The sequence below is a fragment of the Acinetobacter gyllenbergii CIP 110306 = MTCC 11365 genome, assembly GCF_000413855.1.
In the GTDB taxonomy this organism is placed as follows: Bacteria; Pseudomonadota; Gammaproteobacteria; order Pseudomonadales; family Moraxellaceae; genus Acinetobacter; species Acinetobacter gyllenbergii.
This window is the reverse complement of the sequence record NZ_ATGG01000008.1, coordinates 1-115,343: the sequence shown is the minus strand read 5'-3', so window position 1 is coordinate 115,343 and position 115,343 is coordinate 1. Positions and strand designations below refer to the sequence as shown.

General features: G+C 41.4%; 104 protein-coding genes and 1 tRNA gene. 46 read left to right on the top strand and 59 right to left on the bottom strand.

What is annotated here, in order from left to right:
* Positions 1-119: 119 nt before the first annotated feature.
* Complete coding sequence (lolA, locus tag F957_RS16340) at positions 120-818, bottom strand: outer membrane lipoprotein chaperone LolA (protein WP_016541357.1); 699 nt, start codon at positions 816-818, stop codon at positions 120-122.
* Positions 819-1,109: 291 nt separating this feature from the next.
* On the opposite strand from lolA, the gene F957_RS16345 reads away from it, so the two are divergent.
* On the top strand, positions 1,110-1,979 hold the full coding sequence (locus F957_RS16345; protein ID WP_016541358.1) for a pirin family protein: 870 nt from the start codon (positions 1,110-1,112) through the stop codon (positions 1,977-1,979).
* A gap of 68 nt (positions 1,980-2,047) precedes the next feature.
* Here F957_RS16345 and rpmA read toward each other — a convergent pair whose 3' ends face one another.
* Complete coding sequence (rpmA, locus tag F957_RS16350) at positions 2,048-2,302, bottom strand: 50S ribosomal protein L27 (protein ID WP_004640422.1); 255 nt, start codon at positions 2,300-2,302, stop codon at positions 2,048-2,050.
* 18 nt (positions 2,303-2,320) lie between these two features.
* The gene (rplU, locus tag F957_RS16355; RefSeq protein WP_004652230.1) at positions 2,321-2,632 is read right to left on the bottom strand and encodes a 50S ribosomal protein L21; all 312 of its coding nucleotides are present in this window, start codon (positions 2,630-2,632) and stop codon (positions 2,321-2,323) included.
* A gap of 445 nt (positions 2,633-3,077) precedes the next feature.
* Here rplU and sdsA point away from each other — a divergent pair, with 445 nt between their 5' ends.
* The 8 genes from sdsA (at position 3,078) to F957_RS16395 (ending at position 14,176) form a co-directional block, all read left to right on the top strand.
* Positions 3,078-4,055 carry an All-trans-nonaprenyl-diphosphate synthase gene (gene sdsA, locus F957_RS16360; RefSeq protein WP_016541359.1) on the top strand — a complete coding sequence of 326 codons (978 nt, stop codon included), beginning with the start codon at positions 3,078-3,080 and terminating at the stop codon, positions 4,053-4,055.
* A 14-nt stretch (positions 4,056-4,069) separates the two neighbouring features.
* Positions 4,070-6,118 carry a site-specific recombinase gene (locus tag F957_RS16365; protein WP_016541360.1) on the top strand — a complete coding sequence of 683 codons (2,049 nt, stop codon included), beginning with the start codon at positions 4,070-4,072 and terminating at the stop codon, positions 6,116-6,118.
* Between the two features lie 604 nt (positions 6,119-6,722).
* A complete protein-coding gene (locus F957_RS16370) occupies positions 6,723-7,373 on the top strand; it encodes a phosphatase PAP2 family protein (RefSeq protein ID WP_016541361.1) in 651 nt (216 codons plus the stop codon).
* Positions 7,360-8,610, top strand: a complete 1,251-nt coding sequence (locus F957_RS16375) for an efflux RND transporter periplasmic adaptor subunit (RefSeq protein WP_016660187.1) — start codon at positions 7,360-7,362, stop codon at positions 8,608-8,610. Before F957_RS16370 ends, F957_RS16375 begins: the two co-directional genes overlap by 14 nt.
* Before the next feature lie 12 nt (positions 8,611-8,622).
* Positions 8,623-11,796, top strand: a complete 3,174-nt coding sequence (gene adeJ, locus F957_RS16380) for a multidrug efflux RND transporter permease subunit AdeJ (protein ID WP_004755952.1) — start codon at positions 8,623-8,625, stop codon at positions 11,794-11,796.
* 5 nt (positions 11,797-11,801) lie between these two features.
* Positions 11,802-13,265 carry a multidrug efflux RND transporter AdeIJK outer membrane channel subunit AdeK gene (gene adeK, locus F957_RS16385; protein ID WP_016541363.1) on the top strand — a complete coding sequence of 488 codons (1,464 nt, stop codon included), beginning with the start codon at positions 11,802-11,804 and terminating at the stop codon, positions 13,263-13,265.
* 108 nt (positions 13,266-13,373) lie between these two features.
* Positions 13,374-13,724 (top strand): YbjQ family protein, encoded by a 351-nt coding sequence (locus tag F957_RS16390; RefSeq protein WP_016541364.1) that lies wholly within the window; start codon positions 13,374-13,376, stop codon positions 13,722-13,724.
* A gap of 8 nt (positions 13,725-13,732) precedes the next feature.
* Positions 13,733-14,176, top strand: coding sequence for a YbjQ family protein (locus tag F957_RS16395; RefSeq protein ID WP_016541365.1), 444 nt, complete (start codon positions 13,733-13,735; stop codon positions 14,174-14,176).
* A 91-nt stretch (positions 14,177-14,267) separates the two neighbouring features.
* Here F957_RS16395 and F957_RS16400 read toward each other — a convergent pair whose 3' ends face one another.
* From F957_RS16400 to F957_RS16425, 6 genes are all read right to left on the bottom strand, one after another.
* Complete coding sequence (locus tag F957_RS16400; protein ID WP_016541366.1) at positions 14,268-15,896, bottom strand: OFA family MFS transporter; 1,629 nt, start codon at positions 15,894-15,896, stop codon at positions 14,268-14,270.
* Between the two features lie 228 nt (positions 15,897-16,124).
* Entirely contained in the window at positions 16,125-16,835 is a 711-nt protein-coding gene (locus F957_RS16405; protein WP_016541367.1) for a Dph6-related ATP pyrophosphatase, read from the bottom strand.
* A gap of 57 nt (positions 16,836-16,892) precedes the next feature.
* On the bottom strand, positions 16,893-17,228 hold the full coding sequence (locus tag F957_RS16410; RefSeq protein ID WP_016541368.1) for a hypothetical protein: 336 nt from the start codon (positions 17,226-17,228) through the stop codon (positions 16,893-16,895).
* Positions 17,229-17,261: 33 nt separating this feature from the next.
* The gene (locus F957_RS16415; RefSeq protein ID WP_016541369.1) at positions 17,262-18,068 is read right to left on the bottom strand and encodes an SDR family NAD(P)-dependent oxidoreductase; all 807 of its coding nucleotides are present in this window, start codon (positions 18,066-18,068) and stop codon (positions 17,262-17,264) included.
* 13 nt (positions 18,069-18,081) lie between these two features.
* On the bottom strand, positions 18,082-18,744 hold the full coding sequence (locus F957_RS16420; RefSeq protein ID WP_016541370.1) for a hypothetical protein: 663 nt from the start codon (positions 18,742-18,744) through the stop codon (positions 18,082-18,084).
* Between the two features lie 112 nt (positions 18,745-18,856).
* Positions 18,857-19,537, bottom strand: a complete 681-nt coding sequence (locus tag F957_RS16425; RefSeq protein WP_016541371.1) for a hypothetical protein — start codon at positions 19,535-19,537, stop codon at positions 18,857-18,859.
* Positions 19,538-19,908: 371 nt separating this feature from the next.
* Between F957_RS16425 and F957_RS16430 the strand changes: the two genes are divergently transcribed.
* Positions 19,909-22,809, top strand: coding sequence for a valine--tRNA ligase (locus tag F957_RS16430; protein WP_016541372.1), 2,901 nt, complete (start codon positions 19,909-19,911; stop codon positions 22,807-22,809).
* 146 nt (positions 22,810-22,955) lie between these two features.
* Here F957_RS16430 and F957_RS16435 read toward each other — a convergent pair whose 3' ends face one another.
* The 5 genes from F957_RS16435 to F957_RS16455 all read right to left on the bottom strand — a co-directional run bounded on the left by F957_RS16435 (position 22,956) and on the right by F957_RS16455 (position 26,384).
* Positions 22,956-23,432 (bottom strand): hypothetical protein, encoded by a 477-nt coding sequence (locus F957_RS16435; protein WP_016660186.1) that lies wholly within the window; start codon positions 23,430-23,432, stop codon positions 22,956-22,958.
* A gap of 119 nt (positions 23,433-23,551) precedes the next feature.
* Positions 23,552-23,923, bottom strand: a complete 372-nt coding sequence (locus F957_RS16440; protein WP_016541373.1) for an endonuclease domain-containing protein — start codon at positions 23,921-23,923, stop codon at positions 23,552-23,554.
* 123 nt (positions 23,924-24,046) lie between these two features.
* Positions 24,047-25,066, bottom strand: a complete 1,020-nt coding sequence (locus F957_RS16445) for a coiled-coil domain-containing protein (protein ID WP_016541374.1) — start codon at positions 25,064-25,066, stop codon at positions 24,047-24,049.
* Positions 25,067-25,169: 103 nt separating this feature from the next.
* Positions 25,170-25,757, bottom strand: coding sequence for a hypothetical protein (locus tag F957_RS16450; RefSeq protein ID WP_016660185.1), 588 nt, complete (start codon positions 25,755-25,757; stop codon positions 25,170-25,172).
* Positions 25,758-25,805: 48 nt separating this feature from the next.
* Positions 25,806-26,384, bottom strand: coding sequence for a TetR/AcrR family transcriptional regulator (locus F957_RS16455; RefSeq protein WP_016541376.1), 579 nt, complete (start codon positions 26,382-26,384; stop codon positions 25,806-25,808).
* 290 nt (positions 26,385-26,674) lie between these two features.
* Between F957_RS16455 and F957_RS16460 the strand changes: the two genes are divergently transcribed.
* A complete protein-coding gene (locus F957_RS16460) occupies positions 26,675-27,094 on the top strand; it encodes an acyl-CoA thioesterase (protein ID WP_016660184.1) in 420 nt (139 codons plus the stop codon).
* A 26-nt stretch (positions 27,095-27,120) separates the two neighbouring features.
* On the top strand, positions 27,121-28,041 hold the full coding sequence (locus tag F957_RS16465; protein WP_016541377.1) for a DMT family transporter: 921 nt from the start codon (positions 27,121-27,123) through the stop codon (positions 28,039-28,041).
* A gap of 53 nt (positions 28,042-28,094) precedes the next feature.
* On the opposite strand, the gene F957_RS16470 is transcribed toward F957_RS16465, so the two are convergent.
* Together F957_RS16470 and F957_RS16475 are read right to left on the bottom strand one after the other, a co-directional pair.
* A complete protein-coding gene (locus tag F957_RS16470; RefSeq protein WP_378319383.1) occupies positions 28,095-28,904 on the bottom strand; it encodes a 3-hydroxybutyrate dehydrogenase in 810 nt (269 codons plus the stop codon).
* Positions 28,905-28,952: 48 nt separating this feature from the next.
* On the bottom strand, positions 28,953-30,377 hold the full coding sequence (locus F957_RS16475; RefSeq protein ID WP_005269564.1) for a GntP family permease: 1,425 nt from the start codon (positions 30,375-30,377) through the stop codon (positions 28,953-28,955).
* A 506-nt stretch (positions 30,378-30,883) separates the two neighbouring features.
* On the opposite strand from F957_RS16475, the gene F957_RS16480 reads away from it, so the two are divergent.
* The 11 genes from F957_RS16480 (at position 30,884) to F957_RS16530 (ending at position 41,860) form a co-directional block, all read left to right on the top strand.
* A complete protein-coding gene (locus F957_RS16480) occupies positions 30,884-31,768 on the top strand; it encodes a LysR family transcriptional regulator (protein ID WP_004803082.1) in 885 nt (294 codons plus the stop codon).
* A gap of 179 nt (positions 31,769-31,947) precedes the next feature.
* Positions 31,948-32,652, top strand: a complete 705-nt coding sequence (locus tag F957_RS16485; RefSeq protein ID WP_005243873.1) for a CoA transferase subunit A — start codon at positions 31,948-31,950, stop codon at positions 32,650-32,652.
* A 2-nt stretch (positions 32,653-32,654) separates the two neighbouring features.
* Complete coding sequence (locus F957_RS16490; RefSeq protein WP_016541380.1) at positions 32,655-33,296, top strand: CoA transferase subunit B; 642 nt, start codon at positions 32,655-32,657, stop codon at positions 33,294-33,296.
* Positions 33,297-33,428: 132 nt separating this feature from the next.
* Entirely contained in the window at positions 33,429-34,838 is a 1,410-nt protein-coding gene (locus F957_RS16495; protein ID WP_016541381.1) for a short-chain fatty acid transporter, read from the top strand.
* Positions 34,839-35,189: 351 nt separating this feature from the next.
* Entirely contained in the window at positions 35,190-36,377 is a 1,188-nt protein-coding gene (locus tag F957_RS16500) for an ammonium transporter (protein ID WP_016541382.1), read from the top strand.
* Positions 36,378-36,824: 447 nt separating this feature from the next.
* The gene (locus tag F957_RS16505; RefSeq protein ID WP_016541383.1) at positions 36,825-37,769 is read left to right on the top strand and encodes a transporter substrate-binding domain-containing protein; all 945 of its coding nucleotides are present in this window, start codon (positions 36,825-36,827) and stop codon (positions 37,767-37,769) included.
* A 79-nt stretch (positions 37,770-37,848) separates the two neighbouring features.
* Entirely contained in the window at positions 37,849-38,592 is a 744-nt protein-coding gene (locus F957_RS16510) for an amino acid ABC transporter permease (protein ID WP_016541384.1), read from the top strand.
* 1 nt (position 38,593) lies between these two features.
* A complete protein-coding gene (locus F957_RS16515; RefSeq protein WP_016541385.1) occupies positions 38,594-39,277 on the top strand; it encodes an ABC transporter permease subunit in 684 nt (227 codons plus the stop codon).
* A 14-nt stretch (positions 39,278-39,291) separates the two neighbouring features.
* On the top strand, positions 39,292-40,017 hold the full coding sequence (locus F957_RS16520; protein WP_171068260.1) for an amino acid ABC transporter ATP-binding protein: 726 nt from the start codon (positions 39,292-39,294) through the stop codon (positions 40,015-40,017).
* Between the two features lie 249 nt (positions 40,018-40,266).
* Complete coding sequence (locus F957_RS16525; RefSeq protein ID WP_016541387.1) at positions 40,267-40,983, top strand: phosphatase PAP2 family protein; 717 nt, start codon at positions 40,267-40,269, stop codon at positions 40,981-40,983.
* A gap of 61 nt (positions 40,984-41,044) precedes the next feature.
* The gene (locus F957_RS16530; protein ID WP_016541388.1) at positions 41,045-41,860 is read left to right on the top strand and encodes a lipopolysaccharide kinase InaA family protein; all 816 of its coding nucleotides are present in this window, start codon (positions 41,045-41,047) and stop codon (positions 41,858-41,860) included.
* A gap of 9 nt (positions 41,861-41,869) precedes the next feature.
* On the opposite strand, the gene F957_RS16535 is transcribed toward F957_RS16530, so the two are convergent.
* The 5 genes from F957_RS16535 to F957_RS16555 form a co-directional block, all read right to left on the bottom strand.
* The gene (locus F957_RS16535) at positions 41,870-43,216 is read right to left on the bottom strand and encodes a two-component system sensor histidine kinase PmrB (RefSeq protein WP_016541389.1); all 1,347 of its coding nucleotides are present in this window, start codon (positions 43,214-43,216) and stop codon (positions 41,870-41,872) included.
* 4 nt (positions 43,217-43,220) lie between these two features.
* Positions 43,221-43,898 (bottom strand): DNA-binding response regulator PmrA, encoded by a 678-nt coding sequence (locus F957_RS16540; RefSeq protein ID WP_016541390.1) that lies wholly within the window; start codon positions 43,896-43,898, stop codon positions 43,221-43,223.
* 14 nt (positions 43,899-43,912) lie between these two features.
* A complete protein-coding gene (locus F957_RS16545) occupies positions 43,913-45,559 on the bottom strand; it encodes a phosphoethanolamine transferase (RefSeq protein ID WP_378319724.1) in 1,647 nt (548 codons plus the stop codon).
* A gap of 278 nt (positions 45,560-45,837) precedes the next feature.
* Positions 45,838-46,944 (bottom strand): porin, encoded by a 1,107-nt coding sequence (locus F957_RS16550; protein ID WP_016541392.1) that lies wholly within the window; start codon positions 46,942-46,944, stop codon positions 45,838-45,840.
* A 347-nt stretch (positions 46,945-47,291) separates the two neighbouring features.
* Positions 47,292-48,539: an MFS transporter gene (locus F957_RS16555; protein WP_016541393.1), complete on the bottom strand. Its 1,248-nt coding sequence runs from the start codon at positions 48,537-48,539 to the stop codon at positions 47,292-47,294.
* 144 nt (positions 48,540-48,683) lie between these two features.
* On the opposite strand from F957_RS16555, the gene F957_RS16560 reads away from it, so the two are divergent.
* From F957_RS16560 to F957_RS16575, 4 genes are all read left to right on the top strand, one after another.
* Complete coding sequence (locus tag F957_RS16560) at positions 48,684-49,310, top strand: lysophospholipid acyltransferase family protein (RefSeq protein WP_016541394.1); 627 nt, start codon at positions 48,684-48,686, stop codon at positions 49,308-49,310.
* A gap of 62 nt (positions 49,311-49,372) precedes the next feature.
* Positions 49,373-50,290 (top strand): patatin-like phospholipase family protein, encoded by a 918-nt coding sequence (locus tag F957_RS16565; RefSeq protein WP_016660182.1) that lies wholly within the window; start codon positions 49,373-49,375, stop codon positions 50,288-50,290.
* A gap of 181 nt (positions 50,291-50,471) precedes the next feature.
* Entirely contained in the window at positions 50,472-50,930 is a 459-nt protein-coding gene (locus F957_RS16570) for an NfeD family protein (protein WP_016541396.1), read from the top strand.
* An 18-nt stretch (positions 50,931-50,948) separates the two neighbouring features.
* Positions 50,949-51,800 (top strand): SPFH domain-containing protein, encoded by an 852-nt coding sequence (locus F957_RS16575; RefSeq protein WP_004652274.1) that lies wholly within the window; start codon positions 50,949-50,951, stop codon positions 51,798-51,800.
* 48 nt (positions 51,801-51,848) lie between these two features.
* On the opposite strand, the gene F957_RS16580 is transcribed toward F957_RS16575, so the two are convergent.
* The 3 genes from F957_RS16580 to prpF all read right to left on the bottom strand — a co-directional run bounded on the left by F957_RS16580 (position 51,849) and on the right by prpF (position 54,675).
* On the bottom strand, positions 51,849-52,217 hold the full coding sequence (locus tag F957_RS16580) for an MmcQ/YjbR family DNA-binding protein (protein ID WP_016541397.1): 369 nt from the start codon (positions 52,215-52,217) through the stop codon (positions 51,849-51,851).
* 192 nt (positions 52,218-52,409) lie between these two features.
* Positions 52,410-53,327 carry a polyprenyl synthetase family protein gene (locus F957_RS16585; RefSeq protein ID WP_016541398.1) on the bottom strand — a complete coding sequence of 306 codons (918 nt, stop codon included), beginning with the start codon at positions 53,325-53,327 and terminating at the stop codon, positions 52,410-52,412.
* A gap of 160 nt (positions 53,328-53,487) precedes the next feature.
* Entirely contained in the window at positions 53,488-54,675 is a 1,188-nt protein-coding gene (gene prpF, locus F957_RS16590) for a 2-methylaconitate cis-trans isomerase PrpF (RefSeq protein WP_016541399.1), read from the bottom strand.
* 372 nt (positions 54,676-55,047) lie between these two features.
* Between prpF and F957_RS16595 the strand changes: the two genes are divergently transcribed.
* Both F957_RS16595 and F957_RS16600 read left to right on the top strand, forming a co-directional pair.
* Entirely contained in the window at positions 55,048-56,406 is a 1,359-nt protein-coding gene (locus F957_RS16595; RefSeq protein ID WP_016660181.1) for an amino acid permease, read from the top strand.
* A 69-nt stretch (positions 56,407-56,475) separates the two neighbouring features.
* A tRNA-Arg gene (locus F957_RS16600) sits at positions 56,476-56,548 on the top strand.
* Between the two features lie 48 nt (positions 56,549-56,596).
* Here the strand turns inward: F957_RS16600 and F957_RS16605 are convergent.
* From F957_RS16605 to F957_RS16625, 5 genes are all read right to left on the bottom strand, one after another.
* On the bottom strand, positions 56,597-58,009 hold the full coding sequence (locus F957_RS16605) for a glutamine synthetase family protein (RefSeq protein ID WP_016541401.1): 1,413 nt from the start codon (positions 58,007-58,009) through the stop codon (positions 56,597-56,599).
* Positions 58,010-58,167: 158 nt separating this feature from the next.
* Positions 58,168-58,728 carry an undecaprenyl-diphosphatase gene (locus tag F957_RS16610; protein ID WP_016541402.1) on the bottom strand — a complete coding sequence of 187 codons (561 nt, stop codon included), beginning with the start codon at positions 58,726-58,728 and terminating at the stop codon, positions 58,168-58,170.
* A gap of 212 nt (positions 58,729-58,940) precedes the next feature.
* Positions 58,941-60,050, bottom strand: a complete 1,110-nt coding sequence (locus tag F957_RS16615) for a porin (RefSeq protein ID WP_016541403.1) — start codon at positions 60,048-60,050, stop codon at positions 58,941-58,943.
* A 141-nt stretch (positions 60,051-60,191) separates the two neighbouring features.
* A complete protein-coding gene (locus F957_RS16620; protein WP_016541404.1) occupies positions 60,192-61,529 on the bottom strand; it encodes a CitMHS family transporter in 1,338 nt (445 codons plus the stop codon).
* Between the two features lie 484 nt (positions 61,530-62,013).
* Entirely contained in the window at positions 62,014-63,093 is a 1,080-nt protein-coding gene (locus F957_RS16625) for an AraC family transcriptional regulator (protein ID WP_016541405.1), read from the bottom strand.
* Positions 63,094-63,224: 131 nt separating this feature from the next.
* On the opposite strand from F957_RS16625, the gene F957_RS16630 reads away from it, so the two are divergent.
* A complete protein-coding gene (locus tag F957_RS16630; protein ID WP_016541406.1) occupies positions 63,225-64,685 on the top strand; it encodes a coniferyl aldehyde dehydrogenase in 1,461 nt (486 codons plus the stop codon).
* A 60-nt stretch (positions 64,686-64,745) separates the two neighbouring features.
* Here F957_RS16630 and F957_RS16635 read toward each other — a convergent pair whose 3' ends face one another.
* Genes F957_RS16635 through F957_RS16645 form a run of 3 tightly spaced genes read right to left on the bottom strand, consistent with a single transcriptional unit; the run spans position 64,746 to position 66,477 of the window.
* Positions 64,746-65,423 (bottom strand): DUF799 domain-containing protein, encoded by a 678-nt coding sequence (locus F957_RS16635; protein WP_016541407.1) that lies wholly within the window; start codon positions 65,421-65,423, stop codon positions 64,746-64,748.
* The gene (locus F957_RS16640; RefSeq protein WP_016541408.1) at positions 65,420-65,788 is read right to left on the bottom strand and encodes a DUF4810 domain-containing protein; all 369 of its coding nucleotides are present in this window, start codon (positions 65,786-65,788) and stop codon (positions 65,420-65,422) included. Before F957_RS16640 ends, F957_RS16635 begins: the two co-directional genes overlap by 4 nt.
* A gap of 17 nt (positions 65,789-65,805) precedes the next feature.
* On the bottom strand, positions 65,806-66,477 hold the full coding sequence (locus tag F957_RS16645) for a CsgG/HfaB family protein (protein WP_016541409.1): 672 nt from the start codon (positions 66,475-66,477) through the stop codon (positions 65,806-65,808).
* 465 nt (positions 66,478-66,942) lie between these two features.
* Here F957_RS16645 and F957_RS16650 point away from each other — a divergent pair, with 465 nt between their 5' ends.
* Entirely contained in the window at positions 66,943-68,568 is a 1,626-nt protein-coding gene (locus F957_RS16650; protein ID WP_016541410.1) for a long-chain fatty acid--CoA ligase, read from the top strand.
* 29 nt (positions 68,569-68,597) lie between these two features.
* Here F957_RS16650 and F957_RS16655 read toward each other — a convergent pair whose 3' ends face one another.
* Genes F957_RS16655 through kdpA form a run of 5 tightly spaced genes read right to left on the bottom strand, consistent with a single transcriptional unit; the run spans position 68,598 to position 76,348 of the window.
* Positions 68,598-69,296, bottom strand: coding sequence for a response regulator (locus F957_RS16655; protein ID WP_016541411.1), 699 nt, complete (start codon positions 69,294-69,296; stop codon positions 68,598-68,600).
* Positions 69,297-69,306: 10 nt separating this feature from the next.
* Positions 69,307-71,955 carry a sensor histidine kinase gene (locus F957_RS16660; protein WP_016541412.1) on the bottom strand — a complete coding sequence of 883 codons (2,649 nt, stop codon included), beginning with the start codon at positions 71,953-71,955 and terminating at the stop codon, positions 69,307-69,309.
* A gap of 12 nt (positions 71,956-71,967) precedes the next feature.
* The gene (kdpC, locus tag F957_RS16665) at positions 71,968-72,603 is read right to left on the bottom strand and encodes a potassium-transporting ATPase subunit KdpC (protein WP_016541413.1); all 636 of its coding nucleotides are present in this window, start codon (positions 72,601-72,603) and stop codon (positions 71,968-71,970) included.
* Positions 72,604-72,612: 9 nt separating this feature from the next.
* The gene (gene kdpB / locus F957_RS16670) at positions 72,613-74,625 is read right to left on the bottom strand and encodes a potassium-transporting ATPase subunit KdpB (RefSeq protein WP_016541414.1); all 2,013 of its coding nucleotides are present in this window, start codon (positions 74,623-74,625) and stop codon (positions 72,613-72,615) included.
* A gap of 16 nt (positions 74,626-74,641) precedes the next feature.
* Complete coding sequence (gene kdpA / locus F957_RS16675) at positions 74,642-76,348, bottom strand: potassium-transporting ATPase subunit KdpA (protein ID WP_016541415.1); 1,707 nt, start codon at positions 76,346-76,348, stop codon at positions 74,642-74,644.
* Positions 76,349-76,836: 488 nt separating this feature from the next.
* On the opposite strand from kdpA, the gene F957_RS16680 reads away from it, so the two are divergent.
* Entirely contained in the window at positions 76,837-78,192 is a 1,356-nt protein-coding gene (locus F957_RS16680) for an outer membrane protein transport protein (RefSeq protein ID WP_016541416.1), read from the top strand.
* A 252-nt stretch (positions 78,193-78,444) separates the two neighbouring features.
* Positions 78,445-79,674: an OmpP1/FadL family transporter gene (locus F957_RS16685; RefSeq protein ID WP_016541417.1), complete on the top strand. Its 1,230-nt coding sequence runs from the start codon at positions 78,445-78,447 to the stop codon at positions 79,672-79,674.
* 88 nt (positions 79,675-79,762) lie between these two features.
* Here the strand turns inward: F957_RS16685 and thrH are convergent, their stop codons facing one another.
* The gene (thrH, locus tag F957_RS16690) at positions 79,763-80,380 is read right to left on the bottom strand and encodes a bifunctional phosphoserine phosphatase/homoserine phosphotransferase ThrH (protein ID WP_016541418.1); all 618 of its coding nucleotides are present in this window, start codon (positions 80,378-80,380) and stop codon (positions 79,763-79,765) included.
* Between the two features lie 173 nt (positions 80,381-80,553).
* Here thrH and F957_RS16695 point away from each other — a divergent pair, with 173 nt between their 5' ends.
* Complete coding sequence (locus tag F957_RS16695; RefSeq protein ID WP_016541419.1) at positions 80,554-81,285, top strand: phosphoadenylyl-sulfate reductase; 732 nt, start codon at positions 80,554-80,556, stop codon at positions 81,283-81,285.
* Positions 81,286-81,472: 187 nt separating this feature from the next.
* Entirely contained in the window at positions 81,473-82,855 is a 1,383-nt protein-coding gene (locus F957_RS16700; RefSeq protein WP_016541420.1) for a WS/DGAT/MGAT family O-acyltransferase, read from the top strand.
* A gap of 36 nt (positions 82,856-82,891) precedes the next feature.
* Here the strand turns inward: F957_RS16700 and F957_RS21450 are convergent, their stop codons facing one another.
* The 6 genes from F957_RS21450 to F957_RS16725 all read right to left on the bottom strand — a co-directional run bounded on the left by F957_RS21450 (position 82,892) and on the right by F957_RS16725 (position 87,646).
* Positions 82,892-83,065 (bottom strand): PA1571 family protein, encoded by a 174-nt coding sequence (locus F957_RS21450; protein WP_004775299.1) that lies wholly within the window; start codon positions 83,063-83,065, stop codon positions 82,892-82,894.
* A 135-nt stretch (positions 83,066-83,200) separates the two neighbouring features.
* Positions 83,201-84,655, bottom strand: a complete 1,455-nt coding sequence (gene rng / locus F957_RS16705) for a ribonuclease G (protein ID WP_016541421.1) — start codon at positions 84,653-84,655, stop codon at positions 83,201-83,203.
* 43 nt (positions 84,656-84,698) lie between these two features.
* Entirely contained in the window at positions 84,699-85,265 is a 567-nt protein-coding gene (locus tag F957_RS16710) for a Maf-like protein (RefSeq protein ID WP_016660179.1), read from the bottom strand.
* Positions 85,253-85,744 carry a rod shape-determining protein MreD gene (gene mreD, locus F957_RS16715; RefSeq protein ID WP_016660178.1) on the bottom strand — a complete coding sequence of 164 codons (492 nt, stop codon included), beginning with the start codon at positions 85,742-85,744 and terminating at the stop codon, positions 85,253-85,255. The genes F957_RS16710 and mreD overlap by 13 nt, the downstream gene beginning before the upstream one ends.
* Positions 85,731-86,588, bottom strand: a complete 858-nt coding sequence (gene mreC, locus F957_RS16720) for a rod shape-determining protein MreC (protein WP_016541422.1) — start codon at positions 86,586-86,588, stop codon at positions 85,731-85,733. Before mreC ends, mreD begins: the two co-directional genes overlap by 14 nt.
* Before the next feature lie 17 nt (positions 86,589-86,605).
* Complete coding sequence (locus tag F957_RS16725) at positions 86,606-87,646, bottom strand: rod shape-determining protein (RefSeq protein ID WP_004652309.1); 1,041 nt, start codon at positions 87,644-87,646, stop codon at positions 86,606-86,608.
* A gap of 133 nt (positions 87,647-87,779) precedes the next feature.
* Here F957_RS16725 and gatC point away from each other — a divergent pair, with 133 nt between their 5' ends.
* The 3 genes from gatC to gatB are packed head-to-tail and all read left to right on the top strand — an operon-like array spanning position 87,780 to position 91,098.
* A complete protein-coding gene (gene gatC, locus F957_RS16730; protein WP_004652310.1) occupies positions 87,780-88,097 on the top strand; it encodes an Asp-tRNA(Asn)/Glu-tRNA(Gln) amidotransferase subunit GatC in 318 nt (105 codons plus the stop codon).
* A gap of 53 nt (positions 88,098-88,150) precedes the next feature.
* Positions 88,151-89,629 carry an Asp-tRNA(Asn)/Glu-tRNA(Gln) amidotransferase subunit GatA gene (gene gatA / locus F957_RS16735; protein WP_016541423.1) on the top strand — a complete coding sequence of 493 codons (1,479 nt, stop codon included), beginning with the start codon at positions 88,151-88,153 and terminating at the stop codon, positions 89,627-89,629.
* On the top strand, positions 89,629-91,098 hold the full coding sequence (gene gatB, locus F957_RS16740) for an Asp-tRNA(Asn)/Glu-tRNA(Gln) amidotransferase subunit GatB (RefSeq protein WP_016541424.1): 1,470 nt from the start codon (positions 89,629-89,631) through the stop codon (positions 91,096-91,098). Before gatA ends, gatB begins: the two co-directional genes overlap by 1 nt.
* A gap of 43 nt (positions 91,099-91,141) precedes the next feature.
* Here gatB and F957_RS16745 read toward each other — a convergent pair whose 3' ends face one another.
* Positions 91,142-91,762: a TetR/AcrR family transcriptional regulator gene (locus F957_RS16745; RefSeq protein ID WP_016541425.1), complete on the bottom strand. Its 621-nt coding sequence runs from the start codon at positions 91,760-91,762 to the stop codon at positions 91,142-91,144.
* A gap of 111 nt (positions 91,763-91,873) precedes the next feature.
* Between F957_RS16745 and F957_RS16750 the strand changes: the two genes are divergently transcribed.
* Together F957_RS16750 and F957_RS16755 are read left to right on the top strand one after the other, a co-directional pair.
* Entirely contained in the window at positions 91,874-92,740 is an 867-nt protein-coding gene (locus F957_RS16750) for a metal-dependent hydrolase (RefSeq protein WP_016660177.1), read from the top strand.
* A gap of 204 nt (positions 92,741-92,944) precedes the next feature.
* Positions 92,945-93,424, top strand: coding sequence for a hypothetical protein (locus tag F957_RS16755; RefSeq protein WP_016660176.1), 480 nt, complete (start codon positions 92,945-92,947; stop codon positions 93,422-93,424).
* A 105-nt stretch (positions 93,425-93,529) separates the two neighbouring features.
* Here the strand turns inward: F957_RS16755 and F957_RS16760 are convergent, their stop codons facing one another.
* From F957_RS16760 to F957_RS16780, 5 genes are all read right to left on the bottom strand, one after another.
* Positions 93,530-94,051 carry a hypothetical protein gene (locus F957_RS16760; protein WP_004652318.1) on the bottom strand — a complete coding sequence of 174 codons (522 nt, stop codon included), beginning with the start codon at positions 94,049-94,051 and terminating at the stop codon, positions 93,530-93,532.
* Positions 94,052-94,187: 136 nt separating this feature from the next.
* Positions 94,188-94,958 carry a hypothetical protein gene (locus F957_RS16765; RefSeq protein ID WP_016541428.1) on the bottom strand — a complete coding sequence of 257 codons (771 nt, stop codon included), beginning with the start codon at positions 94,956-94,958 and terminating at the stop codon, positions 94,188-94,190.
* Between the two features lie 34 nt (positions 94,959-94,992).
* Complete coding sequence (locus F957_RS16770) at positions 94,993-96,057, bottom strand: DUF1176 domain-containing protein (RefSeq protein WP_016541429.1); 1,065 nt, start codon at positions 96,055-96,057, stop codon at positions 94,993-94,995.
* Between the two features lie 154 nt (positions 96,058-96,211).
* Complete coding sequence (locus tag F957_RS16775; RefSeq protein WP_016660175.1) at positions 96,212-96,589, bottom strand: hypothetical protein; 378 nt, start codon at positions 96,587-96,589, stop codon at positions 96,212-96,214.
* 149 nt (positions 96,590-96,738) lie between these two features.
* The gene (locus tag F957_RS16780) at positions 96,739-97,245 is read right to left on the bottom strand and encodes a hypothetical protein (protein WP_016541430.1); all 507 of its coding nucleotides are present in this window, start codon (positions 97,243-97,245) and stop codon (positions 96,739-96,741) included.
* Between the two features lie 249 nt (positions 97,246-97,494).
* Here F957_RS16780 and F957_RS16785 point away from each other — a divergent pair, with 249 nt between their 5' ends.
* Entirely contained in the window at positions 97,495-98,244 is a 750-nt protein-coding gene (locus tag F957_RS16785) for a DUF4850 domain-containing protein (RefSeq protein WP_016541431.1), read from the top strand.
* A gap of 6 nt (positions 98,245-98,250) precedes the next feature.
* Here F957_RS16785 and F957_RS16790 read toward each other — a convergent pair whose 3' ends face one another.
* Positions 98,251-99,150, bottom strand: a complete 900-nt coding sequence (locus F957_RS16790; protein ID WP_016541432.1) for a LysR family transcriptional regulator — start codon at positions 99,148-99,150, stop codon at positions 98,251-98,253.
* Between the two features lie 100 nt (positions 99,151-99,250).
* Here F957_RS16790 and F957_RS16795 point away from each other — a divergent pair, with 100 nt between their 5' ends.
* Both F957_RS16795 and F957_RS16800 read left to right on the top strand, forming a co-directional pair.
* The gene (locus F957_RS16795; RefSeq protein ID WP_016660174.1) at positions 99,251-99,823 is read left to right on the top strand and encodes a chromate transporter; all 573 of its coding nucleotides are present in this window, start codon (positions 99,251-99,253) and stop codon (positions 99,821-99,823) included.
* Positions 99,820-100,335: a chromate transporter gene (locus F957_RS16800; protein ID WP_016541434.1), complete on the top strand. Its 516-nt coding sequence runs from the start codon at positions 99,820-99,822 to the stop codon at positions 100,333-100,335. The genes F957_RS16795 and F957_RS16800 overlap by 4 nt, the downstream gene beginning before the upstream one ends.
* A 49-nt stretch (positions 100,336-100,384) precedes the next feature.
* Here F957_RS16800 and F957_RS16805 read toward each other — a convergent pair whose 3' ends face one another.
* The 6 genes from F957_RS16805 to F957_RS16830 all read right to left on the bottom strand — a co-directional run bounded on the left by F957_RS16805 (position 100,385) and on the right by F957_RS16830 (position 109,564).
* The gene (locus tag F957_RS16805; RefSeq protein ID WP_016541435.1) at positions 100,385-102,436 is read right to left on the bottom strand and encodes a M13 family metallopeptidase; all 2,052 of its coding nucleotides are present in this window, start codon (positions 102,434-102,436) and stop codon (positions 100,385-100,387) included.
* A gap of 218 nt (positions 102,437-102,654) precedes the next feature.
* The gene (gene sbmA, locus F957_RS16810) at positions 102,655-103,848 is read right to left on the bottom strand and encodes a peptide antibiotic transporter SbmA (RefSeq protein WP_016541436.1); all 1,194 of its coding nucleotides are present in this window, start codon (positions 103,846-103,848) and stop codon (positions 102,655-102,657) included.
* A gap of 227 nt (positions 103,849-104,075) precedes the next feature.
* Positions 104,076-105,056, bottom strand: coding sequence for a patatin-like phospholipase family protein (locus tag F957_RS16815; RefSeq protein ID WP_016541437.1), 981 nt, complete (start codon positions 105,054-105,056; stop codon positions 104,076-104,078).
* Positions 105,057-105,213: 157 nt separating this feature from the next.
* Positions 105,214-106,695: an alanine/glycine:cation symporter family protein gene (locus F957_RS16820; protein WP_016541438.1), complete on the bottom strand. Its 1,482-nt coding sequence runs from the start codon at positions 106,693-106,695 to the stop codon at positions 105,214-105,216.
* 94 nt (positions 106,696-106,789) lie between these two features.
* Positions 106,790-108,025, bottom strand: a complete 1,236-nt coding sequence (gene gltS, locus F957_RS16825; RefSeq protein WP_004652335.1) for a sodium/glutamate symporter — start codon at positions 108,023-108,025, stop codon at positions 106,790-106,792.
* A 189-nt stretch (positions 108,026-108,214) separates the two neighbouring features.
* Positions 108,215-109,564, bottom strand: coding sequence for a DcaP family trimeric outer membrane transporter (locus F957_RS16830; protein ID WP_016541439.1), 1,350 nt, complete (start codon positions 109,562-109,564; stop codon positions 108,215-108,217).
* 424 nt (positions 109,565-109,988) lie between these two features.
* On the opposite strand from F957_RS16830, the gene F957_RS16835 reads away from it, so the two are divergent.
* Positions 109,989-110,693, top strand: coding sequence for a nitroreductase (locus F957_RS16835; protein ID WP_016541440.1), 705 nt, complete (start codon positions 109,989-109,991; stop codon positions 110,691-110,693).
* A gap of 22 nt (positions 110,694-110,715) precedes the next feature.
* Here F957_RS16835 and F957_RS16840 read toward each other — a convergent pair whose 3' ends face one another.
* Positions 110,716-111,930: a multidrug effflux MFS transporter gene (locus F957_RS16840; protein WP_016541441.1), complete on the bottom strand. Its 1,215-nt coding sequence runs from the start codon at positions 111,928-111,930 to the stop codon at positions 110,716-110,718.
* Positions 111,931-112,037: 107 nt separating this feature from the next.
* On the opposite strand from F957_RS16840, the gene yccS reads away from it, so the two are divergent.
* Together yccS and F957_RS16850 are read left to right on the top strand one after the other, a co-directional pair.
* Positions 112,038-114,212 (top strand): YccS family putative transporter, encoded by a 2,175-nt coding sequence (gene yccS / locus F957_RS16845; RefSeq protein WP_016541442.1) that lies wholly within the window; start codon positions 112,038-112,040, stop codon positions 114,210-114,212.
* Positions 114,213-114,317: 105 nt separating this feature from the next.
* Entirely contained in the window at positions 114,318-114,899 is a 582-nt protein-coding gene (locus F957_RS16850; RefSeq protein ID WP_016541443.1) for a YcxB family protein, read from the top strand.
* Between the two features lie 111 nt (positions 114,900-115,010).
* Here F957_RS16850 and F957_RS16855 read toward each other — a convergent pair.
* Positions 115,011-115,343, bottom strand: a 333-nt coding sequence (locus F957_RS16855; RefSeq protein ID WP_016660173.1) for a type VI immunity family protein, incomplete at its 5' end; no start/stop codon positions are given.

Sequence of the window (115,343 nt, the reverse complement as noted above, 5' to 3'; positions counted from 1 at the left end):
AAGTCTCTGATGTTTTTCTTCACTATACAAAGCCTTGCCCCAAGATGAAATTAAAAAATGTATCCAAACTTCATATCAAAAAAGCCGCAACAGGTGCGGCTTTCAAGTCAAGCGGAGAGTTACTGATCAATAATATCTGTGCCTTTAGGCGGTGTGAAATTAAACACTGATGCTGGAATCGCCTGATTCACTTTAATATTATTGAAACGCACATAAGTGGTTTGCCCCAAAGAGTCTTGTAATACCATCAAATTCGGCGCTTTATTGCCACCAAAACTAATCGTTAAACTCTGGAATGCCCCATCTTCTTGCTTAGGATATAAAGTGTAATACAGCTTGCTGCGATCCGGTTGAGTCACACGATAAGACTGCATGATCTGGTTGGTATTGCCCGATAACAATAATGCTGGCGTATTGGCAATTTGATCATCTAAGCTTTGACGCACGGCTTGCTGCAAGTCTGGATCATAAATCCACACCACTTTACCCGTAGTCACGATGGTTTGTTTGGCTGGACTGGTGGTTTCCCAATAAAATTTCCCAGGACGCTCAACTTTCATTGTTCCTTTAAAGGTCTGATTCATGTGTTGAGCAGTTAAACCTTTTTTTTGTACTGCTTTATTACTGTTTGCTACTTTTGTGCTTTGTTCAAAATCTGCGGTGAATCGTTGCAAGCCAGATAACTGTTGAACCAAACTGGTGGTCGCTTGCTGAGCCGATGCAGCAACAGGTGCAGCGAAGACCTGACTACTCACAACAGGAGCAAGTGTCATTGCACTTAACGTTGCAGCATAAGCCATTTTTTTTACGAAATTCATAAAAACAACCTTCTATCAGATTTCTACTGGTATGACGACATCTTACTGTTTTTGATCATTAAAAAAATGAAGAAAAGCAACGGTTTTGTGTAATTCGTGTCGCAAAGTTCTGCATTATGTATGAAGTTGCAGCCTTTATGTAGAGATTGTAAGAACGAAAATTAACTTTTCGACCATTCACCAACTACATTCGTCAATGTCTGATCAGGGAAAATTATTGCTCGGCGTGAATCTAGACGAATCACCAGCATTTGCTAAGCTAAAAGCCAATGATTTTAACCAGCATCATTCATGAAAAGTCTTGCCTTTATCCACCGGAATGACACGCGATTTGCGATTGGCGATTTTTATCCCGCCCTTTCGGTATTTTCGTATCAAGAGCTGGGGAATACCACCTCACCGTTTTTATTATTGGATCATCTAGGGCCAGGACGCTTGGCACCCAAAAGCACGAAAAAAGGTGTGAATGAGCATCCACACCGCGGCTTTGAAACAGTGACCTTTGTGTTTGCGGGTGAGTTACAACACCAAGACTCTACGGGGCAAGGTGGAATCATCGGACAAGGTGATGTGCAATGGATGACGGCAGCTTCTGGCATTCAGCATACCGAACATTTTAGCCCTGCTTTTCGTGAGCGTGGTGGATACTTTGAAATGCTGCAATTGTGGATTAACCTTCCTGCAAAAGACAAAATGTCTGCACCTCGTTATCAAAGCCTATTAAATAATACGATCCCCAAAGTACCTCTCGAACAGAATGCAGGCTATGTCCGGATTGTGGCTGGACAGTTTCAAAATATTCAAGGGATCGCCCAAACATTTAGCCCAATGAATGTTTTTGATGTTCATCTAAATAAAGCTCATCAACTGACACTCCCTGCTCAGCATGGGGACACGACTTTAATTTATTTACGTAAAGGCAAGCTTCGATTCACTGAACATGAAGACACATTGGAAGAACAGGCCTTAGCGGTGTTGTCCAGCTTTGATACTGATGTGGCGATTACCGCATTAGAAGATAGTGATCTGTTATTTTTATCTGCGCCGCCCTTGCAAGAGCCAATCAATGGGCATGGCTTTTTTGTGATGAACAGTTATGAGCAAATTTTACAGGCTTATGAAGATTTAAAAACAGGAAACTTTGGAAAACCTTCAGACTAAAGCACAATGCAAAAACTTATATGCATAAAAAAACCCGCTAAAAGCGGGTTTTCTCGAACTATTAAAACTTAAGCTTCAACAGTTACATAGCGACGGCCAAATTGACCTTTCACTTCAAATTTTACTACGCCGTCAGCAGTAGCAAATAAAGTATGGTCACGACCCATACCAACATTTGCACCAGCGTGGAACTCTGTACCACGTTGACGAACGATGATGTTACCAGCAGTTACAGTTTGACCACCGTAAACTTTAACACCTAACATCTTAGGATTCGAATCACGACCGTTCTTCGTCGATCCACCGGCTTTTTTAGTTGCCATGTCTATTTACTCCTCGTATTAGCCTGCGATACCAGTAATTTTCAACTCGGTAAACCATTGACGGTGACCTTGTTGTTTACGATAGTGTTTACGACGACGCATTTTGATGATGCGGATTTTGTCGTGACGACCATGGCCAACTACTTCTGCAGTTACTTTTGCGCCAGCTACAACTGGAGCACCGATTTGAATGTTGTCACCGTTAACAACCATTAATACGTCATCAAACGTAATAGTCGCGCCAGTTTCAGCTTTCAATAATTCTACTTTAAGGGTTTCACCCTCAACAACACGGTGCTGTTTACCACCGCTTTGGATTACTGCGTACATAATGTACTCCAACTTGCCCGTGTCGTCGTGCCGATAAAGGGACATATCGATCTTAAGACGAACGCCACTGGGGTTATACAAGGGGACAAATTTTAAGTGAAAATTGATCAAACGACAAGTGATTTTACATAAACACATGTATATCGATAACTTGCTTGGATTTTTAAGCAAAATCAATTAGATTGATGACGGATTTTCGATTGATTCTGATCAAAATTTGAAATACATTTCTGAAAATAAGTTGTAACAATAACAAACTGTGTTTTTTAAAAGCCATAATTAAAGTAATGGTATATGGTGGGAAACCTCTTTTCTGTCTAAATTAAGACCAAAAAACTCTTCATCGTGTCTTAAATAGCAGATTACACAGTCTGTATAACTGTTTAGTTATAGATAAATTGATACACTTGGCAACATTACCCACCTATACGAGGTTTTTCTTCATATGGTTATCGATTTTAAGCAAGACATTCTCTCCCCTGTTGCGACAGATTTTGCTGCGATGGATCGCCTCATTAATGAAGGAATTAGCTCAAAAGTGGGCCTCGTCATGAGTGTCAGCAAACACGTGGTTGAAGCAGGCGGAAAACGCATGCGTCCGATTATGTGTTTATTGGCAGCGCGGGCTTGTGGACTCGCCGATATGCAACAAGCACAGCATTTGGCGGCAGTCATTGAAATGCTGCATACTGCAACCTTGGTGCATGACGATGTGGTCGATGAATCAAGTTTGCGCCGTGGTCGTCCAACCGCAAATGCAACATGGAACAATCAAACTGCGGTTTTGGTCGGTGATTTCCTAATTTCAAGAGCTTTTGATTTATTGGTCGATTTAAATAATATGACCTTATTAAAAGATTTCTCGACTGGGACTTGTGAAATTGCAGAAGGCGAAGTCTTACAGCTTCAATCGCAGCACCAACCAGAGACCACAGAAGAAACCTATTTAAGAATTATCCATGGTAAAACTTCCCGCTTATTTGAACTCGCCACCGAAGGCGCCGCCATTTTAGCTGGAACAGAAGAATACCGTGAACCTTTGCGTCGCTTCGCAGGTCATTTTGGCAATGCCTTCCAAATTATCGACGATATTTTAGATTACACCTCTGATGCTGAAACATTAGGTAAAAATATTGGTGATGATTTAATGGAAGGGAAACCGACTTTACCGTTAATTTCTGCATTAGCTCATTCAACTGGCGAGGAACACCAAATCATTCGTCGCAGTATTGCAACAGGTGGTGTTGAGCATTTAGATAAAGTGATTGAAATTGTTCATCACTCGGGTGGCCTAGATTACTGTCAAAAACGTGCCCAACAGGAAACGGATGCCGCTTTAGAAGCGTTGAAAGCGCTGCCAGATAATGAATATCGCCAAGCACTGATCAATTTGACCTTAATGGCTTTACATCGACTACAATAATTTTTTGACTGCCTATGCATTTAACCTTATCTGATCTTTTTTTAAAAATGCAGGAACAGCTTGACCAACCTCAAGCTGTTCTTGACGAACAACTGCTGATTGAACTGGTCAATCGGATCCGTCCCAAAAATCCAAATGATGCGGATGAAGTTAAACAGCGTATCCATGCGCTAATCAAAATCTTATTACTGACTCCAACGTCAGCCATCTTACTGCAAAACTTTTTACTTAAGCTCATCAGCCAATATAAACAGTTAAGCTTATATGCTGACAGCGGGATTCTTTCGCTGGATGGGTTTTGGAACCAGTTGGGACAACGTCTGGGCGCGCACTTCCTCCCTTTAGTCGAAGATGGTCAACAGCTTAAAACCCTGATTGGAAAAGTCTTTCACCAAGAAAATGACAGTGAATGGCTCGATCTGATTGAGAATCAGGACTGGATTACCCTATTCAACCTCTTAGGTGAAAGTCAAAGCAATACCACAGAAAAACAGATTTCAAAAAATGAGCTAATTAAAGCGATTACGGTATTGTCCTATCGGATTAGTGGTATCGGCCTCTACCCTGAATTTATTAATGCGCAACCTGAAATTACCGAATATGAATCGCCTTTTCTGGTGCAAAATCGTGAAATCGTAGAGTTCATCGAGAAATATAAAAAACAGATTGATGATCAAGATGCGGTTGTGGTTTTACCACCACCAGATGCATCGCAAGCCTTTGTGATGCTGGATCAATGCCGTGAAGTGGTGCTCAAAATTCGCCGTGCCACCAAGCGGATTGGCGTTAGTATCAGCCTCACCTATTTATTATCACTGTTAGAACAGGCAATTGATCGGATTGAACTGCTACTGACCCTATTAGCCAGCAAAAATGATGCGCGTTACACGGCATTAGGTGAGTTAATCACTGACTTAACCAAAGCACATTATAATGAGAAAAGTGTCCGCCACTTATTAACCTCAACCAGTGAGCTGATTGCCTTACAGGTCACAGAAAATGCCAGTAAAACAGGTGAGCATTATGTAAGTACCGATAAATCAGGCTTCTTTGGCATGTACAAAGCAGCTGCAGGTGCTGGTGCGATCATTGCCACCATGGCAACGCTGAAAATTTTAACGGCGCGTTTGGTCTTAGCTCCATTTGGTCATGCCTTTTTATACAGCATGAACTATGCGCTTGGCTTTATGTTGATTCATGTATTGCACTTTACCGTGGCGACCAAACAACCTGCCATGACTGCAGCGGCGCTTGCCTCAACGGTACAGCAGCAAAAAGGCAGCAAGACCGCACAAATTGCCGAACTGGCCGCCTTGATTATTAATATTATCCGAACCCAGTTCATTGCAATTTTGGGGAATATCTCGATTGCGATTCCAACCGCAGCACTGATTACCTTTTTGTGGCAATACAATCTTGGTGAGCCACTGCTCAATCACGCCAAATCAGCCGCATTGCTACATAGCCTCAACCCCTTTACGTCATTGGCAGTTCCACATGCCGCAATTGCGGGTGTATGTTTGTTTTTCTCTGGCTTGATTGCAGGTTATTTCGATAACTTGGCAGTTTATCGTAAAGTCGGTCCACGTTTAAAACAACATCGACGCTTAAAACGCTGGATGGGACAACAACGTTTAGATAAATTCGCGGGTTATATTGAGACCAATCTCGGCGCCTTGGCGGGTAACTTCTTGTTTGGAATCATGCTGGGCAGTATGGGCACGATTGGATTTATTTTAGGCTTGCCTTTAGATATCCGTCACATTGCCTTCGCCTCTGCCAACTTCATCCAAGGTTTAATGACCATTGGTGGGCCTGACATTGGTTTAATTTTAGTGTCATTCCTTGGTGTGATGCTGATTGGATTAACCAACTTATTTGTCAGCTTCACCCTAACCATTATTGTTGCTTTACGCGCCCGCCGTGTCCGTTTTGCACAATGGAAGCCTCTCGCAAAGTTGGTAACGACTCACTTCCTGACCCGACCAAGCGATTTTTTCTGGCCACCTAAACAACCCGTTGAAGTGGAAGAACAGACGAAGAACACCCCATCTGCACACTAGCTTTGTACAGAAAAAACGACAAAGTACAAGTCTAACATTTGAACTATTTTTGCGTATAATCAAGCCACCAAAAATAGTTTAAATGGGTTGGTATTCCCTGCGTCTATTATTGAATAGATTACTTCTCCGCCATGGTATCCCTTTTACTAGGAGATACTATGACGCCAGTCTATAAGTATCTCGAATTGAATGAGAGATCTCAATTATGCGTCTGCACTCTAAAACTTACTGCTAAAACCATGTAAAACAACTTATGCAATCTTGATCTTTTACTTTTTGAATATTGCACTGAGCTGAATATTGCCTACATAAATACGGATTAGGCTGCTTGAGTCAAACGAGATGATGCAAAGTAAATTTGCAATCTAGAGAATGACTTAGGCTGTTGAGAAAACAGCTTAAAAAAGTACTTTTCATGATAGGCATAGATTCAATTAAAAGTGAGATATACATCAAATTTTGTTATGTTTTTTTACTAAGTCTTAAAAAAACATCAAAATGAAATTATCATAAAATTTCAAGACTTGACCAAAAGTGTACTCACGAGTACACTTTCAAACACTCAACAACCCTGAATAATGGTTAAGCAAATAATGAGTAGCGCATGCCGTACCTATTGCTTTGTATTGGTTGCTTTTTTTTAGGATTCGGTGTGATTGGATTAGTTCTTTCCAACACATCAACTTTAGACCTTTTTAGTGTTCAAGTTTTTTTTGAGCACCGTTCATTTACGCTTAATCATGTGACAGTTCTGCTCTCTCTACTTGGCGGGATGCCTTTTTTACTATTTTTAACTACATTTTTGTGTCTCTACCAAACTTGGATTAAAAATTATAAGAATGTGACCTTTATCGCTTTAAGTGTGATCGGCAGCATTGTGATTGGTTGGCTTCTGAAATGGAGCATTGATCGGCCAAGACCAATGGAGTTTTATCACTTGGTTCAAAGTTATGGTGCATCCTTCCCAAGTGCCCATAGCCTTTATGCTGCAACCCTTGCGAGTTTAGCCATGTTGTTGTGTCAACAACACAAATATCGCACCAGTGTCATTTTAGTATCTACTTTATGGTTTATCTTCATGGGGATATCTAGAGTTTATGCGGGGGTTCACTACCCAACTGACGTACTTGCCGGTTGGGGAATTGGGTTGATTTGGACTTCCTTGCTTTGGTTTGGGCTGTATCAAAGCACTTTCAGCAATAATTTGTTTTTAGATAAAAAATCTAAATTGAGGTGGAATAATGATGTCGGCTAAGCTTTGGGCTCCTGCCCTCACTGCTTGCGCATTAGCAACAAGCATTGCGCTTGTTGGTTGTAGCAAAGATCCTAAAGATGCACAGCAAGCTGCTGCTGCTCAAAAAATGCCACCTCCAGAAGTTGGTGTCATTGTTGCTCAACCACAAAGCGTTGAACAAAACGTCGAACTGTCAGGACGAACCTCTGCATATCAAGTTTCTGAAGTACGCCCGCAAACAGGTGGCGTGATTCTAAAACGTTTATTTGCTGAAGGTAGCTACGTTCAAGCAGGTCAAGCACTTTATCAAATTGATGCAAATACCAACCGTGCAACAGCAGACAATGCTCGTGCAACCTTATTGCGTCAACAAGCAAACTTAAATGCATTACGCGTGAAAGAGGGTCGTTATCGTCAATTGGTTGGAACCAATGCGGTTTCCAAACAAGAATATGACGATATCAATGCTCAAGTAAAATTGGCTGAAGCTGATGTGGCTGCGTCTGAAGCTGCATTAAAAAATGCTGAAATTACACTAGGTTACTCAACCGTTCGCGCACCAATCTCAGGTCAGTCTAGCCGTTCTTCGGTGACGCCTGGTGCTTTGGTAACTGCAAACCAAGCTGATCCATTGGTCACGATTCAACAACTTGATCCAATCTATGTTGATATCAACCAATCAAGTGCTGAATTATTGCGTTTACGCCAGCAACTCAGCAAAGGCAGTTTAAATAACAGTAACAATACCCGTGTCAAAATCACGCTGGAAGATGGGTCTGAATACCCAGTCGAAGGCCAACTTGCTTTCTCTGACGCAAGCGTGAATCCAGATACAGGTACTGTAACCCTACGTGCAGTCTTCTCGAATCCAAACCACCTGTTATTACCAGGAATGTATGCAACGGCTAAAATCTCGCAAGGTGTTTTACCAAATGCATATCTGATTCCTCAAGCAGCGGTATCTCGTTTACCTACAGGCCAAGCAATTGCATTGGTAGTCAATGCTAAAGGTGCAATTGAAACACGCCCAATTAAAACAGTGGGTGTGAAAGGTCAGGACTGGATTGTAACTGAAGGCTTACAGGCTGGTGATAAGGTTGTTGTTGATGGTGTTGCCAAGGTTAAAGAAGGACAAGAAGTGTCTGCTAAACCTTACCAACCAAAAGCAGCTGAAGCTCAAAATGCAGCACCAAAAGCTGCTGAACAAAAACAAGCCAATTCACCAAAAGCTGAACAAAAAGCAACTTCAGAAGCTTAAGGGGTAGATTGCATGGCTCAATTTTTTATCCATCGCCCAATTTTCGCTTGGGTGATCGCACTGGTCATTATGTTGGCGGGTATTATCACGCTCACAAAAATGCCAGTTGCACAATATCCGACAATTGCCCCCCCCACGGTAACGATTTCTGCAACTTATCCTGGGGCTTCTGCGCAAACCGTTGAAAATACGGTCACCCAAATCATTGAACAACAAATGAATGGTTTGGATGGTTTACGTTACATTTCATCGAATAGTGCGGGTAATGGTCAAGCATCAATTAACTTGAACTTCGCACAAGGTGTCGATCCAGATATCGCCCAAGTACAAGTTCAAAACAAACTGCAATCAGCAACAGCTCTTTTACCTGCTGACGTACAACGTCAAGGTGTAAAAGTGACGAAGTCTGGTGCAAGCTTCTTGCAAGTTATTGCATTTTATTCGCCAGATAACAGCCTTTCTGCTTCTGACATTAAAGACTATGTGAACTCAAATATTTCTGAGCCACTGAGTCGTGTGGCAGGTGTAGGTGAACTTCAAGTATTTGGTGGTTCATATGCGATGCGTATCTGGTTAGATCCAGCAAAGCTGACCAGCTTTAACTTGACGCCAAATGATGTTGCAACTGCTATTCGTGCACAAAACTCGCAAGTTGCGGTGGGTCAGCTCGGTGGTGCGCCATCAACTGCAGGCCAAGTTCTTAACGCAACGGTAAATGCACAAACCATGTTGCAAACCCCTGAACAGTTTAAAAACATCTTCCTGAAAAATACCTCAGGTGGTGCACAAGTTCGTTTGGGTGATGTTGCACGTGTCGAACTCGGTTCAGATAACTATCAATTTGACTCAAAGTTCAATGGTAAACCTGCAGGTGGTGTCGCAATCAAACTGGCAACAGGTGCCAACGCATTGGATACTGCTGCTGCGGTTGAAAAACGTTTATCTGAGTTACGTCATAACTATCCGAGCGGTTTAAAAGACAAGCTAGCCTATGACACCACACCATTTATTCGTCTTTCGATTGAAAGTGTTGTGCACACGCTCATTGAAGCGGTTGTCTTGGTATTTATCGTAATGTTCTTGTTCTTACAGAACTGGCGCGCAACGATTATTCCAACATTGGCAGTTCCTGTGGTTGTGTTGGGTACATTTGCCGTGATTAATATCTTCGGCTTCTCAATCAACACCCTCACCATGTTTGCAATGGTACTGGCCATCGGTCTATTGGTGGATGACGCCATTGTCGTGGTCGAGAACGTTGAACGGGTAATGCAGGAAGAACATCTGGAACCTGTCCCTGCGACCGAAAAGTCGATGAGTCAGATTTCAGGCGCCTTAGTCGGTATTACCAGTGTGTTAACAGCGGTATTCGTACCGATGGCGTTCTTTAGTGGAACCACTGGGGTAATTTATCGTCAATTCTCGATCACGCTGGTTACTGCGATGATCTTGTCATTGATCGTAGCACTTACCTTTACCCCTGCCCTATGTGCAACCTTGTTAAAACAGCACGATCCAAACAAGCAGGAAAGCAACAATATTTTCGCGCGTTTCTTCCGTTGGTTTAACCGTAGCTTTGAAAGACTTTCGGAGAAATACCAAGGCGGTGTCAATCGTATGACCCACCACAAGTTATTCTCTGGGGTACTTTATATTGTTGTGATTGCCGCTTTGGTTGGCATTTATAAAGTTTTGCCATCTTCATTCTTACCAGAAGAAGACCAAGGTGTGGTGATGACACTGGTTCAGTTACCACCGAGCGCGAGCTTGGAACGAACCGACAAAGTCATCGATACCATGACAGGCTATTTCTTGAATAAGGAAAAAGAAAATGTAGAGTCAATCTTTACAGTTGCTGGTTTCTCATTCACAGGGGTGGGTCAAAACGCGGGTCTTGCCTTTATTAAATTAAAAGACTGGAGTGAGCGTACGACACCAGAATCACAAATCGGTGCCATCATTCAACGTGGTATGGCATTGAACATGATTGTGAAAGATGCGTCTTACATCATGCCATTGCAGTTACCCGCAATGCCTGAATTGGGTGTCGCTTCTGGTTTCGATATCCAGTTAAAAGATGCCAGCGGTCAAGGGCATGAAAAACTCATTGCTGCTCGTAATGCGATTTTAGGTATGGCATCACAAGACAAACGTCTTGCGGGTGTACGTCCAAATGGTCAAGAAGATACACCACAGTACCAGATCACCATTGATCAAGCGCAAGCAGGTGCAATGGGTGTCAGTATTGCCGATATTAACAGCACCATGAGCATGGCTTGGGGTGGTTCATATATCAATGACTTCGTCGACCGTGGTCGTGTGAAGAAAGTTTATGTCCAAGGTGAAGCGGATACACGCATGATGCCTGAAGACTTGAACAAGTGGTATGTGCGTAATAACAAAGGCGAAATGGTTCCTTTCTCTGGCTTTGCCAAAGGTGAATGGACCTATGGTTCACCACGTCTAGAGCGTTATAACGGCGTATCGTCTGTTAACATTCAAGGTACGCCTGCACCAGGTGTCAGCTCTGGTGATGCAATGTTGGCAATGGAAGAAATCATTGGTAAGTTACCTTCTATGGGCTTAACTGGTTTCGACTATGAATGGACAGGTTTATCTTTAGAAGAACGTGATTCTGGTAGTCAAACAGCACCTCTTCTTGTTCTTTCATTATTAATCGTATTCCTGTGTCTTGCTGCACTCTATGAAAGCTGGTCTGTACCTGTTTCGGTATTACTGGTTGTACCTTTAGGTATCGTCGGTGCATTTGCCTTGACATGGTTAGGTATGCTGATTAAAGGTGATCCAAACTTATCCTTTAACATTTACTTCCAGGTTGCAATTGTTGCCGTAATTGGTCTATCCGCGAAGAATGCGATTTTGATCGTCGAATTTGCGAAAGAATTACAGGAACAAGGCGAAGAACTCTTTGAAGCAACATTACATGCTGCCAAAATGCGTTTACGTCCAATTATCATGACTACACTTGCATTCGGTTTCGGTGTTTTACCGCTCGCCCTAGCAAGCGGTGCTGGCGCAGGTAGCCAACACTCGGTCGGTTATGGTGTACTTGGTGGTGTAATTTCTTCAACACTTTTAGGTATTTTCTTCATCCCTGTATTCTTCGTGTGGATTCGTAGTATCTTTAAGTACAAACCTAAAACTTTAAATACTCAGGAGCATTGATCGTGATGCAAACTGTATGGTCTATTTCCAGTCGTGGCATTGCAATCTCTGCCCTCGCGCTGTCTTTGGCTGCCTGCCAAAGCATGCGCGGGCCAGAGCCTGTGGTAAGCTCAGATGTTCCTGAAAGCTTCGCGTCTTACGGCAATGCTTCTGGAACATCAATCGCAGAACAAGGTTACAAAGATTTCTTTGCTGACCAACGTTTACTGCAAGTGATTGATCTGGCGCTTGCCAATAACCGTGATTTACGTACTGCGGCTTTGAATATCCAAAAAGCACAACAGCAATACCAAATCTCGGAAAACAATCAGTTACCAACGATTGGCGCAAGTGGTAGTGCGGTTCGTCAAGTCACCCCTACTCGTGATCCAAATAACCCATATTCAACCTATCAAGTCGGTTTAGGCCTAACTTCATATGAGTTGGATTTCTGGGGTCGTGTACGTAGCTTGAAAGATGCGGCTTTGGATAGTTATCTTGCAACGCAAAGCTCACGCGATGCAACGCAGATCAGCTTGATCAGCCAAGTCACTCAAGCCTGGTTGAACTACTCATACGCGAACGCACAATTGAAACTTGCGGATCAAACGCTGAAAGCTCAACAAGACTCGTTTAACTTGAACAAGAAACGTTTTGATGTGGGTATTGATAGCGAAATCCCTGTGCGCCAAGCACAAATTTCGGTTGAAACAGCACGTAATGATGTTGCGAACTACAAGACTCAAGTTGCTCAAGCACAAAACTTGTTGAACTTGCTTGTTGGTCAGCAAGTGCCACAAAACCTGTTACCGCAACAACAAGTAGCGCGTATCACCCAACAAAGCGTGTTTAGTGCTGGTTTACCAAGTGACTTGCTCAATAACCGCCCAGATGTGAAAGCATCTGAATACCAGTTAAGTGCTGCAGGTGCGAATATTGGGGCAGCTAAAGCTCAACTGTTCCCAACGATTAGCTTAACTGGTTCTGCGGGTTATGCATCAACTGACTTGAGCGATCTGTTCAAAGCAGGCAATGGTGTATGGTCTATTGGTCCAAGCCTGAATATCCCAATTTTTGACTGGGGTACACGTAAAGCGAACATCAAAATCTCTGAAACCGATCAGAAAATTGCATTGGCTAACTATGAAAAGTCAGTTCAGTCTGCTTTCCGTGAAGTGAATGATGCTTTGGCAACACGTGCCAATATTGGTGACCGTTTAACAGCGCAACGTCGTTTGGTTGATGCGACCAATACCACATATAAACTTTCAAACGCCCGCTTCCGTGCAGGTATTGATAGCTATTTAACCGTATTGGATGCACAACGTTCTGCTTATTCAGCTGAACAAGGTTTATTGTTGCTTCAACAAGCAAACCTTAACAACCAAGTTGAACTGTACAAAACCTTAGGTGGCGGCCTCAAAGCGTCTACCAGTGAAACGGTAACGCATCAGCCATCAAGTTCAGAACAACATTACGCAAAAAAATAATTTCATCTTTTGCGGATAAAAAAGCTCACTTCGGTGAGCTTTTTTGTTGCAACCCTTGCGAATATTTCTTATCTTCAAACTGAATAGATTGAAGATTTAGAAAAGACAATGTTATTGAGCAGTTTAGAGTCTGTACCCGGGCATGAAATTTTACGTCAACTTGATGTGGTGTATGGCAGCACCGTTCGTAGTAAACATGTCGGCCGTGATTTGATGGCAGGCTTAAAGAATATTGTCGGTGGTGAGTTGACAGGTTATACCGAACTGCTTGAAGAATCTCGCCAAGAAGCGACTCAACGGATGATTGATAAGGCCAAAGGTTTAGGCGCCAATGCCATTGTCGGGATACGTTTCTCGACTTCAAATATTGCGCAAGGCGCATCAGAATTATTTGTTTACGGCACAGCAGTGGTGGTGCAACCGGTTGCCCCTAAGCTCCCAGACCCATTTAGCGCATAGGAAAAACGATGGATGGATTCATTTTTCAGATCGTCCTGTTTCTGATCCTATTCTCAGTCGGTTGGGGTTTTGGTCGTCATATCGAGCAAAAACACTTGCGCGAACTGGACCAGAAAGAAAAGCAATTTGCGCATATTCGGATTGATACCAATCGTTTTGTCAAAACCTCTGCACATGGACATATGGTCAGCAGTAATGTGGTGATCTCACACGATTATTTTAAATATGTACTAGCAACCATTCGTAACTTCTTTGGTGGGCGTTTGGTCAGCTATGAAAGTGTGGTGGAACGTGCACGTCGTGAAGCTGTGATTCGACTCAAGCAGGAAGCCCATGCTGTGGGTGCCAATCAAATTATGGGGGTTCGACTCAGCACCACCGAACTAGGTATGCAAGGTGGTATGGTTGAAGTATTTGCCTATGGAACTGCCATCGTAAACGCTCCACATTGATGACAGTAGCCTATTGGGGAATTACTGTATTACCAATAGAATAAAAAATGCCTCGAATCATGAGGCATTTTTTCTAGCTTAGATTTTAAAGTTAATGAAATAAAACAATCGCCTTTTGCAAAGTAAACCAAATCCCTGCCAGTAAAGGAAGCCCCACCACCAACCAAGCAAGTACCACGGTAATCGTCTTGGATGGCGCATGTGCTACATCATGATTTAGGCTTAAATCTTGCGGTAATTTCTCATGTGCCAAAGCCTTTTCAGCAGCCAATTCAGCCTCTGTCATGTATTGATCTTCATCAACTGGTTTGACCATTAAATTGAGTACAAATCCAATCGCTAACATAGCTGCCAAAATATACATGGTCGTGTCATAAGATTGCGCTTGAGCTATGCCATGTGCCAGTTGATAATCTCGAATATTGGTAATCAATAAGGTTCCAAATACGCCTGCGACAGACCATGCGGTAAGCAAACGCCCATGAATGGCCCCAACCATTTGGGTACCGAAAATATCAGCCAAATAAGCAGGCACAGTGGCAAAACCACCACCATATATCGACAGGATGACACAGAAGGCTAAAACGAATAATGGCAAATTTTCGGCATGTGCCAACTGTGGAATCGAGACATATAACAAGAAACCCAAGGCGAGAAAAATAAAATATGTGTTTTTACGACCAATAAAGTCCGATGTCGATGCCCAGAAGAAGCGCCCAGCAATATTAAATAAGGACAGTAAACCCGTGAAGCCTGCTGCAAAAGTTGCAATCTGCATTTTTTGGTCCGCATTTAATTCATTAATTCCCACATCTAAGCCGATGAGACGTCCGCCAAATACTTCCTGTAACAACGGCGAAGCCATGGCTAAAATACCTATACCAGCAGATACGTTTAAACAAAGTACACCCCAAATCAACCAGAACTGCTTGGTTTTCCATGCCTTATTTAAATGCACGTGACGATTGGTCACAAGACCTGTCGCCTGCGTTACTGTCGGTTGCCAGCCACTCGGTTTCCAATTTGAAGGCGGAATGCGGTAACCAAAGGCACCGCCAATCATGAAAATAAAATAAACGGCAGCCAGTACCAAAAACGTTTGCCAGACACCCACAGAGGTATCCGTTGCAAAGAGCTTCATTAACTTATCTGCCAATGGCGCACCAATCATGGCGCCTCCACCAAAGCCCATAATGGCAAGACCTGTTGCTAAACCCCGACGATCTGGAAACCATTTAATCAGGGTTGATACAGGTGAAATATAGCCAAGCCCAAGCCCGATGCCCCCTATTCCACCTCCTAACCACAATAACCACAACTGATGTGTATAAACACCCAGCGCAGATAAGATCAAACCACTTGCCCAGCAAAATGCCGCAACCACGCCTGCCTTTCGCGGCCCTGCATGTTCAAGCCAACCCCCAAACAAAAATGCGGATGAACCTAAAAAGACAAAAAACAGCGTGTACATAATACTTAATGTGGACACACTCCAGTCACAGGTTGTAGTGAACAACTGCTCAAGCAGACCTATGTTTTTACATTCGATTGGCGCATCAATTCCCAATGCTTTGGATAATGGCAACCAAAACACAGAAAAGCCATATGCCATACCAATACTGAGATGAATCGCTAAGGCGGCAGGAGGCAATAGCCAACGGTTATAACCAGAATGGGCAATCGTGCGTTCCTTGGCCAGAAGTGAAAGTCGTCTTTCCATGTACAATCTCCATGCCTTCACTGCTAAAGAGAGGTTAGTATTATTCATTTGGATCTAGGCAGCGATTCACGCTTATGCCAGAGCTTTGTATTATGCTTATTTTTCAGTAAAGACCGAATGATTGTGCAAAAAATAGCTTGTTTTTATCAAGTAGCTTTTTTTAATAAAAAGTAAATAACGGGTTTAATGATTTTTAAAAAAATCCTGTGTCAAGCACAGAATTTTTGCTTAGGAGTCGGCAAAGATGGCTTGCCAATAATGATAAGTTTGTTCTTCCCCATTCTCTAACTTAAACTCATAAGACATTTGCCGCGTTTCAGCAATCTCAAATTCAACATGGAACTTAAATAACCCGCCTGCATAAGCAAAGGTATGGTACTCCCCATTTTCACCACAGACATCAACTTCACTTGGCATTCGCTCAAGCAAAGCTGCATCGATATCTTGACCAATAAACGACTCATCGAGCTTGCTGGCATCGGTCACAATAATTTTGGTTTGAATGCCTGAATCCAAAAAATCTTGCATGACTTCAGTCGAGTTCAGGTTCCAGATTGGCTCAACCACTTCGATGCCTAAAGGCTGTAAACGATCTTCCCGATATTGACGCACATCACTGAGATAGATATCACCAAAGATAAAGTGCTCAACCCCCTGTGCCTTAAAATGATGGGCTGCATCCAACATACGCTGTTCATAGATAGGCAGATTTTTGGGCAAAAACACTGGATAAAGTGGAATGCCAATACTTTCAGCCTGCTTTTCAAGCAGCCTATGTGGAATGGCATGCATCGAAGACAACTCGGTTTCTTCATTCACTGTAGTTAATAAAGCAATCACCTCGAACTCGTCCTGCTGTAAGACTTTATACAATGCTAAGGATGAGTCTTTGCCGCCGCTCCAATTAAAAACGGCTTTTTTGCGGTTATTGATTGTCATTCGATTACACCATTCCACAGAGCATCTAGAATCCACTCTATTTTCAATTACTTCAGTCTAGTTGAGAACACTGGTGAGATATAAAACCAAAAAAAAAGTTAAACCCCCGAATATCCAGACAGTCGTAGATAAAATGTGAGGCACTTTTTTAATCATGATCGGCAAAGCAATCAGACAAGATAAAAAGATCGATGGAACAGCCAACATAAAGACTCCCATCCATGCATAGCCATTAGCGCCTTCAAAATGGGAAATCGTGACGGTCAATAACTGAGCCACAAGTCCAGCAATGAAGAAGCTGGCAGGCAAAGCAAGTAACAAATAACTGACAATCAATGGAATCGATACGTGATGGCTCGAAGATGGCTGAGATAAATTTTGACTATCTTCCACCTACACGTCCTTTTAAAACCACAATATTCACAATCATTTCACTTTCATTTTGCGAATCATCTTATACAACAAGTTGGGTGACAATCTAGAGACCAACACACCCAATTGCTCTTTTTTCCCGCCAACGACAATATATTGCTCGCCTGCCATTAAGGATTCCACCACCCGTTCCGCAAATACATCAGCATCTAGACCATTTTCAATGGCTTCATCCTGATGCCCTTGGGGCTTACCTTCACCATTTAAAGCATTGAATGATACATTGGTTTTCACAAAACCTGGGAACACCACTGACACCTCAACCCCTGCTGGAGCAACTTCGGCACGCAGACTGTTAGCCCACATATGAATTGCTGCTTTTGCGGCAGAGTAAGTGGCACGATACTGTGTCCCCAATAAGCCTGCTACACTGGAAACAAACACCACACGACCCGACTTTTGTTGTAGCAAGGTCGGTAATACGGTTTTGGTAAAGAACACTTGCGAGAAATAGTCCACCTCCATAATGGCACGTTCAGTGTGCATGGTGGTGTCCTGAATTAAGGCACGTTGACTCAAACCGGCATTATTGATCAACCAATCAATACGCCCTTTACAGGCTAAAACCTGATCATGCGCGTGGCGGACTTGGGCTTCATCGGTAATGTCGGCAGCAATCGAAAGATGCTGTTCTGGCTTGAGTAGTCCAACCCGTACCGCTTCTAATTCATCATAACGACGTGAAGTGAGCACCACTTGTGCCCCTTGTAAGGCACATTCACGGGCTAAAGCTTTACCTAAACCAGAAGAAGCCCCTGTAATCCAGACCACTTTATTTTCAAGTGTTTTGAGTTTTGCCATTTCTCTGTCCTACCTATGCTTGCTGGCGCATAAATTTAAGGAAATAATCGACATAGGTTGCTGCGACTTGCTGATCAATTTGCGCACCCAGTTTTTCTAAACGCTTATAGCCCAAATGTGTGGTCATATTAATGACCCCATTCAGCGTTTTATCCACCACAAAATTAAACTTGAGACATTTTTTCGGCTCACGGATTAAATGAGTTACCCCAACATCAATCACTTCTGTTAATAATTTTAAGGCACTTGGAATTTCGCGACTATCGCCTTCAGCCAATTTCAGACTAGAGGTTCTGACTTGCTGTGCCAACAGTTGTTCAACAGGATAGGTCATATACACCTGTTCATCTTCAATCTGTAGGGTCTTGGAGAGATATTCCACCAAAGGGATTAAACGATCATTGCCAAAAAATGAGATCGACCACGGCATATATTTACGAATCGCATCTAAAATTTGCTGAATGACTTTTTCTGATTCGCCCGTTTGCGAATATTGCTGATTCTCTTGGAGCAGTACCATAAACACTTGTTCAATCACTTCACATGCCATTTCCGACAATACACTGCCTAAAGCATTGGCCTGACTTTCTTTATGTCCTTGCAATAATTGCGTCCGAATATGTGCAAAACGTGCATAAGTATCCGCATGAATATTTAAAAAAACGGCGGTGTTCATTTTAATAACCCTAGTTTTTGGATCGCATAAAAAAGAGCTTGATCAACAAGCCCTTTCATCAGATCAATTTTTCTATCATTTTTGGCGTTGTACACGCCGAATTTAGCACACTCTATTCAGTATCGACATGCATAAATGCTAAAAAATGATTGACACAATCCGTTGCGGCATTGCTATCCACTTGATTACCCATTTTCTCTAAACGCTTATAACTTAAATGTGCAGTCATATTGATCACCCCATTTAAAGTTTTATCCACCACAGCATTAAAATTGAGACATTTTTTCGGTTCACGAATCAAATTGGTTACCCCCAAATCCACGATTTGGATCAAGGTTTGGAATACATCGACCATATCACTGATTTCATTATTCTTGAGTTGCGTGACCAAACCATGTGCCTGCTGTACCAGTTGTCGATCAATCGGATAAGACACATACACCTGCTCATCGTGATACTTGATCATATTGGAAAAATAATTGGCAAAGGGACAAAGACGCTCATTGCCAAATAAGGCAATCGACCACGGCATATATTTACGCACAGCAGCAATAATCTGTTGAATAATTTTTTCAGATTCAACGGTGTTTTTTTGGGTGAGTTGTGTCGGTTGATGGCTTTGAATCAGTAAAACCGCAAACACTTGCTCGACAATTTCACAGGCAATTTCGGATAACACCTCACCCAAGATACGAGATTGGCTTTCATGCGTGCCCGCGTTCAATTGCTGGCGAATGGTCTCAAATTGTCCATGTGTGACGTCATTAATTTTCAATAAGATTGAATAAGTCATGAGCAGCATCCCTTTTTAGTTTTTCGCATTCTTATATTGTTGTTTTAAGCATCAATATTTTTAAGTTATGTGATGCACTCCACAAATCTAATCCTATTTGTATAAAAATCCAACGCCTTTCATCGGCTTTTTTAGAAAAATTTGAAGCGTATAAAGATGTTATCGTACTTGAGTGGTCGATTCGCTCTCATAAAAACCACTTTATGAAGATGTACTAAACATCTCATCTATAAAAGCTCAAGAAACACCAATTTAGCCATTATTTAAGCGGCTTTTATCATTCACATCAGGTCAGGCTGAAATGCCTACAGAAGCGAGGATTTTTTGCTACAATAGATCTAATTTTTTATTCAATTTTAATCTTCTGTACTATGACTGACGCTCAATCTGCTCAAAATATTGCAACCACTTACGATCCAACTGAGATCGAAAAGAAATGGTATCAAATCTGGGAACAACAAGGTTATTTCAAACCCTCAGGTCAAGGTGAATCATTCTGTATCATGATTCCGCCACCGAACGTCACTGGTAGCTTGCACATGGGACATGGCTTTAACAATGCCATCATGGATGCACTGACCCGTTACAACCGTATGATGGGTAAAAATACCTTATGGCAACCTGGGACTGACCATGCGGGGATTGCAACGCAGATGGTGGTCGAGCGTCAATTAGGTGCACAAGGTGTCAGCCGTCATGACTTGGGTCGTGAAAAATTCATCGAAAAGATCTGGGAATGGAAAGAGCAATCAGGCGATACCATCACCCGTCAGATTCGTCGCCTAGGTTCTTCAGTAGACTGGTCGCGTGAACGCTTCACTATGGATGAAGGTTTATCCAATGCGGTCAAAGAAGTCTTCGTTAAACTGCATGAAGATGGCTTGATCTACCGTGGTAAACGACTCGTCAACTGGGACCCGAAACTACAAACTGCGCTGTCAGATTTAGAAGTTGAATCAGATAAAGAAGAAGCAGGTTCATTGTGGCACTTCAAATATTTTTTTGAAGATAAAAACCTACGTACCCATGATGGTAAAGACCATATTGTGGTCGCTACCACTCGTCCTGAAACCTTGTTAGGTGATACTGCGGTTGCTGTGGCACTGGATGATGAACGCTATACGCACCTTGTAGGTCAGAACATTATCCTGCCAATTACAGGTCGTGCTGTTCCAATCGTTAAAGATGAATATGTCGATAAAGAATTCGGTACAGGCTGTGTAAAAATCACCCCTGCACACGACTTTAACGACTATGAAGTCGGTAAGCGTTGTGAATTACCAATCATCAATATCTTCAATAAAAATGCAGAAGTATTGGCTGAGTTTGAATACATTGCCAAAGCAGGCGAGCAAATTTCTAAAACCATCCCTGCCCCTGCGGACTATATTGGTTTAGAGCGTTTTGAAGCACGTAAAAAACTGGTTGAACAAGCAGAAGCTGAAGGCTGGTTAGATCAAATCCAACCTTATACGCTTAAACCACCACGCGGTGACCGTTCAGGTGTAATCGTTGAGCCATTATTGACAGATCAATGGTATGTAAAAATTGCTCCGTTGGCACAGCCTGCAATTGAAGCAGTTCAAGATGGTCGTATCAAGTTTGTTCCTGAACAGTACAGCAACATGTACATGGCGTGGATGAACAATATCCAAGACTGGTGTATCTCTCGTCAGCTTTGGTGGGGTCATCGTATTCCAGCGTGGTACGATGCTGAAGGCAACATCTATGTGGGTCGTGACGAAGCAGAAGTCCGTGCCAAAAATAACATCCCTGCTGATGTTGTGTTAAACCAAGATGAAGACGTACTGGATACATGGTTCTCTTCTGCGCTGTGGACCTTCTCAACCTTAGGTTGGACTGGCGATGCCAAGAAAGATGCGGAAAACTATTTCCTCAATACCTTCCACCCAACTGATGTATTGGTGACGGGTTTTGACATCATCTTCTTCTGGGTTGCTCGTATGATCATGTTTACGATGCACTTCATGAAGAATGAAGATGGTACGCCACAAGTCCCGTTTAAAACGGTTTATGTGCATGGTCTAGTCCGTGATGGCGAAGGCCAAAAAATGTCGAAGTCTAAGGGTAACGTGCTTGACCCACTAGACTTGATTGATGGTGTTGACCTTGAGACCTTGGTACAAAAACGTACGACAGGTCTGATGAACCCGAAACAAGCAGCGAAGATTGAAAAATCAACCCGTAAAGAATTCCCAGAAGGCATTCAAGCTTACGGTACTGATGCAGTTCGTTTCACGTTCTGTGCATTGGCGAACACGGGTCGTGACATTAAGTTCGACATGAAACGTGTTGAAGGCTATCGTAATTTTGCCAACAAGATCTGGAACGCTACCCGTTTCGTATTGATGAATGTTGAAGGTCAAACGGTTGCTCAAGAAGCGCGTCCAGAGCTGTGGGAACTTCCAGAAAAATGGATCATGAGCCGTCTGCAAAAAGCAGAAGCTGCGGTACATCAAGCCTTCGCGACGTATCGTTTAGACCTTGCTGCGCAAGCGATCTATGACTTTATCTGGAATGAATACTGTGACTGGTATGTTGAGTTAACCAAACCCGTTCTGAACGATGCCAATGTATCAGAAGAGCGTAAAGCAGAAGTTCGCCGTGTGTTACTTGCGGTGATGGAAGCATCTTTACGTTTGGCACATCCTTTGATGCCGTATTTGACAGAAGAAATCTGGCAAACGCTTGCGCCGATGTTAGGCAAAGGCGGTGCAACGATTATGACTGCGCAATACCCTGTTCCTGATCAAGCAAAAGTGAATGATCAAGCTGAAGCAGATATGCAGTGGTTACAAGGCTTGATTGGTGCAGTACGTAATATTCGTGGTGAAATGGGCTTAGGGAATGCGCGTTTATTGCCTGTATTACTTAAGAACATTTCTGATGCTGAGCGTGAGCAAATCATCCGTATTGAAGCTTTATTCAAAGCATTGGCGAAAGTTGAAAGCATTGAGTTCTTGAGCAATGAGCAAGAACCACCGTTGTCTTGCTCTAGCGTTGTTAGCCATGCATCGGTATTTGTACCAATGAAAGGTTTGATTGATCCTAAAGCTGAATTGGGTCGTTTGCAGAAGGACTTGGATAAAGTTCAGAAGCAACATGATCAAATTGCCAATAAACTTTCGAATGAAGGTTTCGTAGCGAAAGCACCAGCAGCGGTTGTTGAAGGTGAAAAAGTGAAATTGGCTGAATTTGCTGATCAGTTAGTGAAAATTAAGCAAAGTATGGAGCAAATTGCTGCGCTTTAAGCGGTAATTTAAATAAAAAACCCCTCAATTGAGGGGTTTTTTTGAATGCATAAAATAAATAAATTGCTAAGGGATCTAAAAATTGTCCAAGAGCCTATTCATGTAGATGACAAAGAAAGTTCTATAAGAATTTAAATATAGGACTCCTAATATCCTTTAATATCGGTTCTTTTTTGTATATCTGTTTCTTTAAGAAAACATGCATATTCACTCAACTTAAAAAGCCTCATCTCTCTAGGTTTTATGTCCAACCAATCTTTTACATCCAAGAAGATGTCATTATCAATATCCCATATTTGCTTATAACGGATATCAATTTCTTTTTCCCTACCAACAAACAGTTGAAAAGTATTTCTTAGAAACCCATCTTGTTGAATTACTGTTAAGCGCTCATCATCTAAACGATACAACTTTCTATCGAATAGAAAAAAAATAAACTCTTCGCAACCCAAAATTGCTACTAATTTTTTCTGTTTATCTACTTCAATAAAAAAACCATATCCATTCGCTGCACGCTTGGTTCTAGAGATATTTGATCTCTCTAATTCTTTATTTTCAAAATTAAAAGAATAAAGTTTTTCTTCATTATTAATATTTAAAAAAATTACTGGATTATTGTCCATTCTTTAAAATCCAAATAACTCTAATATTACTATGTTGCTTGATTCTATTCACGCTGAAAGTAGCAAATTTTCTAACACAGATTCGATATATCAATTTTCCCTCTCCTTTTAGGAGAGGGTTAGGGAGAGGTCTTATTAGAAAGCGCACAACATTTATTCCATAAATCATCCAAAACTCTCTCAGTATTTTTTAAAATCTCATGATTCCAATACCGTTCTACTTTTAAATCCAAAGCCTCTAAAAACTTGGTTCGTTCAGCATCATAAGCCCGCCCATCCTCAGTCCCATGCTGACTACCATCCAGTTCAACGACCAAACACAACTCATGGCAGTAAAAATCTACAATATAGGGTGCAATCACATGCTGTCTGCGAAATTTAAGATTCATAAAACGTTTAGCACGAAGTAGTTGCCACATCAGGTGTTCTGCATCTGTCGCATTACTGCGCATGGCTTTAGCGAATTCTAATAACTGTGGGTCTAGTTTCATTTTATGTTATCACCTCTCCCTAGCCCTCTCCTAAAAGGAGAGGGAATATCATCTAATTACATACCACTATAAAATCCATTGCTACTCCCTCTCCCTCAGGGAGAGGGTTGGGGTGAGGGAAAATCAAAGCACCCCATGCCCTAACAACATCTCCACTCCACTCACCTTCTTCATATGCTTTAAACGCTCTTTTTCCCACTTCAACTGCTGCTTTAACTCCGCACAATCCGCATCTATGGCTTTATATACATCACTAATATGCAGATGCTCAGCTTTTACTTTCTTCGCCAACTGAAAAGAATCCAGAATCTCTTCAATTTGACTTTCAAGCTGCTGACTCTGCGCATCCAAAGCCAGTTTATAAAACTTCACTTGCTCTGCTGATAACTCTTTAGCGCCAACACCCTTATTCTGTTCAAGCTGTAATTGAAGCTTGAGCAAGTAAAACAAATCCTGCTGTTCATAGGCCTGACTCGCCTGCTGAAACAACTCGGTTTTTTCTTCTTTCTTGGACTCGTCTTGCTCACGGTCAGGATGAATCATCGCAGCAATTTTTAAATAGACCGTTTTCAGCGACTGCGCTGCCATTTGCTCAGCTTGTTCTCTTTTCTGCTGTTGTCGAAGTTGCTTGGCTTGTTCTCGGGCTTGTTGCTGTTCAGCCGCATATTGCTCAAACTCATCTTGATCTAATTCTGCACTTTGATCACAACTTTCATTAAACTCAAACTTGGCGGACTGTAGTTTTTTATTCTTTTTAGCCGATTGCTGAGCATGTTGCTGATAAAAAGTATCGATCTGCTTGACCAGTTTTAACTGTTCATCCTTCAATATCTTGGAACGCTTTAACAACTGTGCAAGCTGGGCAATTTTTTCATCCAGTTGCTGCATTTCCGCTTTGGAAAATTCATGCTGTTGTAATAGCGTCCAAAGCTGATCCAACTGCTGAAACAGGATTTCATGCAGCTCGCTATACACAGGCATCAGCTTTTGCCGCGTATGCTGTTGAATCTCGGCTTGCGCATTCTGCCATGTAGTAAGGCTGATTTTTTGCTGTTCTATTTGATCAATCAGGCGATTCAGCTTTTTCTGCTGTGAGGAAGGTTCAGCCCTTTGCTTTAAACTGACTTTAAGATCAAAAGACATAACGCATCTGCCTAAAAATTAAAAAGTGTAGCAATAATCAGCCGATAAAGGCAGCAAACGCTCTCAATATCGTGTTTGGACAAACGAGTCGTTTAATTAAGCTTTACTCATCGCCAAATAAGGCATTGGCTGAAACCACTTTGGTGATTTTAACTTTATCTTGTTTCAGCAAGGGATAGATTTTTTGTCTAACTGCATCACTGGTCATAGTGCCATTCAAATTCAGTAACACTGGCTCTTCACTCAGAGAGCCTTTGCCCAAGTATTCTTGATTCAAATCATTGGTAGTTGCTTGATTGACCACAACAAAATATCCCGCAATGCCTTTGACCTGACCACAGGCCAAACTTTGCGGTGACCAATCCCCTTGGCGAATCACTTTTTGCAACGTATAGCCTTTACTTTTTAATTGCTGCGTTTGTGCTGCGGTTGCAATTGGAAAATCAATCCGCTTTTGCTGGCCTTTCCAGTTCACCAGCAAATGACTCGATTGACAAGATTCACGCATAACGCCTCCACTTCCTCTCAATGAGCCTTCATCGGGATCAAAACAGGATGAAATCACTTGAAAAGTCGCTTCACCACAATGCAAGGGCTCAGATTGATAGGTCTTGAATGACGTTGCTTGAGCTTGGTTTATTTGAATTAAACACAAAGATAACAGGCAAAAGTTGGCGAATTTATTGTTCATATCAAGTCATATTAGAATTAAAGGCTGATTCATTCTAACCAAGAATATTTATTTTTTTACTAAAATTTGAACAAAAGCATCACATGTATTCTGAAGGAAAGTGGGATCTTTATAAGCTCTTTCCATCACAGCAATACCCCTCGTATATGTGATTAAAACGTCTGCTGTTTGGCCAACTTCTAAAATCAATGAATCCTTCCATTTTGGGTCAGATAATTTAACCTCTAATGCCAATCTAAGTTCATTCATGAAATCTCTTAAGCGCTGCTGTATACGTTCACTTGTGAGATTTATATCTACTAACATTTTAGTGGTCAGACATCCTTTTGCAGGAGTGCCCTTAGACATATTAGCCAATGCTGCGCTGAAAAAATTGGTTAAAACCTCCTGTAATGAATCTCCTTGCATTGCCAAATCAATATTATTTAAAAAATTTTTACAATAAATTTCATATGCTTGAAGAAAAAGCTCATCTTTTCCTCCATACGCATTATACAAAGATCCTCGTTGGACACCTGTTTCCTTCGCAATCTCAACTAATGAAGTTGCTTGCCAGCCATTTCTCCAAAAGATATCCAAGACTAATGGGAGGATAAATGCCTCATCAAACTGCCTTACTCCAGACAAGTTACACTCCTTATACTTGACAACCCTGTCAAAATTGACAAGACTGTCAAAGATAACTCACAATTATCGTAATTAAAAGATTAGAAAATAATAGTTTTTCAATTTGTCAATTAACTAAAAGAGTGTTGTATGACATTGAAAAACCAAAATTAACACATTCCGCTATGAGGATGATTGTATATGAAAACAAATAGCAACTCTTATCAGTTTTTCATATTTTTAATATCAACTCAAAAATATAATCAAGAGTATTAATTATCCTTGGTTATAATTTGGTTAAGGACAATACAATGAATATAAAATCAAAATCTTATCCCCTAGTGACAATGGATAAATTAAGATATTCAGATACTGATAGACAAGGCCATATTAACAATGCTTTATTCTCAACATTTCTAGAAACAGGACGTGTAGAGATTTTATACAACCAAAAAATAATAAATCAATCAAATGAAACTGAATTTGTAATAGCAAACTTAACCATACAATTTATAAGTGAAATTTTATGGCCAGGCTACATAGAAACGAAAACTGCTATAAAAAAAATAGGTACGAGCTCCATTATTTTTGAACAAGTTATTTATCAAGCTGAAAAACAATGCGCAGCAGCAGAAACCGTAATCGTTCAAATAAACAAATCAAACCGTCAACCATCGCCGTTAACAAATATGGACATCCAAGAATTAAATAAATACTTAAGAGAAAGTTAAACATCAAATAAACAAGGATGTTAAAAATGACAAAAACAAATGAATCTTGGTTAGGTATTATCTACGGAAGCTTAGCAGCTTTAATATGGGCAGCTTTTCCAGTCATGACCAGATTTGGGGTTTCAAAATCAAACTTAGATCCCTTTGAGATTACTTTTATACGTTTTTTTGTTTCAGGAATATTAGTCATTCCTTACTTGCTCATGAATAAAAATATGAAAACCCCAATAAAAGGGCTTCTAATGATAACTGTTGGCTTAGGTGTTCCATATATGCTTATAATTTCCTTTGGACTCAAATATGCACCTGTCGAACAGTTTTCAATTATGACTCCAGCCTGTATGATCTTATTCTCTCTTTTATTAAGTACAATGATATTAAAAATAAAATCTCATAAAAATGAAAGTCTAGGTATCATCACCATCATGATTGGAGTTCTATTTTCAGTATATTCAACATTTAATAGCTCATATATATTTTCACACTTTCTTTTTATTATTGGAGGATTTTTATGGGCAACCTATACGATTGCATCTCGGTATTATTTTAACTCAGCCATGTATGCAACTGCGCTGGTATGCTTCTTTTCAATGATTTTATATACACCATTTTATTTATACATCAAAGGAATAGAAATATTTTCCAACCCTTTATCCACTTTAATCCCTCAAATTATTTATCAAGGGTTTTTCGTTTCTATCATCGCACTATTTTTTTACAGTAAATCTGTAATTTTACTTGGATCAACTACAGGATCTGTTTTTGCAGCCTTAGTTCCTATTCTATCCACTCTAATTTCAGCAGTAATACTAAAAGAAACGATATCCTTAACTTCTATATCAGGATTATTCATCATAACCATTGGTATACTTATCACAATATTCAAAGCAAGTCAGTGGAAAAATATATTCCAACTTTTCAAAGATAAGAAAATAAATAGATTATAAATATAGACAAAAAATCTTGCTACCTCCCCCTCAAGTGAGAGGGAGTGTTGTCCTTACTGTGCAGTATAACCACCATCCATCACCACCGCCTGCCCTGTGATTCCTGCACCTTTGTGACTGGCTAGGAAAATCGCATAGTCGGCAATTTCTTCAACACTGAGTAAACGCTTCTGTGGCACCATCGCTAAAATTACATCTTCCAAAGCACTTTCCAGACTCACATTACGAGTTTTCGCCAAATCTGCAATTTGCCCACGCACCAACGGCGTATCCACATAACCCGGACATAATGCATTCACAGTAATGCCATCACGGGCGCATTCTAAAGCCGCCACTTTGGTCAAGCCGATCACGCCATGCTTGGCACTGTTATAACCCGCCTTACCAGCAAAGCCAATCAATCCATTGATCGAAGACATATTGATAATACGACCATATTTTTGCGCTTTCATAATCGGAAACGCATGTTTAATCCCGATAAATGAACCTGTCAGCATCACCTGAACCAGCTTCTGATAAATCTCCGTGGCGAAATCTTCAATTGCTGCAACATGCTGAAAACCCGCATTATTGATCAGGATATCCAAACGCCCAAAAGTTTGTGTAGTCAAATCAATTGCCGCTTTATAAGCTTGTTCATCAGTTACGTCACAAGGCGCTGATAGGGCTTCAAAACCCTGCTGTTTTAACTGCTCCACTGCTTGCTGACATTTCTCTGCATTGACATCAGAAATCACCACTTTCGCGCCTTCCTGAGCAAATTTTTTCGCAATTTCCAAACCAATACCGCTCGCCGAACCAGTAATAAAGGCCACTTTGGCTTCGAGTTGTTGAGTCACTGTGCTACTCCTGTTCTTGATCATTTTGATTGCTCACCTGTCAAAACAGGCAAGCTGAATTTAAAATTTGCCTTAGACAATACCGAACCATGTAAATGCAGCAATCACCACAAATACCGCCAAGGTTTTAATAATCGTCACTGCGAAAATATCTTTATAGGATTGTTTATGGGTTAAACCTGTCACCGCAAGCAAGGTAATCACTGCGCCATTATGTGGTAGCGTGTCCATACCGCCCGATGCCATCGCCACCACGCGATGCATCACTTCTGGTGGAATACCCGCTGCTAAAATCGCTGCATTGTAGGTTTCTGCCATCGCACTCAAAGCAATACTCATCCCACCCGATGCGGAACCAGTAATCCCTGCCAATACCGTCGTGGTCACTGCACCATTGACCAAAGGATTGGTAAACGTCGTCCCTAGTGCATGGCTAATCAAAGCAAAGCCCGGTAATGCCGCAATAATCGCTCCAAAACCATACTCCGATGCAGTATTCATCACCGCCAATAATGAACCACTGATACTGGCATTCACACCTTCTTTAAAGTTAGTTACCACGCGCTGATAATCAAATAAAATCGCCGCAATAATGCCAACAATCAAGGCCAAACCGACTGCCCAAATCGCCCCTGTTTTTGCCACATCAACAGTGTAGTTGGCTAAACCAATTGCATTAAAATCAAAGCCATTCGGATACCATTCTTTGATGGCTGTGGATAGATAACGGTTCATCACCGCAACCAGAATCAACGGAACAAAGGCCATACATTGACGCAGCACTGAACCGTTGTTTTGCTGAGATAGCTCTACATCAGCAGTCGTTTGCGTAGCTGCATCTTCAGCAGCAAAACCAGCATAACCTTCACCTGCACGAGCAGCAGCTTTACGGCGTGATTCCAGATACAGTAGACCCATGCTTAAGACGAAGATCGCCCCAATTACACCCAAAAACGGTGCTGCATAGATATTGGTACCAAAGAAGGTGGTTGGAATCACGTTCTGAATTTGTGGTGTACCCGGCAAGGCATCCATGGTGAATGTAAATGCACCTAGGGCAATGGTGCCGGGAATCAAACGTTTTGGAATATTGGCCTGTTGGAACAACTGATTGGCAAATGGATAAATCGCAAATACCGCCACAAATAAGCTAACACCGCTATAGGTCAGAATGGCACCCAGTAAAACTACGGTTAAAATGGCTTTCTTTGCGCCAATCAAATTGACAATGGTACGGGCAATCGACTCGGCGATACCTGACATTTCCACCACTTTGCCAAAGATCGCCCCCAGCAAGAACACCAGAAAATAGTCTTTAATGAAATTAACCATTTTCGGCATAAAAACGCCCGAATAAAACGGCAATACATTGGCGGGGTTAATCAGAAAAACTGCCAGCAATGCACATAACGGTGCCATCAAAATCACGGAAAAACCGCGATAGGCCGTGTACATCAGCAAGCCTAAAGACAGCAGAATGACAAATAAGTCCCACATATTCTTTTACTCCATTCCAAAGAATATATGTCAGGGTCAACCAAATTATTTTTTTTATACTATGTGGTGGTTATCCTAACCATAAACAAAATTAAAATACTGCGAACTGCGGTACAGAATCTAAAGCAAAGACGCATGCTAAAACGTATTTTAAAATAGCATTAAAATCATAAAAAACAAGACGATTAAAACAAAATACATCATTTAAATTAATCATAAAAATCATACAGATATAAAAATAACACCCAAATAATTTAATTGATTAATAAAACAAATTAACTATTCAAAAATACTCATTAATCTCATCAAAGTATATTTAGCTTATTATTTTAATAATCTATTTTTCGATATTGAGATAAAATAAATCAATAATCTCATATCGTATTTCAAAAAAATAAACGGCTTGCCTCTCATCAGCAAATTAACAAAAATGCCAGTCACAATGTGCTGTTTTTTTTATAAATTACAGCATATAAATCAAAAACTTTCCGCATAGGTCGTCCACCATGACTTTAAAGCAACTCAAAGCATTTCTGGCTTTGACCCGTACCCTGAATTATGCAAATGCCTCTGCTGAATTGCATCTCAGTCAATCTGCTTTAAGTCTAAGTATCAAATCACTGGAAGAAGAGTTGGGTGGCAAGCTGTTTAAGCGCAATACCCGTCGGGTTGAGCTGACACAGGAAGGAAAGTCATTGATTCCCTATGCCAAGAAATTACTGGCCAATTGGGAAGATATGGAAAAAGACGTCAAACAACGTTTTAAACTCAATCGTGGCACATTGAATATTGCTTCGATGCCCTTTGTCACGCATGCGATTTTACCGCAAGTGATTCATAGCTTTTTAGCCAAACATCCCAATATCAGCTTTTCCATTCATGACATTCCCAATGAAAAAGTACTGGAAAATGTTCAGGATGGTATTTTTGAAATTGGCATCTGCTTTGAACCACCACGCAATGATCAACTGGAATTTAAACCCTTATTTGAGGAAGATTTCCTTGCGCTCTTACCAAAAACACATCCTTTGGCAAGCGCGGATTCGATCAGTTGGAAACAACTGTGTGCCAATCCCTTTGTGACCTTGCAACATCCCTCGATCGTTCGACACCTGATTGAAGAAAACTGTCTTAAAAACCATCTGACATTAGATTTAAAAGTTGAATGTCATCAAATCAGTTCCCTCTCCAGCTTTGTGGCATTAGATATGGGCGTCAGTGCCATCCCCCGTCATTTTCAAAATTTTATCGACAAGGAACATAACGTCTTGATTGAGATTGAGGACGGCAAATTGCCGCAAGCGATTGGGATTGTCTATAAAAAAGATTTTGAGCTTTCCAATATCTCAGCCGAGTTTATTGAGATTTTGCTGCAACATGATTTTGGCTAAGCCCTTTCGGCTGCTATACCAAAACAGATTCACCCCATCATCGTGCCCTGTTGAGTGAAATAGATGAAATTTATTGTATTAATGAGTTTCCCTCATTAATCCTTTAAAAATTTAAACTTCTGTAAATAATCCTTGAATGCTAAAACTATTAGAAACCAAGGAATTTACAGGTGAAAAAAATGAATAAAGTCTATTCAAGCGCAGCATTGGCACTGCAAGATGTGGTGCAAGATCAACAGACTTTTGCGGTTGGCGGTTTTGGCTTATGCGGTATTCCTGAAGCCTTAATTCAGGCGCTGAAAGAAACAGGTGTCACAGGCCTGACCTGTATCTCCAATAATGCAGGTATTGATGATTTTGGCTTAGGTGTTTTGCTCAAGACCCGACAAATTAAAAAAATGATCTCGTCTTATGTGGGCGAAAATAAAGAATTTGAACGCCAATATTTGAATGGCGAACTCGAAGTTGAACTCACCCCACAAGGCACATTAGCTGAAAAACTACGCGCGGGCGGTGCAGGCATTCCTGCTTTTTATACCGCAACAGGTGCAGGTACCTTGGTGGCTGAAGGTAAGGAACAACGCGAATTTAATGGTCGTACCTATATTCTGGAACCATCTCTCACTGCGGATGTGGCCTTGGTCAAAGCCTATAAAGCGGATAAAGCCGGCAATCTGGTATTCCGTAAAACCGCGCAAAACTTTAATCCTGAATGTGCAATGGCTGGAAAAATCACCATTGCCGAAGTTGAACAGATTGTTGAAATCGGCGAACTGGATCCAGATGAAATCCATTTAGCAGGGATTTACGTCAATCGTGTGGTGCTGAATGCCACGCCAGAAAAACGGATCGAACAAAAAACCCTCAAAGCACAGGACGCATAATCATGGCATGGACACGTGAACAAATGGCACAACGTGCCGTACAAGAATTACAAGATGGTTTCTACGTCAACCTGGGAATTGGCCTACCAACCCTAGTTGCCAATTACATTCCAGAGGATATGGATGTGTGGCTACAATCGGAAAATGGTCTGCTCGGCATTGGTGAGTTTCCTACTGAACAACAACTTGATCCCGATTTAATCAATGCAGGCAAACAAACTGTCACCGCGCGTGCAGGTGCAGCCTTTTTCTCAAGCAGTGAATCCTTTGCCATGATTCGTGGCGGGCATGTCAACATTGCCATTTTGGGTGCCATGGAAGTCTCCGAGCAAGGTGACTTGGCCAACTGGATGGTTCCGGGCAAGAAGGTCAAAGGCATGGGTGGTGCGATGGACTTGGTTGCAGGTGTGCAACGTGTGGTGGTGTTGATGGAACACAATGCCAAAGACGGTACCGCTAAAATTGTTAAACAATGCAGCTTGCCACTGACAGGTCTAAAAGTGGTGCATCGCATTATTAGCGATTTAGGTGTTTTGGACGTTGTTGCTGAAGGCATCAAACTGGTGGAGTTAGCACCTGATGTGACTGAACAACAAATTCAAGCGGCTACAGGTGTTGAACTTTTGATTGAAGCCCAAGCTTAATCCTACACACGCTTTTATTTTTCTCGTTGAAGTGATGCTGTGATGGCATCACTTTTCGCTGTTTTCATAACAGCAAAAATTCATTTAGGACAAATGAATCAGGTACAACAAAATTAAAAATGGATGCTCAAGATGAATAAACAACCTGCCTTGTTAGAACGGTTTGCCCTGCGGATTAGTAACTGGTCGGAAAAATGGTTTCCTGACTCCTACATTTTTGCCCTGCTCGGTGTAATTATCGTTTCCTTTGCTGCCATCGGCATTGGTGCATCGGTACAAGATGTCGCAAGCTCCTTCGGGAATGGTTTCTGGAGTTTAATCCCCTTCACCTTACAAATGACCATGCTGATTATTGTCGGTTATGTGGTTTCTGTTTCTGCTCCTGTGAAAAAACTGATTCAGAAAATGGCACGGATTCCACACTCTGGACGCAGTGCCATTGTCTTGGTCGCTACAGTTAGTTTATTGATTTCATTGGTCAATTGGGCAGTCAGTACCATTTTGACCGCATTATTGGTGATTGCGCTAGCCAAGCGTAAAGAGCTACAGATGGACTACCGTGCTGCTGCCGCCGCTGCAATTATTGGTATGGGCGCAACCTGGGCACTAGGCATCAGTTCGTCTGCGGCACAATTACAGGCCAATAAAGCCAGTTTGCCGGAATCCATCTATAAGCTCACGGGTGTGATTCCATTTACCGAAACCATCTTCCTATGGCAATCCATGCTGATGACCTTGATCTTGGTGATTGTCTCAATTGCGATTGCCTATTGGTCTGCGCCGAAAGGTGACAATGTCAAAACCATGCAGGATTTTGAGCTAAACTTTGAAGAAGAAGAAAAAACTGAGGTCAAATCGACCCGACCGGGCGACTGGTTGGAAAACTCACCCTTATTGACCATTATCGTGGTGGCATTAGGCTTGATCTGGATGTTCATCGAGTTTTCTAAAACCAATCCCATCATCGCCATTTCTAGCCTCAATACCTATAACTTTGTGTTCTTGATGCTGGGGCTTGCACTACACCGTACTCCGCGAAACTTCCTCAATGCAGTAAGTCAGGCAGTGCCTGCGGTGTCGGGGATTCTGATCCAGTTCCCGCTCTACGGCAGTATTGCTTTCATTATGACCCAAGCATTGAATAGTCAGGATTTATCGCTGTCGCATTATATTGCTGAATTCTTTGTTTCGATTGCCTCGAAAGAAACCTTTGCAATTGTGATGGGCATCTACTCTGCAGTACTGGGTTTCTTTGTTCCTTCTGGCGGTGGTAAATGGATTATTGAAGCGCCTTATGTGATGCAAGCAGCCAATGATTTACAAGTGCATTTAGGCTGGTCGGTGCAGATTTATAATGCGGCAGAAGCCTTACCAAATCTGATCAATCCCTTCTTTATGCTGCCAATGCTCGGGATTTTAAAACTCAAAGCCAAAGACGTGATCGGTTTTACTGTGACTCAATTGGTGTTCCATCTGCCTTTAGTGTTGTTCTTACTGTGGATTTTAGGACGCACTCTTACATATAGCCCACCAGTTATGTAACTACACAGTTCCGTCAGCGCCACTTTTTATCTTGAAACTCTTGAAGATGAAAAGTGGTGATCCCTGTTGCTTAGCACAGTAAAGATCATCGACCGATCTTCATGCGCGTTCACCTGGTTCGCTTTATTTAGTAATGTCCAAAACCGTGCTATTTTTAAGCAAATTGCACCACTTTTCACCAAAATTACAATTTAACTTCTAAATTGGTGCGTTTTTTGCTTTAAATATTTCATCAAATTAAGTTGTTGCAATACAACTTGAGTTTCTAGATTTACTAAACCCATTTTGGTGCAGAAAACGAATCAAATATTTGCATCAAAATAAAATTTAGCACTTTTTTTGAGCACCACTATGCAAAACGTAGATCTATTTTTCTTACTGCTCGGGGCAGTACTGGTATTGGCAATGCACGCTGGCTTTGCGTTCTTGGAGTTGGGCACCGTGCGCCATAAAAACCAAGTCAATGCATTGAGTAAAATCCTCACCGATTTTGCCATTTCAGCGATTGCCTATTTCTTTGTAGGCTATTGGATTGCATATGGTCAAAACTTTTTCCATGCAGGCAGTACCTTAGCAGCCGATCACGGTTATAACCTGATGCGCTGTTTCTTCTTACTAACCTTTGCTGCGGCGATTCCCGCGATTATTTCAGGCGGTATCGCTGAACGTGCCAAAATGCGTGCGCAAGCCATTGCCACACTGATCTTGGTTGCCCTGATCTATCCATTGTTTGAAGGCATGATTTGGAATGGTAACTATGGTCTGCAAAAATGGTTAGAGAACTCTTTTGGTGCAAGTTTCCATGACTTTGCAGGTTCTGTTGTGGTTCATGCCATGGGCGGCTGGATTGCCCTTGCTGCTGTGATTTTACTGGGCGCTCGTCATGGTCGTTATAAAAATGATGGTCGTGTCAGTGCCCATCCACCCTCATCTATTCCATTCCTTGCTTTAGGTTCATGGATTCTAATCGTGGGCTGGTTTGGCTTTAACGTGATGAGTGCACAACGGGTTGAAGCGATTTCAGGTCTGGTGGCAATTAACTCACTGATGGCGATGGTTGGGGGTACTTTGGCAGCCAACTTCATGGGCCGAAATGACCCAGGTTTCTTACACAATGGTCCATTGGCTGGCTTGGTCGCAATCTGTGCAGGCTCAGATATTGTGCACCCAATTGGTGCGCTAATTATTGGTGGTACGGCTGGTGCACTGTTTGTTTACCTGTTCACCTATACTCAAAATAAACTGAAAGTCGATGATGTGCTTGGGGTATGGCCTTTACACGGTGTTTGTGGGGCATTGGGGGGTATTGCAGCAGGCATCTTTGGTCAACAAGCTTTGGGGGGTCTCGGTGGTGTTTCCATCATCTCGCAAATCATTGGCACAGGCCTCGGCATTATCATTGCTTTGCTTGGTGGTTTTATTGTCTATGGCCTGTTAAAAGCTACGATGGGGATTCGTCTGTCACAAGAAGATGAGTATCGTGGTGCAGACCTTTCCATTCATAAGATTTCAGCCAACTCTGAAGAGTCCATGTTCTAAGCTTGTGAATGCATAAAAGCGGCGATCAATGCCGCTTTTTTTTATGTGTAATCAAACAATATAAGTGATTCAATCTTTCCTATTCCAAGCTCTATTGTCAGCAGAAACGGCCCATGGATTGAGTATGGCAAGTCCTTGAAATATGCCACGCAAGATAAATGCTGTGCATGCTATCTAAAATCCAAATCACAGTCATGGCACATATCATGCTTTATATTTCTTGCAATTTTTACTGTAATTTACAATGTTTAAATTACACCATTCATCCACCATTACGATTAACAAAACCGTAAAGAATATCGCTTGAGCATGTGCATTGAACTCCATTAAGATGAAAAATAATGTTTTTTAATACATCAAAAAGAACACATTATTTTTCATAAAAATGAACGGTTAAACCGCAACAATGACGCATGCGATCATAACGATACAAAAGGAGTTTTGTAGATGATTTATAAACGCACCATGACCTCTCTGCTTTGTGCAGGCACAATGATATTCGGACTCAGTGCTTGTAGTGACAACAAAGCGCCGGCTGCTGGCGACAAAGCGACTGAAGCGGGTGCCTCCACTTCGGGAACATTAAACAAAATCAAAAGTTCTGGCACGATTGTGCTGGGTTATCGCGATTCATCGATTCCCTTTTCCTATATTGCCTCTACCCCAAACCAACCTGTTGGTTATGCACATGATCTGCAACTTAAAGTTGTTGAGGCAGTGAAGCAGAAGTTGAATATGCCAGACCTGAAAATCCGCTATAACTTGGTCACCAGTCAGAACCGTATTCCACTGGTCTCGAATGGCACGGTAGATCTGGAATGTGGCTCAACCACCAATAATAAAGAACGCCAGCAGCAAGTCGATTTCTCTGTCGGTTTCTTTGAAGTGGGTTCTCGATTGCTGACTGCAAAAAATTCGGGCATCAAAGACTTTGCCGATTTAAAAGGTAAAAAACTGGTGACCACAGCAGGAACCACCTCTGAGCGCTATATCCGTCAACATCAACAAGAACTTGGTATTGGCGAAATCATTTCCGCCAAAGACCATGCCGAATCCTTCTTGATGCTACAAAATGGTCGGGCTGTCGCGTTTATGATGGACGATATCCTACTGGCAGGAGAAAAATCCAAAGCCAAAGATCCAAATCAGTGGGATATTGTCGGGACCGCACCCATCCATGAAATTTATGGCTGTATGCTGCGTAAAGGCGATACAGGCTTTAAACAAGTGGTCGATGATGCCATTAAGGCAACCTATGCATCTGGTGAAATCAACAAGATGTATGAAAAATGGTTCCAGCAACCGATTCCACCGAAAAATATTAATTTGAACTTTGCCATGTCGGATCAGCTCAAAGCCTTAATCAGCAATCCACATGATCGCGATCAGTAATTCGCTCCCCTTATAGCAAGAATAGTATGCTGGAATGGGGCAACAGCAAATGTTGTCCTGATTCTGCTCAGGAGTCGTTATGAATTATAGCTGGAACTGGGGAGTTCTGTGGCAATCGACAGGGATCGGAGACACCACCTACCTGAACTGGATCATCACAGGTCTAGGTTGGCTGCTTGTGATTGCTGTGGTCGCATGGAGTATTGCCCTGCTGCTTGGTAGCACGCTCGGTATTATGCGCACGCTCCCCAATAAAACCGCCAGAGCCATCGGCACTGCCTATGTCACCTTATTTAGAAATGTACCTTTACTGGTTCAATTATTTATTTGGTTTTATGTGGTTCCCAACTTTCTGCCCGCACCGATTAAAAGCTGGTGGATGAATGATCTTGGCACCAATACCACCGCCCTGATTTCCGCCAGTGTCGGACTGGGTCTATTCACCGCAGCACGTGTTTGTGAACAGGTGCGAACAGGGATTGAAGCTTTACCCAAAGGGCAAATCAATGCTGGCTATGCCATGGGATTTACCACAACACAACTCTATCGTTATGTGATTCTACCGCAGTCCTTTCGTACCATTTTACCGCCACTAAGCTCAGAACTGACTAACTGCGTCAAAAACACCTCGGTCGCCTCATTGGTTGGGGTCGCAGAAATTATTTCGCAGATGAAAACCATTAGCGAATATACCCAGAACACCATTGAAATTTATACCTATGTCACACTGATTTTTATCGTGATCAACATCTGCCTCATTTTTAGCATGAACCTGTTGGAAAAACGTCTACGTATTCCTGGTTTAATCTCAGGAGGCAAGTAATATGGAATGGTTAACTTCTTTTTTCAGTGACTTACAACAGTCCGGGCCTGCACTCTGGTATGGATTCAGCATTACCTTAAAAGTCGTGGTGATTGCAACCATTGGCGGTATTGCGATTGGTACTGTACTGGCAATGATGCGCTTGTCTTCAATCAAAATTTTCAATTGGATTGCACAAGCTTATGTGGATCTGTTCCGTTCCATTCCGCTGTTATTGGTATTGATGTGGTTCTATTTTGCTGTGCCATTTTTTTATACCGCCATCACAGGTCAATATCTGACCATTGATACTGCTTTAGTTTCAAGTATCGTGGCCTTCATGTTATTTGAAGCTGCTTATTTTTCTGAAATTGTGCGTGCAGGGATTCAATCCATTCCCAAAGGTCAATCGGCTGCGGCTTATGCTCTCGGAATGAGCTATAGCCAGTCAATGCGGCTGATTATTTTGCCACAGGCATTCAGAAAAATGACCCCGTTGCTGCTTCAACAGACCATCATTCTGTTTCAGGATTCCACCATGGTCTATGCCATTGGATTACTTGATTTCTTTAGAACAAACTATGTTCGTGGTGATTTGATGTCTCTGCTCACCCAATATATTTTATTTGCAGGTCTGGTGTACTTCACCATCAGCGCTTTAGCGACATTCGCAGTGAAACGTTTACAAAGGAGGTTAAGTGTATGAGTGACAATAACGTAATGATAGACCTCCAAAATGTCAGTAAATGGTATGAACAATTTCAAGTTTTAACCGAATGCAGCACCCAAATCTGCCAAGGTGAAGTGGTGGTGGTCTGTGGTCCATCGGGCTCGGGCAAATCAACACTGATTAAAACTGTGAATGGGCTTGAGCCGTTTCAGCAGGGTAAAATCTTTGTCGATGGTGTGCCTGTGCATGAACCCAAAACCGACATGACCAAATTACGAAGCCGAGTTGGAATGGTGTTCCAACACTTTGAACTGTTTCCGCATTTAAGCATTACCGAGAACCTAACCCTCGCACAAATCAAAGTTCTTGGGCGTTCCGAAGCCGAAGCCAATAAAAAAGGACTGGCCTATCTGGATCGTGTTGGGCTGAGCGCGCATGCCAAGAAATTTCCGGCACAACTGTCTGGAGGGCAACAACAACGTGTAGCAATTGCCCGTGCGCTCAGTATGGATCCGATTGCGATGCTATTTGATGAACCAACCTCTGCACTTGATCCTGAAATGATCAATGAAGTGCTTGATGTCATGGTGGGACTGGCCAAAGAAGGCATGACCATGATGTGTGTGACCCATGAAATGGGCTTTGCCCGTCAGGTGGCGAATCGTATTATTTTCATGGATCAAGGTAAGATTGTAGAAGACTGCTCCAAAGATGAATTCTTTGGCACACCACGCGGTGAGCGCGCGCAGCAATTTCTGGATAAAATCCTACATTAATTTTTGATATTCAGATTAAAAATAAAGCAGCCCTTTGGCTGCTTTATACTAAAATTAGAAAAAACCAACAAATCAGCCAAAAAATAAATATAAATTATATTAATTTCAACAATTTAACTCAAAAAATTTTTAAATTATTCTATTTTTAAAATGTTTCTGAACATCAAATTTTTTCTGCCCATTTAAGAGCCAATTAAGCTTATTCACATTAAATAACACAATTGTCATCTAACTTTAATCATACGTTCCATGATTCTGAAAACACCTTTTTTTGCATTGACGAGCTTTTTATTATTGATCAGCTTTTTCATTTTGTTATGGGTATTTCCTGTTGGTGGAACCATTGATTTACAACTGATTCAACCGTGGGTCAGCTTACATGGCAGCTTTCCCTATAAAAATGATTGGTTTCTCGATAAACTTAACCATACTTACGTCAAACAACTTTTAACGCTTGTTTATGTAGCTTTTTTCTTTTTATGGTGCGCCTCTTTTAAAGTCGAAAAGCTGAAACCACAACGTTGGCAATATGGCTACATGTTTTGGGTGAGTATGTTATGTACTGGCATTGTCGGCTTACTCAAAGCCCACTCCTATCATGCTTGCCCTTGGTACATGACCCATGAAACCACGATGGGCTTTGTCTGGGATTTCTCGGCAACCGCTGGGCATTGTTTTCCAGGTGGACATGCCAGCACAGGCTTTGCTCTGATCACAGGCTATTTCGTCTATCGCTTGCATCAAACACAACGAGCTTGGTTTTATTTGATTGCAGGAATCATTATTGGCTTTGCCATGGGCTGGGCGCAGATGATGCGTGGTGCGCACTTCCTTAGTCATAACCTTTGGACGGCTTGGGTTTGTGTCGCAATTAATTTGGTCTGTTATGCACTGACCTATAAATATCATCAAGCCGTTGCAAATCGTAATTCTATACCTTTACCGACAATTGATGTGGTAAAGTGAACGCCCGTACTCAAAGAACGAGTACGTTTGACGCTCACATTAGGATTATTTTTGCTGCCGTATGTCTGACTATCAATCTTTTTTGGAAACCACTTTAGCAACTCAATCCGACTCTATTCAATCTTATGAATTAGATTCACGCAAAGTATGGCTTAAAAAAGCATCTGAACGCCATGGATTATGGCTTTACACTCCATTGAAATGGCTAGCAAAAATATTTAACCTCGGCTCCATCACCCCTGTTCCCAATCAAGGCGGGTCAGCTGCAATTCAATGTGAATTCAAACGCATCCAGCAACTTAAAGCCTTGGGGATTTCAACCCCAAATGTTTTGGCGCTCTCAAAAAAAGGCATTTTACTCGAAGATGTCGGCTCACAACGTCAAAGCCCTGTGAGTCAATTAGATCAGAAGATTGCCAGCTTAAAACACCATCCTGAAGCACAATTCGACTTATTTCATCAAGCCATTCAGTCTATTCGTCAACTGCATGCAGACGAAGGTTATTTAAGTGAAGCCTTTGCACGCAACATTTTAGTCGATGAGCAAAATCAGTTTACTTTTATTGATTTTGAAACAGATCCGCGAGATGTACTCAGTTTGCATGATTGTTTTGTTCGGGACTGGTTACTGTTTATCTTCTCAACAGCCTATCATTTTGAATTTGAAAGACTTGAGTCAGCCAGCCAACTGCTCTATCAAGCTTTATTAGATGAACCTCAAGTCTATAAAGATATTTGTAAGGTTGGTAAACGTTTAAATTGGGTATTACGCTTCAATGTCAGCAAAGTCGGTAATGATGGCAAACGTATCCAGAAATGTGTGCTCTTCCTGCGCTACCTAAAACAGCAATCGGAAAGCAATACACAGCCCAATTAAGTGCTGTGTTTACTCAATGCGATCATGATGTGCAAGTTTTTTCGGTAATTTGACCAACACACTCAGACCACCTAATTCAATACTTCGAGATAAAGTCAAAATTCCACCTAAACGTTGAGTGGCTTTATCCACAATCGAAAGTCCAAGCCCACTCCCCACTTCTAAATGATGATGGACACGATAAAAACGTTTTAAAACTTTGTCGTATTGTTCAGGATCAATTCCTGTACCGCTGTCTTCGATTTGAATATAGGCAAAATCATCCGCATCGCTATACACTGAAATATTAATAATGCCCTGATTTGGGGTATATTTAATTGCATTATCAATCAAGTTGAAAATAATCGAATGTACGGTGGATTCAAGGCTCTGCATTTCGATTGGATCGTTACGTTCAAAACCTAAATCGATTTCCTTTTGCATAGCCAAATTGACTAACTGTTCAACACAGTTGAGTGCAACATCATTCAATCTGAAGTTTGTGTTGGGTTCAATCAGACTCAGCGCAACATCCTGTTTTGCCAAGGCCAAAAGCTGGGTAACTAAATGTTGAATACGAGCCAAGCCTTTGCTCAGATTCTGTAAAGCCTCATGTTCAGGAAACTGGCTGATCAAGATTCGTGTTTGTAAATTCAGCGCAGTCACAGGGGTTCTGAGTTCATGTGCAGCATCGGCAATAAATTGCTTTTGCTCGGTCTGAGCATGTTGAATACGTTCAAATAGACGATTCATTTCTTCGATGGTGGGCAACAGTTCTTGTGGATAATCTTTCACATCTATCGGCGACAGACCATCTGAATCACGCTGGGTCAGTTCGGTTTTAAAATCATCCAGGGGTTTTAAACTTAAACTAATAATAAATGCCAGTACAATAATTGCGATCGGTAACAGTAGGATATAGGGAACAAACATACTCCCAGCCAATTCCCATGCAAACGCATGGCGAACCTGTTCTTGCTGACTGACCTGAATCTGATAATCTTTGAGTGGAATCACATAAACACGCCATTTTCCTTGCGGTGTGTTTTGGGTATAAAAACCAGCTTGCTTCACAGGTGGAACCAGAAGATGAGTCTGATGCCATAAATGGCTTTGATCTTTATAGGCCCAGATATCAATCAATAAATCTTCTTCGTGATAGGTTCGATGCAGTTCCACTCGACTTGCCATTGGCGTTACAGGATGAGAGCTTGAACGCTCCGCCATATACTGCATTTGGGTATCTAAAATTTCATCGACTTCATGTAATGAAATTTTATAGGCGGCTAAAATCAAAAAACAGCCCAGCACAATACTGAAAATGGAGGTTCCCCAAATCAGTCGTTTCTTCAGTGAATAATGCCGAGTTGTTTTCATAAATTTAAGCTTGCCCCAAACGATAACCTAGACCACGGATGGTTCGAATAAAGTCTTTGCCAAGTTTGGCACGTAAATGGTGTACATAGACTTCAATGGTATTACTGGTCACTTCACTGTCAAAATCATACAACTTATCCTCTAAATTGGCTTTAGAGAAAATTTTATTGGGATGAGAAACCATCGGAATTAAAATTGCCCATTCACGATTGGAAAGTTCAATCTGCTGCCCTTTAAAGGTTGCTAAATGCTGTTCTACATCTAAGATCAGCTCACCACTTTTTAACAATTGTGACTGACTTTTTAGTTGTGCAGCCTCATTACTGCCACGACGCAATAAAGCATGAATACGCGCTAGTAATTCATCAAACTCATATGGCTTGATCAGATAATCATCTGCGCCTTGGTTTAAACCATCGACACGATTTTGTAGCTGATCTCGTGCAGAAATAATTAACACAGGTATCGAACTACGTTGACGAATCTGTCTGAGGATTTGCATCCCATCCATCAAAGGTAGACCTAAATCCAACAAGATTAAATCAAAAGGCTGTTTGGTCAGCAAAGCTAGCCCATCAACCCCATTGTTAACCCATTCCACCTCAAACTGATGGTATCGCAATAAAGTCAATGTTGACTCTGCAATCATAAAATCATCTTCTATCATCAAGATCTTAGTCATGATTCCATTACACCTTATGGGTTAGGACATGTCTGCAACATGTCATTTTTAGCATTAATTACCTTGGTTTTGATATCAAGCAAACTCAGCATGGTTGGGAACAAGTTATCTTGGCTCAGCTTATTTTTACTTTGTTGTGCCAAACATTTGACTTGCTTTCCTGCTTGTTGTTGCCACGCCTGAGAGAACCACATCAGCATAGGTACATGAGTTTGTTGCGTCGGTGCAATCGCATAAGGTGCACCATGCAAATACATCCCACTCTCCCCTGTTGATTCACCATGATCAGACAAATACCACAAACCTGTTTGATATTTCGTTGTATTTTTTAATGTTTCAATCAATGAATCTAAAACATAATCGGTATAAAGCAGAGTATTGTCATAACTATTAATCAAAGCCTCTTGGGTACAGCCTTGGATCGCATTGGTATCACAGGTCGGTTTAAATACTCGATACTCCGCAGGTATCCGCTCATAATAAGCTGGACCGTGACTCCCCATTTGATGTAACACCACCAACCGTGGCCGTGTATCATCCTTCGGAATCGTTTCAAGATAAGCCTTCAGACTATCAATTAAGATATCATCGAGACATTCACCGTTCTTACACCATTTTTGTTGAATTGGCTCAGGAATTTTAAACTCACCCACCCGATCACAAGTTCCTTTGCAGCCTGAATTATTATCAATCCAAGTGACTTGATAACCCGCTCGCTTTGCAATATCAAGTAATCCTTCACGATGACTCGCTAAACGCTCATCATAATCCTCTCGCTGCATACCTGAGAACATGCAAGGAACTGATACCGCCGTAGCCGTACCACACGAACTGACTTGAGAGAAATTTAAAATATCCTGTTTGGCGAGTTTCGGATTGGTGTCTTTGGCATAACCATTTAAAGAAAAATTTTCAGCCCGTGCTGTTTCACCGACCACCAAAACCATTAGTTTTGGTAATCCTTTCACTGCTGCATTTCGCTGTGCATCTTCACCATAGCTCACTAAAGGTAAATTCTCTTTAGGTGCTTTCTTTTTATAATAAGACACCGATGAGGCAATCATATTTTGTGGTGAAATCATGCCTTTTATATCGCGATTCTCTCGAAAGATTGCAGCAAAATCAACATAAAACACAAAGAGTAAACCACCAACAACCGCTAAAGAAATCACAGAAGTTATTACTTTTTTGATGATTTGTTTAGTTACAGGTTCAGATTTGAGTTTGACAATGAAAATCAAAATGCAAGGGATAACAATCATACCCAGCAGCCACACAAGCAAACGCCAAGACCAAGTATCTCTTGCTTCAGCCAAATTGGTTTGCATTAGATTTTGAATTTGGTCCGAAGTAATCCAAACGCCTAATGTATTCACCGCATAGGCCGCAAAGCCGCCGATAAAAACCAAAGCAATTGCAATCGGTTTTGCGGTCCATTTCCAATTTAAAATTTGAAAAATAAAATTATATAATGCAATGACCACACCCACAGAAGCTGCCACAAAAAGCCCGGCCTTCATCCCTGTATAAGGTGTTAGCGCTTGCATCTTTTGATAAAAGGCAACATTCAGGAATAAGCCTAACCAAATCGCAAGCAATAGATTAAAACTAAGTAATGAAATAGACCTAGATCTGAATTTTTGTAGCGACATAGAAGGCATCATAATCTAAAAGTAAATTTTTCGTTTTTTTAAGATAAGAATAAAAACTTAAAAATGACTTAAACCAAATCATCAGTAATCGTAGATTCATTCAACTCAATCGTTGTTTTTATTAATAATTAAAATAACATCCTGTTTTCTAAGGATACTTTACCACTACTCAAACTTAAATGTCACTTTGTTATTATAAAATAATAGTTTGTAATTTCATTAACGCTTCCACAAAAAAGAAAGCGCCCTTTAAGCAAGCTTAAAGGGCGCTTTCTAAGACAAATAGATTAGAACTTGAATTCTAAACCTAGACCCGCTACAGGTTGTTTATCTTTTTTACTTGCTTGTTCAAGCGTTAAATAACCTGCATAACCATAGGTTTTCACTTGTTTGTTAAAAGCATAGTCCGCACCAGCAATAATTTGTTTTGCTTTAAAATCGGCAGTGTTGGTTTTAAAGCTGGTGTCATTCTGGCTGTATTGGCCTTTCACGGTCCAGTTTTTCGCTTGAGGGATGTTATATTCAGCCCCCAGTAACCAGCCTTGTGCATCATCAATATTTTCAGAACCTGCCGCATTACCTTCGGCCTTTTCAACTTCAGAAGTTTGATAAAGTGCTTTTAATGCTAAACCTTCAAGCGGTGTCACTTTACCAATGGCACGAACTGTATTCGCCGCAGCAAAAAGGCTCCCCCCCGTAATTGCCGGTTCAGCAGCATTTAAGAAGCCTCGACCAAGGAAATTACTTGGAATCGCTTTGTCATAACCGATCCCTGCTACCACTAATGGATTTTCATAAGTGATCGATGTTGACCATGCATCACCTAAACCACGACCCGCAGTTTTAACAACACCTTTGTCTGACTTAATACCACTTGATTCACCAGTCGCAAGTAATGCATTAAATTTAAACGCACCATCCAGTAATTTCACGGCTGGAGATTCATAGACAACCACATTTGATACGCGGTTCTCACCTGTGAAAATACCTGTGATATCAGCCTTGTTGGCAACATAGTTGTTGAATGTGTCGACTGTACTTGAAAGTTGTTTTAATGGCGTATCATGTGCACCAATTTTTAATGTACCCAATTGTGCATCTTTTAAACCCACAAAACGGTTACGCTTGCTCCAGTCATCACCATCGCCATCGGCATTAAATGCCCATTCGATAGCATAGACTGCACTTAAACGCTCAGTCAGTTTTTCATCGCCTTTAATCCCAACGAATGAACTGTTTGAACTGATTTCCCAAACATCTTTGTTTGATTTAGTTGCATTTTTTTCTGGTAAATAATCAACACTGGCATCAATTTCACCATAAAATGTCGGTGCTGCAAATGTGGTTGTTGCAAGCAGACTGAGCACTGCTGCTGTTACAATTTTGATTTTCATTGTTTACATCCTGGTTAAATTTGTAACAAATCCTACACATTAACTTTATATGACAAAACGATTAAAATCTTATTAATTTATTCCAATTTCGACTAAAGTTTAATTTTTATACACTCACTTACTCATTCGAATTGATCTATTTACGACATTTCTAACTGAAAATTTAATATCTATATCAATTAATTATAGTGAGATCACATGATTTCTATTCACAGAATTTTCTATATTCATAAAATAATAAAATCCGACGAAAATCATTCTATTCCCATATAAGCTAAGTCATGTACCCCAGTTTTTTGTTTCAACGCACATCTTTTAAATACAAAAATTGTAATAAAAAGTGACCACTATCTTGCTTTATTTTTCCAATAAAAAATTGGGCTCAAACACAGGATTGAAATGAAGCAAATCACCATTAGATAATCCGCATAACCGAGCCAATCTCCAATCACGCCACTGAATAAATAGAGAAAACCACTCACCGTGGCCATAATTGAAACCTGAAAGGTAAAGTCCGTCCCTGCAAAAGGTTTACGGCTATATTGCATGACCAATGTCAACATCACCACCAGCAGCATTGCTGAACAGGCATCTTCAATCGCATTGACCACATACAACCAAAGTGGCGCAATGTGAAACTGTGATTCATAGGCATAGCCTAAAACAGCATAGGCACTCAAACTTATAATTTTCAGAAATGAGAACACAATTAAACAATGTATTCTTGAAAAGTATTTTAACAGTAGCCCAGCAACAGCTGCTCCCAATAATGCCGCAATCGCCCCAAACATGGTAATAAACACCCCAATCTGGGTGAAGTTCAATCCCATATCCACCATTAAAGGTTTTAATAAAGGTCCAGCTAAACCATCCGCCACTTTAAAACTGATCAATACCAGCAACCATGCTTTTAATTCTGAAGAAGATTGGAAATAATCTAAATAGCTTTTGACCGCCTGTATAAACGATTGAGCATGTGCTTTATTGAGTGTGTCTTTGCTTTTATGTTGCGGCTCGGAATAAAACAAAACAGGCAATGTGTTTAAAAAAACCAAACAGGCTAAAGCCAGAAAAGTCTTTTGCCAATCCAGCCAATCCAAACACCAAAGTACAGCTCCCCCACCGACAATGAAGCCCAAACGCGATCCAATCACTTGAAAGGTATTCCCCCAATGCTGTTGATCACTTTTAAGTAAATTGACAGCTAAACCATCTGTGGCAATGTCTTGCGTTGCTCCCGTTAAATTCATGACTAGGAGCAAAGCAAAGAAAACCAGCAGATAACTGGGTTGATCAAGTGTTTGTATCGGGAAAAAAGATAAAATAACGAGGATAATAACGCTAGATAATTGAGTTGGAAGAATCCAACTACGGTAGTGCCCAAATCGAGAGATACCCAAACGATCGACATAGGCTGCCCAAAAGATCTTAATCGACCAAGGCAACATTAATAAACCAAAGCCACCAATATGTGCCAGCGACACCCCCTGCGCCCTTAAAATCACCGGCAATGCATGCGTCATAAAACCAACAGGCAAACCCTGTGCCCAATACAAAGAAAACAATAAAATGTAAATCTGTCTAAGATTAGGCATTCCGAGTTTTCCATAGCTGCACGATAAGGTCGCTCAAGTATCCAACCCTTTCATCGCTAAGGCAATAAAATCTTATTTTTTGCCAATGCAGCTACGGTCATGAATGTTTAACATAATTGTAGTTGTCATTACATATCGTGATTTATGCTACAGCATTTTCCAGATTTACCTCCGCTAGTTCCACAACGTGGTACAGTTTATAGTCGTGCATTGTGTAAAAAACTTTTTCTCGGCCAAGGCTGGACGGTTGTCGGTGAGATTCCCAATCTACCCAAAGCGGTTGCGATTATTTCTCCCCATACCTCGAATATTGATGGCTGGTATGGCTTTCTCGCGATAGGTGGTCTGGGTTTAAAAATTACGGTTTTAGGTAAAGATACTTTATTTAAACCAGCTTTGAAGCCACTTCTAAACTGGGCGGGACTCATTCCTGTTCATCGTGATAGTGCTCACGGGCTTACCGAACAGGTGGTTGCCACGATTCATCAGCACGATAAAATCTGGATTGGCATGGCGCCTGAAGGAACCCGTAAAAAAGCCGAAAAAATGAAAAGCGGTTTTTACCATATCGCTCATGCTGCTGGTATTCCAATTGTGATGTTTGCCTTTGATTATGATCACAAAACCATTTACTGTTTAGGTGCTTTTACCCCAACAGGTCATTATCAACAGGACCTCGAACAGATCATGCAACGTTATGTCGGGCACTTCTCACCCAAGAACCCTGATTGGCTGGCAGAACCATTACAAAAACTTGTGAAAAAAAACTAGAAAATTAAGGGCAAATCTGATCTGATGTGCCCATCTTTTTGTTCATTTTATCTGCATTTGATATGAAAATTGCTCGACTGTCTTGCTTGGCTGTTCTAAGCCTCGCTTTATTTGGTTGTGATCAAGCAGCAAAGAAAACACCTCAAACTACGGCGATTAAAGCACGTGAACCTGTCATTGCACTCGCGTTGGGTGGTGGTGGTGCCAAAGGCTTTGCCCATATTGGCGTAATCAAGGTGTTAGAGTCGCATGGCATTAAAGCTAAAATCGTGACGGGCACTAGTGCGGGGAGCTTCGTGGGCAGTATTTATGCCAGTGGTCAAACCCCTTATCAAATGCAGAATCTGGCGTTAAAACTGCAAGAATCCGATTTGCGTGACTTAACGTTAAATAGCCAAGGCATTATTCTTGGTCAAAAACTGCAGAATTATGTGAATACGCAAGTGAGCAATAAACCGATTGAGCAATTCCCAATTCGTTTTGCTGCGGTCGCAACCCGTTTGGATAATGGGAAAAAAGCTGAGTTTATTAAAGGCAATGCCGGACAAGCAGTTCGTGCATCATGTAGTATTCCAAATGTATTTGTGCCTGCGGTGATTGGCAATACCAAATACGTGGATGGTGGCCTCGTCAGTCCAATTCCAGTAAAAACAGCCAAAGATATGGGTGCTGATATCGTGATTGCTGTGGATATCTCTGCACGTCCAGTGGGTGGTAAACCTTTAAGCATGTGGGGCTTACTAGATCAAACCATTAATATCATGGGCCAACAAAGTATTAATGAAGAGTTGAGTCAAGCCACCGTCGTGATTCAGCCTAAAGTGGGTCATTTAGGCGCATTAGACCTAAAATCCAGTAATGAAGCGATTTTAGAAGGTGAAAAAGCGGCTCAAGCCAAGATCACTGCAATTCGAAATGCCATTACCACATTTAAAAACTCCCCTGCGGCTCTCAAACCTGCACCAAAATCTAAATTCTAAAAATCCGCTAAAGGGCTGTTGCCGCTGATAAAAACCTGTCCAATGGACCAGTGCTTTAAGCAGCGCCAGCCCTAAACTCTAAAAAAACAATCTTTGTATATTCATCAAGATAATGATCTGTTACAGTGCTAAAGGTGAATATTTTTTCACCTCCACTCCGTTTCATTATGCGAGCAAATCTATGGAATTTGTAGTTGAACCTTGGCACTGGTTTGTATTAGGGATTTTACTGATTCTTTCAGAATTGATTTTGCCTGCTTTTGCTGCATTATGGTTTGGCATAGCAGCAGTCATGGTCTGTATTTTACTGTGGCTTTTCCCGATGATGGGCTTTACCACCCAAGTGATTACTTGGGGTGTTTTATCTATTTTATGTACGATTCTTTGGTTCAAATTTATCAAACCACTGTCAATTGATAAAACCAAAGCAGGACTCCCACGCGAAGCAACCATTGGTCAAGTTGGTATGGTCATCCAGACTGGTCTTGAACATGGACAAATCATTGTACGCTTCTCGATGCCTGTCTTAGGTTCTGATGAATGGAATTGCCGTTGTGCTGTTCCAGTACACGTTGGTGATCGCGTTCGCGTGGTTGATATTTTAGGTAATGATTTAGTCGTTCAACCTCATACGTCATAAACACAAAGAGGGTTTTCAATGTCTGTCGGTACGATTGTTGTTTTAGCTTTTTTAGCTTTTATTGGTATAACCATTTTTAAAGGGGTTCGCATTGTTCCCCAAGGTTATAAATGGATTGTGCAACGTTTAGGTAAATACCATACCACGTTGGCGCCAGGTCTAAATTTCGTGATTCCCTATGTAGACGAAGTTGCTTATAAAATCACGACCAAAGATATTGTTTTAGATATTCCTTCACAAGAAGTGATTACCCGAGACAATGCGGTATTGGTCATGAATGCGGTCGCTTATATTAATCTCACCACCCCAGAAAAAGCGGTGTACGGGATTGAAAACTATACATGGGCAATTCAAAACCTTGTTCAAACTTCACTCCGTTCAATCGTGGGTGAAATGGACTTGGATGATGCGCTGTCTTCTCGTGATCATATTAAAGCGAAACTCAAAGCGGCCATTTCTGACGATATCTCAGATTGGGGTATTACCTTGAAAACGGTTGAAATTCAAGATATTCAACCATCACACACCATGCAAGCGGCGATGGAAGCACAGGCAGCAGCTGAACGTCAACGTCGTGCGACGGTGACCAAAGCCGATGGTGAAAAACAGGCTGCGATTCTAGAGGCAGATGGTCGTTTGGAAGCCTCTCGTCGTGATGCAGAAGCACAGGTAGTCCTTGCTGAATCTTCACAACGTGCGATTGAAATGGTCACCACTGCCGTAGGTGATAAAGAGATCCCTGTTGCTTACTTACTCGGTGAGCAATATGTGAAAGCGATGCAGGATCTTTCTAAATCAAGCAACGCAAAAACTGTGGTACTTCCAGCCGATGTACTCAATGCTATTCGTGGAATTATGGGTAAACACTAAGCCCTGTTTCCAACCAAAAATAAAGCAGCGTTATCGCTGCTTTATTTTTTATACATTCTGAATCCGTTTTCGATCTTTAACAGGGAGTTTCCCCACCACCAAATCATATGAATCTTTAATCAGATCTTGCAGTAAATCAGCTGTAATTTCATGACCACTGGCTATCGAGATCCAGTGTTTCTTATTCATGTGATAACCTGCCGAAATAGAGGGATACAGCTCCTGATATTCCAAGCTTTTCTCTGGTTTGCATTTAATCGTCACCAGTAACTTGCCCGAATAAGCCCCAATCAACATAAACACCTTATCGCAGATTTTAAAGACCTCACAGTCTGGACCAAAAGGCTGTGACTGAATGGAAAAAGCCAACTGTTGTCCATATTCAAGCGCACATTGTTCTAATTGATCGTCATTCATAAAGCGATTCTCTGTTGTTATTTCTATGGATCATCTATTTATCTTAGATTCACTTTTACATTAAAACAATGATTTATAAACTGTTTAAATCTATTCTGTTAATTGTATTAAGGTATATAGCTACTCCCAAAAAAAGACCATACAAGGATGGTCTTTTATAAAATTCAATCATTGATCAAAGCTGACCAAAGATTAACTTTTACGCGCCAGTAAAAACTGTGAAATCTCAACCAACTCTTTGGCATCATCACCAAAATAAGCCAAGGCTTCAAAAGCTTGATCATGCAGGCTTTGTGCATAGGCCTGTGCTTGCGCTAAGCCCATCAACGATGGGTAAGTTGATTTCTGAACTTGCTCATCTTTACCAGCAGTCTTGCCTAAAGTTTCAGTGCTTGCAGTCACATCCAGAATGTCATCTTGCACTTGAAAGGCTAAACCAATCGTTTGCCCAAATTGGCGTAATTTAGGAATTGCCTGATCAGTCCCATTAAAAATGGTCACCGCGCCCATCATAATCGCCGCTTGAATTAAAGCACCTGTTTTATTGCGGTGAATATTTTCCAATTCAGTTTGATCAACTTGTTTTCCTTCCCCTTCAGCCTGTAAATCCAATACCTGGCCACAAACCATTCTTGAACTTGCTGTTGCTAAGATTTGCACTTGTTTTAAGACAATGGCCGCTTCAGTTGCTTGGCCCTGTTCATCAAACAAACGGCTGCCCAATATTTCAAAAGCCATCGACTGCAAAATATCACCGGCCAATAAGGCAGTATCTTCACCAAATGCGACATGACAAGTGGGTTGTCCACGACGTAGTAAATCATTATCCATGCATGGTAAATCATCATGTGCCAACGAATAACAGTGAATCAATTCAACTGCAACTGCGGCACGGCGCGCTGCTGCAAAGTTGTGATTTGGCCGTAATGACGCTGCTGCATAACAGAGTGCAGGACGAACCCGTTTACCACCTAACATCACGGTATGATGAACGGCTGCTTTTAAAGGTTCTGGAATTGAAAATGCAGCCAATGCTGTCAATAAATCTTGTTGAATACGTTGTTGAGCTTGTTTTAAAACATCCGCATTAACTTGAGAGATAGATGACACAGTTGCCTCGGGAAATCTTAATGAATGGAAAATGACAAGACTTGCCAGAATGAACACATCATAACACTATTTATCTGAAGAAATTGTGTTTGTATTTTTAATCAATTCAAAATAATAAAGCCTTCAAATGAAGGCTTTATCAAATAACATGGCACACAAATTAGAAGCTATCACCCGGTACACGTACCCAACCTTCCATCAGTACACGCGCACTGCGGCTCATAATAGCTTTTTTCACAGACCATTTGCCTTCAATCAATTCAGCTTGAGCACCTACGCGCAAAGTCCCTGATGGATGACCGAAACGAACTGCTTCACGCTCACCGCCACCCGCCGCTAAATTCACCAAGGTGCCCGGAATAGCAGCTGCCGTACCAATCGCGACCGCTGCTGTTCCCATCATGGCATGATGTAATTTACCCATCGACAAAGCGCGAACCAATAAATCCACATCACTCGTCTCAACGGGTTTACCACTTGATGAGCTATAGCTTTTTGGCTGTGATACAAAAGCAATTTTAGGCGTATGCTGACGTGCTGCTGCTTCCGAAATATCTTTAATCAAACCCATCTGCACTGCACCATAGGCACGGATTTTTTCAAAACGTGCTAAAGCTGCTGCATCACTATTAATATGCTCTTGTAACTCAGTTCCCTGATAACCAATATCTTCGGCATTGAGGAAAATCGTTGGAATCCCAGCATTAATAAACGTTGCTTGGAATGTACCGACTTCAGGAACAGTCAATTGATCGACCACATTTCCTGTCGGGAACATATCCCCGCCTTCTTCACCATCATCAGCTGGGTCTAAAAATTCAATTTGCACTTCGGCAGCAGGAAAGGTCACGCCATCCAGCTCAAAATCACCAGTTTCCTGTACTTGCCCATTGGTCACAGGAACATGTGCAATGATGGTTTTTTGAATATTCTTCTGCCAAATCCGTACCGTGCAAATGCCATTCTCAGGAACACGCGTTGCATCGACCAAACCATTTGAAATCGCAAAGGAACCCACTGCAGCAGTTAAATTACCGCAGTTCCCACTCCAGTCAACAAACGGTTCGTCAATCGATACTTGCCCAAATAAATAATCAACGTCGTGTTCTGGCTCCGAACTTTTTGCCAAAATGACGGTTTTACTGGTGCTTGAAGTCGCCCCACCCATTCCATCAATCTGTTTACCGTAAGGGTCTGGGCTACCAATCACACGCAGAAGAAGTTGATCACGTGCTTTGCCCGCTACTTGTGCCGCTTCAGGTAAATCATCCAGTTTGAAAAATACACCTTTACTTGTGCCTCCACGCATATAGGTTGCAGGGACTTTGATTTGCGGTACTGAGCTCATGTCAATTTCATCCTTTTATCATGTTCTTGGTGCAGATTGGTTTTGAGTCTAAAGTTACTGCATGGCATTCAAAAATACCATACGACCAATTGTTTTAGGATCGGTCATACGAGCTCAAATCTCGACCTTATATTGAGTCGGTTTCCATACTTTCACAATGGCAGAAATTCCAATCCGTCTGTCGGGAAAAACAAGGACAGAATTTAAGCGTCTAAATTTACAGCAATTTTCATTTTAATATTCATGCAAATAAATGATTTTAAATGACTTTTAAAAACAACTTTCCAGTCATAGCATCACTGTACTTTTACTAGGCGAAAATCTTTGAATCTATTAGAATAATCCAGTTAATTCCTCGTCGAGCTCAGTCCTTTGAACAACGATTCTTCTCAACTTCAGCGTGGACTAAAAAACCGCCATATCCAACTCATCGCGATGGGTGGAGCGATTGGTACGGGCTTATTTTTAGGTTCTGCGCAAATTATCCAGTCTGCTGGACCATCTATTATTTTGGGGTATGCAATTGGCGGCTTGATTGTTTTTCTGATCATGCGTCATTTAGGTGAAATGATTGTTGAAGAACCTGTAGCAGGTTCTTTTAGCCATTTTGCTTATAAATATTGGGGTAAATTTCCAGGCTTTATCACAGGTTGGAACTATTGGGTGCTCTATATCCTTGTGGCAATGACTGAGCTAACGGCAGTAGGTAAATATATTAATTACTGGTGGCCACAAATCCCCGCTTGGCAGTCTGTATTATTCTTCTTCGTGGTGATTACAGCAGTGAATTTGACCAATGTTAAATTCTATGGTGAATCAGAGTTCTGGCTAGCAATCATCAAAGTGACTGCTGTCGTTGCTATGATCTTATTTGGTTTATTCCTACTCTTCACTGCGGATGCCAATTCAACTGCCTCATTTAGCAATCTTTGGGCACATGGCGGCTTTTTCCCGCATGGCTTCGATGGCCTGTTCTATATGCTGGCTTTCCTGATGTTTGCCTTTGGGGGAATTGAACTGATTGGTATGGCCGCAGCAGAAGCCAAAGATCCAAAGACCACTATTCCTAAAGCGATTAACCAAGTGGTCATTCGTATTTTAGTGTTCTATGTGGGTTCGCTTGCGATTCTCTTGTCTCTTGTACCTTGGAACCAACTGGATTTAGGTGGCTTAGATAAAAGTCCATTCGTGATGATTTTCAGTCAAATGGGAATTGGTTGGGCAGCGCATTTACTTAACTTTATTATCCTGACAGCTGCATTATCTGTGTATAACAGCGGAATGTATGCCAACAGCCGTATGGTGTTTGGTTTAGCTCAACAAGGTAATGCGCCAAAAATCTTTACCAAAACCAATAAGCAAGGGGTTCCTGTTCCAGCAGTCCTTCTCTCTGCTTTCCTTATTTTTGGCTGTGTCTTGTTAAACTACTTTGTGCCTGAAGATGCGCTTGGACATTTAATGTATGTGGTTGTTGGCGCGCTGGTTTTAAACTGGGCAATGATCAGCTTAACCCATTTAAAATATAGACGTCATATCAAAACAGCGCAAATCAAGACTTCGTACCCAGCTTTGTGGTCTCCATTCAGTAACTACTTAGTTTTAGCTTTTATTGGTGTAGTGCTCTACATCATGTGGCAACAAGGCTTCAAAGAATCAGTACTGATGATTCCGATCTGGATTGTATTGATGTTTATTTTCTATAAATTTTTAAATCGTAAAACTGAAGATTAACAGTTGATCGGTTTCATTAAAAAGTGATTGCTTCTGCAATCACTTTTTTGTTTATAATCATAAAATTATGCGCTTATAGCTTAACTGGATAGAGCAGTTGCCTCCTAAGCGACCGACGTGGGTTCGAGTCCCGCTGAGCGCATAACCCATCAACCCTCTTACGCATTGCCCAATCGTCAATATGAGTCATCTAAATATCCCAGCTTTTTTCGATAGCTGTAATTTGGCTATAAACACTTTGATATTCAGCCTGCTTTAGCGTACACCATAGCGTGGCAAAGTCCTTACCTAAGGATTCGATTAAAACCGAGTTGGCTTGGAATAATTGCAATGCCTGCATTTGCTCAGTCGGCAATAATACATGCTCACTTTTCAGTTTTAGCTGATGTGCTTGCTTAGGAATATCTAATTGATGGGTAAGTCCATGTAAAGTTCCAATCAACATCATTGTCACAGCCAAATAAGGATTACAATCTGCTCCCGCAACACGATATTCCAACCGTTGATTTTCTTGATCAGAACATGGAATTCGAATCGCAACATTACGATTATTCAACCCCCAATTGGCTTCAAGCGGCACATGATGACCAAGTTTAAAACGTCTAAAAGAGTTTAAGTTAGGCGCTAAGATCGCCATTGAATCAGGCATCAATAACAGCAATCCACTCACCGCTTTTAATAAATTATCAGAGATTTTATCTTGCGCCGAACTAAAATGATTCTGCTGCTTTTGATCTAAAAGACTCATATGGAAGTGCATACCACTGCCCGCTTTATGCATATCAGGCTTTGCAAGAAAGTTTGCACGTAGCCCATGTTTATTCGCAATCTGCTTGATGGTTCTTTTCAGCAACATAATCTGATCACATAAGCTCAATAGGTCCGTTGTATGTTGCAAATTAATCTCATATTGCCCTGAAGAAGATTCAGAAACAATTCCCGTAATTTGAATATTCTGCCTTTTTGCAACAGCTTCAATCTCATTCAGAATATGTTGATAAGTGTCAGAGGTATTAATATCAAAACACTGGCTTGTGGACTCTTGCACAGCGGACAATTCAGTTAAAGGATGTAAATAGAATTCGACTTCGGCTGCGATGCAAGCAACGTAATTTTTATCGTGAAGTTGATAGAGCATCTTTTTTAAAATATTACGAGGTTCATATATGCAATCTTGCTGATGATCATCCTTCATGCTGAGCAGTAGCTGAGCTGTTGTTTCGGGCTCAAGCGCATGTGGTTTTAATGTTCCTAAAACAGGTTCACATAAATGATCAGGCTCTCCAATATATTTGCCAAGTCCTGTCTCCTCAATCACTTTCCCATCCAGACTCATGGCATAAATCGACAATGGGAAATAACAGCCTTTATTCAGATTTTTTAGACAACCGACATCAATACGTTTACCGCGTAAGTGTCCATTTAAATCACATAAATAAATGTCGACATGCTGGGTATTGGGATAATGTTTTAAATAAGTTTCGACTTCTTCTATAAATCGTTTTTTTAGCGTAACACCATCAATATCATTGTTGCAGATTGCCGTTTGAATATACTTTTTAAGCGCAGATGGATGATTGATCTCAACAAGTACAGCACTCATAGCTGAAAGCTCAAGTTATATAGATAGATTCAGCTTAGTTGAGGCTCCAATAGAAGTAACGTAAACAGTGCGTAAACTCTTTGGGAAATCGAATAAATTTCTTATAACTCAGGCAATAAAAAACGGAGTCAAACCCCGTTTCTGATTCGATTAAATCTCTAATCCGCAATGCGAATGATTTTCAACCTTCTGATTCTGATTGCCAATGCTTTTAAAACATAATTGATAGATATGACCAGCATAAAACCAATCACAAAAGAACCAATCACATCAAAGGGAAAATGGACGCCTACAAAAATTCTTGCTAAACCCACAATGGCACTGAGAATCAAGCCAATAATGCCAATCTTCTTAAAGCCCGCTAACAAATAAGAAAATGCAATAATCACGATTGTGAGCGTATGCTGACTTGGAAAAGATGAACTAGAACCATGACCAATCAACTTATGTCCTAAATCGAGCTGAAATGGACGCGGATGATGATAAAAGAATTCAATAATGTCACTTAGCAGCAGAGAAAACAGGACAATCACAAGTGCTTTGGCAAATATAAGATTGTATATTTTCCACTGCGTGACCAACAAAAATACCAAAAAACTAATAAAGACCGTATTCAAATCCTCAGCTAAAAAAACCGCAAGCTGATCAAGCAATGGGTTTTCTTTCGCAAAAGAATTTACACTATTAAATAACGAAATATTTAATGCTTTAAAAATCATTTCCTTTTCTATCCGCACTATCCATGAAGATCAATGCGCTCAATATACAGGATAATAATGAAGAAATTATTAATTTTTCCTGTAGTTTATTGTTCATATCTTGCTAAAGAATTAAATGGAGCTATTACATGAAAAATGGATATAAACTCATGGAAAAAGCACCAATAAATAGAAGAAACTTCCGCTATTCATTGATGCTAATCAACTGAAAATTAGAACTTAAATTCTAAACCCGTGCCTGCAATCGGTTGCTTATCTTTAGCACTCGCCTGCTCAAAAGTTGAGTATCCAGCATAACCATAGGCTTTGACTTGTTTGTTAAATGAATAATCAGTTCCTAGCAATAATTGCTTAGCATCAAAATCTGCTTCATTGCTTTTAAAGCTGGTGTTGTTTTGGCTGTATTGTGCTTTTACAGTCCACTTCGACTGATTTGGTAACTTGTATTCAGCGCCAATCAACCATCCTTGTGAATCATCAATATTGATGGCACCTGCATCATTCCCTTTTTTATCCGCAACCTTTGAAGTTTGATACAGCGTTTTTAAAGCGAGACCTTCAATTGGCGTTAAACGACCAATTACACGCACCGTATTTGCTGCTGCAAATACTTCTTCAACTTGGGTCTCTGTCTCTGCTGCATTCAGCAAACCATGTCCCAAGAAATCACTTGGAATGGCTTTATCATAGCCGACACCAACCAAAAACACGGGATGGCTATAACTGAGTGATGCAGACCATGCATCTCCTAGTCCACGACCAGCGGCATTCACACCACCACGCTTGTCATCTTCAATGCCTCTACTTTCGCCTGTTGCGAGTAAAACACTGGCTTCTACGTTACCACCATTGAACGCAATTTCAGGAGAATCATAGACCACCACATTATTGACACGGTTTTCACCCGTCATAATCCCAGTGATGTCAGCTTTATTACCAATATAGTTATTAAAGCTATCCACTGGGCTTGATAAATCTTTTAATGGTGTATTATGTTTTCCGACTTTAAGCGTACCAAAACGTTCGTCTTTTAATCCGACAAAACGGTTTCGTTGTGACCAATCATTTCGATCTCCATCCGCATAAAATGCCCATTCTGCTAAATAAATCGCACTCAAATTTTCGGTTAATTTTTCCTCACCTTTAATCCCAAGAAATGAACTATTACTACTTACCTTCCAGACATCACGATCGGATGAATTCGCATTTTTTTCTGGTAAATAATCAATACTTGCATCAATTTCTCCATAAAATTTTGGTGCTGCAAATGCAGAACAGGTCGCAATACTCATCATCGTTGCGAGAGCAATTTTCATCTTCATTGTTATCTTCCTAACCATCTAAAAAAAAGTAAAAAAACGCTATTTCGCTCTATTTCAAGCAAAATTTAAAATTAAGGGGGAACGAATAAATATGAATGCTTTTATATATTTATGCATATAAAAGCATCATCATAATTAGATTTACATATTATAAAATGGGAATACGCCAAATATTAATGCACTGCCCATCAATACGCAGCAGGTAATAAATGCCCATTTCAAAGTGAATTTTTGATGGTCACCCATTTCTACTGCAGCCAAACCACAGAGTAAGTAGGTTGAAGGAACCAATGGCGATAATAAATGGATCGGCTGACCAATAATCGATGCACGTGCGATTTCTACAGGGGCAATACCATAATGCGATGCAGCTTCTGCAAGAATCGGTAACACACCAAAATAGAAGGCATCATTAGACATAAAGAAGGTTAAAGGCATACTTAATACACCCGTAATCGGTGCCAAATAAGGTCCTAAACTTGGCGGAATCACCGCGACGAAGCCTTTAGACATGGCTTCAACCATACCTGTACCCGATAAAATTCCAGTAAAGACACCTGCAGCAAAGATTACACCTACCACTGCTAATACGCTATCGGCATGCATCGCAATACGTTTTTTCTGCATGTTCACACATGGATAGTTGACCACCAATGCAATACAGAAACCCAGCATAAACAGGATCGACATTGGTAAAATCCCTTTCACCAAAGACGCCATTAACACCAGTGTTAAAATTCCGTTAAACCAGCGTAAATGCGGACGTTGTGCTTCTGGATCTTTTGAAATTGAAATATCATCAGCATGGCTGATATCCACCAACTCAATCACACCTAAGCGTTTGCGCTCATACATGCCATACAGATAAGCCAAGAAGAATAACCAAGCAGCAGCCACAATCATCGATGGAATCATTGGAATAAACACTTCACTGGCATCGACTTGTAATGCACTCGCTGCACGCGCAGTCGGTCCACCCCATGGTGTCAAGTTCATCACACCGCTACAAAGCAGCATCAAACAGGTCATAATCAGGGGATTCATGCCAACACGTTTATACAGCGGCATCATAGCAGCCACACAGATCATGTACGTGGTTGAACCATCACCATCTAAAGAAACCAGTAGCGTCAAAAAAACCGTACCTAATGTGATTTTTAGCGGATCACCTTTTACTTTCTTTAAAATCCATCTGACCGAAGGATCAAATAAGCCCGAATCAATCATTAATGCAAAATACAAGATTGCAAAAAGCAACATCACACCAGTTGGCGCCAGTTTTTTAATCCCCTCTAACATGGTATTGCCAAGTTCAGCGAGCTGGATATGACTCAAACTGTCAAAATAAAAACCGAGACCCCAAGCAATGAGGGCGAATATGAATGGGATTAAAATTAATGCAACTAATGCACTGAGACGTTTTGACATGATCAAATACATAAAGCACATGATCATGCTGATACCTAAAAAAGTCAGCATTGAACGCAATCCTTAGCATAATAAATTTTTTATTAATGGGTAGACCCTACCCTAATCCAGCACAGATTCTATGCGATTTAACTTTAGGTAATTCATTTAATTTAATTATATAGTCAACACAGCCATTCACATGAAAAATACTTTAAAAGTATGCAAATATACTTTTTAATATAAGACTTTAATTATTAATATATTTTTATCAAACAATTTAGATCAATCGATCAAAACATCCGAGTAATAAACAAACAAAATACAACCTATTCAAAATATTAATGCTATATTATGGTGCAATTTTTGATTAAAAAATAACGTTTTTAAACAAATGATAATTAAAACAAATATCATTCATTTACAAAACTACTATTCTGGTTAAAATAAAAGCAGGAGAATAACCCTTATTGTATTGCTCTCAAATTATAATAAGTATTATTATCATAGGATATTAAAATAATATTAAAAATTCATATTCCGAGAATAAAACGACTTATTTAAACTCAATTTCATTATTTTTATGTAGCCTATACTCATTTGGTGAAATCCCAACCCAATTTCGATAGGCTTTTCTAAAATTTGAGGTGTCAGAAAATCCTAAACGTTCTGCAATTTCATCGATGCTCAAGCTGGTTGTTAAATACTCATCGGCAAGTCGGCGTCTAGTACTATCTAAAATTTCCTGATAACTGATATCGACATCTGCCAAACGACGATACAAAGTTCGCTTAGATAAATGTAATTGATCCGCCATCTGTTGTGCAGTTGGAAAGCTTCCCACAGCATCTAATAAAATAAGTCGAATGGTACGAACTAACTCGGGCTCTTGCTCATTGTCATCTGTTGCTAACATGCGCTCACAAAAAGATTGGCACATATCCGCAGTAATCGGATTAGCATTGGGACAAGGCCTATCAAGCCAATCAAGATCAAAATGCCATTGCATCACCTCAGCATCAAACTCGACAGGACAACGAAATACCTTTTCATACTCTGCCGCATATTCTGGGGCTGGATAAGGCAGTAATAATTTTTTAGCTTGAAATGGCGCTTCCAAAACACATTCAATCAAGCTTTGCATCGAACTAAACCAAAACTCGCAGACCAAAGGCAATAGCTTGCCGAGCGCAATAATCTCATGGCCTTCAAAAATGGCGACTTGCTTTTGAATTGAAAAGGTTTTCTTAAGGACGGGTGCAGCGAGTTTGATATGACGAATACCAAACTCCACTGCTTGTTGAAAATTACGGGAAGCGTAAAGCGCATAGCCATAGACACCAAAGTCGGATAAGCGTTGCTTTTGACCCGCCCGCATACCAATCAGCGGATCTGTGGTTAAACGCTGAATGGTTTTAAACAGTTGTAATTTTTGATAGGGAGAAATATGGGAAGCTGCACTATTCAGTGCATCCTGAGAAATGCCCGTACCAGCCAAAAGTTCTGTCAGACTATAACCTTGTTGTTGCATCGCGTCTAGCAGACTAGTTAAACCAAGAATCGGTGTTCCCTGAGCCATCTGTTGTTGATCATAACGTGCTTCGACCAATGTTGAGCCCAGCTCTTGTTTACGCATTTTTTCACCTCATCCCTTAAGTGATGATGCATAATGGCACTAAATTACTTTTTGTTGTCTCAATTTAACATCGACTACAAAACGCATCAATCATAAAGTCTATTCTACTAATAAGCATGAAAGGAGCAACAATGACACTTTCAACTTCACAGGTCTTCAGTGATCCTGCAACCGAGCATATGCATTCGGTTTTCAAGCAACAACGTGCTGCTTTTACTGCTCAGCCCTACCCTGCTCTCGATGATCGACGTCGCAAATTATTGCAAATAAAAAAACAAATTATCCGTTATCAAGATGTGATTGCGTCTGCAATTAATACCGACTTTAGTTCACGCTCTGTAGATGAATCAAAACTGCTGGATTTACTCGGTTCTGTACTTGAAGCAGAACATGCCATTCGCCATGTCCGCCGTTGGATGCGACCAAGCAAACGTAGCACTGAATTGCTATTTTTATCGAATCGCTTACGAGTGCAGTATCAGCCCAAAGGTGTTGTTGGGGTCATTGTTCCTTGGAACTTTCCAGTTTATCTGGCCTTAGGTCCTTTAATTGCCGCAATTGCAGCAGGTAATCGGGTGATGATCAAACTACCCGAAGTCACGCCTGCAACCAATGCTGTGGTTAAACGGATGCTGGCTGAAATTTTTAGTGAAGATGAGGTTTCTGTTTTTGGTGAAGAGATCCTTGATCCAGCACAATTTACCTCACTACCCTTCAACCATATTGTATTTACAGGTTCGCCAGCAATTGGTCGCGTCGTTATGCGTGCGGCAGCAGATAATTTAACCCCAGTCACCTTAGAACTTGGTGGTAAATCCCCTGCTTTAATCAGCCGTCATTATCCACTGGCTGATGCTGCAAAACGCGTTTTACACGGTAAAGCGACCAACTGTGGTCAGATCTGCGTTGCACCCGACTATGCACTGGTACCAAAAGAAAAAGTGGATCAATTCGTTACAGAATGCCAAACGAATTTCACCAGTATGTATGGCAATAACATTCGCAACAATGACAATTACACCTCGATTGTGAATGATCGTCATTTAAACCGTTTACTCGATATTTTGGATGATGCCCAAGCCAAAGGCGCTCAAATCATTACCTGTGGTGAATATGATCGAGACCAAGATGCACGTCGTATGCCCGTGCATCTTGTGCTGAATTGCACCCCAGAGATGCGAATTTTAAAAGAAGAGCTATTTGGCCCAGTTTTACCTGTGGTTGCTTACGATAGCGTAGATGATGCAATTCAGTATATTCAGGCAGGTGAGCGACCATTGGCTTTATATTTCTTTACCCACGATGCCAATGAACGTGATTACGTCTTAAAGCAAACTCACTCTGGTGGCGTGACCTTGAATGATTGGGGCTGGCATGTAGTCAACCACGATGCACCTTTCGGGGGAATCGGAAACTCTGGCATGGGTTCTTATCATGGCGAAGAAGGTTTCCGTGAACTTTCTCATGCTAAAACAGTGTTTGCACGTCATCGTTTCTTCCCAACCCAGTTGTTCTATCCGCCATACGGTACTTGGGTACAAAAGTTGGCCATACGTTTCTTCTTGAAACAAGGTGACCCAAATATCAAATAATCTTTAAGAATAAAAAAGCCTCATCAAGAGGCTTTTTTATTCTGCAGATGAAAAAATGAATTACTTTAGAACACCATCTTGTTGGTATTTCGGTGAACGAGGTCCATAGAGTAAACCTAAACCTGGGTTATGCTGTGTCGGGGTAAAGAGTTGCGTATTCACCACCGATGCCAACGGATAAGCCCGATCATTTAAGCTTCCCGCAATTTGTTCAACCAATGCCCCGACCAACGCAGTGAGTAAGTCATTGTTGCCACTATTGCTGGATTGAACAGCCTTTTTCTCACCCGTCCAAAGCGTCTCATTGCTGTTTAAATCAACCAATTTTGCTTCTACACTGACGGTTGCAACACTTTGGATCACTTGATACTGAGAACCATATTCTTTAATTCGAATATAGAGTGCGGCATCAGCCCCAAAGATTTCCTGTAATTTCTGCGGCGCAATGCTTTGTGCATCATGGCCATTGGTCACGCCGTTCTCTTTAAACATCGAGTCGACCACAGAAATCGGAAAGACGTAATAACCTGCTTCAGCAACGGGTGTAATCACGGTTGGCCAATAACTATAAGTTGCCTTCACATCTGGGGAATCATTGACTGGCGGTAACACCAGAATAGATTTCGGCATATGTTGTTTATATGCCGTCATATCTTTATTCACTGTTGGAGATGATGCACAGCCTGTAACCAGTATGCCTGTAAGTAGAAGGTTTGAAACTAAAAATGCCTTGATCATGGCTTTGTAATTCCTCCATTGGCATTCATCTTCTGCAATAAACGATTCATCAATACCGTAGATTCAGGATAAACCTGTCGTTCCAGTTGAAAATATTCCACGGCTTTTTGTGCGTTATTCACTTGTAAAGATAACCAGCCCAGATGTGCATATAAGCCTGGTGGAACGGCCAGATTCTTCGCCTTGGCTTTTTCGATTTCCGCTTCTAACTTGATAATTTGTGCGCTCGGTGTGGCTTTTTCTGGTTGGTTATACATCAGATAGGTCTGCTGTGTATAAGAGCCCCAACTATATAAAGGTTGAGGTCCAGCAGCACAACCGACCAATCCGATGCTGATCAGACTGGTGCAAACAATGTTTTTCATTTTAGAACAATCCAGTCTTATTGCGCAGTCCAACGATTATTCTGAATATCAGTCACTAAATTGTTGACCGCTTCACGTACCGCTAGATCAAGCACCTTACCATTCAAGGTTGAGTCATAAGAGGCTGTAGAACCAAAACCAAGCACTTCACGCGCGCCCAATGCATACTCACCCGCACCTTGCACTGAATGAACAATCTCTGAGGTTTTTACATCGACAATATTCAAGTTCACTTTGGCATAAGCAATTTGCTGTTTACCGCGCCCTAAAATCCCAAATAATTGCTGATCACCCACTTCTTTGCGACCAAATTCAGACACATCACCAGTGATCACATAACGTGCACCTTTAATGCTTTGAGTACTGTTGCTGAATCCCACTTCTTGTTTAAGTTCAGATAAATTATCACGATTTAGAACCGAGAAATAACCCGTTTGCTGTAAATGCGTTTCTAAAATCGTTTTCGCCTGCCCACCAAGACGATCCACATTGTCAGAGAAGATACCTCTCATATAACTAGAACGATTATCAAACTTACCAATCGAAACAGGTACTTTCACCCCGTTATATTTAATCTGTTGAACAGCTGCCGTCACTTGCGGGCTTTGAATTGATTTGGATGTTTCTGTGGTTGAGCAGGCCATTAAGCCAAAAGTACTAAATACTGTTACCGCTAATAATTTTTTCATTTTGACTCAAATAAGCAAGATATAAAAAAGTCTCACCAGTATATACTAAAAAACTGAAAACAGCTCACCACTATTAATACGATAAACCATTATTAATTATAGTAAAATTTATTTAACAGCCTCATAGATATTGCACATTATAAATACATGATTATGGTTCAATCGGCTGGAATAACCGAGAATCTCCCTTAGTCCTTGGCTCAATCAGATGAAATGATCATTAGAGTTTTAATATGAATAAAATGTGCTTTCATATTGACCACTATTTTTCTCGATGCTACTTTCATTTTACTAGACCTCAAGTTCTCACCATAGCCAAGCTGTGCTACATCTCTAGATAGATTATTCGCCCTAAATTTGCCTATTCAATATCATTTTATTTCAGCTAGTAACGATAAACAGTAAGACATCAAGCTCATGTTCACCTCTTAATTGAACAAATCAACCCACAAAAAAGGATAAAAAATGTTTGGAAAAATGATACATCAGGATTTATTGATTAGTAACTTAATTGAGCATGCAGCAAAATACCATGCAGATACTGCCATTTTTTCACGTGAAGTTGACGGTCAGCTCAGCACAACAGATTGGAAACACATCCAGCAGAATAGTAAACGCTTAGCAAATGCTTTCAAGGCGTTTAATTTAACAGAGGGTGATCGTATTGCCACAATCGCATGGAATAATCGCCGTCACTTAGAATCATGGTATGCCATTTCCGGATGTGGTTATGTTTGTCACACCATTAACCCACGATTATTTCTAGAGCAGTTGACCTTTATTATTAATGATGCCCAAGATAAAGTTATTTTCTTCGACATTACATTTTTGCCATTAATCAGTGCAATTAAGGATCAAGTTCCTTCGGTTGAAAAATTGATCTGTTTAAGCGCCTATGATGAAAGCGTTGCCACCGCACTTCCAAACGTTATTTTTTATGATGCGTTAATTCAAGATCAATCGGTAGAATTTGATTGGCCACAATTCAAAGAAGAAACCCCCAGCTCCTTATGTTATACCTCCGGCACAACGGGGAATCCCAAAGGTGTGTTATATAGCCATCGTTCGACTTTACTGCACACGATTGCCATTGCACTCCCCGACTCGTTAAATATTTCTGCTCGAGATATTGTCATGCCAGTAGTGCCTATGTTCCATGTCAATGCATGGGGCATTCCCTATGCAGCAGCAATGGTCGGGAGTTCTCTCATTCTGCCTGGACCACATTTAGATGGTGATAGCCTGGTTCGTTTAATTGATGATTATAAAGTGACAGTGGCATTGGGCGTTCCGACCATTTGGCAGGGATTATTGCTTGCTGCTAAAAAAATAGGCAGCAGCTTAGAAAGTATGCAGCGCAATGTGGTTGGTGGTGCAACCTGCCCACCCTCTATCATCCGTGAATTTAGAGACACCTATCATTGTGACACGATTCATGCATGGGGAATGTCAGAAATAAGTCCACTGGGCACAGCCAATCAACCCAAAGCAAAACATGCCTCGTTAAATCCGACAGAACTTGAGAAATTGCGCCAAAGCCAAGGTCGTCCGCCTTTTGGTATAGAGCTACGTATTGTTGATGAAAATAGCATAACACCACTCGCAAATGATGGGCATACCCAAGGAAACCTACAAGTTCGTGGTCCATGGGTCGTTGATCACTATTTTAATCAAGAAAAAAATTCTCTAACTTCAGATGGTTGGTTTGATACTGGTGATATCGCAAGCATTGATTCTGATGGTTACATGACCATCCGTGATCGCGCCAAAGATTTAATCAAATCAGGCGGTGAATGGATTTCATCTGTTGAAATAGAGAATATTGCCGTCGGCCATCCTGAAATTCGTATGGCTGCAGCAATTGCTGCACGCCACCCCAAATGGGATGAACGTCCAATTTTAATTGCGGTAAAACAAGAGCACTCCACTTTAACTGAAGAGGATGTGCTTGAATATTTTGCCGATAAAATCGCATCTTGGCAGGTTCCAGATGCCGTGATTTTTGTTGATGCTCTGCCTATCAATGGTACGGGGAAAATTGTGAAGGCCGAGCTACGTGCAGAATACGGTGATTTTTTACTAAAATCATAATCGCTGAATACCACGATAGAATAAATTCACTATTCACCAAAGCGTAACCCTACACCCGCAATGGTGAAAATGTACTTAGGTGTCACTGCGGAATCCCCTATTTTAGTTCTGAGTTTTTTTACTAAGATTCTAAGATAGTGGGTATCCTCTTCATGACTAATCCCCCATAACTCAGTCATGATTTGTTTTTGCGTCACGATTTTGCCTTGATGACGAATCAACAGTGCCAACAATTGAAATTCTTTTTTGGTTAAAGCGATGTCTTCATCTGCCAGTTTGGCTGTATGTTCAGCTACATCAATCCAAAGCTGTCCATCATTAAATATTAGATTGTGTTCTGCCTGTTGTGGCTTATTGCGGAACATCACCCGAATACGGGCACAGAGCTCCTGAATGCTAAATGGCTTGGTGACATAGTCATTGGCACCCGCATCTAGCAGTTTAATTTTTTGATTTTCATCTGGACGTGCCGACAAGACGATCACAGGAATGTCTGACCATTGTCTCAATTCAAGCAATACTGCCTGTCCCTCCATATCGGGTAAACCCAGATCTAGAATCAACAGATCAGCGCCACGTGTTGCTAAACTCTCCAATCCTTTCATACCATTTTCAGCCACATGTACCTGATAGCCCTGTGCACGTAAAGCAATGTCCAAAAACTTCCGGATTTGTGGCTCATCATCAATAATCAGAATTGATGCTGGTGAGTTAAATGAGTGCGGCATAACAGTGGTTTTAATCCTGATGAAGTGGTAATCGTATTCTAATTAAGGTGCCCTGACCATATGTCCCTGCGAGTGCTTCGATACTGCCCATATGCGCCCCAATAATCGCTTTAACAATAGCAAGACCTAAACCTGTTCCCGTTTTGCCCCGATCACCACGTTGCATGGTATAGAACATATCAAAAATTTGCTCTCGCTCATCTTCTGGGATTCCGATGCCTTGATCTATAATATCAATTTGTAGGAACTGATCTTCTTGATAAATCCTGACCTCAATCGGCACATCATCAGGTGAAAATTTGGCTGCATTTTCCAACACATTAAAGATGGCCTGCTCAATCAAGGCCGGATGCACAAATAATTGTGGCAAGTCATCTGCCATTGTAACGTCAATATTAATCTTGGGCTGATAGCGCTTCAGTCGCTGTGTCGCCGATCCGATCAGTTCTTCTACACCAATCCAGTCACGACTTAGACTTAAACCCTGATGACCTAATCGGGTCATATCCAGCAGATTTTGAATATAACGATCCAAACGCTCACCTTCAACATGAATGGTGTCCAATAAACTTTCACGATCCTCTGCTGGCATCTGCTCACCATAGTATTTCAGACTATCTGCTGATCCGATCATTGCAGCCAAGGGGGAACGTAGATCATGAGAGACAGATGACAATAATGCCGAACGTAATTTTTCAGTTTCTGCTACCACACGGGAGTTTTCTAACTGTAAAGACAACTGTACCCGTGACGTGGTTTGTGCAATATCATCAATCATCAGTTCCGCCAACCGTTGCTGCTCAAAACTGATTGTTTCTGTTTTTTGATTAAATCGAAGTGCGATCACCCCATAGCCTCCCACCAGATTTAGTGGATTAAACCACCATTCGGATTGGGTTAGCGTATTGGTAAAACGCCCACAAGGCTTGGCATTTTTCTGGGTCCAATTGGCCGCGATTTGATCTTTTTCATTCAACACACTGCTATCGCCTAACTCCTGTGTGCCAATTCTCAACCACACTGTTGCATTTAAACAACTCTCTAAATGTTGTTTGGCAATATTTAAAACCTGTTCAATATCGACACAGCTAGATAACTTCCGCTCCAACTCTTGCATTTGTAAAGACACTGAGTTGGCAGCACGTAAACTAAGAACCTGAGCGCGTAATTGATTGGCTAAACGCCCCACCAACAAGGCCGAAGCAATAAAGATAACAATGGTGATCACGCCACGTTCAGCACTAATGCGCAAGGTAAATCGAGGTTCAATAAAGAAGTAGTTATAAAGCAAGAAACAAATCACCACACTCAAAATGGTGATCAGCATCCGCGCCCGCATCGCAACCACCAACACGGTGACCACAAAAATCAAAGCCAATTCGCTATACCCAATAAAATGATCACTCACTGTTGCCGCAATTAAGCCCAATAAGACAATCAAACTACTTTCAATGATCTCACGTGGGTTAAAAACCAGTGCTTGTGCCGACCACGATACGCGTGTGCTATCTATCTGCGGTTTCGGTTCATTAGATTTCGTTTTTAATGGTTGAACGAAGGTGATCTCAAAAGGGTGCTGTTTTTCTAAAAGTTGATCAGCAATATGGTCTGAGAACAGACGCTGCCAAAACGATTTTTGAGGACTTTTACCGAGTAAAATATTGGATGCACCATAATCATAGGCCGCCTGTAAAATGGTCGATGCAATATGATTGCTATGTAACAAATAGGTATCTGCACCGAGTTTCCGCGCCAAGTTAAATGCCTTGGTTACGGCTAAGGTTTGTGTTGTTGTTTTCTGGCTCTTTTGAATTGAAATTACACTCCACATCGCATTGCGTCTCTCTGCGATACGATGTGCCCGCCTAACCAAATCCTCAGAAAACTCAGAACCATCAATTGCTAACATCACATGATTTTGAATCGGGATAATCTGCCCTTGTGCAACAAATTTTTCCCGATAATCAATTTCAACTTGCCCTGCAACGGTTTGAATCGCTAAATCCCGTAAAGCGGTTAAATGTGCAGGTTTAAAAAATCCTTGTAATGCTTGAGGAGCAACATCAGCAAAATAAATCTTGCCATGGTTCATGCGTTCTAATAACTCAGGTACGGGCAAATCAACCAAACGAATGTCTTTCAGACGTTTTAATAATGCGTCAGGAACCGTTTCACTAACCCGAATGCCCGTGATCTGATAGACCACATCATTCAGGCTTTCCAGGTGTTGAATGTTTAAAGTGCTATAAACATCAATCCCTGCATCCAACAGTTCATTGACATCTTGCCAGCGATATTCATGCCGGCTATTCGGAACATTGCGGTGTGCGAGTTCATCCACTAACACAATTTCAGGCTTTAATTTAAGAATTTGATCAAGATCCATCTCTTCCAAAATACGGCCTTGATACTCCACAGCCTTTCTTGGAATAACATTGAGTCCTTGAATCAAACGCTCGGTATCAGATCGACCGTGGGTTTCGACCACCCCGACCATCACATGCTGCCCTTGTTGCATCAGTTCATGCGCTCGGGTCAGCATGGCATAGGTTTTGCCTACGCCAGGTGCTGCACCCAAGAAAATGGTCAAACGTCCAGACTGTTCACGCTGGCTATTTGCAAGCCATGCATCTGCTTTATGATTACGGTCAATCTGCATAAGTGCGCTCTATTAACGTGTGTTCGATGACAATTGATCTAAGGCTAAATTCAGCTCTAGAACGTTGACTCGTGCTTGCCCATAGAGATTAAACTGAGCAGGCTGAATCTGTTGTTGCACTAAATCTCGCAATTGCTGCTCTGCTAAATGGCGTTGTTGTGCCACCCGTTTCACTTGTAATAATGCACTCTCAGGTGAAATATCAGGATCAATCCCACTGCCTGATGCGGTCACCATATCGTTCGGCACCTGCTGTTCTGAAATATGATTATTCTGGGCAAATTGCACAGTTCTGTCCTTAATTTGTTTTTGTAAGTCAGGATTAGAGACCGCCAAGTTACTACCTGCCATTCCATCAACATTGTAACTTACCGCACTGGGACGACCATGGAAATATTGTTCACCAACAAAATTTTGCCCCACCAAACGAGAACCCACAATTCTGCCATCCAGTTCGATTAAGCTGCCATTGGCTTGCACTGGAAAGAGTAGCTGCGCAATAGAAACACTAGCCGTAGCATACAGCACCCCTGCAATTAAGAAACCCACGGCTATCAGACCAAGACTTGGGCGTAGAACTGAATGTCCTTGGCCCGATAATGCCAAGTCCTGTTGATTCAATTGCTGATGATTCAATAAAGTATTCATTTCTCACTCCTAAATCCACAATGACACAATAAGGTCGATCAACTTGATCGCGATAAACGGAAAGATCACCCCACCTACCCCATAAATCAACATATTACGGCGTAACAATTGCAATGCACTGGCAGGTTTAAACTGCACCCCTCTTAAAGCCAATGGGATCAACATTGGAATAATCAGTGCATTAAAAATCAAGGCTGAAATTACTGCACTGCTTGGACTACTGAGTTGCAAAATATTCAGCACCCCAAGTTGTGGAATCGCCACTGCAAACAATGCAGGTAAGATGACAAAGTACTTGGAGACATCATTTGCCAAAGAAAAGGTGGTTAAGGCGCCACGGGTAATCAATTGCTGCTTCCCAATTTCAACTACATCCAGCAACTTGGTTGGGTCAGAGTCCAGATCCACCATATTGCCAGCTTCTTTCGCGGCTTGAGTGCCTGAGTTCATGGCTAAGCCAATGTCTGCCTGTGCCAAGGCAGGTGCATCATTGGTACCATCACCGACCATTGCCACCAGTTTACCCGCAGCTTGTTCTTTACGGATACAAGCCAATTTATCTTCAGGTTTGGCTTCTGCAATATAATCATCCACCCCCGCTTCTGCTGCAATCGCTGCTGCAGTCAACGGATTGTCACCTGTAACCATAATGGTTTTAATACCCATCTCACGTAACAGCGCAAAACGTTCTTTAATACCCTGCTTGATCACATCTGATAGCTCAATCACCCCTAAAATACTGTGATTTGAAGCGACGACGAGTGGTGTTGCACCTTTAGAAGCCACTTGCTCGACACGAGTTTTGAGTTCAATGTTGTCTTTGATCTCTTGATTGGTAAATTTAAGGATGGCATCGACAGCACCTTTACGAATCTTTTGTCCAGTCGCTAAGTCCACACCAGACAAACGTGTTGATGCACTAAACTGGATAAATTCTGCATCTTGAGGCTCACGAATGCTCTCGCCCATTTCTTTACCCAAACTCACCACAGATTTACCTTCAGGGGTTGGGTCAGCGAAAGACGTCAACATTGCGGCTTGACGTAATTCAGTTGGACTCACACCAGCCAATGGATAAAAAGCTGTCGCTTGGCGGTCGCCATAGGTAATCGTGCCGGTTTTGTCCAATAGCAGCACATCAATATCACCTGCAACTTCAACTGCTTTCCCTGATTTGGCTAAGACATTGGCTTTTAAAGCACGGTTCATCCCAGCAATCCCAATCGCAGGGAGCAAGCCCCCAATTGTGGTTGGAATCAAACATACCAATAGAGCAATCAACAAGACGATGCTGATTTTAATCCCGACCATTGAACCAATAAAGGGTAAGCTTGCCACCACCACAATAAAAGTAATGGTCATAATGTTGAGCAAAATACTTAACGCAACCTCATTCGGTGTCTTTTGGCGATTGGCACCTTCAACTAAGGCAATCATACGGTCTAGGAAACTATGACCAGCTTCATTACTCACGCGAATAATAATTTCATCTGACAAAACCTTAGTGCCGCCAATCACACCTGAACGATCCGTATTGGCTTCACGCAATACGGGCGCAGACTCCCCTGTAACAGCAGATTCATTGATGGTCGCAAAGCCTTGAATAATCTCGCCATCCGCAGGAACAATTTCACCAGCTTTGACGATGACAAGATCATCTTTTTTAAGCAGATTGGCAGAAATAGTCTTCGGTACCGCATTTAAATCGAGGATACAATTTGCGGTTAAATTTTCACGGGCCTGACGTAGAGATGCAGCTTGCCCACGCCCTTTGGCCTCAGCAACCGCTTCTGCATAATTAGCAAATAGTACTGTCACCAATAAGATCAGACTCAACAGCAGACCAAAACCGAAACTGGTACTCCCCATCAAGGTTGCGACAATCGTTAAGATTGTACCCACCCAGACACAGGCCATCACTGGATTTTTAAAAGCATACTGTGGCAACAGTTTATGAAAAGTTTGCTGAATAATTTCTTTATTCAAAATATCCATTTGTTGTGTCGCATTTGAATGTTTCATTGTTGTCGCTCCACGCTTAAACTTTCACAGATAGCATAGATAAATAATCAGCAATTGGCCCAATGACCAACACGGGCATGAATTGCAATAAGGTGAGAATCAACACGATCCCAATCAAGGTCAAAGCAAAAGTTGGGGATTCAATATGTAAAGAGCCTTTGCTTTCGGTTGCTTGTGGCTTAGTTGCCAAACTGACTGCAATCAACACAGGGATAATCAATACGCTATAACGACCTGCCAATAACGCGACACTGGCACTCAGATTCCACCACAGGGTGTTATCGCCTAAACCTTCAAAACCCGAACCATTGTTGGCATAAGCAGAGACATACTCATAAAACACTTGGCTAATGCCGTGGAAAGCAGGGTTTGAATTCCCTGTAATCGATGGAAATGCAATGGCAATCGCCGTTAAGCCAAGAATCACCACGGGTTGCAGTAGAATGACCAAAGCCAATAACTTAATTTCAGTCACTTCAACTTTTCGGCCAAACAATTCAGGGGTACGTCCCGTCATCAAGCCTGCAATAAATACTGCAAGGAATAGATAAATAAAGAACTGCAGTAGACCACAGCCGATCCCACCCCAAATGGCATTGATTAACATATTGCACAGTTCCACCAGTCCCGTCAGTGGTGAGGCGGAGTCATGCATCATATTGACTGAGCCGTTATTCACTTGGGTGGTCAAACTCCCCCACAGTGCCGATGCCTCTGTACCAAAGCGGACTTCTTTACCTTCCATCAATGCCGTGTTTGGAATCAAAGAAGACTTTTCAGTCCACAACGTTAATGAGGTTGAAGCCAATGACATGAGTAACATGGTGCCAAAAATCATCCACATCAATTTCTTACGTTGGATAAAACGCCCCACCATAAACACCACAGACAATGGAATCAGCAAGATCGCGATCATCTCAATCACATTGGATAACGGCGTTGGATTTTCTAAAGGCACACTACTATTCGGACCATACCACCCCCCACCATTACTGCCTAACTGCTTAATTGCCACCATGGGTGCAACTGGACCGAGTGGAATATGCTGAGTTTTAACTTCTGCCGTTTGATCCAAAACTTGTACTGTTGGGCCAGCTGATAATGTTGCTGGAACACCTTGAAAAGTGAGTAGCAAAGAAAAAATCAAGCCAAGCGGAATAAAGAATCGAAATAATGGACGAATGATATCCATCCAATAATTACCAAGATTGATACGATCCCATATGTTTTGATCTGAACCCTCTTGTTGACCTGATTGCAAGAATAAAGCTCTCAACATCGCCACCAATAAGGCAAGTCCAATAATTGGCGACAAGTATTGCAATCCGACAATCACCGTCATTTGGGATAGATAAGACAGTTGGGCCTGTCCCGAATAATGTTGCTGGTTGGTATTGGTCAAGAATGAAATGGTGGTATGCAATGCCAAATCCCAGTTCATATTTGGAATATGATCAGGGTTCAGTGGTAACCATGCCTGAGTCATCAAAATGGTGACACTTGCACCCAGCAGCAAAATATTGCTGAGCACAAAAGCGACCAAATATTGCCGCCAGTTCATCCCTCTACGCTTGACGCCGAGCACAGCATAAATTGGTTGCTCAATCCATTTAAACAACGCGTCACTTTTCATTGGCTTTGCTTGCATCACATCGGCAAGATAAGCCCCTAGCGGATACGCAAGCAGTAATGAAAAGACAAATACAGAAATAAATTCCCACATAGCATATGCCATTTAAAAATAGTTCAGCTTTAGTATGGAAATTGGGAACGTAAATTCTCTATATTGAAAAAAGCAGGAAACGTAAATTCTGCGTAAAATTATTCAACTTTGTTCTAATACGCTGAAATTTTTAGCTAAAAAGAAAATATGGAGAAATAAATCTCATTTTTTACAAAAAATCTTTGACCAAATAAAAAACTTTTTTTGGAAAAATGCAAAAAAGAACGATTATTATTTTAAAATAATAATTTATATTTATCATTATTTTACAAATAAAAACACATATGTATATAAATTTTTTAAGATTTATTTTTATCCATTTTCATCTAAACCAGCGTACTGTTTAGTTCATTTAGAACATTTACTCTTATTTTAATTATGGTATTTTTGTTACATGAAGTTATAGCCAATCACGATAGATAACTTTTTTGTTGTCAGATCATAGCTTCTTAACACTTAAGAATCTTGAAGTTCAAGGAAAGATTACAATGAAATTAAAACATCTTAGCACTGCCATGATCTTAGCAACGCTACCTGCAACTGGAGTTTTTGCAGCTGCGTTAGACCGTTCAGGTCAATCCATTTCTGCTTTTTTACAACCGGGCAACTATTTTGAAGCGGGTATTTCGGTTCTAGATCCGACAGTTAAAGGTAAAGAAGCAGGCACTTCAAAAACAACTCGTAATATTAGCGATATGGGTGATGACTACTATTTCCCGAGTGCTGCATTAAAACTTCAATTGACTGATAAATTCTCTTTTGGTCTTCTTTATGATCAGCCATTTGGTGCAGATGCTCAATACAAAGGCAATAACGTATTCGTAGCAAGCCCTTCAGATCCAATTCTTGGTAGCTTACCAATTACAACTGGCGCATTAGGTGGAACTCAAGGCGGAACATCGGTTGAAGTTGATAGCCAAAATATCTCGATGATCTTCGGCTTCCAACCAACTGAAAACTTTAACTTTTACGGTGGTGGTGTATACCAAACGATTAAAGGAAGTGTGAATTTACGTGGTTCAGCGTACAGCGTCTATAATGGTTACGATGCATCGATTCCAGAAGATGGTGCTGCTGGATGGTTAGCAGGTGCTGCTTTCCAAATCCCTGAAATTGCACTTAAAGCGTCTATCACCTACCGTTCTGAAATTGATCATAAAATCAATGCGAATGAAACCATTGCACTTGCAGATGCTATTGGTGCAAATTCTGCAATGTTAGGTGGTGCAATTACACAGCTAGTTCAAGCTGGTCAATTAACTGCAGCTCAAGCTGGTGCGATTCAGCAAACAATTGGTAAAGCAGTTGCTGCCAACCAATTGGAAGGTCAAACAAAAATCACCACACCTCAATCTGTTAACTTAGATTTCCAAACAGGCATCATGGCAAATACAGTTGCATTTGCAAACGTACGTTGGGTGAACTGGAAGGATTTCTCTATTCGTCCATATAAATTTGGCAAAGTTTCAGAAGCTGTCGGTGGCCTAGTTGGTCGTCCAAATGGCTTTAACTTAGTTGAATACTCTGATGACCAATGGTCTGTAAATGCGGGTGTTGGTCGTAAACTCAACGATCAATGGGCGGGTAACGTTTCGGTAGGTTGGGATTCTGGTGCAGGCAACCCTGTAACTACACTTGGTCCAACAGAAGGTTATTGGAACGTAGGTGTAGGTGTTCAATATAGCCCTACTCCTGCAACCTTTATTGCGGGTGGCGTGAAGTACTTCTGGTTAGGTGATGCCAAAGCGCAAACCGGTGCTCAAGCTGGCGGTAATGACTATGTTGCTGAGTTCGAAGATAACAAAGCAATCGCATACGGTTTAAAAATTGGTTATAAATTCTAATTAGAATTTATAAAAGAAAGGTCATCTTCGGATGGCCTTTTTTATTGTGCTTTAATAAATAAAATCAAAACTATAGATCAAAATTCAATATTCATTTCAAATCATAGAAACACCAAGATAAAACTTGAATGCTCAACCATTTTTCGTGACCTCATCAGTTCATTTATTGACATTTGTAAAATATTTAAGCGCATAAAAATTATGTTACTTTCCGCGCCATTCTGTTACAAAGTGATTTGAGAGAACATATTAATGAAGCTGAATGCTATTCAAACGGCTCTTCTACTTAGCTTAGTTCCAACAACGACAACATTTGCCGCAGCACTGGATCGCTCAGGCCAGTCTATTGCCGCTTTTTTACAGCCAAATAATTATTTTGAAGCGGGTATTACGGTTCTTGATCCCAATGTATCAGGTCAGGACACATCACAAAACAATACTGGCAATATGGCAAATCATTACTACTCGCCAAATGCTGCCTTAAAAATTCAAGCAACCGACAAATTCTCGATTGGTTTGATCTATGACCAACCTTATGGTGCTGATGCTGAATATACGGGCAAAAGTAACTTTATCGAAAGTCGACCTCTACCATTTAAAGGTGGTACTTCCGTTACCGTAGATACTGAAAACTTAAACCTGTTATTCGGTTACCAACCAACACAAAACTGGAACCTCTACGCGGGGGCAGTTTATCAAACCTTAGACAGTACTGTGCTATTACGTGGTCAAAGCTATAGTGCTTACAGCGGTTATGACTTTAAAACAGGTAAAGATGAAGCTGTCGGCTGGTTAGCGGGTGTTGTTTATCAAGTTCCTGAAATTGCGCTCAAAGCATCTTTGACTTACCGCGCCAAAATCAAACATGAAATGAATGCCTATGAAACGCATGGCATTGCGGGTATGACTGGCAATGCGGGTTTTGATGCGATTTTAAATAAAATTAATCATTCAGAGGGTACAACTGAAATCACCACCCCTCAGTCAGTTAATCTTGATTTCCAAACAGGGATTATGGAAAACACGGTTGCCTTTGCGAATTTACGCTGGGTGAACTGGAAAGACTTTGCCATTCGTCCATATAAATTTGGTGCTGCTTCAACTTTACCGCCAATCGTTGCTTCAACAGGTAAAAAAGACGGTTTTGATCTGGTTGCCTATACTGAAGATCAATACTCGATTACTGCGGGTGTCGGTCGTAAACTGAATGAGCAATGGGCTGGTAATTTATCGGTAGGTTGGGACTCTGGTGCAGGTAACCCTGTGACGACATTAGGTCCAACAGAAGGCTATTGGAATGTCGGTATCGGTGTTCAATATAGTCCTACGCCTGCAACCTTTATTGCGGGTGGCGTGAAATACTTCTGGCTCGGCGATGCCAAAGCACAGTCAGGTTCACAATTCAATACACCAGGTTATGTGGCTGAATTTGAAAATAATGATGCCATCGCTTATGGTTTAAAGATTGGGTATAAATTCTAACTATCGACCCAAAATAAAAGGCGCTATTTAGCGCCTTTTATTTTTCAATTTTCCCCAACGTACTTAAAAGAAAGCTGAGGAGAATTCATTATTCAGGAATATCACGTTGCGATACCGAACGAATCGCTTGTTTTAATGCGTCATAACCATGCAATGGTGGAAATTGCGGAAATTCGGCAATCACATTGGCTGGTGCATCAAATAAGAAACCATGATCCGCTTCACCGAGCATCGTAGTATCGTTATATGAATCACCTGCTGCAATGACACGGAAATTCAAGCCATGCAATGCTTTCACTGCCTGACGCTTTTGATCAGGTTGACGTAATTTATATGCGGTGATCATGCCATTTTCATCAGTTTCAAGCTTATGACAGAAAATGGTCGGCCATCCCAATTGCTTCATTAATGGATGCGCAAACTCATAAAATGTATCAGACAAAATAATCAATTGGAAATGGGTACGCACCCATTCAACAAATTCTTTCGCGCCTTCAAATGGTCCCATATCTGCAATCACAGCTTGAATATCATTCAATCCCAAGCCGTGCTGTTTTAAGATATTCAGACGTTGTGTCATCAGTACATCGTAATCTGGAATGTCACGTGTGGTGGCTTCGAGTTCTTTAATCCCTGTTTTTTTTGCAAAGTTAATCCAGATTTCTGGAACTAACACCCCTTCAAGATCTAGGCATACGATTTCCATGAATGCTTCCAATGTTGGTTAAAAATTGCTGTATCATAGCACTAAGATTATTCAATTTTTGCGCTGTTGTTGAATAAAATCATTTTATTCTGCAAGATTAAAATCAATGACAAGCACGCTGCTTTGCTTCGAATGATTTACAATTGTGCCCAAGCCTATCGCCAGGAACATCCATGACTGTTATTCCGACTATTGACCTTGTAGATGCGCTCGCTGCTGAATATGCAGATAAATCGCCACGAGAAATTTTAGAACTTGCGTTAAGCCAAGAAGGTGAAATCGCGATTTCCTTTTCAGGCGCAGAAGATGTTGTTTTGATTGATATTGCTTCTCGTCTAGGTAAGCCCTTCCGTGTTTTTAGTTTAGATACGGGACGTTTACATGCAGAGACTTACCAATTCATTGAAACAGTTCGTAAGCACTATAAGATCGATATTGAAATTTGTTTCCCAGAGTCTGCTGCTGTTCAGCAATTCGTGACCGAAAAAGGCTTATTCAGCTTTTTTGAAGATGGGCATCAGGAATGCTGTGGAATTCGAAAAGTACAACCTTTACGTAAAAAACTGGCAACTTTGGATGGATGGATCACCGGACAACGTAAAGATCAAAGTCCAACGCGTAGTGAAGTGCCTGTAGTTCAAGCTGATGCAGGTTTTTCTGGTGAAGGCAAGCAGTTGATCAAATATAACCCGCTTGCGAATTGGAGCAGTGCTGATGTCTGGAGTTATATCCGCATGATGGAAATTCCATATAACCCATTGCACGAACGTGGTTTTATTTCAATCGGTTGTGAACCATGTACACGCGCGGTACTGCCAAATCAACATGAACGCGAAGGTCGTTGGTGGTGGGAAGAGGCTACGCATAAAGAATGTGGCTTGCATGCGGGTAACCTTAAAAAATAATCAATTACAGATTTGGTATATTAAAACCACTGATTCGTCAGTGGTTTTATTTTTCCTGACTCGCTTGTCTAAAGTCATATTTTAACCAGAACAAACAGTATATACTGCGCAGAACGGTTCCAATAATTCTAATAAGAGCTCCTAGAGAGTATCTTAGAAAAAAATGCGATGAGAGGCTAGATCTGCTATGCGCCCACTACACCCCATTGATTTTATCTTTCTCTCGCTAGAGAAAAGACAACAGCCTATGCATGTAGGTGGCTTGTTTTTATTTGAGCTTCCAGAGAATGCGTCACCGACGTTTGTGCACGATCTCGTCAATGAAATTCGCCAATCAAAAAGTATCCCTGTACCGCCATTTAACAATCAACTGAATGGTTTATTCTGGGGTGAAGACAGCGAATTTGATCTCGACCACCACTTCCGCCATATTGCACTACCCAATCCAGGGCGTATCCGTGAATTACTGGTTTATATTTCACAGCAACATAGCTCTTTAATTGATCGTGCCAAACCACTTTGGACCTGTGACATTATTGAAGGCATTGAAGGCAACCGTTTTGCCATGTATTTCAAGATTCACCATGCCATGGTAGACGGCGTCGCAGGTATGCGTCTGATTGAAAAATCACTTTCGCAAGATCCAAATGAAAAGCATGTGGTGCCATTGTGGTGTGTAGAAGGCAAACGAACCAAACGTCTCAAAGCGCCAAAACCACCAACAGTCAGCAAAATCAAAGGTGTGATGGAAGGGATTAAATCGCAGCTTGAAGTTGCGCCTAAAGTCATGCAGGAACTGTCTCAAACCATATTTAGAGAAATGGGCAAAAATCCAGACTATGTCTCGACCTTTCAAGCCCCACCCTCGATTTTGAACCAACGAGTAAGTTCTTCACGTCGTTTTGCTGCTCAATCGTTTGAGCTTGGTCGTTTCCGTCATATTGCCAAATCATTGGGCGTAACACTGAATGATGTGATCTTAGCCGTCTGCTCTGGCGCTTTACGTGAGTATCTACTTAGCCACAATAGTCTGCCAAAGAAACCGCTGATTGCGATGGTCCCTGCATCACTGCGTACTGATGATTCAGATGTCAGTAACCGTATTACCATGATTTTGGCAAATCTGGCGACCCATATTGAAGATCCAATTGAGCGTTTAGAAATTATTCGCCGCAGCGTACAAAACTCAAAACAGCGTTTTAGTCGTATGACTGCCAATGAAATCTTGAACTATAGTGCGGTGGTGTATGGACCAGCAGGTTTAAATATTGCGTCAGGCATGCTGCCTAAACGTCAGGCATTTAATCTGGTGATTTCCAATGTCCCAGGCCCACGTGAACCTTTGTATTGGAATGGGGCGAAGCTCGATGCGCTCTATCCTGCATCGATTGTGATGGATGGACAGGCACTGAATATCACTATGACTAGTTATTTAGATAAACTGGAAGTGGGTCTAATTGCATGTCGTAATGCTTTACCAAAAATGCAAAATCTACTCACCCATTTAGAAGAAGAAATTCAACGCTTTGAACAAGCAATTCAAGATTTACCACAAAAAGTGGCGAATTAATCATAGAGAAAAAATTAAGGGGCTTTCAGTGGCCCCTTATTTTTTGATTGTGCGGCAACGTTGTAGTAGTTGATGGCAGGCTGAACGAATCATTGCCGTGGTAATCTGAACTTCTTTACCTTGGCTGTCGACCATATAACATGTATTTACAGGATTACTGTCCAAAACATGCTTGAAACCGTGGTTCACTAATCTTTCACTCACATTCATGGTTATATACCTCATATTATTTGCTAAGGGACCTAAAAGTACCTATGGCTCATTTTATGGTTCTAGTATTTAAAATTCGTGATAGAAAGTAAAATTTCAGTTGTAACAAGGCTTAAGCGAAATCTTGTTACAACTTTAGGTTAAAATGATATCGTATTGCTCTTGCGTATATAGATTTTCCACTTGGAATTTAATCACACGATTAATGAAATGTTCTAAATCCGCGACAGCTGGGGCTTCTGCTGTTAATAGACGATCAATCACTGCTGGATGTGCAACGACAGTAAAGCCACCCTTGGAATCAAATGCACGCGCATAACGTAATATCTCTCGAAATATCTCGTAACATACTGTCTCTGCAGTCTTCACATATCCTCGCCCTTGGCAGGTTGGACAGGATTCACAGAGCAAATGCTCCAAAGATTCACGCGTGCGTTTACGGGTCATTTCGACCAGACCAAGCTCAGAAACCTGAGTAATTTTGGTCTTGGCGTGATCACGTTCCAACATGCGTTCAAACTGACGCATCACTTCTTCACGATGCTCAGCTTCTTGCATGTCGATAAAATCAATAATGATAATGCCCCCCAAATTGCGCAGACGTAACTGTCTTGCAATCACTTGGGTCGCTTCCATATTGGTTTTAAATACGGTGTCTTCTAAACTGCGCCCACCAACATACGAGCCTGTATTTACATCAATGGTGGTCATGGCTTCAGTCTGATCAATCATCAGATAACCACCAGATTTCAGTGCGACACGCGTTTGTAAGGCTTTTTGAATATCCTCTTCAACGTTATACAAGTCGAAAAGTGGCTTTTCACCCGGATAATGGATTAAACGGTTTTGAATGGTCGGGACAAACTCATCAACAAATTCGCTGAGCTTGCCATGAATCTCACGCGAGTCGACATAGATCTTCGCGGTTTCATCACTGGCAAGATCACGTACGATGCGTTGTGGCAAAGGTAATTCTTCAAAGATCAGTTCAGCTGTTGCCGCTTCTTTTTGCTTGCGCTGGATAAATTCCCACAACTTACTGAGATAGCACATGTCCTGCGCAATTGCGGCTTCATCCACCCCTTCGGCGGCAGTACGAACAATCACACTACCCGGTAAATTATGTTCTGCCTGAATATGCTCAATGATGCCACGTAAACGATCACGTTCATCTTCTGATTCGATTCGCTGTGATACCCCAATATGGTTACCATACGGCATCAACACCAGATAACGAGATGGAATGGAAAGATCAGTACTCAGGCGCGCACCTTTGGTGCCCAACATGTCCTTCATGACTTGGACGGTCAGCATTTGCCCAGGATGTAATAACTCAAAGACATTTGGAGTCGGCTGCGAACGCGACCACACCATATCGTTAATATGCAAAAAAGCGGTTCGAGACAAACCAATATCGACAAAGGCAGCTTGCATACCCGGCAATACGCGTACGACTTTGCCTTTGTAAATATTACCCACTAACCCACGTTTTACAGTTCGCTCAACGAATAATTCATTGACCGTACCATTTTCAATCAATGCCACACGACATTCCATCGGCGTGACGTTAATCAGCAACTCTTCTGCCATAACAAACTCAAAACTTTTATAAAAATTCTTATACCCGAAAGTGTCAGCGTAGTGCTTTAACCCTTTCTAATAACTGTGCTGTCTCATGCAAAGGCAAACCAACGACATTACTATAACTGCCTCGGATTTGCGGAATATACTGCGCTGCAATACCCTGTATTGCGTATGCACCCGCTTTGCCTATCGGCTCACCCGTGGCCCAATATTGTTCCATGTCTGCATGACTGAGTTGCTGCAACTCAACTTGCGTTCTGACCACAGTACTCAATATTTGAGTCGCAGTTGCCACACAAATGCCAGAATAGACATCGTGCCATTGTCCAGAAAGTGCCGACCAGATGCTAAAAGCATGTTGCTTTGATTCTGGCTTGCCAATAATCTGTCCAGCAAAACTTAAGCTCGTATCTGCTGCAATTACAATTGCAGCAGGATATTTCTTTAAAACAACTTGCGCTTTATCTCTGGCTAAGCGTTCAACATAATGCTCAACCGCTTCTCCATCATGCACCGCTTCATCGACATCTGGACTAAATATTTCAAAGTCCAAACCCAGTTGCTGTAGTAGCTCCTGCCGACGCGGCGAGCTTGATGCAAGAATTATATGCGCCATTTATGTAAACAATAATAAACCAGAGGCCATGCCAATACACTGGTCACAACTGGTTGCCAATGGCGCGCAATCGAAAAATGTGTACCCGCAATGGTCTGACTAATCCACAAGAATGTAATATGTACAACAGCCGCAATCACCGCAATCACCCAGGAATTACCAAAAGTCAAAATACGACGTTCACGAATTAAATAACGGATACCAAAAGTGATGAGTACGAAACTCAGCGCATTTAGACCAAAAGGTGCATCAAGCAACAGATCAGCAAAAAGCCCCATACCAAAGGCAAACCAGACCCCGCACCAGACGGGCTGGTAAAGAATCCAGAACAGCATGACCAAAAGCATGATCGAAGGACGCCATCCTGAAGCCTCATAGGCCATTGGATAAACCATCAATACCGAAGCAATCACAATGGATAAAATAATCATCCATAGTGGGTCTTTGCGTTTTTCATAATTGAGCTTAGCGATCGGCATACGGTTGCTCCTGCGCTAAGGATTCAGAAAATAAAACCACCACATGATGACCGCTGGCAAGTTGCGCCGTTGGTTTCACATCAATTTCGGCAAACTCACCCGAAGTATGACGACTGACTTTAGACACGGTTCCGACTAGATAACCCGCAGGGAAATGTTCACCCAAACCCGAACTAAACACTTTGTCTCCGACCTGAATATTGGCACTAGTCGGTACATATTCCATTTTGAGTTGTCCCAAATCACCTGTACCTGACACAATCGCACGCATACCTGTCCGCTCTAAACGTACAGACAATGAGTGTTCTTTATCAGAGAGCAGCATGATCCGTGCACTATGAGGATAGACATTAATAATCTGCCCCATAATCCCTTTATCATCCAAAACTGTTTGTCCGACTTTTAAATGATCGACAGCACCACGGTTAATGATAATAATATGCCGCAATGGGTCTGCATCGGTTCCAATCACTTCAGCAATTTGCATACGTCCATCAATAATTAACGGCGTATCTAACAGCCCTCTTAAACGGTTATTTTCCGCAGAGAGTTCTGAAAGTTTTTGGAGGCGGACTTGTGCTTGTAGCAGTTCAGCTTGCATTGCGGTGTTTTCACGTCGCAATTGCGCTTCAGATTTGGTTTGTTGGTTAAGCCATTCTCGCGACAGTACAGGATAGCTTGCCAGCGCATAAATTGGATTATACGCGGCGTACAAGACATCCCTTGCAGGTTGAATTACATAAGGCATGCGCCAATCAAAGAAAAGCACCACCAAACATGTAATCACCGCAATGACAAATGAGCGAAAAGATGGCGGTTGTCTTGAAAAAAGATTCGGTTGCACCGCCTAGTCCTTATGATTTAACCAACGAAAAGCATGTCGTGGTTTGGATTGTCAAAGAACTCTAATACTTTACCGCCACCACGAGTGACACAAGTTAAAGGATCATCTGCAACAATTACAGGCAAACCTGTTTCTTGTGCAAGTAATTTATCCAAGTTACGCAATAATGCACCGCCACCTGTCAACACAATACCACGCTCTGCAATATCCGAAGATAATTCAGGTGGCGTTTGCTCAAGTGCAGATTTTACAGCGCTTACAATGCTTTGTAACGGATCAGAAATTGCCTGCGTGATTTCATCAGAAGTCACGGTAATCGCGCGAGGTACACCCTCTGCCAAGTTACGACCACGAACTTCAATCTCGAGGGTCTTACCGTCAGCAACAGCCATTCCCACTTCTTTTTTAATGACTTCGGCTGTTGTTTCCCCGATCACACAACCGTGTGCTTTACGCACATAATTGATGATTTGCTCATCAAATACATCACCACCAATACGTAAAGAATCAGCGTAGACACAACCCTGTAATGAAATGATTGCAATTTCAGTGGTACCACCACCCACATCAACCACCATCGAACCACATGCTTGCTCAACAGGCATACCTGCGCCAATTGCAGCAGCCATCGGCTCTTCGATTAAACGTACATCACGCGCACCTGCATTAAATACAGCTTCACGAATCGCACGACGTTCAACCAAGGTTGATTTACAAGGTACACAGACCACAACACGCGGTGCTGGCGGGAATAAACGCTTTTCATGCACTTTGCCAATGAACTGATTCAACATGGTCTCAGTGACTTCGAAATCAGCAATCACACCGTCTTTCATCGGACGAATTGCTGAAATATTCGCTGGTGTACGGCCTAACATTTGTTTAGCATCAATACCTACAGCGGCAACAATTTTTTGTGAACCACTGTGGCGAATTGCCACAACAGTTGGTTCATTTAATATAATGCCACGGCCTGGTGCATAAATAAGTGTATTTGCAGTACCTAAATCAATGGCTAAATCCGGCGAAAACAAGCCAATTAGTCGTTTTAGAATCACGGGGGCGTTCTCAATTAAACTTTGTGTGAATACAAGGTGGCAACTTTAACTAAATGTGATGATTTGAACAAGTCAATCGCTTATTATAACGCACGATATTTTGAAATTTTTTAATACTGAATTAGGTAAAGTTATGTCTACATCATCAGATGCTCAGCAGACAACAGACTTAAATGCGCAAACGGTCTCGCAAATTGCACACCTTGCCCGTTTATCTCTCAATGACACGCAATCTGCTGAATATGCTCAAAGTTTAAATAAAATCCTTGGCATGATGGAAAGCTTGAAAGGCATTAATACCGATGATGTTGAGCCTTTAAAGAGCCCATTTGACAACCCGCAACCGTTACGCGCTGATGTTGTGACTGAAAGCAACCATCGTGATGAATATCAAGCGGTCGCGCCTGCTACAGAAGCAGGTTTGTACCTCGTACCTCGCGTAATTGAATAAGATTTATTCGATTAGTCAATATTTTATATTTAGAATGTAAAGAAATTTTTCATATGACAGATTTACATCGCTTATCAATCCGTGAACTCTCTGAAGGCTTAAAAACAGCCCAATTTTCATCACGCGAATTGACTGAACATTATTTAAAGCGTATTGCCCAAATTGACCCTAAAGTAAAAAGTTATGTGACGGTCACCGCAGAACAGGCTCTTGCTGAAGCAAATGCGGCCGATGCGGCACTGAAAGCAGGCAATGCACACACGCTGGCAGGTATTCCACTTGCCCACAAAGATATTTTCTGTACCCAAGGCATTAAAACCACTGCCGGTTCAAAAATGCTGGATAATTTCATTTCTCCTTATGATGCAACGGTGGTTGCAAAAGCCAAAGCTGCAGGTCTTGTGACTTTAGGTAAGGTGAACATGGATGAGTTCGCCATGGGTTCAACCTCAGAAAACTCTTATGTCGGTGCAACGTCGAATCCTTGGGCACTGGATCATGTTCCAGGTGGTTCATCTGGTGGCTCAGCAGCAGCTGTCGCGGCTGATCTTGCGCCGATCGCAACAGGTACCGATACAGGTGGCTCAATTCGACAACCTGCTTCATTCTGCGGCTTAACCGGCTTAAAACCGACCTATGGCCGTGTATCTCGCTTCGGTATGATTGCCTATGCATCATCATTGGATCAAGGCGGCCCAATGGCGCGTTCGGCAGAAGACTGTGCTTACTTGATGAATGTGATTGCGGGTCATGACGCCAAAGACTCGACTTCAATCAACAAAGCAGTGGACGATTACGTTGCTAACCTAAACGGCACAGCGGTGAAAGGTCTACGCATTGGTATTCCAAAGCAATACTTCAATGTGGCAGGTTTAGACGCTGATGTAAAAGCACGCGTTGAAGAGTCGTTGAAAAAGTTAGAGGAAATGGGCGCGATCTTGGTTGAGATTGATCTCAACATGACTGAAGCCTATGTGCCGACGTACTACTTGATCGCTCCTGCGGAAGCGTCTTCAAACCTGTCACGTTTTGACGGCGTACGTTATGGCTACCGTTGTGAAAACCCTGTGGACTTGATGGACTTGTACAAACGCTCACGTTCAGAAGGTTTTGGTGCTGAAGTACAACGTCGTATCCTGATCGGGACCTATGCTCTTTCTGCAGGTTACTACGATGCTTACTATGTCAAAGCACAAAAAGTACGTCGTTTGATTCAGCAAGATTTCCTCAAAGCTTTTGAAAATGTTGACGTGATTGCTGCACCATCAGCACCAACTACAGCCTATAAGATCGGTGCGAATCTCAGCCCGACTGAAATGTATTTAGGCGATATCTATACCCTTGCTGTGAACTTGGCAGGTCTACCAGCCATTAACGCACCTGTTGGTTTTGATAAAGACAGCTTGCCTGTCGGCTTACAGTTGATTGGTAACTATTGGTCAGAATCACAATTGTTGTCGATTGTGCATCAATATCAACAAAATACAGACTGGCATACCAAACGTGCGGCAATTGCTGAGGAGAATGCATAATGACTGAAGCTCAAAAGTTGAAATTGATTGACGGTTGGGAAGTCGTTATCGGGATCGAGATTCACACGCAGTTGGCAACCAAGTCTAAAATCTTCTCTGGTTCATCGACTGAATTTGGTCAAGACCCGAATACACAAGCCAGCCTTGTTGATTTGGCCATGCCGGGCGTATTACCTGTATTGAATGCAGAAGTGGTTGATCTTGCGATTCGCTTCGGTTTGGGGATCGATGCGTATATCGACCAAGCCTCGGTATTTGCACGTAAGAACTACTTCTATCCAGATTCTCCAAAAGGCTACCAGATCAGCCAGATGGACAATCCGATTGTGGGCTTGGGTCATATCGACATCCAGCTTGAAGATGGCACTGTGAAGCGTATTGGCGTGACTCGTGCCCATCTTGAAGAAGATGCGGGTAAATCAATCCATGACCAGTTCGAAGGCATGTCGGGTATCGACTTAAACCGTGCGGGCACACCATTGCTTGAAATCGTGTCTGAACCAGATATGCGTTCGGTTGAAGAAGCGGTTGCCTATATCAAGTCGATTCACACGCTCGTGCGTTGGTTGGGTATTTCTGACGGTAACATGGCAGAAGGTTCGTTCCGTGCTGACTGTAACGTGTCATTGCGTCGTCCGGGTCAACCATTTGGTACACGTTGCGAGTTGAAAAACCTCAACTCATTCCGTTTCATTGAGCAAGCGATCAATGTTGAAATTGAACGCCAAATGGAAATTTTGGAATACGGCGGCGAGATTGATCAGGAAACCCGTTTGTTCGATCCAAACAAGATGGAAACCCGCTCAATGCGTTCGAAAGAAGAAGCGAACGACTATCGCTACTTCCCAGATCCAGACTTGTTGCCAGTGATCATTGCCGATGAGCAGATCGAAGCGGCACGTGCTGCCCTTCCAGAACTGCCTAAAGCGCGCCGTGCACGCTTTATTGCTGACTTTGCTGTGACTGAGTACGATGCACATGTATTGACGCTGTCACGCGAAATGGCGGACTTCTACGAAGCAGTTGTAGCTGCTGCGGGCGGTGCGAAGCAAGGTAAAGTCTCTGCAAACTGGGTGATGGGTGAATTCTCAGGTGCTTTAAACAAAGCGGGCCTAGAATTGGCGGACTCTCCTGTTTCTGCTGAACAGTTAGGCGGCATGATCGCGCGTATTGTCGACAATACCATTAACGGCAAAATTGCGAAGCAAGTGTTTGGCTTTATGTGGGAAGCAGAAGGAAAATCTGCGGATGACATTATTGCTGACAAAGGCTTGAAGCAAGAAACCGATACAGGTGCGATTGAAGCGATTATCAAAGACGTGCTTGCAGCCAATGAAAAAATGGTTGAAGAGTACAAGTCTGGTAAAGAAAAAGCCTTTAACGGTCTGGTTGGTCAAGTTATGAAAGCTGCAAAAGGTAAAGCCAACCCAGCTCAAGTAAATGAACTCATGAAGAAACTGATTGGTTAAACTCATCTAACCTCAAAAGTAAACCCGCTTTAGAGCGGGTTTTTTATATTTTTAATTTATTACGATCATCATCAATATAGGACATTGTAATATCGATTAAGCAATCAATTAATTCTTCAAAAGTAAAACCCATATTTTGAGACGAAAAGAAATTCATGGTCAGTGCCACACTGGAATTAATTAAAACATAAACCATCAATTTTAGATTTTTTATTCTGAGCACTTCAGGATGTTTAACTGCATATTCGATTGCTAAAGTATTGATTGCCTTCACTGCTTTTACATGACTGGCTTCGGTACTATATTTGCTCGAAACACTGAGCCAATAGAAATATTTATTCTCATCTTTCGCTAAAAATTCACCAATGTGCAAAAAAATGGATCTGATCGCTTCTGGAATTTCCATTTCTTGAATTCTGGGGATGACTTCGTAAATCACTTTAGCCAGCTCAGCAATAAAATGTTGTTGCATCTCGACAAACAAGGCTTCTTTGTTTTTAAAATATTCATAAAAACTTCCAGAACCAACGCCTGCAATCTCACATACTTTCAGTACAGTTGTATGATCTAATCCATTATTTTTTACTGATATAAATCCTGCATCAACTATAGAACTATAAGTATTTTTTGATCGACTTTGCTTTGGTTTTCTTATAGTTACCATTATAAAAATCTCCTTATTAAATCCGTCTTTTTTCCGTACAAATTCATTGATAGATTCTATATACAAACTCAAGATTGTTCAAATTTACATCTATCTATAAGGGAAAAGAAAATGAATATAGCTGCACAATCTCTACAAAGAATCGTTCGTCGTAATGTGATTATTCCTTTTGATAAGAACAAAAAGTTTACTTTTTACTATGAAGAGAATTCGGTTGTGACCTCTCTTTTTGTTGTATTGTCAGCCATGTTTCCACCTGGTGAAATGTTTTTCATTGAGAGTGTGCGCAATGTTCGTGATCAAATTACAGATGAGAAATTACTAGACGATATTCGAAATTTTATTGCGCAAGAAGCCTTTCATAGTCGTGAACATCAGTCTCTCAATGAGCATCTTATCCAGTCGGATTATCCTGAAGTTGTGGAGATAGAAGCTAAGACCAAAGCGAAATTAGATGAATTTCGCAAACTTCCTAAAGTTGAACAACTAGCTGCAACCGTGGTGATGGAACACTATACGGCAACACTTGCACGACTATTATTAACTGACCCATTAATTAAGCAGAGAACGACGCAAGAAAGCAGAAACCTTTGGGAATGGCACGCACTGGAAGAGCTAGAACATAAATCTGTGGCATTTGATGTATTGAATGCCATAGGTGGTAATACAGCTAAAAACAGAAGGATGGCTCTAACTCGAGTTACTAAACTTCTTTCCCCAGTACTTTTTCATTACTGGATCAAAATATTAAAACGCAGTGATATTAAGTTTTCTATTCGGGAGCTCAAAGACGGTGTATATCTGGGCTTTGGAGGAATCAATCGTATAGGAATTATCACAAAAGCAATGATTGAAATGCTGGATGTACGAGATAGAGATTTCAACCCTCTGCACATGCAAACGGATCAACTCGAAGCAGAATACCGAGAAAAATTATTTGGTGAAAATGGCATTTTAAAAGCTGTAGTTAAAAGCTAATTACTTTTGAGAAATAGAAAAAGCTTGTAACGATCTTATAGATCAAATGATGAAAGCGTCTAAGGGTAAAGCCCACCCTACACAAATAAATGAATTGATCAATTAAACTCATCTCATTACAGTAAGAAAACCCGTTTTAGAACGGGTTTTCTTACTGTAATAGGATAAAATAGCTGCACAATAATTTTTTAAACTAAAACAGACATGATCATTCAACTTATGAAAAATAGATTACTCCTGAGTACCTGTTTACTTTTAATCAGCAATTCTAATTTTGCACAAACACCTCAAGTCCCTAAAGCTGATACTGATGCTATTTTTAAAGCAGCAGGTTTTACAAAAAGTAAAAAAGGCTGGAAAAGTGATTGTTCAGTCGGTGAAATTACAACTTATGCAGATTTAAACGGTGATGGGCTGAGAGATGCAATCGTTTCAGATTACGGTACCATGTGTTATGGCAATACAGGCGTTGGTTACTATGTTGTAGCGCAACAGAAAAATGGTCAATGGAAAACCATTTTAAAAGAAGCAGGTATGCCTGAGTTTTTAAAAACAAAAGGAACAGATGGCTGGCCTGATATTGAGAATGGTGGGCCAGGATTTTGTTTTGAAGTTTTACGTTGGAATGGTCAAGCCTACAAGGTTAATCGCTACGAATATCAAGGTAAGGCTTGTGAGCAATAACGGATAAAACTCCTCTTAAATTGATGAAAAACTAAATAGTTAAATTCAATCAATAAGAAACCCGCTTCAAAGCGGGTTTCTTAACATTCAACAATATAAAACCAATCACTGCCCTCTTAACACACCCAACTTATTCCAAATATCAGGCGTTAAAAAAGTCGTCACCAATTTATTTAAATCAATATAACGCAAGGTACCTTGCAACTGCTGTCTAACCGCTGGATCTTTAACAATATCCTGCCCTGCACTCTGCCCTAACTGCTGGAAAGCCTGTCCAACGGCTTGAATGCCCTCAGCTTGAATCACAGCCTTAGTCTGTGTCGAACACTGCTCCACAATCACTCGCTGTAATACCTGAGCCAACTTCTGATCTAACTGAGTTTTCTGCTCAGGCGTAACATTACTAAAAGACTTTAAATCTGGATGTGCTGCCAAAGCGCTAAAGGTCCATTGCAAAACCGTGGTTTTATCTGCTGCCGTTGTGGCTTTCACCAAACAATCACTGAGTTGATCGACCGTTGGCCCTGCCATCGCCACTTGGGTTGTACCCAACACAGCCGCAGCCATCAACACAGAACGACTCAAATGAGAAAATTTACGGCGGGCAGAAGTATAAACACGAGACATAAGCACAGTTCCAAATTGCAATCTTTCCCTTTGTACCACGCTCTGATGAGATCATCTGTTATGACGCTGTAAATTGCGTAAACCCACGCGCTCAAAGCTTTGGCAAAATGTAAAAACCATGAAGATGCCAAATCACTCAACCTGCGCCTTCATAATCCCACTCTGCTGGAATATTCGGTTGCTCAGGTGCTTTATTTAAATCAATATTCAGGTTACGACTGCCCTTAAATGATTTCTCTCCCGAATCTGATGCAGGTGATACATCCAAACTGTAGCGATAACGGAATTGCCAAAGCATCGGCTTGATCGGACGAATATCTAGGCTCAAACTATCTTCATCATGGCACTTGCCCTTAGAGTTTTCATAATCCTGTTCTGAGAAACAGGCCCGAATCATACGGCTAAAATTAAAAGGATAGTTTTCAATAAAGCGATGCGTTTTACCTGAATCCTTTAACTCATAAAAGCTGGCCCGTTCAATTCCTGCCCCACCACCCGAATACATTTCTGAAAAGGTATCAATCAGCGCAACCGCATAACGGTTTTGATCCATTGGAAACAGTTTAGGGTAAATATATTGTTTTGATCGTGCCATTTCCTCGGCAGGCGCCAATGGAATCTGCCATTGCTTCAATAATTTAAAGCCAGAATTCGAATGACTAAACTGGGCAATATTGCCCTCAGACAATAACCATAAGGTTTTATCTGGCGTTTTCAAACTCTGTAATTGTGTACGCTGCTGACATAACTCTTTTACTTGTTCACAGAGTTGCGTCTGTTCCGTTGCACTCAGTTGCCCCTTTTTAAAGTCAAGAATCTGTAAGGGTGCAGCAAAAACAGATGCACTAAAATAGGCGGATGCACCCATTAAAATCATTCCACATAAACCCATCTTATGTTTAAGCATGGTATTTCCTTAGGCTATTTTAATATTCACAATATTATTTGACGATTGATTCAATCTGATCAAGTTCCCATATCCCACCCGCAGCAAGGCCTCGACACATCCCTGTCCAGCGATCTAGCGTATGTACAAACTTCTGTCCATCCCAAACCCATTCATCACTCGACCAGCAATCACCAATACCACGCCCTTTCTGCGAACTGCTGAGAATCCCGTTATAAAACTCAGAGGAATGTTCCGTCACAAAAGTGGCTTTATTCGCAAGTGACTCATCCAATACCCATGCACCATACCCTTCGTTATATGCACCTCGCCAACATAGCGTAGCTGCCAAAACTTTTTTATTGCTTAGTTTATAGAGATCAATCGCTTGGGGCGCTGTTTGCTTACCGTCATAAGCCCCTTCACAGAATCCTTCTTTTTTAGGCACTGGCTGATTCGCCATCAAGTTTTGATAGAGTGCAGCATAGCGTTTGTCGGTTGGTCGCAAGGTCAAATAAGGTTTACTCGAAGTTTTAATTTGTTTAACCGTGAATTTGGGTTGAGCTGCTAACACATTCGACTCATCCACTTTACCTTTTTTAATCAAAGCACCCACTGTGCCCACGCGCTTTTGAAAATCATCCATTTTCAGCAATACGGCTGTCAGACCTGTGTCTGATATTTTCCAATTTAAATTGGCATTTTTAAAAATGATTTCGGTCTTTTTCTTGGATTGTTGTAATAAGGCATTAGCTTGATTTGTAGAGAGTTGCCCCATCAATGGGAACTCTGTTCCATCAACGGACACCTGTCCAAAGTCTTTGCCATTTACATAAAAATGAATATTTTTAAGTTTTGCTGCTGGCATAGACGGTTGTTCAAAACGCGACAAGGCAAATTCGACTTTTACAGGCTGCCGTGCACCTGCCTGACGGGTCAATAACAACGAGGCAGGTTCATCGTCACTATATTGATTGTAATAACCTGCAGCTCGACAAGTGCCTGTATTGCTACAGTAAATTTCCCAATCTTCATGCGAGAATGAAATGCCTTTGATCTCTTGGGCAAAGGTACTAGAACTCAGGGCAACAAGGTAACAGGCTGAAAGGATCTTTTTCATAAGACTTATGCTCTAGGCCGTCTAAATTTAATACTATTATTTTAATCATTATGAATACTGACATGATTACTTATACCATATACGTTTTAACGCTACAGATTAAGCAACTTTACCAAAAAACAAATAAACACAAACAACTGTTTTTAAATAAATTTTAATTATTTTTCTTTAAAAAGAATTCAACCACCAATGCAATAGGAGTTGTAATATAGAGCAACATTCTAAGCATCATATACCCAATCAAAAGGAAAACATCACTCACAATGAAATTAGCATCCTCTCTATTGAGTTGAATAAATAATATAGAGACTAGAACGCTAGAGAAAATGATAGCAATAAATGCTCTAAGAGAATAATTTTTAATAAATTTAGTAAAAAAGAAAAATAGATTCGCAATAAAAATAACTGATAAAGTAAAAGCTAGAACATGGTCTACAATAATATGCCTATAAAAATAATTATAAGAATAAGCAAAACCAATAATCAATTGTAAATTGAGTAATCCCCACCCTAGATAGCTTGGCTTTCTCATAATAAATATTATCTAAAAAATACAAATAGATAAGACAGAACCAACATCAAATGTAGATCGCTTATCTATTTTAGATATCCTAAGTTCTCTTAAATCAAACAAACGTCCATTTACAACAACTTTATCTTAAAATTATAAGGAGATGGCAATCATTTTAAGTTTAAAAACTTGTCGCAAAAACTTCCTATCGGTTGCGTTTTCTGCCCATTTCCACCTTGCGCAATAATGATACCTTTAGCATCCGTAAAAACCTGAAGTAAACAGGTATAATAAGTCGGAGTGTTATAACCGACATCCTCATACTGATTCCGATAAACTTCTGCCATCGTTCCATCTTGAGATATCTGTTCTAAATTCATTGTTGTACCTGCATACACGGTACCCGTTTTTACGAATTTATCTCGCGCATATTTTTGAGCTGACCATGTATGCATAAAAGTTTTTTCTGTTGCCAACATATCTTGTACTGAACTATTGGGTTTACCAATTTTCGCGACCAACTCACTCAAAGGATGTCCAACCATATTCTTAAGCAGAGCTTTTGTTTTCGGATCTTCGACATTTCCAATCAACTTTCCAGCAACTGAACCGGCACATCCAGTCAGAGTTAAAGCAATAAAACATAAACTAAGAATAGCAGTGAATTCTTTTTTCATCGCAGACTCAGCATCACAAAAGGCAATATCTATAATAATTGTTTGTTCTAAATCATCATAATTTCACCATTTAATTAAATAAACTATTAAGTTTGAATTAACATAAAGTATGAAATCTGATTTATAACGTGAAAGATATTATAGAAAGAACATCATGTGATTAGCTCAATCTAAGCTAGTTTAAATTTAAAAACATATTTATCCCTAGCAATATGCTAATTTGATCTCAACCTCAAATGCACATTAAAAATGAAAACATCACTCACTATTTCTGCTGTTTTATTCACATTATCAGCCACTTCAATTCATGCAGAGGTCAGCACCTTTAAGCCGATCTTTCCCAAATTTTCAAATACAGCGCAAGAGCGAAAAGCCGAAAATCAAATTTATGCCTTAGGTGAAGTGTCCTTTGCCAACGATGTGCGTGTTCCCTTTTATGGGGTCACTGCACTGAATCCTGCCGATGAGGGCCTATTAAAAGACTTTAAAAGCTGTACCGCAAAAAGCTGCCATTTTGACTTTAAGCTAGATACACATCAGGCCAAGCAACTCAAATTAGTGGCGCTACCTGAAATTGGTGCCGTACTTGTACCCAAAGATTGGCATGATGTGGAGGCAAGTGCGGGCGCAAATGGTACGGGTTCAGCCCTGCTGATGAGTCCAAATCAAAAACAGGCCATAGAATTATACGATTCATCCTTTTGTGTCGGTTGTGGTATGCCCAATGCCACGCTTTACTTTCCCAATCTGTTAAAAGAGAGTATTCAAAATGAGTTTGGCGGCTATAAAGACCCAAAAAAATTGGTGACCGTGGTCCATCCATCTAAACATGTGGCTTTCTTTAGCTATCAGATTCCGAACTTCAACAATAAAACCCATGGTGTCGCGAAATACCACGATGAGGACACCTTCAATTTTAGAGAAATCATCGTAACACTGGATAAATCACAACAGCACTTGCTTGGGCCAATTTTAAACTTCTATCACTTTAGCCATTGAGCCGTTTCAAACCGCTTGACTGACTTTAAGTAGATTTAAAAAATGCTCTACCCGAACACTATTGCCTTTGGCACGACAAATCGCATAAATCGGGGCGATACACGGCTTTTTCGCTTCTAGCGCTTTATACACAATCTGCTTATTCCAGAAATCCTGAATTGACGCAGGAACGATTGATAGCCCAATCCCCGCTGCAATCAGATTCAGGCTCGAAGTTAAACGTGGTGCTTCTTGCACAATATTCGGGTTAAACCCAGCCTGATAGCAATTTGCCAGAATATTATCAAACAGGTCTTGCCCCGCAATACGGCGATACAACACAAATTCATACGGCTCTAAATCGAGTAAACGAATCGCCCCCTCTTGCTCAGCCAAAGGATGATTACTCGGCAAAGCCACAATCAGGGGCTCATCCAGTACATGTATGCTTTGTACTGCGGCATGAATCGGCGCAGGTTTGCGTAGAAAAACGATATCCAGTTTTTCATTGATCACTGCATCGGTTAAGGCGGTACTGCTGTCTTCTTCCAAATGAATGGCGACAGCAGGAAACTTTTCCCGGAATTGACGTAATAAGGCAGGTAAAAAAGGATGCAAGCCTGCGGAGTTGGTAAAGCCAATATTGATCTGCCCCTCCAAGCCTTGAGCAATGTTTTTCACCCGTTTAGGAATCGACTGAGCATGCGCCAAAATGGTAATCGCTTCCTGATATAAAGCCTTACCTGCTTCTGTGACTTCCACTCCTCGAGGCAGACGTTTGAGCAACGCGGTATCCAGTTCTTCTTCCAGACTTTTAATCAATCGGGTCAATGGCGGCTGTTGCATATGCAGTCTAACTGCAGCTTTGGAAATATTGCTTTCTTCCACCACAGCAACGAATGCATTGAGTTTATGAATATCAATCATACATACCTTGAAAGTATAGATAACGGCAAAAATAGCATTTGTGAATATACCACAAATCTTTCATGCTATAGCTCACAAGGTTGAACAGAAAGGTAATCCAATGAAAACCCAAGCCCTATCAATAGAGAGTGAACCACTAGCGACTGCTCCTGATTGTAGGGCACTTTTTACGGGATTTATGAAATTGGGACTGATGGGTTTTGGTGGCGTTTTGCCACTGGCACATCGCATTATCGTTGAAGAACATAAATGGATTGATGCTGGCAAATTTACCGACTTACTGGGTGTCTGCCAATTATTGCCAGGCGGTAACATCATCAATATGGCCGTCGCTATTGGCATGGAATTCCAAGGCGTGAAAGGTGCAATCAGTTCCGTCCTCGGCTTAATCTCTGCCCCGACAGCAATTGTGCTGATCATCTATCAGGTCTATGAGCATTTTCAGTACCTCCCTGCTGTTAAACACATGATTCAAGGTTTGGCAGCGGCTGCCGCAGGCTTACTGTTTGCGACTGGATTTAAGATGCTCAAGCCAATTTTAAAAAGCTATCTGACCGTTTTTACCATCGGCCTGACCTTTGTGTTTATGATCTGGATCAAGCTGCCCTTAGCCCTGACTTTAGCGATTTTACTGGGCATTAATATGCTGGTTCTAGGAGTAAAAAAATCATGATCTTAATTACCCTTGCTGTCGTGTTTACTCAACTTTCGCTACTCGCTTTTGGTGGAGGTAATGCCATCCTGCCTGAAATGCAGCACCAAGTGGTGACCGTGCATCAATGGATGAGTGCAGAACAGTTTAGTTCGCTGTTTGCCATGGCACAGGCTGCGCCCGGTCCGAATATGATGATTGTACCTTTGGTCGGTTGGCATGTCGCAGGTCCAGCAGGTTTATTAGTCACTTCGTTGGCGAAGTTTGGCCCCTCTTCCATCATTACCATTTATGCGCTGAAATTCTGGGAACGCTTTAAAGCCAATCCGTTACGCGCACGTTTTGAAAAAGCGCTGAAACCGATTACTGTGGGCTTAGTTCTGGTCAGTGCATGGTTGATTGCCGATGCATCTGCACAAAACCTGCTTTTGGTCGTCATCGTAATTGTGACCGCGATTCTCGGCATGTTTAAAAAGATTCATCCTCTTTGGGTCATGGCCGCAGGCGCAGGACTTGGAATCGCCTTCCTTTAAAATGCCAATAAAAAACCTGCTTGATGCAGGTTTTTTATTGAATCTCGAATTACCAAATACTGACCCGTTTTTCAGGCGCCAAATACATTTTATCTCCTGCTTTGATCTTGAAAGCATCATAGAACGGCGCTTGATTGACTAAAGCCCCATTGGCACGCACTTTATCGGGTGCATGTGGATCTGTTTTTAAATACACAATTGCTTGTGCTTGACGGGTTTTGGCACGCCAAACTTGCGCCCAGCCCATATAGAAACGCTGCTCACCCGTACGCCCCTCGATCACAGGCGCAGGCTTACCTGCTAACGAAATTTGATACGCTTTATAGGCAATCGATAGACCTGAGTTATCGGCAATATTTTCACCCAAGGTCAGTTCACCATTGACGTGATAGCCAGCGATTGGTTCATAGGCATTGTATTGCGCAATCAAGGCCTGTGTTTTGGCTTTAAATTTCTGATGATCTTGCTTGGTCCACCAGTTGCGCATATTGCCCAATTCATCAAACTGGCTGCCCTGATCATCAAAACCATGACTGATCTCATGCCCGATCACACTGCCAATCCCGCCATAGTTCACCGCATCATCCGCATCGATATTAAAGAACGGTGGTTGCAAGATTGCAGCAGGAAAGACAATTTCATTTGAGGATGGATTGTAATAGGCATTTACAGTTTGTGGGGTCATAAACCATTCATCACGATCCACAGGTTTACCTAACTTATCCAAACTGTCTTGATGTTCAAACTCTCTGGCACGAATCACATTGCCAATCAGGTCGCCATCTTTGATCTCTAGCGCAGAGTAATCACGCCATTTGTTTGGATAACCGACTTTAATCGATAAACTAGCTAATTTCTTCTTGGCCTGTAGTTTGGTTGCAGGACTCATCCAGTCCAGTTGGCTAATGCTTTGATCATAAGCCTGTATTAGGTTCTGAACCAAGGCATCCATACGCTGCTTTTTATCCGCAGAAAAATGTTTCTCCACATAGATTTTTCCAAGCCCATCGCCCAGTACCGCATTTACGGTTTGTACACCACGCTTCCAACGCACTTCTTGTTCAGCAACATCTCTTAAGGTCTTACCATAAAACTCAAAGCTCTCATCGACCAAAGCCTTGTTTAAGAACGGAGAAAAATTACTGATCAAGTTCCATTTAAAATAAGCTTTCCACACATTTAAAGGGGTGTTATTGATCACTGGATCAAGCGCTTTGAAATAGCTGAGCTGATGCACCTGAATGGTCTGAATTTTGTCTTTGACGCCAACCGTATTGAGGTAACGATCCCAATCAAAGTTATGGCTTAACTTATTTAAGTCTTTCAGTGAATAAATATTGTAACGCTTAGATAAATCACGATTCTGGACATTGCTCCACTGGATCTTAGCTAAATCCGTTTCCAACTTGAGAATGTCTTTTGCGTGCTGTGCCGCTTGCTGATCACCTGACAGTTGTAACATGCGTTCAATATGCTTGAGATATTTGGCACGCGTTTCCACAAACTTCTGATCATCTTTTAGATAATAATCCCGATCTGGTAAACCCAATCGACGCTGTGCCAGACCAGCAATCATCACATCGGAGCGTTTCATATCTTGATCAATACTGATATCAAACGGCGTTCTAACCCCGATACGTGAGAAATGCCCCATTAATTGAGCAAGGTCTTGTTTGTTTTGAATCGCATCCACACCTGCCAACTCTTGCCTTAACGGTGTGATGCCCTGTGCTTCAATGTTTTTTTCATCCATAAAACTGGCATATAGGCTGGAAACTTTTTGCTCTACTGTTCCTGTTGCCGATTTTTTTGTACTCAGCGCTTCAACAATAGTATGCAACTGATTGGTCGATAGCTCATGTAATTCGTTGAATGCGCCCCAACGTGATTTATCTGCCGGAATCTCCGTATCTTTTAACCATGTGCCATTTACATAGTTATAAAAGTCATCATTGGCAGACACGCTTTGGTCGATATACTGTTGGTCTATGCCTGAGATTTTTTGCGTTGGAGAAGATTGAATTACGGGGTCTGCGTACACATGTGCAGTAAAAGCCGTCAGTGCAAGCGCCAATGCACTTTTGAGCAATACAGGTTTCATGATTTATCCTATTTATTTAGGTTCTAAGCGATACAAAAGAGAAATGAAAGATCATTAATTTTATCAAGCGACTATAGTGAAGTACTTTGATCAAATAAAGTTATTTTCGTTGCAATATATATTCACTTTTCACATAAAAACCACAAATGAGTTAAAACCTTTGGCAATAAAAAAGCCTTAGCATCGAGCTAAGGCTTCCTTAATATAAACTGTTCAAACTAATCTAATATTTTTTCAAAGGCTTTCAGACGTTTATGAATCGACAGTAATTCAATAATCGTTTTCCATGAACTAATCAGATATTGAAAAGAATCTCGAACATTACTAAATACATTCAGTATCTGTTGAAATAAACCAAGGGTTAACAAACCTGCTGAAATAGATGGGAATAACACGACTAATTTATATAAAATATCGAGTTGTCCATACCAGTTAGCAGTCAAATTAAAATAAGAATAATGAAAATATAAGCGGAAATAGTTTTTTCTTACCTGAGCAAATAGCTCTTTTAACTTTGCAGGCTGAGCATATTCGATATGATCTTCACCATAAACCAACTCTTTACGATAAGCAGCTTCAACCTTCTGATTGTTAAATTGGAGTCCTGGCAATTTTATCCCGACAATCATTAATAGTACGGTTCCAAAAACGGCCCAGATCACAGCAGCCCATACTAATGAATATTTAACTTCTCCAATAATAGGTAGCGCTGGTACATGATTTGATAAGACAAAAAGTAATGGTAAGAATGCGATGAGTGTCATAATGGCTTTGATGAACTCGACACCAAGATCTTCAACAATGGTTGCAAAACGCATGGTGTCTTCTTGCACACGTTGTGAAGCACCCTCGATATGTCTCAATTTTTCCCAGTTTTCAACATAATATTCATTCATCGCTGTACGCCAACGAAAGACATAGTGACTGGTAAAAAATACATTGATCGTTGCCAAAGTAACGTAAACCATAGCAATCCATAGAAAAACTGCCAACTCTTTATAAAGTGCTAAAACATCCCCACCTTTGGCAGAAAGCATACTTTGGACTAAATCCCAAAATGGTACATACCAAGCATTAATCGCAACATTTGCTTGTACGGCGAACCAGATATTAAACAAGATAAAAGCTGAGCCCCAGATCGACCAGCGCTGCCATTTATTGTCTGAGAAAATACGCCAAAAACCAGCAAATAATGCTGTTGCGATAAAAAACCAAAGATAAAACCAAAGAGAAGAAGGTGCCCAAAAACGACTAACACCAATTGGCAACTCTGCACTAGCGTAGCCCGCAGGAAAACCTAGATATTCACCCCAGCTATGACCACCGCTGTACCACAGCAGCATATTCAGAGCGCCCCATACAATCACTGAAATAAAAAATAGGCGCGGGTTCGGAAAGAAAGACTTAAACATCTGTTTAACAATCCTTGTTATGTAGCGATTTATTTGAACAAGCCATCCTATGACCTGAAACTTAAAACTGTCTGATAAAAAAGTTTAATGATTTGTAGTTATTTACCTGTTTTTTTCCTTTTTTAATAGCTTTTTGTAGATGATTTACAATTTGTTTTTGCACGAACATAAGTTTAGTAAATGGGCTCAAACACTTAAGCCCATTACAACATCCATAAAATAAAGGCTTAGCGTGGTGCTGCAGTACTCATTTTTAAGGCAATATCCTGTTGCTCGCTTTGCGTTGGGAAGCTTTTGCTTTGAATTGCCCATTGGATTTCGGCGAGTTTTTCATTGGCAGCATCTACCCCTGCTTGCATGGTCATCTCTCGACCTTTGACATCAAAGATATGCGCTTTTTCACGCAGATCGGGCTGAATCACGATATCAGCCTCTTTCAGCTCTTCCTCAGCCAAACGCCCTTGCATGATATTGATATTTTGGTTAAACAAGCCCCAGACATTGCTGGTCTCGGTATGAATCGGTTGTGCCAAAATATCGACTGCTATCACCACATCTGCACCAAGCTCTCGTGCAACCTGAACAGGCACTGGACTGACTAAACCACCATCAACATACTCAACATCATGAATTTTAGTCGGTACAAACATACTTGGAATGGATGCAGAAGCCCGCACTGCCTGCCCGGTATTACCATAATTAAATACGGTTCGAGTGCCATCTTTTAATTCGGTTGCCACCACATACATTGGGATTTTCATCTTTTCTAATGGCAGGTTATGCACTTGCTCGTTGATATAGTCTTCCACTTTTTTACCATCAAAAAAGCCTTTTAGACTGACATTGACTTCGCGCACATCGTTAGCTTTAAGCTTTAATGCAATATCGCGTAATTCAGCCGGACTTTTACCACTGGCATAGATTGAACCGACAATACTGCCCGCACTGGTGCCCACGATAAAATCTGGACGAATGCCTTGCTGTTCTAATACTTCGATCACACCAATATGGGCATAACCGCGCGCACCACCGCTACCCAACACTAATGCAATCACAGGGCGCTTTTGCTGCTGTTTTATGGCATTAAAGGGTTGGCTCACAGCTTGCGCTTGTGCATCCTCAATGACGGGTTTCAAATGTGATGTGCTTTGGCAACCCGCCAAAACCGCCATTGAAAGACCCAACATCCATAATTTAAGCTGCTTCATACGCCACGATTGCCATATTCACCTAATTTCAGGCCTAAATATTAGCCTTAGCCAATTTGAAATGCTGTATCATTTTTTTGTATTTTTCATAAAAACTTCATAAAAAAAGCTCCTCGAAAGGAGCTTTTTTTATGTTTTTAGGTTTGCTTTGATGACATTACCAAATATCAGAATCAACTTTTTTCTTTAATTCTGGATAGTTATCAATCTTAAACTCAGGCTCTTTAATGCCACGTTTCAACTGAGAGGTATAGTCTTTCAACAAAGTGCGTGCCATTGGTGTTAATAAGAGAATTGCGATCAAGTTAATGGTCGCCATGATTCCCATGAACAAGTCAGCCATTGACCAAACCAGTGGAACACTACCGATTGCACCAAAGTACACCATCACCAACACAAAGATTCGGAAGATGAACATCACTTTAGGATTGTTATTGATAAATTGCACATTACTTTCTGCATAGGCATAGTTACCAAGTACAGCGGAATAACAGAATAAGAATAACAACACTGCTAGGAAGTCAGCACCCCAGTGTCCGACTTGAGTCTCTAAGGCACGCTGTGTCAGCTCTACTCCGACAAAGCCCGCATCGTGATAAACACCCGATACCAAGATAATGATCGCGGTACTGGTACATACAATAAAGGTATCAACGAATACACCAAGCATTTGCACCAAGCCTTGGTTCACTGGATGTTTCACATCCGATGCTGCTGCAGCGTTTGGTGCAGAACCCATACCCGCTTCGTTAGAGAATAAGCCACGCTTGATCCCTTGCATCATTGCCATCGAAATCATGGCACCGAAGAAACCACCCGCTGCTGCATTAAACTGGAATGCTTCAGTGAAAATCAGTTTAAAGATACCAGGTAGCAGTTCATAGTTGCTGATGGCAATATACATCGCCACAGCAAGGTAAAGACCTGCTTTGAGCGGGACAAACATTTCTGCGAATTTGGCGATACGTTTGATACCACCAAAAATTGCCAAGGCAACCATAACAACCAGTGCAAGGCCTACCCATGAAATTTCGAGATCAACACCACCTAAGTGGGCAACCAGATTGGCTTTGTCCCAACCCCATGCATGAGAAGATGCATTGGCAATCGCATTGATTTGAACTGAGTTAAATACGAAACCATAGGTAAAGATCAAGGCAAGCGCGAAGATTACACCAAAGGTCTTGCTACGTAAGCCTTGAGTAATATAGTAGGCTGGTCCACCCCGGAACTGCTTACTATTGCTATCTCGTACCTTAAAGAGCTGCGCAAGTGAAGACTCAATAAAGGCTGAGCTCATCCCTAGGATCGCCGTAAACCACATCCAGAACACCGCACCTGGACCACCAATTGCAATGGCAATGGCTACACCCGCAATGTTACCGACACCGACACGACTGGCTAAGCCCGTTACAAAAGCCTGAAATGGTGTCAATCCATGTGAATCTTTATCTTCACCTTTAGTACGACTGCCCTTCATCACCTTGATACTGTGGAAGAACATTCGAATCTGCACTGCTTTTGTTGCAACAGTATAGAAAATACCGACCGCAAGCAGGAAAACAACGAGGAAGTCCCATAAAGGATCATTGAAAAAACTTACCCAAGCCATCAGGGTGTCATTTAATTTTTCATTCATCACTTATTCGCTTTTAACTATTTTATGTACGTCCGTACATATACGATAACAATGGATGAATCAAAAAAGCCCCGCTTGGGGCTTTTGATCCGACTTAGGCAAAGAATTTCAAAATTAATTGAATTACTGTTGCGTTAATTAAATCGACGAAGAACGCACCACAAAGCGGAACAATCAAGAAGGCTTTATGTGAAGGTCCATACATATTGGTAATCGCTTGCATGTTTGCAACTGCAGTTGGTGTTGCCCCCATACCAAAACCACAGTGACCTGCCGCCAATACCGCTGCATCATAGTTTTTACCCATAACGCGGAAGGTAATAAATGCAGCATATAATGCCATGGTAATGGTTTGCGCACCTAAAATAACGACCAGCGGGCCAGCCAAATCAGCCAACTGCCATAATTTCAGTGAAAGCAATGCCATTGCAAGATAAAGTGATAATGATGCATTACCAAACACATCAATTGCACGGTCAAAGATATCTACTTTTAATACGCTTTCTAAAACATTACGTAAGATCACTCCCCCGCCAAGCGCCCAAACGAATGTTGGTAACTCGAACCAAGTACCCTTACTGAAACCTGTCATGAATTCTGCAAACGCCAAACATGCAGCAAACATACCCAACGTGGTAATCGCATTATCAGCCGTAATTAAACGAACCTGATGTGGATTTTCAAATGGCGCTAGCTCGTCAGGATGTTGATCTAAATGCGTATCGCGATTTTTGATTTCAGCTGGGGTCTGTGCTTGAGCAAGGCTATAACGGTTAATCAACAACTTCGCCAATGGACCACCGATAATACCACCGATAATCAGACCGAAAGTTGCACTCGCCATACCTAAAGCCAACGCACCTTGAATCCCATGCTGAGTCTCAAGAATTTCACCCCACGCACCTGCGGTACCATGACCACCAGTCAATGTGATTGAACCTGCAATCAAACCGACTAAAGGATCAATGCCCAGCATCGTCGCAAGGCTCATACCCACAGCGTTCTGTACCACAATAAATGATGCGACACAGACCAAGAAGATCACTAAACCAATACCGCCTTCTTTCAGCTTCATGAAGTTCGCACTTAAGCCAATCGAAGCGAAGAAGATCAACATGAAACTGGTTTGTAATTCACTACTAAAAACAATACTGTAACCCCAAAGTGAGTGTACAAGTAGTGAAAGTACCGCTGCAACCAAACCACCAGCGACTGGCTCAGGAATGTTATAGCGTTTTAAGAAGTCAATTTTATTAACGAGCAAACGTCCTAATAACAAGACGATGACCGCCGAAATTAGGGTATAGAAACCATTAAAAGTAAATTCCATATCTTCTTCCGTTTATTTTATTCGTTCTAGCGATGGTTTTTTCACCACGTTGAAGCGCATAAAATAGTAACTCTCAAAATGAGTGAAAACTCAATCAACTTAATAAAAAGCATACAGTTCTAAGCAAGAACTGAGGTCTGTTCAGTTGATCAGTTTTCACGGATGATTTACACCTACAGGATAGATGGCTTAGAAGTTATAGCGAGCCATGGCCCCTACACGATTATCCTTACCTTTTTGTCCATCAAAGGTTTTACGTTCGCCGTAGACATACTCTAGACCGAACGTAATCGGTGTGACTGGTGAATACATGATATTCCACCAACCTTGTTGCAAGGTTTTGTTCTGTGCAGCATCTTTTGCAATCACCGCTTGTTTAGCAAAGTCATTGCTATCATCAGCAAACATGGCGCCATAAGCCAAAGTGCTACGTAATTTAGGATTAATTTGATACGTCGCACCGAGCGTCAACGCATCAAACTCATTTAGGTTTAAACCCAAATTATTCGGATTTACGTTGTAAGCATTGTTGGTATACAACAAGAATTTGCTGTCACCCTTCACATGCGAGTAATCAACCATCGCCTGTAAAGCATCGCTGAACTTATATTTCGCACCAAGCGCAACACCCCAGCCTAATTCTGAATCATCAGCACTGAGCTGTTTGTCATTGTTATAGGCAGCTTTACTGCGGGCTTCAGTAAGTAACACACGTGCAGAACTTGTACCCTGACCTTCAGCAAAATCATATTTTAATTTTGAAGTTAACGCAGGTGCACGGTTATCATCATTGCCTTTTTCTAAGGCAACGAAATAATGTGTATTCGGATTAAATGCACCGCTATAACGAACCATTGGTGTACGGTAAGTACCAATCCCCAGTGGTGAGTTGAAATCTAGCATTTCTGGCTGTAAATCTGTTGCCAAGAAAGTCGAAGTGGTTTGACCAAATAACCAATCATTAAAGGTTAAATAAGCATGACGGATACGAATGGTGTCATTGCTGCTACCACCACGGAAGTCAACTTCCAGTTTACCGCCGACTTCTGCGCCTTCCACAGGCGCTTTAAAATCAAGCCCTAAACGCGTAACCGTTGCCGTGCTATAAAAACGATCACTGTTCTTTTCAGCGCCTTCTAAATCCACTTTATTGATACGGTTAAAGATCCCGTCACCACCTTTGGCTTGATAAGAAGCATCGCCACGCAAGAAACCATGTAATTTAACTTCTGCGCCAGAAGCAGTGTTAAACACCAATTGTGATTTCTTTGGAACCGCAGGTGCAACCGCTGCATTTGCAGGGTGATCTGGATGTGTTTCCTTAAAATTAGAATGTTCCTTTACTTGAGCAAGGTCATTTTGTTGTTTTGCTTGGGGAACATATTGCTGTAATAACGCTTTTAATTCCTTCACTTCATCACGAAGTTGCTGAATCTGTTCTTGCTCACTAGCAGCATGCGTGTTGTTCATCATTAAGGCTGCAACTGTAAGTGCTAAACCTTGCATGATAAACGGCTTACGGATGAGAGATAAACTCATGAGAAGCTCCTTGTATATGGTGTATATTTCAACATTTCCCACAGACGTAAAATTGGATAAATTCAATACATCTGTAAATAGAAAATTCCCCCTCACCCAATCAGTAAGGAAAGCCTAATCAATTTTTAAAAAGGGCGTATTATGCATAAATTTCGGATATTGTGTGTACTTTTTATTTAAGGAGTTTTACCCATTTTCATGACAATAAAAAAATAATTTTTCGATTTCATTATGTTACTAATAGTTTTCTTTTTCACACAAACTGCACAAAACTTTAAAAATGAGTAACAAGACACATTAATTCTTTCTTTTCAGTGATCACTTTTTATACTCAATTAAAATTTTCCGTGAAAATCATCACTAAAGTTTATTTATTGATTTATAGTCTGCGGATACGACAAAACCAACATGATCAGGAGTTTTTATGAACACGGAACAGGTCCGCTATGTAGATGAAGCGATTACATCTCGCCATTCAGTCCGTGCATTTTTAGACACCCCGATTGAGACGCAAACCATTAAAGATATTTTAGCGGTTGCCAGTCGCGCACCTTCAGGGACTAATGTCCAGCCATGGAAAGTTTATGTGGTGACAGGGCAAAAACGCGCAGAGATGATAGACCGTGTCTGTGCCGCACAGATTGAACTATTACAAAAACCAGAACTGGCAGTGCAATATCAAGAAACCTTTGCCTATTATCCTGCAACGTGGATTTCACCGTTTATTGATCGTCGTCGTGCCAATGGTTGGGGACTGTATGGCTTATTGGGCATTCAAAAAGGTGAAAAAGAAAAAATGGCAGCGCAGCAATTGCGTAACTTTCAATTGTTTGATGCACCCGTAGCCCTATATTTTACCGTCAATAAAATCATGGGCATCGGCTCCAAAATGGATATTGCCATGATGATTCAGAATGTCATGGTCGCTGCTAAAGCGCGTGGTTTAGACACATGCCCACAGGCGGCATGGAATCATTTCCATCCAATCGTGCTGGATATTTTGGGTGCACCAGAAGATGAAGAACTGGTCTGTGCGGTGGCTTTAGGTCATGCTGACCCTGAGCATATCGTCAATACTTTTATTACCCCGCGTGAACCCGTTGAGAACTTTACGGTGTTTTTAGACTAGACCTGTAAACAAAGCAGTTTCTTTAAGCTGAGAGACTGCTTTGCTGTTTTCCAACTTTTAAAATGGCAAAAAAACCAGCACTGGTAAATAAAAACATCATGATGCCCATGTTGAGAGATGCCTTCCACACCAAGAAGTTCAAAATAATCCCTGCCAGTAAACCACAAGCAAACTGCATACTACCCATGATGGCACTGGCCGTACCTGCACGTGCGCCTTGCTGAGACATCGCCAAAGCCATGGCATTCGGCCCTGTTAAACCAATTCCTGATACCACTAAGAATAAGCCTGACATTAGCAGTAAGAGCGGTGCATCCGCCATCAATCCAGCAGTCAGCACAATCAATGCCCCAAAACATTGGATTAAACCACCCAAACGTAGGCGTTGAAAAATTCCCATGCGGGTATTCAGATGCTTATTGAAGGATGACATCAACATGATCCCAGCGGCATTTAAGGCAAAGGCATAAGAAAAATGCTGTTGCGACAATCCATATTGCCCCATAAACACTTCTGAAGCCGAGCTGATGTAGCAGAATAAGGCTGCCCCAGTTAGACAACCTGCAAACATCGGCACACGGAAACTTTCATCTTTGAGAATTGCAGCATAAAGGGTCGTAACTTGATAAGCCGAGAGTTTTAAACGGCGTTCGACAGGTAGAGATTCTTTAAAGAAGAAATGCACACACAGCCAGCACATTACGCCAATCATTGATAAAGTGATAAAAATTGCTTGCCAAGGGAAGAAATTCAGAATCCATGCCCCAAAAATGGGCGCAAGAATCGGAGCCAGCCCCATCACAATCATCATGCTGGAAAATGCTTGTGCAGAACCCTGCATATCCAGACGGTCACGAATGGTTGCCCGTGCCATCACCACACCAACACAACCACCCAAGGCCTGAAAAATACGTGCGGCGATCAAGGCCCACTCATTGGTCGCAAATACGCAGGCCAAACTGGCAATTGCATACAAGGCCAAACCAAAATATAAAGGCTTTTTACGTCCAATCCGATCACTGACTGGGCCATAGATCAACTGACCAATCGCCAGTCCCAAGAAATACGCAGGTAAGGTATTGGCCACCATTTGTGTACTGACCCCAAACTCATCTGCCATTTGCGGCAGTGCAGGTAAGTACATATCAATCGATAGCGGCCCTAATGCGGTTAACAAAGCAAGCAACAAAATCCATGCTGTTGAATATTGACGCTGATTGGTTTGCTCTGTCTGCATAATACGCTACTTTTCATCTATATCTGGATTCTAAGCTTAGCATCCTCCATGAATTTGTGCATAATAAGAATGATAAAATCGATTGTAGAATACAAGAAGGACACCCCTTGAATCCTTGGTTCGGACGTTTAAAACAAACAACCTATAACACCACGTTGATGTATAACGTGCGCATGCTCATTGCCTTTACTGGGACTGCTTTTGTTCCCTACCTTTTAAATTTTCAATTAGCTACTATTCCACTGACTTTAGGTGTGGTTGCAGCCGCGATCAGTGATATCGACGACCGCTTTTCTGTACGTATCCAGAACCTGATCTATACCTATATTGGTTTCTTTATTACTGCTGCTTCAGTTCAATTGTTATTCCCCTACCCAGTTGCCTTTGCCATTGGGCTCATTGCGTCATGTATCGGCTGGATCTTATTGGGTTCTCTCGGGCGACGTTATGCCACCATCGCTTATGGCTGCTTAGTAACGTCTGTCTACACCATGTTGGGCGTGCATTTATTTGATCAATGGTATATTCAGCCTGCACTTTTAGTCGCAGGTGCAGCTTGGTATGGCTTGCTCTCTACCATTAGCTTTCTGCTTTTCCCTGTCCGAAAAGTTCAGGATCAACTTTCAGCTTCCTATTCAGCCCTCGGTAGTTTTTTATTTGCTAAATCAAACCTATTTGATGTGGACATGACGCCTTCAAGCTATCAACAAAGCATGATTGATATCGCTTTGGAAAATGGCAAATTGGTGGGGATCTTCAATGACCTCCGCATGTCGTTGTTAACCCGTTTAAAAGGCGACCGAGGACAAAAAGATACTCGGCGCAGTCTGCAATATTATTTTGTGGCTCAAGATATTCATGAACGCGCGGACTCAGCCCATATCGATTATCAAAAGCTAGCAAAGGTCTTTCAGCACAGTGATATCTTATTTCGTTTTCAACGGATTTTATCCATTCAAGGTAAAGCCTGTCAGGACTTGGCACAATCCATTTTAAGCCGTACCCGTTATGTGCATAACAAACGCTTTAAACACAGTTTTGAAAATTTAAGGCTGTCCTTAGAAAAACTGCGTGAAGACGGACATTATGATCAGGTGCGGGTGAATGCGTTATTTGCGCTCTATCAAAACCTGAAGTCAATTGATGCCCAATTACAGAACCTAGAGACCGAACGGAATCTGCAAAAGATCGATGCAGAACATGCAGAAAGTCAGCTCAAAGATGATGATCTCAAAGGCTGGAATGACATTATGGTTCGGGTGAAACAGCACCTCACACCTGAATCGGTACTCTTCCGTCATGCCGTGCGTTTATCCATCGTCCTCTTTATTGGTTATCTGTTTATCCAGATGACCAATATTGCTTATGGTTACTGGATTTTATTAACGGCATTGTTTGTCTGCCAACCCAACTTCAACGCCACCAAGCGACGTTTATATCTACGTATCATCGGAACCCTGATCGGGATTATTGTGGGTTTAGCCATTATCTATTTTATTCCTTCAATCGAAGGTCAATTGGTCATGCTGATCCTGAGTGGTGTCCTATTTCTGGAACTGCGCAGTAAACAATATGCACAAGCCACTGCCTTTATTACCATTCTCGCCTTAATCAACTTTAATCTAGATGGCTCTGCATTCGCAGCGGGTTTACCCCGTTTTATTGATACCGTGATTGGCTGTGCTTTGGCATGGTTTGGGGTTAGCTTTATCTGGCCAGACTGGAAGTTCCGTAGATTGCCCCGTTCAATTCAACGCTCCTTACAGGCGCAATGTAAATATCTGGCCGAGGTGGTGGAACAATATCATCAGGGCCGTAACAATGCCTTGAACTACCGTGTGGTTCGACGCGCTGCGCACAATACCGATGCAGAAGTCGCTTCATTGATTTCAACCATTGCAACTGAACCCAACATTGATGTGAACCGAAAAAGTTTAGCTTTTGAATTTTTATGTCTCAGCCATACCTTTTTAAGTTATATCGCAGCCTTAGGGGCGCATCGTGAACAAATTCAAGATCAGGAAGTGCTGAGCTTACTCGATCAAGCTTTGGATGATATTCAAGGTGCCTTGCTCAGAGATGAAGTCCCTGATTTATCAGCACAAAATCTAATGCAAACCATTCGTGAACGCTTGGGCCGCAATGATGACAACGACCCGAAATCGCTGATTATTTTGCAGCAACTTTCGCTCATGCTGAGTGTGTTAACACGCTTAAGTATGTTGAAACAAAGTCTGAGCCATGAACCGAATGAAGATGGTACCGAATTTGCTTCACTTTAAAGGCTGTTGTGAATGCAATCGCCACCAATGTTCGCCATTGGCATAATATCTTTGCATGCCAATAGATGTTAAACTAAACCCAGTTATATACTCATTTTTTATACTATGACCGCCAAAACGCTATACGCTTATACGCTACAACCTGTTCCTTACGAAGTTTCTGAAGCTGAACAACGTCAAGCTCAACTGATGATTTGGCGTAGTACCAACAAATTCAGCCGCAAAGCATGGATGATTATGATTGCACTGGTTGTGCTTTCATTGGTTGCTGCAGGACTTATTAAATATTATTCAACCTACTCAACCGTGATTTGTTGGGTGGTGATTGTGAGTGTGGTGCTGTTCTATTTGATCAAACGTTTTGGTCTAGAATGGTACGTTAAACGCAAGATGACTGAATTCCCTGTACAAGAAATTAAAGGTCTACGTTTAGGTGTACAACCTCACGGTATCGTGATGCGCCAAAAAATGGGCCTGCAAGAAGGTACTGCAACCATTGGTTGGAAAGACATTTACGAATGGTATAGCTCTCCAGACTTTATTTTGGTGAACTTCAAAGTAAAAGCAAAAGGTGAAGAACAACAAGGTGCCTATATTTTGCCAAAACGTATGGACTCAAAGAATTTCTCGTTCAATACCATACGTAGACATTTGAATGAAACAGTTGGCGCAGCCAAATCAATCTAAACATTAAAGATTGATCCAAGAACCTCCCTTGATGGGAGGTTTTTTACTGGGTGCATAAAAGAAAAATTTAAGGATAAGGTCGTTATTTTATTTATTTTTAAAATGCATCGGCTAGCTATTCCAGTCTATGCGCCAATCTAAGAATGTATGCCTCGAGTTTAGCTTTGGCTCAGATTGTAGCTTGCCAAAATACTCAAGCTTCTGATCATCTTTAATGTCAAAACGTTTCATCCATGCTTCGGCTCGATAACCTTTAAGCAGAGGTATTTCTTCTGTATCGTAATTGCCTCTATGCAGCGTCTGTATCCTTTCGGCTCGTAATGGCTTCAGAATACGATTGAGTAAGACATAAGGTGCAGGCAGAGGGTCAACTTCGTCAGAACCACTTAAAGGGAGATTGCCTGCTTGAATCACGATGCCAGTCCCATAATCGCACCCAATAAA

Excerpts from the sequence above, each read along its gene's own strand:
- lolA (WP_016541357.1), bottom strand. The coding sequence starts at position 818 with ATGAATTTCGTAAAAAAAATGGCTTATGCTGCAACGTTAAGTGCAATG.
- F957_RS16345 (WP_016541358.1), top strand. The coding sequence starts at position 1,110 with ATGAAAAGTCTTGCCTTTATCCACCGGAATGACACGCGATTTGCGATT.
- rpmA (WP_004640422.1), bottom strand. The coding sequence starts at position 2,302 with ATGGCAACTAAAAAAGCCGGTGGATCGACGAAGAACGGTCGTGATTCG.
- rplU (WP_004652230.1), bottom strand. The coding sequence starts at position 2,632 with ATGTACGCAGTAATCCAAAGCGGTGGTAAACAGCACCGTGTTGTTGAG.
- sdsA (WP_016541359.1), top strand. The coding sequence starts at position 3,078 with ATGGTTATCGATTTTAAGCAAGACATTCTCTCCCCTGTTGCGACAGAT.
- F957_RS16365 (WP_016541360.1), top strand. The coding sequence starts at position 4,070 with ATGCATTTAACCTTATCTGATCTTTTTTTAAAAATGCAGGAACAGCTT.
- F957_RS16370 (WP_016541361.1), top strand. The coding sequence starts at position 6,723 with ATGCCGTACCTATTGCTTTGTATTGGTTGCTTTTTTTTAGGATTCGGT.
- F957_RS16375 (WP_016660187.1), top strand. The coding sequence starts at position 7,360 with ATGATGTCGGCTAAGCTTTGGGCTCCTGCCCTCACTGCTTGCGCATTA.
- adeJ (WP_004755952.1), top strand. The coding sequence starts at position 8,623 with ATGGCTCAATTTTTTATCCATCGCCCAATTTTCGCTTGGGTGATCGCA.
- adeK (WP_016541363.1), top strand. The coding sequence starts at position 11,802 with ATGCAAACTGTATGGTCTATTTCCAGTCGTGGCATTGCAATCTCTGCC.
- F957_RS16390 (WP_016541364.1), top strand. The coding sequence starts at position 13,374 with ATGTTATTGAGCAGTTTAGAGTCTGTACCCGGGCATGAAATTTTACGT.
- F957_RS16395 (WP_016541365.1), top strand. The coding sequence starts at position 13,733 with ATGGATGGATTCATTTTTCAGATCGTCCTGTTTCTGATCCTATTCTCA.
- F957_RS16400 (WP_016541366.1), bottom strand. The coding sequence starts at position 15,896 with ATGGAAAGACGACTTTCACTTCTGGCCAAGGAACGCACGATTGCCCAT.
- F957_RS16405 (WP_016541367.1), bottom strand. The coding sequence starts at position 16,835 with ATGACAATCAATAACCGCAAAAAAGCCGTTTTTAATTGGAGCGGCGGC.
- F957_RS16415 (WP_016541369.1), bottom strand. The coding sequence starts at position 18,068 with ATGGCAAAACTCAAAACACTTGAAAATAAAGTGGTCTGGATTACAGGG.
- F957_RS16420 (WP_016541370.1), bottom strand. The coding sequence starts at position 18,744 with ATGAACACCGCCGTTTTTTTAAATATTCATGCGGATACTTATGCACGT.
- F957_RS16425 (WP_016541371.1), bottom strand. The coding sequence starts at position 19,537 with ATGACTTATTCAATCTTATTGAAAATTAATGACGTCACACATGGACAA.
- F957_RS16430 (WP_016541372.1), top strand. The coding sequence starts at position 19,909 with ATGACTGACGCTCAATCTGCTCAAAATATTGCAACCACTTACGATCCA.
- F957_RS16435 (WP_016660186.1), bottom strand. The coding sequence starts at position 23,432 with ATGGACAATAATCCAGTAATTTTTTTAAATATTAATAATGAAGAAAAA.
- F957_RS16440 (WP_016541373.1), bottom strand. The coding sequence starts at position 23,923 with ATGAAACTAGACCCACAGTTATTAGAATTCGCTAAAGCCATGCGCAGT.
- F957_RS16445 (WP_016541374.1), bottom strand. The coding sequence starts at position 25,066 with ATGTCTTTTGATCTTAAAGTCAGTTTAAAGCAAAGGGCTGAACCTTCC.
- F957_RS16450 (WP_016660185.1), bottom strand. The coding sequence starts at position 25,757 with ATGAACAATAAATTCGCCAACTTTTGCCTGTTATCTTTGTGTTTAATT.
- F957_RS16460 (WP_016660184.1), top strand. The coding sequence starts at position 26,675 with ATGAATATAAAATCAAAATCTTATCCCCTAGTGACAATGGATAAATTA.
- F957_RS16465 (WP_016541377.1), top strand. The coding sequence starts at position 27,121 with ATGACAAAAACAAATGAATCTTGGTTAGGTATTATCTACGGAAGCTTA.
- F957_RS16470 (WP_378319383.1), bottom strand. The coding sequence starts at position 28,904 with ATGATCAAGAACAGGAGTAGCACAGTGACTCAACAACTCGAAGCCAAA.
- F957_RS16475 (WP_005269564.1), bottom strand. The coding sequence starts at position 30,377 with ATGTGGGACTTATTTGTCATTCTGCTGTCTTTAGGCTTGCTGATGTAC.
- F957_RS16480 (WP_004803082.1), top strand. The coding sequence starts at position 30,884 with ATGACTTTAAAGCAACTCAAAGCATTTCTGGCTTTGACCCGTACCCTG.
- F957_RS16485 (WP_005243873.1), top strand. The coding sequence starts at position 31,948 with ATGAATAAAGTCTATTCAAGCGCAGCATTGGCACTGCAAGATGTGGTG.
- F957_RS16490 (WP_016541380.1), top strand. The coding sequence starts at position 32,655 with ATGGCATGGACACGTGAACAAATGGCACAACGTGCCGTACAAGAATTA.
- F957_RS16495 (WP_016541381.1), top strand. The coding sequence starts at position 33,429 with ATGAATAAACAACCTGCCTTGTTAGAACGGTTTGCCCTGCGGATTAGT.
- F957_RS16500 (WP_016541382.1), top strand. The coding sequence starts at position 35,190 with ATGCAAAACGTAGATCTATTTTTCTTACTGCTCGGGGCAGTACTGGTA.
- F957_RS16505 (WP_016541383.1), top strand. The coding sequence starts at position 36,825 with ATGATTTATAAACGCACCATGACCTCTCTGCTTTGTGCAGGCACAATG.
- F957_RS16510 (WP_016541384.1), top strand. The coding sequence starts at position 37,849 with ATGAATTATAGCTGGAACTGGGGAGTTCTGTGGCAATCGACAGGGATC.
- F957_RS16515 (WP_016541385.1), top strand. The coding sequence starts at position 38,594 with ATGGAATGGTTAACTTCTTTTTTCAGTGACTTACAACAGTCCGGGCCT.
- F957_RS16520 (WP_171068260.1), top strand. The coding sequence starts at position 39,292 with ATGATAGACCTCCAAAATGTCAGTAAATGGTATGAACAATTTCAAGTT.
- F957_RS16525 (WP_016541387.1), top strand. The coding sequence starts at position 40,267 with ATGATTCTGAAAACACCTTTTTTTGCATTGACGAGCTTTTTATTATTG.
- F957_RS16530 (WP_016541388.1), top strand. The coding sequence starts at position 41,045 with ATGTCTGACTATCAATCTTTTTTGGAAACCACTTTAGCAACTCAATCC.
- F957_RS16535 (WP_016541389.1), bottom strand. The coding sequence starts at position 43,216 with ATGAAAACAACTCGGCATTATTCACTGAAGAAACGACTGATTTGGGGA.
- F957_RS16540 (WP_016541390.1), bottom strand. The coding sequence starts at position 43,898 with ATGACTAAGATCTTGATGATAGAAGATGATTTTATGATTGCAGAGTCA.
- F957_RS16545 (WP_378319724.1), bottom strand. The coding sequence starts at position 45,559 with ATGCCTTCTATGTCGCTACAAAAATTCAGATCTAGGTCTATTTCATTA.
- F957_RS16550 (WP_016541392.1), bottom strand. The coding sequence starts at position 46,944 with ATGAAAATCAAAATTGTAACAGCAGCAGTGCTCAGTCTGCTTGCAACA.
- F957_RS16555 (WP_016541393.1), bottom strand. The coding sequence starts at position 48,539 with ATGCCTAATCTTAGACAGATTTACATTTTATTGTTTTCTTTGTATTGG.
- F957_RS16560 (WP_016541394.1), top strand. The coding sequence starts at position 48,684 with ATGCTACAGCATTTTCCAGATTTACCTCCGCTAGTTCCACAACGTGGT.
- F957_RS16565 (WP_016660182.1), top strand. The coding sequence starts at position 49,373 with ATGAAAATTGCTCGACTGTCTTGCTTGGCTGTTCTAAGCCTCGCTTTA.
- F957_RS16570 (WP_016541396.1), top strand. The coding sequence starts at position 50,472 with ATGGAATTTGTAGTTGAACCTTGGCACTGGTTTGTATTAGGGATTTTA.
- F957_RS16575 (WP_004652274.1), top strand. The coding sequence starts at position 50,949 with ATGTCTGTCGGTACGATTGTTGTTTTAGCTTTTTTAGCTTTTATTGGT.
- F957_RS16580 (WP_016541397.1), bottom strand. The coding sequence starts at position 52,217 with ATGAATGACGATCAATTAGAACAATGTGCGCTTGAATATGGACAACAG.
- prpF (WP_016541399.1), bottom strand. The coding sequence starts at position 54,675 with ATGAGCTCAGTACCGCAAATCAAAGTCCCTGCAACCTATATGCGTGGA.
- F957_RS16605 (WP_016541401.1), bottom strand. The coding sequence starts at position 58,009 with ATGAGTGCTGTACTTGTTGAGATCAATCATCCATCTGCGCTTAAAAAG.
- F957_RS16610 (WP_016541402.1), bottom strand. The coding sequence starts at position 58,728 with ATGATTTTTAAAGCATTAAATATTTCGTTATTTAATAGTGTAAATTCT.
- F957_RS16615 (WP_016541403.1), bottom strand. The coding sequence starts at position 60,050 with ATGAAGATGAAAATTGCTCTCGCAACGATGATGAGTATTGCGACCTGT.
- F957_RS16620 (WP_016541404.1), bottom strand. The coding sequence starts at position 61,529 with ATGCTGACTTTTTTAGGTATCAGCATGATCATGTGCTTTATGTATTTG.
- F957_RS16625 (WP_016541405.1), bottom strand. The coding sequence starts at position 63,093 with ATGCGTAAACAAGAGCTGGGCTCAACATTGGTCGAAGCACGTTATGAT.
- F957_RS16630 (WP_016541406.1), top strand. The coding sequence starts at position 63,225 with ATGACACTTTCAACTTCACAGGTCTTCAGTGATCCTGCAACCGAGCAT.
- F957_RS16635 (WP_016541407.1), bottom strand. The coding sequence starts at position 65,423 with ATGATCAAGGCATTTTTAGTTTCAAACCTTCTACTTACAGGCATACTG.
- F957_RS16640 (WP_016541408.1), bottom strand. The coding sequence starts at position 65,788 with ATGAAAAACATTGTTTGCACCAGTCTGATCAGCATCGGATTGGTCGGT.
- F957_RS16645 (WP_016541409.1), bottom strand. The coding sequence starts at position 66,477 with ATGAAAAAATTATTAGCGGTAACAGTATTTAGTACTTTTGGCTTAATG.
- F957_RS16650 (WP_016541410.1), top strand. The coding sequence starts at position 66,943 with ATGTTTGGAAAAATGATACATCAGGATTTATTGATTAGTAACTTAATT.
- F957_RS16655 (WP_016541411.1), bottom strand. The coding sequence starts at position 69,296 with ATGCCGCACTCATTTAACTCACCAGCATCAATTCTGATTATTGATGAT.
- F957_RS16660 (WP_016541412.1), bottom strand. The coding sequence starts at position 71,955 with ATGCAGATTGACCGTAATCATAAAGCAGATGCATGGCTTGCAAATAGC.
- kdpC (WP_016541413.1), bottom strand. The coding sequence starts at position 72,603 with ATGAATACTTTATTGAATCATCAGCAATTGAATCAACAGGACTTGGCA.
- kdpB (WP_016541414.1), bottom strand. The coding sequence starts at position 74,625 with ATGAAACATTCAAATGCGACACAACAAATGGATATTTTGAATAAAGAA.
- kdpA (WP_016541415.1), bottom strand. The coding sequence starts at position 76,348 with ATGTGGGAATTTATTTCTGTATTTGTCTTTTCATTACTGCTTGCGTAT.
- F957_RS16680 (WP_016541416.1), top strand. The coding sequence starts at position 76,837 with ATGAAATTAAAACATCTTAGCACTGCCATGATCTTAGCAACGCTACCT.
- F957_RS16685 (WP_016541417.1), top strand. The coding sequence starts at position 78,445 with ATGAAGCTGAATGCTATTCAAACGGCTCTTCTACTTAGCTTAGTTCCA.
- thrH (WP_016541418.1), bottom strand. The coding sequence starts at position 80,380 with ATGGAAATCGTATGCCTAGATCTTGAAGGGGTGTTAGTTCCAGAAATC.
- F957_RS16695 (WP_016541419.1), top strand. The coding sequence starts at position 80,554 with ATGACTGTTATTCCGACTATTGACCTTGTAGATGCGCTCGCTGCTGAA.
- F957_RS16700 (WP_016541420.1), top strand. The coding sequence starts at position 81,473 with ATGCGCCCACTACACCCCATTGATTTTATCTTTCTCTCGCTAGAGAAA.
- F957_RS21450 (WP_004775299.1), bottom strand. The coding sequence starts at position 83,065 with ATGAATGTGAGTGAAAGATTAGTGAACCACGGTTTCAAGCATGTTTTG.
- rng (WP_016541421.1), bottom strand. The coding sequence starts at position 84,655 with ATGGCAGAAGAGTTGCTGATTAACGTCACGCCGATGGAATGTCGTGTG.
- F957_RS16710 (WP_016660179.1), bottom strand. The coding sequence starts at position 85,265 with ATGGCGCATATAATTCTTGCATCAAGCTCGCCGCGTCGGCAGGAGCTA.
- mreD (WP_016660178.1), bottom strand. The coding sequence starts at position 85,744 with ATGCCGATCGCTAAGCTCAATTATGAAAAACGCAAAGACCCACTATGG.
- gatC (WP_004652310.1), top strand. The coding sequence starts at position 87,780 with ATGTCTACATCATCAGATGCTCAGCAGACAACAGACTTAAATGCGCAA.
- gatA (WP_016541423.1), top strand. The coding sequence starts at position 88,151 with ATGACAGATTTACATCGCTTATCAATCCGTGAACTCTCTGAAGGCTTA.
- gatB (WP_016541424.1), top strand. The coding sequence starts at position 89,629 with ATGACTGAAGCTCAAAAGTTGAAATTGATTGACGGTTGGGAAGTCGTT.
- F957_RS16745 (WP_016541425.1), bottom strand. The coding sequence starts at position 91,762 with ATGGTAACTATAAGAAAACCAAAGCAAAGTCGATCAAAAAATACTTAT.
- F957_RS16750 (WP_016660177.1), top strand. The coding sequence starts at position 91,874 with ATGAATATAGCTGCACAATCTCTACAAAGAATCGTTCGTCGTAATGTG.
- F957_RS16755 (WP_016660176.1), top strand. The coding sequence starts at position 92,945 with ATGATCATTCAACTTATGAAAAATAGATTACTCCTGAGTACCTGTTTA.
- F957_RS16760 (WP_004652318.1), bottom strand. The coding sequence starts at position 94,051 with ATGTCTCGTGTTTATACTTCTGCCCGCCGTAAATTTTCTCATTTGAGT.
- F957_RS16765 (WP_016541428.1), bottom strand. The coding sequence starts at position 94,958 with ATGCTTAAACATAAGATGGGTTTATGTGGAATGATTTTAATGGGTGCA.
- F957_RS16770 (WP_016541429.1), bottom strand. The coding sequence starts at position 96,057 with ATGAAAAAGATCCTTTCAGCCTGTTACCTTGTTGCCCTGAGTTCTAGT.
- F957_RS16775 (WP_016660175.1), bottom strand. The coding sequence starts at position 96,589 with ATGAGAAAGCCAAGCTATCTAGGGTGGGGATTACTCAATTTACAATTG.
- F957_RS16780 (WP_016541430.1), bottom strand. The coding sequence starts at position 97,245 with ATGAAAAAAGAATTCACTGCTATTCTTAGTTTATGTTTTATTGCTTTA.
- F957_RS16785 (WP_016541431.1), top strand. The coding sequence starts at position 97,495 with ATGAAAACATCACTCACTATTTCTGCTGTTTTATTCACATTATCAGCC.
- F957_RS16790 (WP_016541432.1), bottom strand. The coding sequence starts at position 99,150 with ATGATTGATATTCATAAACTCAATGCATTCGTTGCTGTGGTGGAAGAA.
- F957_RS16795 (WP_016660174.1), top strand. The coding sequence starts at position 99,251 with ATGAAAACCCAAGCCCTATCAATAGAGAGTGAACCACTAGCGACTGCT.
- F957_RS16800 (WP_016541434.1), top strand. The coding sequence starts at position 99,820 with ATGATCTTAATTACCCTTGCTGTCGTGTTTACTCAACTTTCGCTACTC.
- F957_RS16805 (WP_016541435.1), bottom strand. The coding sequence starts at position 102,436 with ATGAAACCTGTATTGCTCAAAAGTGCATTGGCGCTTGCACTGACGGCT.
- sbmA (WP_016541436.1), bottom strand. The coding sequence starts at position 103,848 with ATGTTTAAGTCTTTCTTTCCGAACCCGCGCCTATTTTTTATTTCAGTG.
- F957_RS16815 (WP_016541437.1), bottom strand. The coding sequence starts at position 105,056 with ATGAAGCAGCTTAAATTATGGATGTTGGGTCTTTCAATGGCGGTTTTG.
- F957_RS16820 (WP_016541438.1), bottom strand. The coding sequence starts at position 106,695 with ATGAATGAAAAATTAAATGACACCCTGATGGCTTGGGTAAGTTTTTTC.
- gltS (WP_004652335.1), bottom strand. The coding sequence starts at position 108,025 with ATGGAATTTACTTTTAATGGTTTCTATACCCTAATTTCGGCGGTCATC.
- F957_RS16830 (WP_016541439.1), bottom strand. The coding sequence starts at position 109,564 with ATGAGTTTATCTCTCATCCGTAAGCCGTTTATCATGCAAGGTTTAGCA.
- F957_RS16835 (WP_016541440.1), top strand. The coding sequence starts at position 109,989 with ATGAACACGGAACAGGTCCGCTATGTAGATGAAGCGATTACATCTCGC.
- F957_RS16840 (WP_016541441.1), bottom strand. The coding sequence starts at position 111,930 with ATGCAGACAGAGCAAACCAATCAGCGTCAATATTCAACAGCATGGATT.
- F957_RS16850 (WP_016541443.1), top strand. The coding sequence starts at position 114,318 with ATGACCGCCAAAACGCTATACGCTTATACGCTACAACCTGTTCCTTAC.